Raw genomic sequence first — 111,165 nt, 5'->3', positions numbered from 1 at the left:
TTCGTGCTGTCGGCGACCGCGCAGGGCGTGCTGTTCTCCTTCATCCTGGACCCGGAGTTCGGCGCGGCCAACTCGGTGCTGCACCGACTCGGCGTCTCCTCCCAGGGGTTCCTGTCCGATCCCTCCCAGGCGCTGCTCGTGCTGGTGGCGATCACGCTGTGGAGCGGCACCGGCTTCTGCGTCGTCGTCTACCTCGCCGCCCTCCAGGACGTGCCGCAGTCCCTGATCGAGGCGGCCCGTCTCGACGGCGCCGGGCGCCGGCACCTGCTGCGCCACGTCACGCTGCCCACCCTCACCCCGGTCACCGTCTTCCTGCTGCTGTGGCAGGCCATCCAGTCCCTCCAGGTCTTCGACCTCGTGTACGTCACCACCAAGGGCGGTCCGCTCGGCTCGACCACGGTGATCGTCTACTTCATCTGGGAACAGGCCTTCAAGAACGCCACCGCCGGGTACGGGGCCTCGGCCGCCTACGTCCTGGCCGTCGCTCTCGGTCTGGTCGCGGGGGCCGTCCGTCTGGTCCGGCGTCGCGGACGCCACCGTCTCGAAGGAGCCCGGTCATGACGGCGACCTCCGCCCGCCCGGCCACCGCGAACGCCGTGGCGGCACAGCCCGCCGAGGCCGAACGGCGCCGTCGGCGGCTCCCGTTCAGCCCTTGGCACCTGCTGCTCGCGCCGCTCGCCCTGGTCTTCGCCGTGCCGCTGGTGTGGCTGGTGCTCAGCTCGGTCATGAGCAACGCGGAGATCAACCGGTTCCCCCCGGCCCTGTGGCCGTCCGGCATCGACCTCGGCGGCTACCGGTACGTGCTGGGCAACGCGATGTTCCCCCGCTGGTTCGTCAACTCGCTGATCGTCTCCGCCGTCACGGTCGCCGCCAACCTCGTCTTCGGCTCGCTGGCCGGGTACGCGTTCGCCCGGATGCGGTTCGCCGGCTCCCGGGTGCTGATGGGGCTGATGCTGGCCACCATGGCGGTGCCGTTCCAGCTGACGATGATCCCGACGTTCCTGGTGATGAAGAAGCTCGGCCTCATCGACACCCTGGGCGCGCTGATCGTGCCGTCGCTGGTCACGCCGTTCGCGGTGTTCCTGCTGCGGCAGTTCTTCCTCTCGCTGCCCAGGGAGCTGGAGGAGGCCGCCTGGATCGACGGCTGTTCCCGTCTGCGGGTGCTGTGGCGGATCGTGCTGCCGCTGTCGCGTCCGGCGCTGGCCACGGTGGCCGTGCTCACCTTCCTGACCACGTGGAACGACCTGACCTGGCCGCTGATCGCCATCAACCACGACACGCAGTACACGCTGCAACTGGGCCTGACCACCTTCCAGGGGCAGCACCACACCCGGTGGGCGGCCGTGATGGCGGGCAACGTCATCACCGTGCTGCCGGTCCTGCTGGCCTTCCTCGGCGCGCAGAAGACCTTCATCCAGTCGATCACCTCCAGCGGGCTCAAGGGCTGACCGCCCGCCCTCCGCCCGCCGTCACTTCCAGGGAAGACCCATGCCGCACAGCCTCGACCTGCTCGTCGTCGGAGACGCCAATCCCGACGTCGTCGTGGGTCCCCTCGACGCCCCCCTCGCCTTCGGGCAACGCGAACAGCTCGTCCCCGACGGCGCCCTCACCCTCGGCGGCTCGGCCGCGATCATGGCGTGCGGCGCGGCCCGCCTCGGTCTGCGGGTGGCGTTCGCCGGCCGCGTGGGCGACGACGACGCGGGCCGCTACGTCCGCGACGCCCTCGACGCGCACGGGGTCGACACCGGTGCCCTGCTCGTCGATCCCGGACTGCCCACGCCTCTCACCGTCGTCCTCACCCGGGGCGAGGACCGTGCCATCGTCACGGCCCCGGGCACCCTGCCGGCCACGACGGCCGCGGACGTACCGGCCGCGCTGCTCTCCGCCGCCCGGCACGTGCACGCCGCGTCGTACTTCCTGCTGCCCGCTCTCGCCGCCGGGCTGCCCGGGCTGCTGCGCACGGCGCGCTCCCACGGTGCGACGACGTCGCTGGACACCAACGACGACCCGGCGGGCCGCTGGGACCCGGCCGGGCTGGACGCCGTCCTGCCGCACACCGACTACCTGCTGCCCAACGCGGCCGAGGCCCGGCGGCTGGCCGGGCCCGGCGCCGCGGACCTCGGGGAGGCCGCCGCCGCGCTCGCCGGCCGGGGGCCGACGGTCGCCGTCAAGAACGGGGCCGAGGGCGCCCTGTGCCACGACGGAAAGACCCTGTTCAGCACGCCCGGCATCCCGGCCCGGCCGGTGGACACGGTGGGCGCCGGTGACAGTTTCGACGCCGGTTTCGTCGCCGGGCTGCTCACCGGGCTCGCCCTGCCCGAGGCCCTCGAACTCGCCGCCGTCTGCGGCGCGCTGTCCACCCGCGCCCACGGCGGCACCACCGCACAGCCCACCTGGGACGAAGCGTTCGCCCAGCTCACCCGCAACGGAGAGAGCCCCGCATGAGCACCGCCCACCCGACCGCTCCCAAGATCGCCTTCGTCGGAGCCGGCAGCGTCGTCTTCACGCAGGGTCTGCTCGCCGACCTCTTCGCCTTCGACGAGCTGAAGTCGGCGCACATCTCGCTGCACGACATCGACGCGGAGCGGCTGGCCACCGCCCGGGCCGCCGCCGAGTACATCGCCGCCGAGCGCGGCGCCCGGCCGCGCGTCACCGCGCACGCCGACCGCCGGGAGGCGCTGGCCGGCGCCGACTTCGTCATCAACATCGTGCAGGTCGGCATGGGCGAGGCGACCCGGACCGACTTCGAGGTCCCGGCCCGGTACGGGCTGCGCCAGACCATCGGCGACACCCTCGGCGTCGGCGGCATCTTCCGCGCGCTGCGCACCTTCCCGCTGCTCAAGGCGCTCGGGCAGGACATCGCCGAGGTCTGCCCGGACGCCTGGCTGCTGAACTACACCAACCCGATGGCGATGAACGTCCAGTACCTCGCCGAGGCGACCGGCCTGACGCGGGTGGTGGGACTGTGCCACTCGGTCTACTGGACGGTCCAGGGCCTGTGCGAGCTGCTGGAGGTCCCCTACGAGGAGGTCACCTACCGGGCCGCGGGCGTCAACCACCAGGCCTGGGTGCTGCGCCTGGAGCACGGGGGCGAGGACCTCCACCCGCGCCTGGACGCCCTGATCGCCGGGGACCCGCAGCTGCGCCGCCGGGTCCGCATGGACATGTACCGGCGCCTGGGCCACTACCCGACGGAGACCAGCGAGCACTCGTCCGAGTACGTCCCCTGGTACCTGCACCACGACAGCGAGATCGACCGGCTGCGGCTGCCCGTCGGCGCCTACCTGGGCATCGTGGACGAGAACGTGGCCGAGTACGAGCGGACCCGCGACGCGCTGGCCTGCGGAGCGCCGCTCACCGTCGAGGGCACCATGGAGTACGCCCCGCAGATCATCCACAGCATCGTGACCGGCACGCCCCGCACGGTCTACGGCAACGTGCCGAACCACGGTCTGATCGAGAACCTGCCCGCCCGGGGGGCCGTGGAGGTGCCGTGCCTGGTGGACTCCGCCGGCATCCAGCCCACCCGCATCGGCGCGCTGCCCCCGCAGCTGGCGGCCCTCAACCGGGCCTACCTGAGCACCACCGACCTGGTGGTGCGGGCGGCCCTCCAGGACGATCCCCGGCACATCCGCCACGCGGCGATGGCCGACCCGGCGACGGCGGCGACCCTGAGGGTCGAGGAGATCTGGAAGCTGTGCGACGACATGGTCCGCGCCCACGGGGACCGGCTGCAGCCCGGGCTGCGCGGCACACTCGCCCTCTGAGGCGGCCGGCGGCGGCCCTGCTGGTGCGGCCCCGCGTACGGGGGAAAACGCGGGGCCGCACCAGCAAACTATCGGAGTAACCGGCCGCCTGCCGGACCCGGCGCCGCCCCGGCCGGCCCGAACCTCCCTCCCCCGGCCGCGACTCGGGGAACGCGCCCGGCCGTCGGGCGGGCGCCGTCACCCGACCGGCGGACAGGAGCGTCGGCGGGAGCGGGACGCGCCGGGAGGGCGCGCGCTGCGCGGCGAGCCGTGCGGGGCACACACTGTGGTCATGGCTTGCTCCGATCCGCCGGAGGCGGTGTCACGGCGTTTTCCCGACAGGCCGACGAGTGCGGCGGCGGCCCGCCGGTTCGTGCGCACCGCACTGGCCGGTGCCGCCGCGGACCTGGTGGGCACGGCCGAACTGCTGGTGAGCGAGCTGGTCACCAACGCGGTGCTGCACGCGCGCACCGAGGTCGAGGTGGGCCTGGTACGCCTGGACGGCCGGCTGCGGGTACGGGTCCGCGACCGGCGCCCGGGCCGCCCGCTGGTGCCGCGGCGCTGCTCCCCGTACGCCGGTACCGGACAGGGGCTGGCGATGGTGGAGCGGTTGGCCTCCCGGTACGGGGCGGACGGCGGCGACGCGGGCAAGACGGTGTGGTTCGAGCTGTGGCACGCCGGTCCGCCGCCGCCGTCGTCCGGGTGGGAGACCGCCGTACCGCCGTGGCCCGCCGACCGGACGGTGACGCTCGTCGACGTGCCGACCGCCCTGGAGACGACGTGCCGGCAGCACCGGCACGCGGTGCTGCGCGAGCTGACCTTCGCCGCGTCCGCGGGAGACCCCCTCGGGGTGCCGCCGGAGGACCTCGCGGCGGCCAACGACGTCAACAACATGATCAGCGCCGGGGTGACGGCCGCGCTGGAGGAGCCGGGCGCCGAGCCCGGCCTGCGCAGCCTCCCCCTGCCGCTGCCGGCCGACGCGGGACCCGCGGTGAGCGCCCTGCGCCGCGTGCTCGACCTGGCCGAGGAGCGGGCCCGGGAGGAGCGGCTGCTCGCCCTGCCGGCCCTGCCCCGCGGCCGTGCCTTCCAGGACTGGCTCTTCGACGAGATCACCGGACAGCTCGCCGGGGACCCGCCCACCGCCTGGACCGTGGTCCCGCGCGAGCCGGAGATCAGCTCGGCCGAGCTCGTGCCGTGGGACGTCGGCCAGGTGCGGGCCAGCAGGATGCCGACCATCGCCGCCGACGAGGGCAACCGGATCGTCGCGGCCAACCGGGCGGCGGCCGACCTGCTGGGCTGGGAGCCGGGCGACCTGGTCGGACACCGGCTCGTCACCCTCATCCCCGAGCACCTGCGCGAGCGGCACACGGCGGCGTTCACCTCGTTGCTGCTCACCGGCCGCACCCGCATCATCGGGCGTTCCGTGCCGCTGCCGGCGCTCCACCGCGACGGCGGGCTGGTCCCCGTCCGGCTCTTCATCCAGACGCAGGAGACGGCCGACGGCCGCACCGTCTTCGTCGCGCAGCTCATCCCGAGGGCGACGGCGGCCCTCGACGTGTCCAGGACCCCCGGCAGTGTCCGCGAACCGGCGCTCGGGGAGCCCGGCGGCCGCCCGCCCCCGGCCGCGCCGGAGGCCGGAACCGGTACCACCGATGCCCGGGGTGCCATGTCCACGATGGACCGGCTCGCCCTGCTGGCCGACCTCGCGGCGCGGCTCAACGACACCCTGGACCTGGACGAGGGGCTGCAGCGCGCCGGACGGCTGCTGACGCGGCGGCTGGCCGACTGGTGCGTGGTGGACCTGTTCACCGCCGACGCCCGGCTGGACCGGGTCTGCGTCGTCCACCGGGATCCACGGGCCCTGCGCCCCGGGACGTACGAGGGCACGCTCCCGGTTTTCACCGAGGAGTCGCGGGGGCCGCTGGCCCGGGTGCTGCGCGGCGCCGGGCCGCTGCTGCTCGCCGAAGCCCCGCGGTCCGGCCCGGACGAGAGCCCGCTGGACAGGGCGTACGTCGAACTGTTCCGGCGGCTGGGGGCGGGCAGCGCCGTCATCGCGCCGCTGCGCGCCCGCCGCAGGATCTTCGGCGCCCTCACCCTGGCCCGCGCGCCGGGCGGGCGGGCGTTCACGGAAGAGGACCTGGCGCTCGTCGACGACCTGGTCCACAGCCTCGCGCTGGGCGTGGACAACGCCCGTCTCTACCAGGACACCCGTTCCATCGCCGAACGGCTCCAGCGCTCCCTGCTGCCGGTCTTGCCGCAGGTCGAGGGGCTGCAACTGGCCGCCCGCTACGCCGCCTCCTCGGCCACCGCGCAGGTCGGCGGGGACTGGTACGACAGCTTCTTGCTGCCCCACGGGGACACCGGGCTGGTCATCGGCGACGTCACGGGGCACGACCTCGACGCGGCCATCGCGATGAGCCAGTTGCGCAGCATGTTCCGCGGCATCGCCGTGGACCGCGAGGAGCCGCCCGCGGAGGTGCTGCGCCGGCTGGACCTGGCGAACCACAGTCTCCACCGGGAGGCGACCGCCACCTGTGTCTACGGGGTGCTCAAAGGGTCCGCGCGGGGCCCCTGGGAGCTGAAGCACTCCTCCGCCGGCCATCCGCCGCCCCTGCTCACCACGCGGGACGGCCGGGCCCGGTACCTCGGCGGCGGCGCCGGGCTGCTGCTCGGCATGGACCCCGACGTGACCCGGGAGACGGCGCGGCACATGCTGCCCGCCCACTCGACGCTCGTGCTGTACACCGACGGCCTCGTCGAGCGCCGCCACGAGCACATCGACGACGCACTGGAACGGCTGCGCCTGCACGCCGCCGGTCTGGCCCACGAGCCCCTCGACACGTTCTGCGACGAGCTGCTGATCGGTCTGGGGGCGGACAGCACGGACGACATCGCGGTCCTCGCCGTCCGCCCCACGCCCCCCTGAGGACCGGGCGCCGGGCCCCGCCGGCCCTGCCCGTTCGGGCAGCGCCTTCTGCCTCGGCGGCTCCTGACGTGCGCCGCGGGGCGGGATAGCGTTCCCTCGTGAGCATCACGTCCCGGCGAGCGGCCAGGTGAACGACGAGCGGCTGACCGTGGCGCAGCCGGCCGACGAGGCGAACGGACCGGGGCCGGCACCGTACCCGCCCGGCCGACCGGACCAGCCGGCCCCGCCGGATCAACCGGATCAACCCCGCAGGCGCAGGCGCCGAGGTCCGGGACCGGTCACCCTGTTGCTGCTGCCGGCACTCGTGACCGTCACCGGCGTGGCCGCCTTCCTCGCGCTGGGCGGACTGCCGAATCCCTGGCCCGACGACGACTCCGGCGCCGACCCGTCCGCCGCCGTCGGCGTCGACCCCTCGTACCTCCCCTGGCTGCGCAAGGCGGCCTCGGCCTGCACCGTCCTCGAGCCGTCCGTGCTCGCCGCGCAGATCGACCAGCTCTCGGGCTGGAGCGACGACTCGGACGACCTCTCCGGCCAGAAGGGCATCGCCGCCTTCACCGACGACGAGTGGCGCACCTGGGGCAAGGACGACGACGGCAACGGGACGTCCTCGCCGCGCGATCCGGCGGACGCCATCATGGCGCTGGGCCGGCGCGACTGCTCGCTGGCCGGGAAGGTGACCGAACTGCGCACCGAGGGCCGGATCAACGGCGACCTCGTGGAGCTGACGCTGGCCGCGTACGCCGTGGGACCGGACGCCGTGACGGAGGCGGGACGGGTGCCCGCGGCGGCGAAGACGTACCTCGCCGAGGTCCAGGCCCTGCTGCCCCGGTACGAGGCACTCGACCGGGAGGACTCCGGCAGCGGCGCGGGCGGGGCGGCCGGCGCGCTGCTGACCGCGCCGGTGAGCCCGCTCACCATCACCTCGCCCTTCGGTTCGCGGGAGCACCCGCTGACCGGCGTGACGAAGCTGCACACCGGTGTGGACTTCGCCGCGCCGCAGGGCACGCAGGTCGTGGCGGCACGGCGGGGGCGTGTCGTGTTCGCCGCGCTCACCAGCGCGTACGGCAACCGCATCGTGATCGACCACGGGACCATCCAGGGCAAGCGCGTGGAGACGACCTACAGTCACCTCTCCGCCCTGGGTGTGACCGTGGGGCAGACCGTGGAGGCCGGGGCACCGATCGGGCGGGTCGGCTCCACCGGCCTGTCCACCGGCCCGCACCTGCACTTCGAGGTCGTCCTGGACGGGTACTACACCGATCCGCGGCCCTGGGTCCTGCCGGACGGGGTTTGATCCGCCGGATCGTGTCGAAGGACTGAGCATGACCCAGTCGAAGCGCGAGACAGAACGGAAGTACGAGCCGCCGCCGGGCGGCGCCGCCGGGCTGCCCGACCTGACCGGCGTGGGGCCCGTCGCCTCGGTCACCGCGGGCGGGCCCGAGGAACTCGACGCGGTGTACCACGACACCGCAGACCTGCGGCTCGCCCGGTCCTCGGTCACGCTGCGCCGCCGCACGGGCGGTCCGGACGCGGGCTGGCACCTGAAGCTGCCGCTCACCGGGGACAGCCGGGAGGAGGTGTGGGCCCCGCTGTCGGACGACGTGCCCGGCTCCCTGCACGAGCTGACCCTGTCCCGCACGCGGGGCGCCGGGCTGCGTCCGGTCGTACGCGTCCGGTCCACCCGGACCGTGCGGCGGCTGCGCGACGCGGAGGGCCGGGTGCTCGCCGAGCTGAGCCTCGACGAGGTGCGCGCGGACGCGGCGGTGTCCGGCGGCGGACGCGCCGCGTGGGCCGAGCTGGAGGTCGAGCTCGCGGACGGGGTCCACGCCGGGCTGCTGGACGCGATCGAGAAGAAGCTCCGGAAGAAGGGGGCCGTGCGCGCCGCCAGCCCGTCCAAGCTCGCCCGGGCGCTGCGGGAGACGGGCACGGCCCCGGAGCCGGCACGTGCTCCAGGAGTGGTGGCCGGGTCGGCCGGCGCGTACGTGCTCGCGTACGTCGCCGAACAGGCCGGCAGGCTGGTGTCGCTGGACCCGGCGGTCCGCCGCGACCTGCCCGACGCCGTGCACCAGATGCGCGTCACGTGCCGGCGGCTGCGCGGTTGCCTGCGCTCCTACCGCTCGGTGCTCGACCGGCGGGCCACCGATCCCCTGCGCGCGGAACTGCGGTGGCTGGCGGGCGAGTTGGGCGTGGCGCGCGATCACGAGGTGCTGGGCGAACGGATCGGCGCCGCGCTGGCCGGACTGCCGGACGAACTCGTGCTGGGCCCCGTCGCCGCCCGGCTGCGCGTGTGGGAGGTCTCCCGGGGCGGCGAGGCCCGTTCCCGTGTCCGGGAGGCCCTGGCCGCGCCCCGCTATCTGCGCCTCCTGGACGCGCTGGACGCCCTGGCCGGGCAACCGCCCCTGCGGGCGAAGGCGGCGGGGAAGCCCGCCCGGACGATGGCCCGGGCGGTGCTCAAGGAGTACGCCCGGCTCGCAACACGGATGGACCGGGCGTCGGGGCGGCCGTCCGGCCGGTCGCGGGGGACGGGGCTGCACGAGGCGCGCAAGGCGGCCAAGGGGCTCCGCTACGCGGCCGAGGTGGCGCGTCCCGTGCTCGGGGAGCCGGTCGCCCGGCTCGGCGGGCGTGCCAAGGCGGTGCAGCAACTGCTCGGCGAGCACCAGGACGCCGTGGTCGCCCAGGAGACCCTGCGGGGGCTGGCGGTGGCCGCTCACGCGGCGGGCGAGCAGGCGTTCACGTGGGGACTGCTGCACGGCCTGGAACGGGCGGGCGCCGAGGCCCGGCGGCGGGAGCTGGCCGAGGTGTGGCGGGCGGCGTCGGACCCCGCGCTGCGGGCGCCCCTCGACCGCTGAACGGTACGCTCCGGGCCCGCCGGCCGCCCTCGCGCACGCCGTGCGTGAGGGCCGGCCCTCACGCCGCGCGCGCCCGGTCCGGCAGCGCGCGCAGCGGCGCCGCCGGGGTGCGGGCGGCACTGACCCGGTAGGTGATCCGGTCCGGGTCGGCGAGCGGTTCGCCCAGCGTGATCCGGCCCGCGGCGTGCAGCGCGTCGCACTCGGCGGTGGGCAGCGCGACGTAGCAGCCGCCCCGGCCGGTGGCGGAGTCCAGGGGACGCCAGTAGCTGTATCTGCGGCGTCCGTCCGCCCGCACGGTGACGAAGACGGGTGTGCGCGCGTCGGTGACGACGCGCAGGACCTCGGTCTCGGCCGCACCGGGCCGGGCGGGGCGCCCGGCGCCACGGAGGCCGGGGGTCTGCGGACGGGCGGCGACGGTGAGCGGCATCGGCGGTGGCCTTTCCAGGTCAGTGACTCGAGAACGCCTACCCGGTCCGGCCGGAGTTGATCTCGACGGAACCGCATTCTTCAGTACGGCACTGACAACGGCCCCGCCGGGCACCCCGACAGGGGCGCCCGGCGGAGGGGTGACGCGCCCGCGCCGGTGCGGGGCGCGGCACCGTCCGGACCGAAGGGGCCCGTTTCCTCAGGCGAGTTGGACGAGCAGGTCGCCGCCCTCGACCTGCTGGATGCGGTTGATGGCGAGCCGGGTCACCGTGCCGGACTTCGGCGCGGTGATGGACGCCTCCATCTTCATCGCCTCGATGGTGGCCACGGTGGCCCCGGCCTCCACCTCGTCGCCCTCGGCGACGGCGAGGGTCACCACCCCCGCGAACGGCGCCGCGACGTGACCGGGGTCGGCCCGGTCGGCCTTCTCCGTCACCGGGACGTCGGTGGCGGCCGACCGGTCGCGGACCTGGATCGGACGGAGCTGGCCGTTGAGGGTGGACATCACGGTGCGCATGCCGCGCTCGTCGGCGTCGCCGACGGCCTGCAGTTCGATGAGCAGCCGGACGCCCGGGTCGAGGTCGACCGTGTACTCCTTGCCCGGGCGCAGCCCGTAGAAGAAGTCCTTGCTGTCGAGGACGCTGGTGTCGCCGAACGAGGCCCGGTGGGTGTCGAACTCCCGGGCCGGGCCGGGGAAGAGGAGCCGGTTGAGCGTGGCCCGGCGGTCCTTCTCCAGGCCGTGGCGGTCCTCCTCGGCCAGCTCGGCGAGCGGCTTGGCCTCGGCGCGGCCCCGCAGCGCCCTGGTGCGGAACGGCTCGGGCCAGCCGCCGGGCGGGGTGCCCAGCTCGCCGCGGAGGAAGCCGACCACGGAGTCGGGGATGTCGAACCGGTCGGGGTCCTGCTCGAAGTCGGCCGGGGAGACCCCGGCGCCCACCAGGTGCAGGGCGAGGTCGCCGACGACCTTGGAGGACGGGGTGACCTTGACCAGGCGGCCCAGCATCCGGTCGGCGGCGGCGTACATCGCCTCGATGTCCTCGAAGCGGTCGCCGAGGCCGAGCGCGACGGCCTGGGTGCGCAGGTTGGAGAGCTGGCCTCCGGGGATCTCGTGGTGGTAGACGCGGCCGGTCGGGGAGGCGAGGCCCGCCTCGAAGGGGGCGTAGACCTTGCGGACGCTCTCCCAGTACGGCTCCAGGTCGCCGACGGCCTGGAGGTCGAGGCCGGTGGGCCGCTCGGTGTGGTCGGTGGCGGCGACGATCGCCGACAGGGAGGGCTGCGAGGTGGTCCCGGCCATGGACGCCACCGCTCCGTCGACGGCGTCGGCGCCGGCCCGGATCGCGGCCAGGTAGGTGGCGAGCTGGCCGCCGGTGGTGTCGTGGGTGTGCAGGTGCACCGGCAGGTCGAACTCCCGGCGCAGCGCGGCCACCAGGGTCTCCGCGGCCGGGGCGCGCAGCAGGCCGGCCATGTCCTTGACGGCCAGGACGTGGGCCCCGGCGTTCACGATCTGCTCGGCGAGCCGCAGGTAGTAGTCGAGGGTGTAGAGCCGCTCGGCGGGGTCGGAGAGGTCCGCGGTGTAGCACAGGGCGACCTCGGCGACGGCGGTGCCGGTCTGCCGTACGGCCTCGATGGCGGGGCGCATCTGCTCGACGTCGTTGAGGGCGTCGAAGATGCGGAAGACGTCGATGCCGGTGGCGGCGGCCTCCTGCACGAAGGCGTCGGTCACCTCGGTCGGGTACGGGGTGTAGCCCACGGTGTTGCGGCCGCGCAGCAGCATCTGGAGGCAGATGTTGGGTACCGCCTCGCGCAGCGCGGCCAGCCGCTCCCAGGGGTCCTCGGCGAGGAAGCGCAGGGCGACGTCGTAGGTGGCGCCGCCCCAGCACTCCAGGGAGAGCAGCTGGGGCAGGGTGTGGGCGACGGCGGGCGCCACGGCGAGCATGTCCTTGGTGCGCACGCGGGTGGCGAGCAGCGACTGGTGGGCGTCGCGGAAGGTGGTGTCGGTGACGCCGATGGTGGCCGACTCGCGCAGCCTGCGGGCGAAGCCCTCCGGGCCCAGTTCGGCCAGCAACTGCCGGGATCCGGCCGGGGGTTCACCGCTCGGCACCGTCGGCAGCTTGGTCAGCGGGTCGATCAGTTCGGGGCGTTCGCCGTGCGGCTTGTTCACGGTGACGTCGGCGAGGTAGGTGAGCAGCTTGGTGCCGCGGTCGGCGGAGTGCCGGGCGGTGAGCAGGTGCGGGCGTTGCTCGATGAACGACGTGGTGACCCGGCCCGCCTGGAAGTCGGGGTCGTCCAGGACCGCCTGGAGGAAGGGGATGTTGGTGGCGACGCCGCGGATGCGGAACTCGGCGACCGCGCGCCGGGCCCGGTTCACGGCGGTGCTGAAGTCCCGTCCCCGGCAGGAGAGTTTGACCAGCATGGAGTCGAAGTGGGCGCTGATCTCCGTACCGGCGTGGGTGGTGCCGCCGTCGAGGCGGATGCCGGAGCCGCCGGGCGAGCGGTAGGCGCTGATGCGGCCGGTGTCCGGGCGGAAGCCGTTGGCCGGGTCCTCGGTGGTGATGCGGCACTGCAGGGCGGCTCCGCGCAGGGTGATGTTCTCCTGGGCGAGGCCGAGGTCGGCCAGCGTCTCGCCGGCGGCGATGCGCAGCTGGGACTGGACCAGGTCGACGTCGGTGACCTCCTCGGTGACCGTGTGCTCGACCTGGATGCGCGGGTTCATCTCGATGAAGACGTGGTTGCCGTCGCGGTCGACGAGGAACTCCACGGTTCCCGCGTTGCGGTAGCCGATCTGCCGGGCGAAGTTCACGGCGTCGGCGCAGATGCGTGTCCGCAGGTCCGGGTCGAGGTTGGGGGCGGGCGCCAGCTCGATCACCTTCTGGTGGCGGCGCTGGACCGAGCAGTCCCGCTCGAAGAGGTGGACGACGCCGCCCTGGCCGTCGGCGAGGATCTGCACCTCGATGTGACGGGGTTCGACCACCGCCTTCTCCAGGAAGACCGTGGGGTCGCCGAAGGCGGAGGCGGCCTCGCGGGAGGCGGCCTCGACGGCCTCGCGCAGCTGGGCGGGGTCCTCGACGCGGCGCATGCCGCGCCCGCCGCCGCCCGCGACCGCCTTGACGAAGACGGGGAAGCCGACGTCGTCGGCGGCGCGCACGAGTTCGTCCACGTCGGTGGAGGGCGCGGAGGAGCCGAGCACCGGTACGCCCGCCTCGCGGGCGGCGGCCACCGCGCGGGCCTTGTTGCCGGTCAGTTCGAGGATCCGGGCGCTGGGTCCGACGAAGGTGATGCCGGCCTCTTCGCAGGCCCGGGCGAGCGCGGGGTTCTCGGACAGGAACCCGTAGCCCGGGTAGACGGCGTCGGCTCCCGCCCGGCGAGCGGCGCGGACGATCTCCTCGACGGAGAGGTACGCGCGCACGGGATGCCCCTGCTCCCCGATCTCGTAGGCCTCGTCGGCCTTGAGCCGGTGCAGCGAGTTGCGGTCCTCGTGCGGGAAGACGGCGACGGTGCGCGCGCCGAGCTCGTAGCCCGCCCGAAACGCACGGATCGCGATCTCACCGCGGTTGGCGACCAGCACCTTGCGGAACATTCTTGATCCCTTCAGCCTGCCGGGTGACGAGACCATGGTGTCGGCGCCGCCCTCGGTACGCCATGTGAGCCGGGCCACTCCCGGTTCCGTCATGAACCCGTGCCGCGGCCGTCGGGTCAAGGGGTCGCGTGCGGCGAAGGACGCCTTCCGCTCAGCGCAGCGCCGCGGCGAGGCGGTGGCGGATGCGGTCGAGTCCGGCCGGGGTGCGGGCGGGCGCGGCGGTGGTGCAGCCGGGCAGGCCGGCCCGGGCGAGGGTGCTCAGCAGTGCCCGGGGGCCGCTGTCGAGGTAGGTGGTGAAACCGGCCCGGCGCAGCGCGTGCAGGGTGCGGTGGAGGGCGAGGGGCTCGGTGAGGTGGGCGGCGGCCACGGTGCGCAGGTGGGCCGGGGTGCGGGCGGGTCCGGCCGTGGTGGCGCTGTAGACGGCGAGCGTGGGCGGGGCGACGCGCTGGGCGCGCAGGAGGCGCCGGAAGACCCGGTGGACCCCGGTGAGCAGGGGGTGGTGGTAGGCGGTGCGGCTGGTGAGCGGGGTGGCACGGCGGCCGAGCGCCCGAATGGTGCTCCTCAGGGCGGCCAACTGCTCGTCGGGACCGGCCAGGACGGTCTGGCCGGGGGCGTTGCGGGCGGCGATGCGCACCTGCGGCAGGTTCTCGGCGCGCAGCAGGTCCGTCGCCTGCTCGTCGGTCAGGTCGGTGGCCAGCAGGCCCGCCGCGGGCAGCGCGGCCTCGCGCAGCATCCGGTCGCGGACGTGCAGCAGCCGGACCCCTTGTTCGAGGGTGATGACCTCGGCCACGGTGAGCGCGGCGAGGTCGCCCACGCTGTGGCCGAGCACCGCGTGGACGGGTGAGGCGGCGAGGTCGAGCAGGAGGGTGGCGGAGGCGACCACGGCGGCGTAGGTGGCCAGGTCGAAGCCGAGGGGGTCGGTGCGCACGAGCCGGTCGGGGTCGGGTGCCGCGGGGTCGGTGAGGAGGCGGCCGACGGGGGTGCGGGGGCCGCCGAGCGCGGTGCTGTGGGTGTCCACCGCCCGCAGCACCCGTGCGACGCAGGGGACTTCGCCGAGGTGTCGCAGGGCGCCGGGAAGGTAGGCCCCCTGGCCGGGGCACATCAGCACGGTGCGCGGTGTGCCGCCGGCCGGGGCCGCCGGGTCGTTGCTCATGAGGCGTCGGCGAAGGCGAGCGCGACGTTGTGCCCGCCGAACCCCATGCTGGTGGTGACGGCCGCGAGGGGCCCCGGGGCCAGCGCCGCGGGGCTGCGGCCGACGACGTTCAGGCCGATCTCGGGGTCCACCCGTTCGAGGCTGCAGGCGGGCGGCGCGGTTCTCTCCCGCAGGGCGAGGACGGTGAGGACGGCCTCGATGGCTCCGGCGGCGCCGAGGGTGTGCCCGAAGGCGGCCTTGGTGGCGCTGACCGCGATGTCGTCGAGTCCTTCGGCGAAGACGCTGTGCAGGGCCTGGGCCTCACCGAGGTCGCCGAGCGGCGTGGAGGTGGCATGGGCGTTGACGTGCCGGATCTGCCCCGGGCGGAGTCCGGCGTCGTGGAGCGCTGCGTCGACGGCGGCGGCGCAGCCCGTGCCGCCGGGCGCGGGCTGCGCCACGTGGTGGCTGTCGTTGGTGATGCCCGCTCCGGTCAGCCGGCCGTGGACGCGGGCACCGCGGGCCGCGGCGTGCCGGGCGCTCTCGACGACGAGCATGCCGGCGCCCTCCCCCATCACGAAGCCGTCCCGGTCGGCGTCGAAGGGCCTGGACGCCCCCTTGGGGTCGTCGTGACGCCGGGAGAGGGCCCTCAGCCGGGCGAACCCAGCCAGGGCCAGCGGGTGCAGCGCGGCCTCGGCACCCCCGGCGACCACGATGTCGGCACGGCCGTCCCGGATCATGCCGAGGGCCTGGGCGAGGGCCTCGGCCCCCGAGGCGCAGGCGCTGACCGGGGTGTGCACCCCGGCCTTCGCGCCCACCATCAGTCCCACCTCGGCGGCCGGGTGGTTGGGCAGCATGACCGGGATGGTGCGCGGGCTCACCCGCCCCGGGCCCCGGGTCTCCAGCCTGCGGTTCTGCTCCAGGATGCTGGTGAGCCCGCCCAGTCCGACCCCGACGATCACGGCCACCCGCGAGCCGTCCGCCGAGAGCGCCGCCACGTCGGGGAACCCGGCGTCGTGGACGGCCTCCCGGGCGGCGACGAGGGCGAACTGCGCCGCGCGGTCGCAGTGCGCGGCCTTGGCCGACGGCAGCGCGGTCGCGGGGTCGACCGCGGCGGGGGCGGCGAGGTACACCTGCGCGGGCCCGTCCGGCTCCGCGAAGTCGACCCGCTCGACACCGCACACGCCGTCCAGCAGGGCCCGCCAGGTGGTGGGCACGTCGCCGCCCAGCGCGGTGGTCAGACCCAGTCCCGTGACGACGGCGGCCCGGTCCTCGGGGGCGGGGTCGGCCGCGTGCCGTGGGCTCACGCGGTGCCGCCCGCGGGGACGTCGACGGCTTCGGCGAGGTGGGCCGCGATCTGCCGCACCGTCGTGAGCCGCTCCGCCTGTTCCTGCGGCACCTCGATCTGCCAGCGGTCCTCGATCGCGGCGACCAGCTCCAGTCTGGCCAGCGAGTCGACGCCCAGGTCGTCCTGGAGGGAGGAGTCGGGGTCGATCTCCTCCACGGCCAGGTCCTCGACCGTGGCGGCCAGCAGGTCCCGCACTTCGTCGAGCAACTGTCGTTCGTCAGCGGTGGACGGCATGTCCGGTTCCTCCTCGGTCCGTGCACGGCGCGCCCGGGGTGGGCGGGAGGACCCGGTGGCCCGGGCGCGCCTGCGGTGCCCGGCGACCTGCCGGTTGCACGCCGACAGGCTGTCCGGCCGTCCGGCGCGGCAATCGCCGGGCCGGGAGTGACGGCGGAGCGTCGGGGGCACGCCAGGGGGGCCGGTGGACACCCGTGTCCGCCTTTCACTGTGAAGCGCCCCGTCGCGGACCGAGGGTGGCGGGCGGCGGGTGCGTAAGGGGCGGGTGGGGGCGCCGCGGTTCCTCAACGGACTTTGGCGGCTCCTTTAAGGCTTTCTGAAGATGACCTTCGAACGGCCGTTTCCCCGCCGGGCGGGTCCTAGGCTCTCGCACACCCCCCACGGTCCCGGTGGGCGCGCTCGCGTCCACCGGGTACGGGGGGCTCCGTCAGCCGACCGACAAGCCGAGGTGTCCTGCCCATGGGTTCCCGCCGAGCCGCTCGCCCGTCCCGCTCCCACGCCCGTCCCCGTGGCGGGCTCAGGACCCGCGGCGGTGCGCTGGCCCTCGGCGCCGTCGCCCTGACGGCGGGCGTCGGGATCACGCTGGCCGTCACCGACGGCGACGACGACGGCGGTGCCTCGGACCGGGTCGCGTCCGCGGCCGACCGGGCGCCGAACGCCGAGGACGCGGCGGGCGGTGCGGCGCCGCTCGCGTCCGCGTCGGCGAGCCCGAGCGTCACGGCGAGCGCGTCCCCGAGCGGGAGTACGGGGCCGAAGAAGGAGCCGGAGAAGTCGGCGAGCCCGACGGCCGGCACCGCCGAGGCCCCGGCACCGGTCTCCAAGGCCCCGGTCGAGGCCACCAGGAAGAGCGCCGGCGGCTCGGGCGGCAGCCGGTCGGGCAGTGGCGGCGGCTCGGGGGCGGACTCGGGCTCCGGGGCGGGTTCCGGATCGGGCTCGGGTTCCGGATCCGGCTCGGGCTCCGGTGCGAGCGGCGGGGCGGAGGCCCAGGTCCTCGCGCTGGTGAACGAGGAGCGGGCCGCGGCGGGCTGCTCTCCGGTCACCGCGAACGACAGGCTCACGCGGGCCGCGGACGACTACAGCGACGTCATGGCGAGCAGCGGCGTGATGTCCCACACGGGCCCCGACGGCTCCACCATGGCGAGCCGGGTCGAGGCCGCCGGCTACCAGTGGTCGACGTTGGGCGAGAACATAGCGCGGGGCCAGGCGGACGCCGCCTCGGTGATGGACTCCTGGATGAACAGTCCCGGCCACCGCGCGAACATACTCAACTGCTCCTTCAAGGAACTGGGCGTCGGCGTGCACTTCGGCGACGGCGGCCCCTGGTGGACCCAGGACTTCGGCACCGGCCGCTGAGTCCTCGTCGGCCCCTCACCGCTGCGCGGCGCCGCCCGTGTCCGCCAGCGCGAACGACACCGCCACCCGCGCGCCCCCGAGCGGCGCACGGGTGATCACCAGTTCGCCGTCCGCCGTACGGGCCGCCCGGGCCACGATGTCCAGGCCGAGCCCGGTGGATCCGCCGACGCTGACGCCCCGGGTGAGGGCCGCCCCGGGATCCGCCACGCCCGGCCCGGCGTCGTCGACCGTGAGGAGCACGTGCCTCTCCCGCCGCTCCACGCGGACGAGGAAGCGGGTGCCCTGCGGGGTGTGCCGGAAGACGTTGCCGATCAGGGCGTCGACGACGGCCGCGAGGTCGTCCTCGGGGAAGGCCACGGGGGTCGGGCGCGGGGTGAGGGAGCGCTCGAAGGGCCGCTCCTGCTGGGTGGCGAGGACCGACCAGAAGTCGAGGCGCATGGCGACCACCTCGGCGACGTCGCAGGGCTTCGCCGTGCCCGCCCCGGCCCCGGCGAGCTGCGCCGACGCCAACGGGGTGCGCGCCGCCGCGATGATCGAGTCCAGCTCGCGTTCGAGCTGCCCCGCCGCCTCCGTGACCCGGCGCGCGCTGGGCGTCGCGCCCATCCGGTCGGCCTCCAGGTAGAGGGCGGTCAGCGGGGTGCGCAGCCGGTGCGAGAGGTCGGCGACCAGTTCGCGTTCGACGGCCAGCAGGTCGACGACCCGGTCCGCCATGGTGTTGAACGCCGCTCCGGCCTCCTGCAGCTCGGGCGGGCCGTCCGGTGCCACCCGGACGCCGAGGTCGCCGGAGCCGAGGGCGAGCGAGGCGCGCTTGAGGCTCCGGGAGGAGCGCACCACCCGGGCGCCGAGCCGGTCGGCGACCAGCACCGAGCCGCTCACCAGGCCGACGGCGAGCAGGGCCATCACGCCCCACGAGGCCGCGACGCCCCGGGTGAGGTCGGCGGCGGGCACGTACGCCTCGACGACCGCGACCCGCTCGCCCCGCAGGACGACGGGCTGGAGGTACGCCCAGCCGTCCGGGGTGTCGACGGCGAGGGTCTCGCGCCCCCGTACGGCCCGGTCGAGCGCCTCGTCGGGGGCGTGCGGGCTGCCGACGAGACCGCCGTCGGGCAGCCGCACGGCCAGCTGGTCCATGGAGCCGAGTTCCGCGACGGCCTGCTGGACGTCGGCGCGCCGGGTGGTGAGGGCGAGCACCGGGGAGAGGGCCGCGGCGCGCTGCTCGGCGGCGGTGGTGACCCGGTCGCGGGCCTGTTCGCGGACGAGGAGGGCGAGCGGGATGAGGAACGAGAGCGCCACCATGGAGGTGACGGCCAGGGCGATCCCGGCGAGGGCACGTCTCACGGCGCGCTGACCAGCTTGATGCCGATGCCCCGCACGGTGTGGAGGTAGCGGGACTTGCGCGCCTTCTCCCCCATCTTGCGGCGGAGCGCGGAGAGGTGGACGTCCACCGTCTGGTCCTCCACGTACGGCTGCTGCCACACCTCGGTGAGGATGCGCCGGCGCGAGATGACCTGGTCGGCGTGGGCGGCCAGGTAGGCGAGGAGGTCGAACTCGCGCCGGGTGAGGGGAAGTTCGCGGCCGGCGAGGTGGGCGGTGCGCGCGGTGGGGTCGATGCGCAGGTCGGCGACCTGGAGGACGGGCGGGCGCGCGGTCCGCGGGCCGGCGGGCGCGGAACGGCGCAGTACGGCGGCGAGCCGGGCCGCGAGCTGGCCGCCGGAGAACGGCTTCACCAGGTAGTCGTCGGCCCCGGCGTTGAGCAGCCTGATGATCTCGGTCTCCTCGTCCCGGGCGGTGGCGACCAGCACCGGGACGCGGGATATGCCGCGGATCATCCGCAGCACGTCGAGCCCGTCGAGGTCGGGCAGCCCGAGGTCGAGCACGACGATGTCGGGCGGGCTCTGGGTGATGTCGCGCAGCGCCTCGAAACCCTGGTGTGCGGTCTTCACCGCGTAGCCGTGTCCGGTGAGGACCTCGATCAGCGCGGCCCGGATCACAGGGTCGTCCTCGACGACAAGTACGGAGGCCATGGGCAGGCACGTTAGCCGGTCCGTCACTATGGTGTCGTGTCCCGCCTCCTGCGCTACCTGCTCATCTGGCTGTCCTGCACGGCGGCCAGTGTCACGGCCGTCATCATCACGATCCACTTCGTGGTGGGCTCGACCCGGCCGACCGCGCCGGTCGCGCAGACGGCGCCGAAGGAGCTGCCGGACCCGCCCCGGCCGACCGTGTCCAAGACCGTGACGGCCACGCCCGGCCCGTCGCCCACCCGCCGGGCGCCGAGCCCGGCGCCGGCCCGCACCAGCCGGGAGCCGTCCGCGTCGCCACCGGCTCCCACACCGACGCCGAGCCCCCGCACCACCGCCCCGCGGCCCCCCGCGGCCGGGGGCGACCCGGGGTGCGAGGAGGGCGGGGCGGGTGTGTACACGGTGCCGTCCGAGGGCGGCAAGGCGACCGTGCGGTTCGGCGGCGGCGGGGTGTGCCTGATCTCGGCGGTGCCCAACCAGGGCTTCACGGTGAGTACGGAGCAGAGCGCGCCGCAGACGCTGAAGGTGACCTTCGCCGCGAGCCGTCACCGCTCGGAGATCACCGCGACGACCCAGCCGCAGAGCCGGGCCGACGTCCGCGAGGTGTCGTGGTGACGTTCCTCACCCCCGCCCCCGGCCCTACGTCGTGGCGCAGGAGGTGCCGTTGAGGCTGAACGCGCTCGGGGCGGTGTTGACGGCACCCTTGTGCGCCGTGAAGCCGAGGGTGACCGTGCCGCCGGCGGGGATGGTGGAGGTGTAGGAGGCCGGGGCGACGCTCACCGCGCCGGCGTTCTGGGTGGCGGTGCCGCCCCACATGTTCGTGAGGGTCTGGCCGTCGGCGAAGGCGAAGGCGAGCGTCCACGGGCCGACGGCGGTGCCCGCGGTGTTGCGGACGGCGATCTCGCCCTGGAAGCCGCCGGGCCACTCCCCCACGACGCGGTACCCGACGGCGCAGGCACCGCCCGGAGTGCCGCCGCCCTCCTCGGTGGTGACCTCCACGGCGGCGGAGCGGGCGGAGCGGTTGCCCGCGGCGTCACGGGCGTAGACGGCGAAGGTGTACGGGGTGGCGGCGGTGAGACCGCTCACGGTGGCGGTAGTGGTCGTCGAGGAGGCGACCTGGGTCTCGGTGCCGTCGCGGAGCCGGACGACGTCGTAACCGGTGACCGCGGTGTCGTCGGTGGCGGCGGTCCAGCCGAGTGTGACGGAGGTGTCCGTGACCGCGGTGACGGCCGGGGTGCCGGGGGCCGTGGGGGCCTGGGTGTCGTCCGGGGCACCGTCGCCGTAGACGGTGGCCTCCTTCGAGGTCTGGGCGATGCCGTTGACGCCGTGGAAGATGCGTTCGCCCCAGTCGCTGAGCCGGCTCGGGTCGAAGTCGATCGCCAGGTCGAGGACCGGGTCGGTGTTGCCGCTCCAGGACCAGGCCAGGTAGCCGAGTCCGAGCTGCTCGGCGGTGGCCGTCACGGTGTCCTCGTCGGGGTCGCCGTACTGGTCGGCGGGGCCGCCGAACTCGCCGACGACAATGGGCAGTCCGGCGTCGACGAACGCGTTCAGGTAGTCGGTGATCTCCTGGGCGGTGTCGAAGACGCTGTACATGTGGATGGAGAAGATCAGGTTGCCGGTGGGGTCCGCGTCGTGGACGGTCCGGGCGTTGGCGCGCATGACGCCCTGCCAGTCCTGGCCCCAGTTGGGCGCGTCCACCATGAGCGTGTGCTGGAGTCCGGCGGCGCGCAGCTTCTTGACCGCGGCGACGGTCGGTTCGGTCCAGCCGGCGGGGTCGGTGTTGCCCCAGGGCTCGTTGCCGATGTTGACGACGACGTAGTCCTCCTGGCCGGCCAGCACGTCCTTGAGGCCGATCCAGTAGTCGGCGGCGTGGTCGAGGGTGCCGGCCGCGGCGTCCTCGCCGTATCCGGTGGTGTCGTGCACCTCCAGGACGCAGATCAGCCGGTTGGCCTTGCACTGCTCGATGACGGCGGCCACGTCCTCGGGGCCGTTCTCGCTCCAGCGGTGTCCGTCCGACAGGACGACCCTGACGCTGTTGGCACCCAACGCCTTGATGTCCGCGAGCGACTGCGTTTCGCCGGGGTACCAGGTGTGCGCGTGGTTGACCCCGCGCATGACGAAGTCGTTGCCGTTGCCCTCCAGCAGCCGGCCCCCGCCGATGTGCAGGCCCACCGCCTGCGCGCCGGGCGACTGGACGCCGGCCCGGGCTCCGGGCGACTGGGCCACGGCCGCCCCCGGGAGGAGGGCGCCGGCGACCACCAGCCCGATCAGGGCGAGCCCGGTCAGCAGGCGGGCGGAGAGTGCCCGGGGTGCGGGTGTATCGCGTCTTGCTGTGCGCACGGCGACTCCAGGAGGGGGTAGTGCGGACAAGGGCGATGACGGAAAGAGGCGTGGGAGCGCTCCCACACTGACCCCATGTAACTCATTACGCCGCGTACACGTCAAGACGTCGGACAGAAAACGCTTGCCCCCGGGACCCCCCGCGGGGTGTCGCGTCAGGGCACGTCGCCCCGCCAGTCGAAGCGGCGCGCGTCGCCCGGCCTCGGGGTGTAGGAGGCGTGGCCGCCCGGGCCGTAGCGGCCTATCTCCGTCGCCAGGACCACTCCGCGCTCGCGCTCCTGTGCCGTGAGGTCCGTGACGTCCAGCAGCAGGCCGTCCAGGGGCCCGCCCACCAGGTGCGCGTAGGCGCGACCGGCGCGCGGGCCGGGGTTGTCGTGGTCGGCGCCGTAGACCCTGCCGCGCATGAACTCCACCTCATCCATGGTGCGAAGCCTCGCATCCGCCACTGACAACGGCTCCCGCGCCGGGCGGCGGGCCGTCGCCACAGCGGTGGTCCGTCGAGGAGTTCCAGCAGACAGCGGGCGCCCGCCCCGGCCGTCGCGGCACCGGCGGCGCCGGGCGCGGCGGGGAAGACCCTGCCGTAGGCGGCGGCGCGGTGCAGCGCGCCGAGCCGCCGGGCGAGGCTCACCGCGCGCCGCAGTTCCGCCGTCGTACGGCCGGTGTCCGTCCAGGGTTCGAGATAGGCGTCGCGCAGGCCCGGGAGTACTCCCGGGCCGTGGTGCCCGGCGGCCCGGCGGGGGGACGGCGAGGCTGGAGAAGGGGTGGGCGACGACGGCGTCGCCCCAGTCGACGAAGGTGAACCTGCCGGGCGCCGGGTGGAAGACCTGACCGTCGTGCAGGTCGGCGTGGTCCAGGGAGTCGGGGACGCCCAGCGCGTCGAGTTCCGCGTACCAGTCCGTCAGGCGGGGGCGCAGGCGCAGTTCCCGCAGCGCGGCCCGCTCCCGGCGCGCCGGCGGGGTGTCGTCGAACCGGTCGAGGACGCCGGGCAGCGCGGCGGTGGGCACGGCGGGGACGCCGAGGCGCGCGAGGTCTCCGGCGTGCGGCGCCAGGCGTGCTGCACGGCCGCGGACTGGCGCGCGAGTTCCTCCCACGCGCCCGGAGCGACCGCCTCCCGTGGGAGGACGTCCCTGAGGAGCGGTCCGCCGTCGGGCAGCAGCGACCAGCCCCGGCCGGTGTCCACCGCCAGCGGTTCGAGTACGTGCCCGGGGACCCACCGGGCCAGTGCCGCGGTCAGGCCGCCTTCGAAGGCGCCGGCCGGCGGGTTCGCCTTGAACCAGACCGCGCCGTGTTCCTCCACGTCCAGCCGCAGCAGGACCCACCACGGCCGCGGCCGCACCCGCCACCGCCCCGTCGGCCGCAGGCCGTGGGCGGTGAACCCGGCCCGCACCCGGGCGAGCACCTCGGCGCGCCGGGCCGGTTCCGCCCAGGGTGTGACGGTGTCCCGGTACCCTCCCCGGTCCACGGCCACCGGCGTGTCACTGAGCATCGGACCGTCCCAGCACCGCGCGCCGCGCGCGGCCACCCGATGTCGCGCGCGGGGACGGCCGCCCGGGCCCGCCGGTACCGGAGGGTGCCGGTACCGGCGGGCCCGAGGGCGGCTCTCGCCCGGTCGGGGCTGCGGATCAGACCAGGTCGAAGCGGTCGAGGTTCATGACCTTGACCCAGGCGGCGACGAAGTCGTGCACGAACTTCTCCTTGGCGTCGTCGCTCGCGTAGACCTCGGCGAGCGCCCGCAGTTCGGCGTTGGAGCCGAAGACCAGGTCGGCCCGGCTGCCGGCCCACTTGACCTCGCCCGTGGCGGCGTCGCGGCCCTCGAAGGTGGTCCGGTCCTCGGAGGTCGCCGTCCAGGTGGTGCCGAGGTCGAGCAGGTTGACGAAGAAGTCGTTGGTCAGCGAACCGGGCGTCCGGGTGAAGGCGCCGAGCTGGGACCGCTGGTGGTTGGCTCCCAGCACACGCAGGCCGCCGACCAGGACGGTCATCTCGGGGGCGCTCAGGGTGAGCAGGTTGGCCCGGTCGAGGAGGAGGTACTCGGCGGGCAGCCGGTTGCCCTTGCCGAGGTAGTTGCGGAACCCGTCGGCGGTCGGCTCCAGGGCCTCGAAGGACTCGGCGTCGGTGTGCTCCTCCGTCGCGTCGACGCGGCCCGCGGTGAAGGGGACCTCCACCTCGAAGCCCGCTTCCTTGGCGGCCTTCTCGACGGCGGCGCAGCCACCGAGGACGATCAGGTCGGCCAGGGAGACCTTCCGGGCGCCCGCGCCGGAGTTGAACTCCTCCCGGACGCCTTCCAGGACGCGCAGGACCTGGGCCAGCTCGTCGGGTTCGTTGACCTCCCAGCCGCGCTGCGGCTCCAGGCGGATGCGGGCACCGTTGGCGCCGCCGCGCTTGTCGCTGCCGCGGAAGGTGGACGCGGAGGCCCATGCGGTGGAGACCAGTTGGGCCACGGACAGGCCGGACTCCAGGAGCTTGGTCTTGAGGGTGGCGACGTCCCCGGCGTCGACGGTCTCGCCCTCGGGCTCGGGCAGCGGGTCCTGCCAGAGCAGGGTCTCCTCGGGGACCTCCGGGCCGAGGTACAGGGACTTCGGACCCATGTCGCGGTGGGTCAGCTTGAACCAGGCGCGGGCGAAGGCGTCGGCGAACTCCTCCGGGTTCTCGTAGAACCGGCGGGAGATCGGTCCGTAGACCGGGTCGAGGCGCAGCGACAGGTCGGTGGTGAGCATCCTGGGCCGGTGCTTCTTCGACGGGTCGTGCGCGTCGGGGATGATCTCCGGGGCGTCCTTGGCCACCCACTGGTGGGCGCCGGCCGGGCTCTGCTCCAGCTCGTACTCGAACTCGAAGAGGTTCTTGAAGAAGCCGTTGCCCCACTGGGTGGGCGTGCTGGTCCAGGTGACCTCGAGGCCGGAGGTGATGGCGTCGCCGCCCTTGCCCGTGCCGTGGGTGCTCTTCCAGCCGAGGCCCATCTGCTCCATGGGGGCGGCCTCGGGATCGTCGCCGACGGCGTCGGCGGGACCGGCGCCGTGGGTCTTGCCGAAGGTGTGGCCGCCGGCGATCAGCGCGACGGTCTCCTCGTCGTTCATCGCCATGCGGCGGAAGGTCTCACGGATGTCGCGGGCGGCGGCGATCGGGTCCGGGTTGCCGTTGGGGCCCTCGGGGTTGACGTAGATCAGGCCCATCTGGACGGCGCCGAGCGGGTTCTCCAGCTCGCGGTCGCCGGTGTAGCGCCGGTCGTCGAGCCAGGTGGTCTCGGGGCCCCAGTAGACGTCCTCCTCGGCCTCCCAGACGTCGGCCCGGCCGCCGGCGAAGCCGAAGGTCTCGAAGCCCATCGTCTCCAGCGCGACGTTGCCGGTGAGGACGAGCAGGTCGGCCCAGGAGAGGTTCCGGCCGTACTTCTTCTTGACCGGCCACAGCAGGCGGCGGGCCTTGTCGAGGTTGCCGTTGTCGGGCCAGCTGTTGAGCGGGGCGAAGCGCTGCTGGCCGGCGCCCGCGCCGCCGCGGCCGTCGCTGATGCGGTAGGTGCCGGCGCTGTGCCAGGCCATCCGGATCATCAGCGGGCCGTAGTGGCCGAAGTCTGCGGGCCACCAGTCCTGGGAGGTGGTCAGCACCTCGGCGATGTCCCGTTTCACGGCGGGCAGGTCGAGGGCGTTGAAGGCCGCCGCGTAGTCGAACTCCTCACCCATCGGGTTGGCGACGGCGGGGTTCTTGGCGAGGATCTTCAGGTTGAGCCGTTCCGGCCACCACTGACGGTTTCCGCCGCCCTGCGTGGGGTGCGGGGCGCGTCCGTGAGGGACCGGGCAGCCGCCCGTCTCCTCGGCCTTCGCGTCGGTCACGATGGCGTCGTGGTTCTCGGACATGGGAATCCTTCCGAACGGGGCGGATCAAGGTGCTGGAGAACTGCTGAGGGTGGAGCAGTCGGGGCACAGGCCCCGGTAGATGACCTCGGCCTCGTCTATCACGAAACCGTGGTCGTCGGAGGCGGTCAGGCAGGGCGCGTCGCCGACGGCGCAGTCGACGTCGGCGAGCACGCCGCAGGAACGGCACAGGACGTGGTGGTGGTTGTCACCGACCCGTCCCTCGAACCGCGCCGGTCCGCCGGGGGGTTGGATACGGCGCACGAGCCGTGCCGCGGTGAGGGCGTGCAGGGCGTCGTACACGGCCTGGAGGGAGACGTGCCCCACGCGTCGGCGCACCCCGCGGGTGAGTGCCTCGGCGTCGAGGTGGTCGCCCTCGCGGACGGTGTCGAGCAGCGCGACGCGGGCGGCGGTGACCCGCAGTCCCGCCCGGCGCAGTTCGTCGGCGGTGGCCGGATTCCGGGAGTTCCGGGATGCCGTCATGGCGGCGAACCTACTCCCTGGAACACGAACGACTCAAGGAAACGAGCGAGTCGTCTCTGTGAGGTCGCCGCTCCCGGGCGTCGTGCGGAACGCCTGTCCGGGTGCCGCCGGACGATCGTGGTAGGAAACCTGCGTGGCGGGCACCGGCATGGAAGGCCGCCCCGTACAGTGCGACGACAGGAATGAGTTGCCGGTGCTTGTGAAGACGTTCCGCTGGGCGTTCGTTGTCACCGCCGTCGGTCTGGCCGCGGGAGTGCTCTACGACGGCTGGACCGCCCTCGGCCTGGTGGCGATCCTCGCCGTCCTGGAGATCTCGCTGTCCTTCGACAACGCGGTGATCAACGCCGGGATCCTGAAGAAGATGAACGCCTTCTGGCAGAAGATCTTCCTCACCGTGGGCATCGTGATCGCGGTCTTCGGGATGCGGCTGGTCTTCCCCGTGATGATCGTGGCGATCAGTGCCCGGCTGAGTCCGTGGAACGCGGTGCACCTGGCGCTCACCGACAAGAACCGCTACCAGGAGCTGGTGACGGACGCGCATCCGTCGATCGCCGCCTTCGGCGGCATGTTCCTGCTGATGATCTTCCTGGACTTCCTCTTCGAGGACCGGGACATCAAGTGGCTGGGGTGGGTGGAGCGTCCGCTGGCCCGGCTCGGGCGGGTGGACATGCTGTCGGTCTGCATCGCCCTGGTGGTGCTGCTGGTCTCCGCGACGACCTTCGGAGCCCACGCCCACCAGCACGGCGGCACGCACGCCGACAAGACGGAGACGGTCCTGCTGGCGGGTGTCGCCGGTCTGGTCACCTACCTGGTCGTCGGCGGTCTCTCCGGCTTCTTCGAGCAGCGGATCGAGGACGAGGAGGAGCGCGAGCAGGAGGCGGAGGAGCAGGCCGAACGGGCGGGCGGGTCCCGGTCCCCCGTGAAACTGGCGGGCAGGGCCGCGTTCTTCATGTTCCTCTACCTGGAGGTCCTGGACGCGTCGTTCTCCTTCGACGGCGTCATCGGCGCCTTCGCCATCACCAACGACATCGTCCTGATGGCCCTCGGCCTCGGCATCGGCGCCATGTACGTCCGCTCCCTGACCGTCTACCTGGTGCGCCAGGGCACCCTGGACGACTACGTCTACCTGGAGCACGGCGCCCACTACGCCATCGGCGCCCTCTCCGTCATCCTGCTGGTCACCATCCAGCACGAGATCAACGAGATCGTCACCGGCCTCGTCGGCGTCGTCCTCATCGCCTGGTCCTTCTGGTCCTCCGTGCGCCGCAACCGCGCGCTGCAGAGCGCCTCCTGAGCGGCGCGGCCACCGTCACTGCAGGCGCCTGATGTCCCCGCGCACCCGGTAGAAGCCGCCCGACGCGGCGTGCAGCGCGTCGACGACGTACCGCGCGCCGGGTTCCCTGATGGCCCTCGGGAACTGCACGTTCCACGTGTGGTCGTACCCCTCGGACACCACGTGGATCCGGGTACGGCCGTTCTCCTGGACGCACTCGACCACCACCGAGCCCGCGGGAACCGCGGCCACGCTCGCCACGGCGGCGGCCGCGGTGGCCGGCGCGTACGTCGGCGTGGTGGCCGCCAGCTTGACGTCGCGGGCGACGGGCACCGAGCCCTGCTGCGCGGCGTCGACCGCCGTCCCGCTCGCGTCCACGCACACCAGGGAGCCGTCCGTGGTGACGAGGAAGAGCCGCTCGTCGCGGTACTGCATGGACAGTGCGGAGCCGCCGCCCGTGCCGAGCTTCCACAGCCGGGTGCCGTCCCGGTCGAAGCAGTACACCGAGGACGCGGAGTCCCCGGCGAAGACGAACCGGCCGCGGGGCGAGGTGGCGCAGGAGTAGACGGGGCTGTCGCAGTGGTAGGTCGCCTCGATGGCGCCGGTCGCCTTGGACAGCCGCTGGACGGTGTGGCGCGCGGTGCCCGCGTACACCGCGTCGTCCTCCTGCCAGCCGAAGAGCACGGCGCCCTGGGTGGGGGTGTGCCACAGCTCGGTGGTGCCGTCCGGGGCGTGGGCCGTCACGCCGCGCGAGTGCCCGTGGTAGACGGCGCGGTCGTCGGCGCGCACCATCCAGGCGTGCTCGCCGCGCCCGCCGCGCGACCACTGGTGCTCGTCCTCGTGGTCGATGACGGTGAGCCGTCCGGCGCGGTCCGCGACGTTCAGCACGCCCTCGTGGATGTCGAGCCAGAAAATGTCCACGTCGGCGGCGATGTCGTAGGCGGCGAAGGGCAGTTTGGACGACAGGTCGTAGACCCGGCCGTCGTCACAGCCCGCGTAGATCCAGAAGTCGTCGGCGACCAGGCACTTGACGCCGTCCGGGAGTTGGTAGCGGGCGAGGACCTCGCCGCCGTGGGCGAGGGTGTAGACGTCGCCCGCCTGATTGCCCACCCAGCACTTGTCCTCGTCGATGTGGATGCCGAACGCCGCCGAGCCGGTGCGGAACCGCCACAGGACCGGGGCGACCGCGCGGGCCGTGGAGGGTGCGGAGGCCACCTGCCGGCGGGTGACCGCGCGGGGCGCGCGCCGTCCCTGGACGGCGGGCTCGTACCCCTTGCGGATCTTCTCGGCTATCTTCCTGGCCGCGGCGGCCTCGGCCTTCGCGGCGGTGGGGAAGGACGACGTCTGGGTCTGTCCGGCGGCGCCGATCCTGCCGTAGCGCACCGACACGACCTGTCCCTGGACGGTGACTTCGTAGAACTTGTGCGCGCCCCCGCCGTCCTGCGACAGCTCCAGGTACGTCCTCGACATGGCAGACCTCTCCCCGGTCGGACCCGCGGCGTCTTCCGCGGGTTCCACTGTCCGAACCGTAGGGGCAGCCACTGACAACGGCCGGGCGGGCGGCCCCCGCACCGCTCATTGCACGTACATGACAGGTTTGTTGACAGCTCGTCAACTCCCTTGTACGGCACCGGCGGACGCCCGAGGCTGATCAACGGCCGGGTGCGGAACGCAACGCTCCCCGGCCGGGTGCGCGATCCCGCGCACGCCCCCACAGTCGCGCGCCCCACCCGGGCGTGCGCCGCCTAGGAGGACTCCCTCGTCATGGCACGACTGCGTAGCAAGAGAATCCGGTTCGCCGCGCTGACCGGTGCGGCGGCCCTCGCCCTCACCGGCGGGCTCACCGCCCTGCCCGCCCAGGCCGCCCCGGCCGAGGGCACCGTCCTGGCCGCCGGGTCCCCCACGGCCGTCAAGGACAGCTACATCGTCACGCTCAGGAAGGACAGCGGGCTCAAGGCGTCCTCGGGCGCGGGCAAGGACCTCGTCGAGGAGTACGGCGGCACGGTGCGCCGGACGTTCCACAGCGCGCTCGACGGCTACACCGCCACGCTCTCCGCCGCCGGGGCCAGGCGGCTCGCCGCCGACCCCGCGGTGGCCTCGGTCGAGCAGGACCAGCGCGTCCGCCTGACCGACACCACGCAGTCCAGCGCGCCCTGGGGCCTGGACCGCATCGACCAGGCCGCACTGCCGCTGTCCGGCACGTACACCTACCCGGACAGCGCGGGCAGCGGCGTCACGGCGTACGTGATCGACACCGGCGTGCGCATCACCCACCAGCAGATCAGCGGCCGGGCCTCCTACGGCTACGACGCCGTCGACGGCGACACCACCGCCTCCGACGGCAACGGCCACGGCACCCACGTGGCCACCACGATCGCGGGCACGACCTACGGCGTCGCCAAGAAGGCGAAGGTCGTGGCCGTGCGCGTGCTGGACGACAACGGGTCCGGCACCACGGCCGGGGTGATCGCCGGCATCGACTGGGTGACCGCCAACCACTCGGGCCCCTCGGTCGCCAACCTGTCCCTGGGCGGCGGCGCCTCCACCACCCTGGACAACGCCGTGCGCACGTCCATAGCCAGCGGCGTCACCTACGCGATCGCCGCGGGCAACAGCAGCGCCAACGCCTCCTCCTACTCCCCCGCCCGGGTCACGGAGGCCATCACCGTCGGCGCCACCACGAGCACGGACGCCAGGGCGAGCTACTCGAACTACGGTTCCGTACTGGACCTCTTCGCCCCCGGCTCCTCCATCACGGCGGGCTGGAACACCGGCGACACGGCGACCAACACCATCTCGGGCACCTCGATGGCGACCCCGCACGTCGCCGGAGCGGCGGCCGTCTACCTCGCCGGGCACACCTCGGCCACCCCGAGCCAGGTCGGCACCGCCCTGGTCAACGGCGCGACCAGCGGAAAGGTGACCAGCCCGGGCACGGGCTCGCCCAACCGCCTGCTGCGGCTCGTGCCGTGACCGCACGACCGTCCGACGGCACGACCGCCTGACCGCCTGACCGTCTGACCGTCTGACCGCGCCACCTGCGCCCCGGGGCCGTCCTCCCCGGGGCGCAGTGGCCGTGCGTCCGCGACGCCGCTGCCGGTCAGCCGGTCCGCTCGACGCTCCACCGCGGCACCCGCGCGAAGAAGTCGACCGCCTCCGCCCGCCAGCGGCCGCGCCAGCCCTCCGCCACCCGGCGGGCCTGCTCCGCGTGGCGCCGCATGTCGTCCTCCATCAGGGCGTCCACACCGTGCCGTTCGCCGATCGCCCGGATCTCGGCAACGGCGTCCGGTGTGCAGGAGCGGTCCCCGAGGGCGGCCTCGACCGTCGCACGCTCGGAGCCGGTCACGGCGGCGAGCAGGCGCGTGACGGCGTAGCTGCGCCGGCCCTCACGCAGGTCGCCGCCCGTCGGTTTGCCCGTGGCCGCCTCGTCGCCGAAGAGGTCCAGCCAGTCGTCCCGCATCTGCCCGCAGATGCCGGTCAGCCGTGCGTAGCGGCGCAACTCGTCCTCGTGGGCGCCCGGTTCGACGCCTGCCGCCAGGAGTCCCAGCCGCATCGGGGCGAGCACCGAGTAGCGGGCGGTCTTGCGGTCGGCGACGTCGTGCAGGACCTCGACGTCCGGGGCCGAGGCGGCGAAGTCCCGTTCCAGGTCGACGATCTGTCCGACGAAGGTGTCGGCCGCGGCCCGCGTCTGGACCTCGACCATGGCCTGCCGCACCCCGGCCGGCAGCCCTGCGTCCAGCAGCACCCGCAGGCTCAGGGCGAGCGCGAGGTCGCCCGCCAGCACGGTGAGCCCCAGTGCCGCGCGCGGGTGCGCGGGGTAGCGCTCCCGGTAGGCGTAGTAGGTGGTGGGACCGCCCCGGCGGGTCGCGCTGTCGTCGATGAGGTCGTCGTGCACCAGGCCGTGGGTCTGCAGCAGTTCGACGCTCAGCGCGGCGGCGTCCAGCCCTTCGACGGGCTCCTCCGTCACGAGGCGGGCGGCCTCGTACAGCAGCACCACCCGCATCCGTTTGCCGCCCCGCATCGACAACTCGCGCAGCAGCTGGAGGCATTCCGGGGTGAAGCGGCTGAACGCCGGCACGTCGAGCACCGACCCCAGTCCGTCGAAGTACTCGGCGAATCGCTTCTCGAACCTCCGCTGATGCCCGACGAGCCGGTCCGGCAGCCGCGCGACGCTCACGAAGTCCTCCTGGGGTGGGGGCGGATGACACGCACGCAGTGTGTCAGGCGGCGCGGGTGCCGCAGGATCCGAGCCGGAGAGCGGGGAGCGGGGAAGGGGGGAGCGGAGAGGAGGGAGGGACAAAACGGGATCAATGGTCATCCGAGTTGAAGAAGGTGTGAACATGCCTCCATCCTTCCTTCATGTCTCTCGCGTCCGCCGCCTCCGATCTGTCCGACCTGCGCGACTACGCCTTCGAATGGGCGTTGGTCGACGTGGAGACCTCCGGTCTCGTACCGCGCCGCGACCGGGTGCTGTCCCTGGCCGTGGTGACCCTGGGTCCGGACGGCCGGCAGACCGGGGAGTTCTCGACCCTGCTCGACCCGGGCTGCGATCCGGGGCCGGTGCACGTGCACGGGCTGACGGCCGACCGGCTGCGCGGGGCGCCGGTCTTCGAGCAGGTGGCGGAGCGCGTCGGCGCGCTCCTGGAGGGCCGGGTGCTGGTCGCCCACAACGCCCAGTTCGACTACGACTTCCTCGCCCACGAGTTCGCGCGGGCGCGGCTGCGCCTGCCCGTGGCCCGGCGGCTGTGCACCCTGGCGCTGAACCGGCGCGTCGACCCGCCGACCGACGACTTGAGGCTCGGCACACTCGCCGAGCACTACGGCGTGCCGCAGCTCAAGGCCCACGACGCGCTGGACGACACACGGGTGCTGGCGGGGGTGCTGCGCGCCTCGCTGCACCAGGCGGCGCGGCTCGGCCTGCCACTGCCCCTGGTGGCGTGTCCGCCGCGTCAGGACCCGCGGTTCGCGCCCAAGCCGCCGAAGACGCCGTGCGCCTTCCGCAACCCGGGGCGGCTCGACGCGGACGGGCCGCTGGTGCAGGGCATGAAGGTCGCCGTCACCGGGGAGACCCGCACCGCCCGTGCGGACCTGGTACTGCGGGGCGTCGCGGCGGGGCTCAACATGATGACCTCCGTGAGCAGGCACACCAGCGTCCTGGTCACCAACGACTCGGCCGGGGGCTCGGCCAAGGCGCGCCGGGCGCGCGCGGAGGGCGTTCCGGTGATCGACGAGTCGGCCTTCCTGCGGCTCCTCGGCGACGTCCGGCCCGGCACACCGCACGAGGGGGCTGTGCCCCCGGAGGCCGTGCCGGTTCAGGAACCCGCACCGCCGGCGGACCCCGGGCCGGCCGAGGGGCCCGCGCCCGTGCTGCCCGCCGTCCCGGCCCCGCGGGCGCCCGGTCCGGGCGAGGCCGCCGCCGCTCCGAAGCCCGCCGGCAGGCGCCCGGCGAAGCCCCGCGGGCCGCTCTCCGGGCGGCGGGTCCTCGTGCTCGGCGGCACCCACCCCGACGCGGTGGCCGCCCGCACCCGCGTCGTCGAACTCGGCGGGGCCGCGGCCATCAACCTCTCCGCCGGCGTCACCGACGTGGTCGTCCTCGACGGCGGGCGCGCGGACCGCCGGCTGCCCCGGATCACCGCGCTGCTCCTGCCCGTCCACGACGCCGCCTGGCTCGTCGCGCCGGTGGTGACGGAGGCGCCCGGGGCCGGCGTCCGGCGCGGGGCCGCCCACGTACTGCCGCGCGGCGGCGTCGTCGACCTGCCCCTGCCGACGGGACGCGGCGCGGCGCGCCCGTGGACGGTCACCGCGTCGTGGGCGCAGCAGACGGCGTGCGAGATCGACGTGGTGGCGTTCGTGCTGGACGAGGACGAACAGGTCTCCTTCGACGAGGACTTCGTCTTCTACGGCGCCCCGGAGAACCCGGGTGGCACGGTGCGGCTGCTGAGCGACGGCCCGACCGAGCAGACCGTCGGCGTGGACCTCGCGGCGCTGCCGCCCTCGGCCCGCAAGGTCGTCGTCGCCGCCGCGATCGACGGTTCCCCCGCCTTCGGCGACGTGGGCGCCCTGCACATCGTCTCGGGGCCCGGCACCAGCGCGGCGCCCCTCGTCCAGGCGACGCTGGACGCGGCCACCACCGAGCGCACGATGCTGCTGGCGGAGATCTACCGGCGCGGGCAGAGCTGGCGGCTGCGGGCCGTGGGTCAGGGCTACGACCACGGCCTCGACGCCCTCGCCCGGAGCTACGGGATCGACGTGGACGACTGATCCCGGTCCTGCGCGGGCGCGGGCGCGGGCATGCCGCGGCCCGGCCCCGCGGGTCGCGGGGCCGGGCCGTCGCAGGCGCGTCCGTTCAGCCCTGGCGGGCCTTGAAGCGCGGGTCCTTCTTGTTGATGACGTAGGTCACGCCCCGGCGGCGCACCACCTGGGCGCCGGGGCGTGCCTTGAGGGCGCGCAGGGAGTTGCGGACCTTCACGACTGCCTCCTCATGCTGCTCGGAGCCGTTCGGCGTTCCTCTTGCTCCTCGACGCCGTTCAGCGTTCCTCGCGGAACGGCACGTGCTCCCCCGCCACCGGGTCGTACTTGCGCAGGACGAGGCGGTCGGGGTCGTTGAGGCGGTTCTTGCGGGTGACGTAGGTGACGCCGGTCCCGGCGGTGGACTTCAGCCTGACGACCGGGCGTGCGGTGCTGCGTGCCATGGTGCTCCTTCCGACCGCGGCGCGGGCTGCGGTTCTGTCCCGCGCATGTCAGTCACGCGGCACAACGCGGACGGCCGCCGGGACATTCCCCGCGGCCGTGCCGGTCAGCACTCCTGCCAGAGCCGGGTCATCACCCGCACGCCGAAGCGCAGGCCCTCCAGCGGCACGCGCTCGTCCACGCCGTGGAAGAGCCGGCCGTAGTCGAGGTCGTGGGGCAGCTTGAGCCCCTTGAAGCCGAAGCAGCGGATGTCGAGCTTGGTGAAGGCCTTGGCGTCGGTGCCGCCGGGATTGCAGTACGGCACCGGGTGCCCGTCGGGGTCCTCGGCGCGCACGGCGGCGCACATGGCGTCGACGAGCGGGCCGTCGAAGGAGGTCTCCATCGCGATGTCGTGGTTGACCCACTCCCGGGAGACCGAGGGCAGCAGCAGGGCGTCGATCGTGTCGATCAGCTCCTGCTCGTGGCCCGGCAGGAAGCGGCCGTCGACGCGGGCGGTGGCCCGGCCCGGGATGACGTTGGTCTGGTAGCCGGCCGTGAACATGGTGGGGTTGGCCGAATTGCGGAGCACGACCTGCATGAAGTCGGCCACGTGTCCGAGCTTGGCCAGTTCGGCGTCGAGGTCCTCGGCGTCGAGGTCGAGGTCGACCCCCTGGAGACGGGCGGCCTCGGCGAGCAGGGCGCGCACCGGCTCGATCAGCCGGACGGGGAAGGTGTGCCGGCCGATGCGGGTGAGGGACTCGGCGAGGTCGGTGACGGCGTTCTCGTCGTTCGGGGACGAACCGTGTCCGGCGCGGCCCGACGCCGTCAGCTCCATCCACGCCATGCCGCGCTGGGCGTTCTCGATCGGGTAGAGGCGCCGGGTGTCGTCCAGGGCGTAGCTGAAGCCGCCGCCCTCGCCGATCGCCTCGGTGACCCCGGCGAACAGCTCCGGCCGGTGCTCGACCAGCCAGTGGGCGCCGTACGTGCCGCCGGCCTCCTCGTCGGCGAGGAAGGCGAGGACGATCTCGCGGGCGGGCCGGGTGCCGGTGCGGGCGAAGTGCCGGGCGGTGGCCAGCATCACGGCCACCGTGTCCTTCATGTCGATGGCGCCGCGGCCCCACAGGTAGCCGTCCCGGATCTCGCCGGAGAACGGCGGCACCCGCCACTCGGCGGCGTCGGCCGGTACGACGTCCAGGTGGCCGTGGACCAGCAGGGCGCCCCGGGAGGGGTCGGTGCCGGGGATGCGGGCGACGACGTTGGCGCGGCCCGGGGCGCTTTCCACCAGCTCCGAGGCGAGGCCGGCCTCGGCGAGGCGGGCCACGACCCAGTCGGCGCAGGCGCGCTCGTCGCTGGTGGGGTTGGAGGTGTCGAAGCGGATCAGCTCCGCGCAGAGGTCGACGACCTCCCGCTGGGCCTCCTCGGAGGCCGGAACGGCCGGAACGGGGCCGGGGACGGTGGTGCTCACGGTGCTCCTACGGTGGCCGTGCCGGAGGCGGCCGGGGTGGGTTCGGTGGTGTCGTCCAGGGCCGTGGTGCCGTACGTCTTGATCCAGCCGGCGAGGCCGAGGACGCAGTAGAGGACGAAGGCGGTCAGCAGGGAGTTCAGGGCGGGGATGCCGCCGTCGTAGAACTTGCCGACGCAGAAGGCGGCGGCCCAGATGACCAGGGACATCGGCACCCAGGTCGGCGAGGTGGCGGGCAGGGTCTCCGCGTCCCGGGTGGCGTCCAGGGGTGCCCGCATGCGGCGCACCACCCAGTACTCGGCGACGATGATGCCGCCGACCGGCGGGATGGCCACGCCCAGCACGGACAGGAAGTCGGTGAAGTGGGTCATGATCCCGACGGCGGAGAGAAGGGTGCCCGCGATGCCGAGGACGATGGTGACCGCGCCGCGGTGCACGCGCTTGCCGAAGACGACCTGGAAGAAGTTGACGACGCCGAGCGAGGAGCCGTACAGGTTCCAGTCGTTGATCTTCGCGGTGGACATCAGGACGACGAGGACGCCGAAGACGCCGGAGGTGGAGAGCACGATCTGGGAGACCTGGCCGCTGCCGACCATGTGGCCGAGCAGGACGCCGGTCAGGCCGACGATGTACTCGGAGAGGATCATCGACGAGGCGCTCTGCAGGAAGACGTGGCTGCCCTTGCGGTTGTAGCGGGTCATCTCCGGGGAGACGATCGCGCCGGTCATGAAGCCGCCCGCGATGGCGGTCGCGGCGACGGCGAGCGGGATGCTCTGGCCGGGCGCCGGGGAGTGGATCAGCTCGGAGAAGGAGTGGTCGCTCAGCGCGTCGGTGACCGACCAGGCGACCATGGCGAAGAACAGCGGCGTGACGATCTTCGCGAAGACGGCCATGTACCGGAAGCCGAAGATGACCAGGACGGTGATGGCGATGCCGGCGGCCGTGCACCACAGCCAGGAGGGGCCGCCGACGAGCGCGGAGACGCTGTCGCCGAAGATCGTGTTCTGTACGCCGAACCAGCCGACGAGGCTGACCGAGATGACCAGGCTGACCAGCGCGGAGCCGTTGCGGCCGAAGCCCGCCCAGCGGGTGAGCAGCGGCGTGGCCAGCCCCTCGCGCATGCCGGCCAGGCCGATGGCGAAGATGACGACCTCGAGGATCACCGCGCCGAGGGTGAACGCCAGGAAGGCGTCGCCGAAGGTCATGCCGACGCCGATGGTGGCGCCGAGGGTGAACTGCGAGATGGAGCCCGACTGCGCGAGCCACTGCAGCAGCATGGTCCAGAAGCCGAGCCGCTTGTCGCGCGGGACGCGGGAGAGCGCGTAGTCGTCGCTGCCGACGGCTCCCGTGGCCGTGTCCCCGGCGGGGTTCTTGTCCATGGTCATGATCACGACCCTCCGGGTTCGCGGCCGAGGGTCTGCAGCCGGGTCAGCGAGCCGTAGCGGGACACGAGGGCGTCGAACTCCTGGTCGTCGTGGAAGTCGAGCTGTCCGCCGCCGAAGGCCTTGGCGGTCTCGACGGCGAACCGGGCGGCGGCCGCGATGTCGGTCTCGTGGCTGGCGCCCGTCTGGCAGCCGGGCACCGCCGCCGCGGAGGTGATCGCGAGGCCGACGACGGGAGCCGCCGTCGCCGTGGCCGGCTGCAGGATCGAATTGATGTGGTGTACACCGTTACCGTACGGGGTGATGTCCTGCGTGGTCACGGGGTACGTGACCAAGGGCTCACCGGTCACGACGGCCAGCAGTTCGCCGAGCCGCTCGCTCACCTTGAGCACCCAGCCCTCCTTGACGGTGGGCGACAGGGCGAGGCCCTTGTGGTTGATGATCCGGTTGCCCTTGGTGGTGTCGATGGAGAGCACGGCCTCCATCTCGCCGGTGACCTCGTGCCGGTTCATGGTCGCGATGTCGACGGGCGAGTCCATGAAGGGCACCGGGTCGTGCGGCGCGGTCGGGGCGTTCGGACAGATGTGGGTGGCCACGACCACGTCGCCGTCGAGCACGTCGCCCCGGCGCCGCATGTCGAGCAGCTTGGCGGCGGTGGCGAGCGCCGCGACGGCGCCGTCCGCGTCGGAGACCAGGCCGACCGCCTCCGGGCGCGCCCCGACGCCGCCGAGCCGCCCCACCACGCCGAGCGTCCGCGCCGTACCGCCACGGGTACGGCCCGCCCGGCCCGGTATCCGCACGAGCACGAAGTCCGTCGAGCCGCGCTCGCCGGTGACGGTGGTGACCTCGGCGCCGGAGCCGCCGGGACCCGCCACGGAGTCGAGGTGGGCGGCGACGCGCTTGCCGTCGACGTCGGGATCGTCGAGCAGATCCACGAGGTCCAGGACGTACTTCAACATGGGCAGTTCTCCTGATCCGCACCGGGGCGGTGCTGACAGCAGGTTCGGGATCGACTAGCGTTGTCCGCAACTGTTTCCCGTTATCTGCAATACGGGTCTGCATGGTGAGATGCGAGGAGAGGAGCCGCCATGGCCGGGCGCCCCGTGCAGCCCGCCGACCGCAGGACGCCCGCAGGGGCGCTGCAGACCGTCGACCGGGCCCTGCTGGTGCTGCTGGCGTTCGAACGCACCCGGCCGGACTGGGGCGTCACCGAGATCGCCGCCGAGTTCGGCTGGGACACCTCGGTCGCCCAGCGCCTGCTGTCCACCCTCGCGGGCCGCGGCTTCCTGGTCTCCGACCCGGCGACCCGGCGCTACCGCATCGGCCCGGCCGCCCTGCGCCTCGGGCGTCTGTGGGAGCGGTCGGGCTCGTTGGAGCTGCTCGCGGAGCCGGTCCTCCAGGAGCTGCGGGCGGCGACCGGTGACACGGTCCTCTTCTGCCTGCCCGACAGCTTCCACATGCGCTGCGTCGCCGCCGTCGAGGGCGAGGAGGGGCCGCTGCGCTACTACCCGCTGGTCGGCGAGCTGTACCCGGCGCACGCGGGCGCCACCAGCAAGTCGTTCTACGCCTTCCTGCCCGACGAGCAGCGCCACCGGCTCTTCCGCGGCCGCCCCATGGCCCGCTTCACCGAGCGCACGGTCACCGACCCCGACCAGCTGGAGCGCGAGTTCCGCCAGGTCCGCGCCCGGGGTTACGCCTGGACGGTCGGCGAGTACGACGCCGGCATCGGCACGGTCGCCATGCCGGTGTTCCTCGGCTCGGAGCCCTACGGCAGCCTCAGCCTCGGCGCAGCCAAGGAGCGCTTCCCGCAGGGGCCCGAGGACCGGCTGGAGGTGCTGACCCGCGCCGCCCGGCTGCTGGAGCAGCGCCTGACGCACCCGCCCCAGCACCACCGGCGCCCGCGCCCGCCCCGTACCGCGACCACCGGCTGACCCCGGCCCCGCCGCCCCAGCAAACTGCCCGTTCCACGCCCCACCGATCCACCCTTCTGCGAGGACCGACCCCGTGAATCTCCTGCTCCTGTCCAACTCCACCCAGCACGGCCGCGGCTACCTGGAACACGCCCTCGACACCGTGACCGGCTTCCTGCCCGCCGGGGCGCGGCTGGCGTTCGTCCCGTACGCGCTCGCCGACCACGACGGCTACACCGCCCGGGTGCGCGACGCGCTCACCGGCGCGGGGATCGGGGTGCGGGGCGTGCACGAGGGCGGCGACCCGCTCGCCCGGCTCGGGGAGGCGGACGCCGTGTTCGTGGGCGGCGGCAACTCCTTCCGGCTGCTCTCCGCGCTGTACCGCACGGGGCTGCGGGAGGCGCTGACCGAGGCCGTGCGCGGCGGGCTGCCGTACATGGGGGCGAGCGCCGGGACCAACATGGCGGCGCCCTCGCTGCGGACCACCAACGACATGCCGATCGTCGAGCCGCCGTCCTTCGAGGCGCTCGGGCTGGTCCCCTTCCAGATCAACCCGCACTACCTCGATGCGGACCCCGCCTCGACGCACAAGGGCGAGACCCGCGAGGAGCGGCTGAGGGAGTTCCTGGAGGAGAACGACGTGCCGGTACTGGGCCTGCGCGAGGGCTCCTGGCTGCGGGTCGAGGGCGGGCGGGCCGTGCTCGGCGGCGAGCGCGACGCCCGGCTGTTCCGGCGGGGCACGGACCCGCAGGAGCTGCTGGTGGGCTCGGACCTGTCCGGGCTCCTGCGGACCCGGGCCGAGTTCGACGCCCGCGCCTGAGCACGACGACGCCGGAGACCCGTGCGGGTCTCCGGCGTCGCGTTCCCGGCCGGGTCAGCGCTTGATCTCCTTGATCTTCAGCATGCGCGTGATGACCTTGTCCAGTTCCTCGTCGTCGAAGACCTTCTTCCAGTCCTCCCGCACGATGGACTCACGGCCGTAGTCCATGGCGATCAGGCAGGCGTCGGAGAACGGGTTGGAGCCCTTGAGCGTGTTGGCGAGGGCGACCTGGGTGTGGCCGAGCAGCATGGCGCGGGCGGCCTTCTCGGGGACGCCGACGGTGTGGACGGTCTCGTGCAGGGCCTCGGTCAGCAGGGCGCCGACCATGCAGGCGATGGTCTCGACCAGGGTCGGCTCCAGCACGGCGAGCTGCTTGACGGTGACCCAGTGGACGTCGACGACCGGGGCGTACATGACGCGGATGACGGAGTCCGCCAGTTCCTGCTTGGCGGCGTCCCCGCCCTCGTAGGCGGCGACGACCTCCTGCGGGGCGGCGATGCCGCCGAAGGTGTCCTGCCACTCCTCCTTGGTGGTGCGCTCCAGGAACACCGAGGGGTGGCAGGGGTGGGCGCAGGCGTAGTGGACGTCCTCGCGGGCGAAGAGCAGACCGGCGTAGGCGGCGGCCGGGTCGAGGGTGAGGACGACGGTGCCCGGCTTCATGAGCGGCACCAGTTCCTCGGAGACCTTGCCGAGGACCACGTCGGGCACGGCGAGGATGACGACGTCGGCCTCGGCGGCGGCGTCCTCGGACTCGGTCAGCTCGCGGCCCAGGCCGCGGATCAGCTCCTGCCCCTTGGGCGACGCCTCGCTGAAGAGCACCCGGAAGTCGCTCTCGACCAGGTTGTTGGAGACACGCTGGCCCATCTTGCCGGCGGCCCCGATGACGGCGACGGTCTTCACGTCGGCCCGGGTCTGGATCTCGGTGGCCATTACTCGCTCCTCAGGAGGGTGTTGATGCTGTGTTGCGTCCACTGGTGTTCGAGCCGGGCGGTGGCGTCGTAGCCCTCGTCCTGCCACGGGAGCCAGTGCTCCACGATCTGGTTGACGCCGCGTTCTTCGGGCCCCACCGCGGCGATCATGGCGTCGTAGTCCAGGAGGCCCTCGCCGAGCGGGCAGCCGGCGTAGGTGAAGCCGACCCAGCCGTCGCGGCGGGTGAAGGCGAAGTCCTTGACGTGGATGTTGACCACGTGGGGCGCGGTGGCGGCCACGACGTCGGCGGGGCGTTCCAGCCGGGCGACGCTGTTGCCCGGATCCAGGACGATGCCGAGGTGCGGGTCGTCGACGGCGCGCACGACGTCCACGAGGTCGTCGGTGGCGACCTGTTCGTAGGTCTCCAGGCCGAGGGTGACGCCGGCGGCCGCGTAGCGGGGCACGGCCTCCTTCAGGAGGGCCACCGCCTCGGCGGTGCCGGGCCGGTGGTCGGCCGTGTTGAGCATGGAGCGGACCAGGGTCACGCCCAGCTCGCCCGCCGTGTCGAGGTACTTCAGCAGGTGCCCGGGGCGGATGCCCCGGGTGCCCAGTTCCAGGGTCAGGCCGAGGTCGCCGGCGGTGGCCCGGAGGTCGGCGAGTTCCGCGCGGTCACAGGACTCGACGGGCGCGTAGTCGCAGATCTGGAAGACCTCGCCGCCCAGTTCCGCCGTGTCGCGGAGCATGTCCGGCAGGGACATCGGCTCGGGTGCCCGGGACGAGATGCGCCAGAAGTACGCGTAGGTGCTGATGCCGTACGCCATCACGCCACCGCCGCCGGGGTCGTGGCCGGGGAGCGGATCTCGTCGAGGATCGCCTCGACGTTCGCCGGGTCGTGGGCGAAGCGGCCGAGGAAGAGGCCCTCGACGGTTCCGGCCAGGCGGGTCAGCAGGCCGGGGCCGGCGCTGCCGCCGTAGATGACGGTGGAACCGGCGTGCTGGGGCCGGGAGCCGAGCCAGCCGCGCAGGGCGGTGCAGACGGCGGCGATGTGGTCGGCGGAGGCGGGCTCGGGGGCGCCGATGGCCCACTGCGGCTCGTAGGCGAGGACGACGGTGCCCTCCAGACCGGCGAGCAGGCGCTCCGCCTCGGCGACCGTGCGGGCGGCGGCGTCGGCCGGGTCGGCCTCGTCGCGTTCGCCGACGCACAGGACGGGCGTGAGGCCGTTGCGCAGGGCGGCGGCGGTCTTGGCGGCGACCACGGTGTCGCCCTCGCCGTACAGGCGGCGGCGCTCGGCGTGGCCGACCTCGGCGTAGCGGCAGCCGATCTCCTTGAGGAGGGGCCCGCCGACCTCGCCGGTGTAGGGGCCGCTGTCCTCGGTGGCGATGTCCTGGGCGCCGAGGGCGACGCCGTAGGGGGCGAGGATGCCGGTGGCGGGGACCAGGGCCGGGAAGGCGGGGAGGACGAAGAGGCGCGCGGCGCCGGAGGCCGTGGCGGGGTGGCGCTCGGCCAGGGCGGCGATCCTGCGGGACCAGTTGAGCGTCTGGTGGTGGCCGAAGTACATCTTCAGGCTCACCCCCAGCAGCACGGGTGACGGTGCGGGGGCGGGCATCAGGCGGCCGCCCCGCCGTCGGCCGCGCTGCCGTTCGCCGCACCGGCGTCGTCGGCGGTCTCGTAGTCGCTCATCAGCTGGACCTTGGCGGCCGACGCCGAGCTCTCGTCGAAGCGGTAGGTGAGCCACTCGGCGGCCAGGCGGCGGGCGAGTTCGAGGCCGACGACGCGCTGGCCGAAGGTGAGGACCTGCGCGTTGTTGGAGAGGATCGCCCGCTCGACGGAGAAGGAGTCGTGGGCGGTCACGGCCCTGATGCCCTTGACCTTGTTGGCGGCGATGGCGACGCCGAGGCCGGTGCCGCACACCAGCAGGGCGCGGTCGGCCTCGCCGCGCGCGACCATCTCGGCGGCGGCGATGGCCACCTTGGGGTAGGCGGTGTGGCCGTCGGCGTCGACGCCGACGTCGGTGACCTCGGCGACCAGGGCGCTGTCGAGCAGGTCCTGCTTGAGGGCTTCCTTGTACTGGTGGCCTGCGTCGTCGGAGCCGACGACGATGCGGAGCTTGTCGGTCATGGCGGCTTTCCTCAGTGGTTGAGCAGTACGCCGTGGACGGCGCGGGTGATCAGGGCGAGCGAGTGGGCGCCCGCGTCGGGGGTGCCGAGGGACTTCTCGGCGTGCGGGCGGGCCCGGCCCCGGCGGGGCAGCAGGCCGGCGGTGCCGGCGGCGGCCTCGGTGGCGGCGGTGGCGGCGCGGTCCCAGGCGTCGGACAGCGGCAGGCCCTCGGCCGTGGCGGCGGCCAGCGTGTCGGCGAAGGGCACGAGGACGTCGACCATGGTCTTGTCGCCGACCTCGGCCCCGCCCAGCCGGCGCACGGCGGCGGAGGCCTCCGTGACCCCGTCGGCGACCCGTGGGGCGTCCGGGGCCTCCTGGTCGCCGAGCGCCGTGCCGAGCGAGCGCAGGATCGTGCCCCACAGGGCGCCGGAGGTGCCGCCCGCCTTGTCGGCCCAGGCGTCGGCGGCCCGGGCGAGGACCGTACCGGCGCCCGCGCCGAGCCCGTGGGCGTCGGTGGCGGCCCGCTGGGCGGCGGTGGAGCCGCGCCGCATGCCGATGCCGTGGTCCCCGTCGCCGGCCACCGCGTCGATGCGGCCGAGTTCGTCGGCGTGGGTGTCGACGACACGGGCCACCGCGTCCAGCGCGGCGAGGACGGTGCCGGCGGCCTCGCGGGAGGCGTCGGAGGCGGGGGGTAGGGCGGCCGTGTCGGGTACGGCGGTGTCCTGGGCCCGCGTGGTCACGGGCGCCTGCTCCGGCTCCGGGGTGCCGAGGGCGCCCTTGCGGTAGGCGGGGGTGTCGGCGGGGGCCCGCCACAGCTCCTCCAGGCGGTCGTCCAGCCAGGTCAGGGTCAGCGAGACGCCGGCCATGTCGAAGCTGGTGACCAGTTCGCCGACCTCGGGGTCGACGATCTCCACGCCGGCCTCGCCGAGGAGCGCCGCGACCTTGCGGTAGACGACGAACAGTTCCTCGTACTTGACCGAGCCGAGGCCGTTGAGGATCACGGCGGCGCGCTGTCCCCCGGGACCCGCGACGTCCTCGGGGAGTTCCCCGAGGAGGGTCTCGACCAGCAGCCGGGCGGCCTCGTCGGCGGTGGGCAGCGCCTCCTCGCCGATGCCGGGCTCGCCGTGGATGCCGAGGCCCACGGCCATGCGGGCCTCGGGGACGGTGAACAGGGGGTGGTCGGCGCCGGGCAGGGTGCAGCCGGAGAAGGCGATGCCGAAGGAGCGGGTGCGGGCGCCGGCCCGTTCGGCGACGCCCAGCACCTCGTCCAGGGGCAGTCCCTGCTCGGCCGCGACGGCGGCCGCCTTGAAGACGGGCAGGTCGCCGGCTATGCCACGCCGCTTCGCGGAATCGTCGGGGCCCGCGCTGGAGATGTCGTCGGCGACGGCGAAGGTCCGGGTGTCGATGCCGTCGGCGGCCAGCCGCTCGGCGGCCTGTCCGAAGTGCAGGACGTCACCGGCGTAGTTGCCGTACATCAGCAGCACTCCGGCGCCGCCGTGCGCGGCCTCGGCCACCGAGTGGATCTGCCGGGCGGAGGGCGAGGCGAAGACGTTGCCGACGGCCGCGCCGTGGGCGAGCCCCCGGCCGACCAGGCCGGAGAAGGCGGGGTAGTGGCCGGAGCCGCCGCCGATGACCACGGCGACCTGGCCGGCCGGGGTGGCCGCGGCCCGGACGACTCCGCCGGTGACCGGCCGCACCCAGCGCCGGTGCGCGGCGGCGAAGCCCTCCAGCGCCTCGTCGGCGAAGGCGGCGGGGTCGTTGAACAGGCGGGTCATCCTATGGCCTCCTTGGCCTGGTGCTCGGCGGCGGCCGGTTCGTCGGTGCTGTGGCGCACGGCGAGCAGGATCATCAGGGCCGCGGAGAGCAGCATGAAGAAGCCGACGAGGTAGAGCGGTACGTAGTAGGCGCCGGTCCAGTCCTTGAGCCAGCCGGTGATGTAGCTGGACGCGAACCCGGCGATGTTGCCCGCGGTGTTGATCAGGGCGATGCCGGCCGCGGCGGCGGCTCCGGTCAGGAAGCGGGAGGGCACCGACCAGAAGACCGGCAGGGCGGCGAAGATGGCGCAGGCGGTCACGGTGATGACGGCGACCGTGGCGGTCGGGGAGCCCATGTAGAGGGCGAGCGGGATGGACACTCCGCCGACGACGGCCGGGCCGGCCACGTGCCAGGTGCGGGTGCCGTGGCGGGTGGCGTGCCGGGACCAGAAGAAGAGGACGACGGCGGCGGGCAGGTACGGGATGGCGGTGATCCAGGCCTTGTCCATGACGCTGAACGTGGTGTCGTACTGGTCCTGGAAGCCGTTGATGATCGTCGGCAGGAAGAAGGCGAGGGCGTACAGGCCGTAGACGAAGCCGAAGTAGACGGCGGCGAGGATCCACACGCGTCCGCTGGTGAAGGCCTTCTTGAGGTCGCCCTTGGCGTGCTTGCTCTCGTGGCCGGTCTTCTGGGCGTTCTCGGCGGCGAGTTCGGTGGTCAGCCAGTCGCGCTCGGCGGGGGTGAGCCACTTGGCGTCGGCGGGCTTGTCGATCAGGTAGAACCAGGCGACGACGCCCAGGATGATCGCGGGCAGCGACACGAACAGGAACATCACGCGCCAGCCCTCGAGACCGAACAGCCCGTGCCGGCCGATCAGCCAGCCCGCGAGCGGGGCGCCGAAGACCGTGGTCAGCGGCTGGGCCAGGTAGAACAGGCCGAGGATCTTGGTGCGGTGACGCGAGGGCACCCACTGGCTGAGGAAGAGGATCGCGCCGGGGAAGAAACCCGCCTCGGCGACGCCGAGCAGGAAACGGAGCGTGTAGAGCTGGCCGCTGCTGCTGACCCACGTGAAGAGCAGGGAGACGATGCCCCAGGTCACCATGATCCGGGCCAGCCAGCGGCGGGCTCCGAAGCGGTGCAGGGCCATGTTGCTGGGGACCTCGAGCACGATGTAGCCGAGGAAGAAGATCCCGGACGCGAAGCCGAACTGGGCGGCGGTCAGGGCGAGGTCCTGTCCCATGCCGTTCGGTTCGGCGAACGAGACGGCCGTGCGGTCCAGGTAGTTCACGAAGAACATCAGCGCCACGAACGGCACGAGACGGACTGAGACCTTCTTGATGGCAGTTCTCTCGACTGCCGTGGATGGCGCTTGGGCACCCATGGGCGACTCCTCGGCTCGCCCGGACAACTCCGTCCGGGTTGGGTCACTCCGGGTGGTCCGCCACGAGGGCGGCCGACCGGTTCGGATTCACGCTAAGCCTCCGGAACCAAATTGGTCACCAATTTACCAGTGTGGCGAGGGTCATAGATCTTCCCATGACCCAACTCTTGACAAACCACACCCGAAAACGCGATGAACTGCCTGGTCAGCCGTGCACGCGCGGCATCTGGTTGACTGGTGACCGTGACCAGTCAGCCTGATCAGCACAGCTCCGCCGCCGCGCCCGACCTCGCGCAGCTGCTGCGCCCCGTGGTGCGCGAGTCGTCCGTCAGCGAGGTCGCCAAGCGCCTCCTCGACCACCTCTCGGCCGGCGACATCCGGCCCGGTACCCGGCTGCCCGCCGAGCGGCAGCTCGCCGAGGCCCTCGGCGTCGCCCGGTCCAGCGTGCGCGGCGCGCTCTCGGCCCTGGACGTCCTCGGGATCATCGAGATCCGTCCCGGTTCCGGCTCCTACGTGCGCGAGGGCACCTCGGAGTTCCTGCCCCGGGCGATCAACTGGGGGCTGATGCTGGGCCAGCGCCGCACCCAGGACCTGGTCGAGGTCCGCACGTACATGGAGGGCGTCTCGGCCCGGCTGGCGGCCGAGCGCGCGAGCGACGAGGACGTGGCGCGGCTGGAGGAGCACCTGCGGCACATGCGCGACGCCGGCGGGGACGTCACGGCGTTCATCGACGCCGACATCGCCTTCCACCTGGAGACGGCCCGCATCGCCCGCAACACCGTGCTCAGCGACATCCTGCACAGCATCCGCGCGCTGCTCCAGGTCTGGATGGAGCGCGTCAGCGACATCGAGGGCACGGTCAGCGGCACGCTGTGCGAGCACGACGCGGTGCTCCAGGCGATCCGCGACCGCGACCCGGAGGCGGCGGACCGGGCGATGGCCGAGCACATGCGGATGGCCAGCGCACGGCTGCGCGCCTCGGTGGACGGCTCCGCAGACGGCTCGGCGGACGGCTCAGCGGACGGCTCGGTGGACGGCGAGGCCTGACGAGGCGTCAGCCCGTCGGGCGGTCTGTCGGAGATGTCGCGCCGTCAATAGCCTGGGGGAACAAGGCCGTTGTCGAGCGAGGAGCCTCATGTCCACCGCGCAGCAGGTCCCCGACATCCTCTCCCCCGAGTTCGCCGCGAACCCTTACCCGGTCTACCGGACGATGCGGGACAGCGCGCCCCTCATCCGGCACGAGGCCACCCAGAGCTGGATCGTCTCGCGCTACGAGGACGTGGAACGCGTCTTCAAGGACCGGGAGGGGCAGTTCACGACGGAGAACTACGACTGGCAGCTCGAACCCGTGCACGGCCGGACGATCCTCCAGCTCAGCGGCCGGGAGCACGCGGTCCGGCGCGCGCTGGTCGCCCCGGCCTTCCGCGGGGCCGACCTCCAGGAGCGGTTCCTGCCGGTGATCGAGCGCAACTCCCGTGAGCTGATCCACGCGTTCCGCCGCACGGGCCGCGCCGACCTGGTCGCCGACTACGCCACCCGGTTCCCCGTCAACGTCATCGCGGACATGCTGGGCCTGGACAAGGCCGACCACGACCGGTTCCACGGCTGGTACACGTCGGTCATCGCGTTCCTGGGCAACCTGTCGGGGGACCAGGAGGTGGCCGCCGCCGGTGCGCGCACCCGGGTGGAGTTCGCCGAGTACATGATCCCGATCATCCGGGAGCGCCGTGAGAAGCCGGGCGACGACCTGTTGTCCACGCTGTGCGCCGCCGAGGTGGACGGGGTGCGGATGAGCGACGAGGACATCAAGGCGTTCTGCAGTCTGCTGCTCGCGGCGGGGGGCGAGACCACCGACAAGGCGATCGCCGGGATCTTCGCCAACCTGCTGGCCCATCCGGAGCAGTTGGCGGCCGTGCGCGAGGACCGCGGGCTGATCCCGCGCGCCTTCGCCGAGACGCTCCGCTACACCCCGCCGGTCCACATGATCATGCGTCAGACGGCGACGGAGGTCACGCTCAGCGGCGGCACGATACCCGCCGGTGCCACCGTCACCTGCCTGATAGGCGCGGCCAACCGGGACGAGAGCCGCTACCGCGACCCGGACCGCTTCGACATCATGCGCGACGACCTGACCACCACGACGGCCTTCTCGGCCGCCGCCGACCATCTCGCCTTCGCGCTCGGCCGGCACTTCTGCGTCGGGGCGCTGCTGGCGAAGGCGGAGGTGGAGACCGGGGTCGGACAGCTCCTGGACGCCCTGCCCGACCTGCGGACGGAGGACGGGTTCGAGGTGGTGGAGCAGGGTGTGTTCACCCGGGGACCGCAGTCGCTGCCGGTGCGGTTCACCCCCGCGGCCTGACGGGCCGTACGCCTCAGGCGACGACGGGGGTGAAGACGGCGGGCAGCGTCGTCAGGCCGCGCATCCAGATGGACGGGCGCCAGGTCAACTCCCCCGGTTCTACGGCGAGTACGAGGTCGGGAAGGCGTTCGAGCAGCGTTTCGACCGCGGTGCGGGCGATGACGTCGGCGAGCAGGGGCGCCGGGTAGGGGCACCGGTGTTCGCCGTTGCTGAAGGACAGGTGCGCGGAGTTCTCGGCGCCGACGTGTGCCTCGGGCCAGAGCTGCGGGTCGGTGTTGGCTGCGGCGAGGCCGAGGACGAGGCAGTCTCCGGCCCGGATCTGGCGGCCGCCCAGCTGGGTGTCGTTGACGGCCCAGCGGCCGATGAAGTTCTGCGTGGGGGTGTCCAGCCACAGCACCTCGTTGAGGGCCTCCCCCACGCTGAGGCGGCCGCCGGAGACGTTGAGCGCGAAGCGTTCGTCGGTGAGCAGCAGCCGCAGGGTGTTGCCGATCCAGTTGGCGGTGGGCTGCTGGGCGGCGGCGATGACGGAGATCAGGTCCTGGACGATCTCCTCGTCGGTCAGTCCGGCCGGGTGGGTCAGCATCCGGGAGGTGACGTCGGGGCCGGGGCGTTCCCGCTTGTGGCGCACCAGCCGGTGGATGCGCTCGCCCACGCGGGTGTACGCGGCGACCGGGTCGTCTCCCTCGGCCGCGTCGAGGGAGACGCGCAGGTCCTCGACGAGCTGCTGGGTCTCGCCGCCGCCGTGCGGCATCCCGCACATCCGCACGGCGGCGATCATCGGCAGCGGGTGCGCGTAGCCGCTCATCAGCTCGGCCCGGCCGCTGCCCGCGAAGGAGGCGATGAGCCGGCCGGCGAGGTGCCGGCAGTCCCGGGCCAGCTCGAACTGGTCGATGCCGGCCAGTGCCTGGGTGATGACCCCGGCCCGCCGCCGGTGTTCCTCGCCCTCGGCGAACAGGACGGACGGCTGGTGGCCCACGTAGGGCAGCAGGGGCCAGTCGGGCGGGATGCTGCCCCACTGGTTCCAGCGGCGCGAGTCCCGGGCGAACAGCTCGTCGTGGCTGGTCACGTAGCTGACCTCGGGGTAGCCGAGGACCAGCCAGGCGGGGATGCCGCCGTCGAGGAGCACGGGGGCGACGGGGCCGTGCGCGCCGCGCAGTCCGCGGTACAGCTCCGACGGCGTCTGCTGGTACTCCAGTCCGGCCAGCGGCACGGCGTCGGGGTGCGCGGGGCAGCCCGGTGCGGGGACGGGGTGGGGCGAGGGGTCGAGGTCGGTCACGATGCGCTCTCCTGGGCCAGGGCCAGTTGGTAGAGGTGGTCCACGAGGGTGACCAGCACGGTCTTGCCCGACGTCCGCACCCGCGCGTCGCAGTCGATCAGCGGCACGTGGTCGGGCAGCGCGAGGGCCTGCCGGATCTCGTCCAGGGAGTGCCGGGCGGTGTCGTCGTCGAAGCGGTTCACGGCCACCACGAACGGGGTGCGGTGATGCTCCAGCCGGTCTATCGCGTACCAGGAGTCGTCCATCCGGCGGGTGTCCACCAGGACGACCGCGCCGAGGGTGCCGGAGAACAGCCGGTCCCACAGGAACCAGAAGCGCTCCTGGCCGGGGGCGCCGAACAGGTACAGCACCATGCGGTCGTTGAGGCTGATGCGGCCGAAGTCGAAGGCCACCGTGGTGGTGGTCTTCGCGGTGACCGAGCCCGTCTCGTCGACGCCGACCCCGGCCTGGGTCATGACCTCTTCGGTGTTGAGCGGCCGGATCTCGCTCACCGAGCGGACGAGGGTGGTCTTGCCGACTCCGAAGCCTCCCACGACGACGATCTTCAGCCCGGTCTCCGCGGCGTCGGTCAGGGGCTTGCGGCCGGAGGGCGCGGTGGCGTCCGGGGGCGCGGCGGCCGGCGGGTCAGAGGTTGCGGAGCCCATGGAGCACCTCCTGGAGAAGGGCGGTATCGGGGTGCGACGCGGCGGTCTGCCCCAGGCGCGGATGGCGGGCGGTGATGGTCCCGGTGGCGAGCAGGTCGCCGAGCAGGATGCGGACCACCGTGATCGGCAGGGCCAGCTCGGCGGCGAGTTCCACCACGGCCGTGGGGTGCCGGCACAGGTCGAGGATGCGGACGTGTTCCGACTGCATGCCGGCCGTCGGCCCGCACTCGGCGACCACCAGGGTGACGAGGTCGAAGGAGTCGTCGGCCCGGCTGCGCCCGCCCGTGACCGTGTAGAGCCGGTCGGGTGCGCCGGTGTCCACGGGCCTGCGGGTCACGACGAGCTGCTCCCGGGGACGGCGTGGCGGGGCTCGGCCCTCAGGTGGTCGCCGATCTGCTCGACCATCTCGGTCATCTGGTGGCCGACCACGCCGGGGTCGGCGTCCTCCACCGCGACGACGGCCAGGTGGGCGCCCTGGCCCGCCTCCACGATGAACAGCAGGCCGCCGTGGAACTCGGTCATGGAGTGCCGGACGCCGCCGGTGCCGTTGCCGAATTCGACGGAGGCGCCCTGGGCGAGGGCCTGGATGCCCGAACAGATCGCGGCGAGCTGGTCGGCGCGGTCGAGGGTGAGGTGCTCGGTCCAGCAGAGCTTGAGACCGTCGCGGGACAGGACGAGGGCGTGGCGGGTACCGGGGGTGCGGTCCAGGAGGTTCTGCAGGAGCCAGGTGAGGCTGTTGTCGGTGGTCTGCATGGTGGGTGCGGGGACGGTGGTTCCTGGTGCTGCGGTCACCGGCCCGTTCCTCCAATCTCAGGAGCGGCACGAGCGAGGGGGGCGAGAGGCGGGGTGGGGGTACCGGGCTGCGCCGTACCGTGCCGGGCGGTGTGCCGGTAGGGCGTCGGTCCGGCACCTAGGGGGCGGGCGGTTCGGACTCCGGTGCCCCGCCCGCCGCTGCGGACCGCCGTCCGCGGTGGAAGGCGCCGAAGCTGGCCCCGGCGTCGCGGGGGGCGGACGCCGCCGGTTCGGCGGGCCGCCGGTGGTCGTCCCGCCGTTCGCGCTCCGCGTCGGCCTCGGCCATGGTGCGCCCCGGGGAGCGCACGGGCAGGCCGCCCGACGTGGCCGCCGCGGGGCCGGGCCGCGCCGTCTGTGCGGGCAGCCGGGCCGGCTCCGCCGGCCGGACGTCCGGGACGCGCCGCGCGAAGGCCGGGACCTCCGCGGCGGGGGCGGGACCGGGGACGGCGGAGGTGCCGGCACCTCCGAAGGTGCGGCCGGCCAGGGCGGGCGCCGGCTCCCGTTGCTGGGCGAGCAGCTGGGGCGGCACCAGGACGACGACGCCCGTGCCGCCGCGCGAGGAGGGCCGGTAGCTGACCCCGACGCCGTACTTGGCTGCCAGTCGTCCCACCACGGCGAGGCCGAGGCGGGTGCCCTGCAGCGAGGCCAGGTCGTTCATCCGCCCCGACACGGCCTGTTCGGCGTGGCGCATGGCCGCGTCGGCCATCTTCAGCCCGCTGTCCTCGATGGTGACGACGATTCCGGCGGTACGTTCCTCCACGTAGACGTGGACCTCGTCGATGGGCGGCGAGAAGTTGGCGGCGTTGTCCATGAGTTCGGCCAGCAGGTGCATGACGCCCTCGGCCGCGTAGCCGGAGATCGCGGCGTTGGTGGAGCAGTGCATGCGGACCCGCTGGTAGGCGGCGATCCGGCCGACGGCGCCGCGCAGGATGCTCTCCATCACGATGGGCCTGTTCCAGGCCCGGCTGGAGCGCCCGCCCATCAGGAGGGCCAGCCGGTCGGTGATGAGGCCGAGCTGCGAGGTGCTGTGGTCCAGGCGCAGCAGGTCGCCGAGGACCTCCTCGCCGTGCCGGTCCTGCATCTCCCTCAGGTCGGCGAGCATGCTGACGGCCTTGGCCTGGACGCGGCTGAGGGACTTGGCGGAGGCGGCCTGCGCGGCGGCGGTGCGCCGTTCGCTGTGGGCCAGTTCCCGCACGAACAGCTCGGCGCAGGCGCGCGCCGCGCTCCCCCGGGGCCAGTCCAGTTCGGACAGGACGATCTCCGCCGAGGTGCCGTCCCGCAGCTTCTCCACCGCCGCGGGCAGGGTGCTGTCCGTGAGGTGTTCCAGCTCGGCGGTGCCCGCGCGGGCCTCCCGCACGGCCTGCTGCCGCCGGGACTCGGCGTCCGCGGCGTGCCGTACGGCGTCCTCCACCAGAACGGCGAAGCTCTGGGCGACCTGTCGCAGGTGGGGGCCGGAGGAGGGAGCGGTGTTGGCGACGGCCTCGTCCGCGCCGGTGCCGTCGCGGACTTGCTGCGCGATGCCGGGCAGGGCGACGTTGACCAGGTGCACGAGCCCGGCGTTCTCCTGGGCGAGCTGGGCCTTGAGGGCGCTGATCTCGGCCCGCCGGACCGCCGCCGTCCGGCGGGCCCGGCCGACCAGGTAGGAGCCGAGGCACACGGACACGGCGACGCACAGCCAGGACGTGACGGCGAGGGTCGCGGTCCAGCTCCGGGCGGTCTCGGGGGCGGCCGCCCAGGCGGCGCCGGCGGCCGCGGCGGCGGCCGGCAGCACGAGCAGCGGGACGGCCGGGGTGGAGCGGCCGGGTTTCTGCGTCCGGGGCGGGGTGGGGGGTGCAGACACTGACATTCCGCGGTCCCTCGGGTCCTTGAGAGCGGGGAGAAGGCCGGTCGACCTGGAGCGGCCGCGGGCCGGAGCCGTACCACCGGGTGAATGGTGATCACTCCGGCGGGCGTGCGGTTCATGCTAGTCAGCGCGTCGGCCACGCAGGCCGGACCGACCGCAGACCCCACCGAGGAGCGAACTCTCCCGACATCTCGCCCATCGAACGCAGCGATGTGGTACTGGCGTTCCTGTCGGGGTGGACGGTTCCGGGCTGACAGCCCGACAGCTCCGTCTGGACGAGTGTGGGATGCGGTGCGGCCCGACTCCGGTTCGGATGGGTGCCATGCGCAGACCCATAGCCGTGGCGCAACGCCACTCACGCCTGATCGCCTCGGGCGTCATCCTCGCCGCCCAGTCACTCCTCCTGACCCTCTCCGCGGTCCCGGCCACGGCCTCGGCCGACGACACGCGGACCCCCGCCCGCGGCACCGCCCACATGGGCACGGGCGTCCTGGCCCACGAAGGGGTCCAGGGCCGTCCCGTCGGCACCCGCGTCGCCCAGACCGAGGGGGTGGACGTCTCCAGCCACCAGGGCAACGTCGCGTGGCCGACCCTGTGGAAGAGCGGCGTGAAGTGGGCCTATGTGAAGGCCACCGAGGGGACCTCCTACCGGAACCCGTACTTCGCCCAGCAGTACGGCGGTTCGTACGACGCCGGCATGGTCCGCGGCGCGTACCACTTCGCGACCCCGGACACCGCCGGCGGCGCCGCCCAGGCCGACTACTTCGTCGACCACGGCGGGGCCTGGTCCAAGGACGGCAAGACGCTGCCGGGCGTCCTGGACATCGAGTACAACCCGTACGGGGCCACCTGCTACGGCCGGACGCACAGTCAGATGGTGAGCTGGATCCGGGCCTTCCTGGACCGGTACAAGGCGCGCACCGGCCGCCATGCCGTCATCTACACGTCCACCAACTGGTGGACGCAGTGCACCGGGAACTACAGCGGTTTCGGCGCGAGCAACCCGCTGTGGGTCGCCCGCTACGCCTCGACCGTCGGGGCGCTCCCGGCCGGCTGGGGCTTCCACACCATGTGGCAGTACACCTCGTCCGGGCCGACCGTCGGGGACCACGACAAGTTCAACGGTTCGCTGGACCGCGTCAAGGCCCTGGCCAACGGCTGACGCGCACCGGAGGGGCGCCGGCCGCGGGCTCAGCGGCCGGCGAGGGTGTCCATGAGACCGGCGACCTGCTCGCGGACCACGTCCCGGGCCGCGGCGGGCAGGGCGCCGACGTCCGTTCCCGCCAGGGTGTCCAGTGCCCCGTCGGCACCCGTGTCGCACGGGGCCGTCCCGCTGAGCACGTCGTAGCCGTCGCGCACGGCGACGCGCAGCAGGTTCCGGCCCGGGCCGTCGGCGTGCACGGCGGTGGCGACCACCAGGGGCGGCGGGCCGCCGGCTTCGGCGGGGAGCTTGCGGTAGCCGCTGGCCAGCGGGGTGCGCCAGCGCAGCCCCAGCAGCAGGTGACGCTTCGCCATCACCTCGGCCAGGTCGGTCTCGTAGGGACGGTCGGGGCCCAGCACCGTGGCGCGGGCGTCCAGCACGAGGGCCGCGGGCAGCAGGCAGCGCAGGCTGCTGCCGACCAGGTTGCCGCCGACGGTGGCCGTCCGGCGTACCGCTCCGGTGCCCACGGAGGCCGCCGCCCGGCGCAGCACCTCCGGCACCCGGTCGTCCACCCGCTGCAGCACCACGGCCGCGCCCAGCGCCTCGGGGGCGACGACGGTCGCCTCCGGCAGCGAGCGCAGGGACATGGCCAGTTCGGGGAAGCCGTCGCGCTGCCAGGTGGCCCACACGAGCGTGGCCCCGCCGATGGGCACCGCCCCCTGCGCCATGCACTCCTGTGCTTCGGACACGGATGTGGGCTGACGCAGCAGCATGGCGATCGACCTGCTTCCCGGGAGTCGGCGGCCGGACGCACCGCGTCCACCGCCGGGTGATCACGGTCACTGGGATTGTCCGTACCGCGCAGGGGGCGCGTACAGGGCTCACTTGTTTCTCCCGTGCGCCTTCCACGCGCCGTCCTCCGCGGTGCCGCGCCGCGGGTCACGTCTCCGGGCCCTGTCTCGCGGGCCGCGTCCTACGGGTCGAGCAGCGCGTCGGCCACTTCGGCACGCAGCCGGCCGGCGTCCTTGCGGACCAGTGCGGGGACGTGGGTGTTCCACGCCGCCGCGGCACGGTCCAGGGCCGCGGCGGCCTCCCGCCGGGCGTGCCGCCCCAGCACCGCCGCGGCGAGGGGCAGGAGCGGGCGGGCGAAGGAGCGGCCCCTCACTCGTGCCTTCACGGTCACCCGCCAGTGTCCGTCCGGGGCGGGGCGCGGTACGACGGTGACGGTGACGCGGGCGAGCGCGTGGGTCAGGGTCCCGCGCAGGGGCGCGCGGGACGGGCGACGGCCGGTTCCGCTCGCCTGCCACCAGCCCGCGAGGTCGAGGTCGACGCGTCCGGTGCCGCCCAGGTACTTCGCCCGCTTGCGGCCGCTCGTGCTCAGCGTCGCCGACAGCGACGCCTCGCGCGGCCGTTCGGCGCTCGTGAGCCCGAGGGCGCAGTCGATCCGGACGGGGTGGCCCCGGTCGTCCTCGACGGTGACGATCTCCAGCGCGGTCTTCCGGCGGCGGTCCCAGGCGAGCACGGTCACGCACTGGTCCGCCTCCGGTTCCCCGTCCTCGGCGGGCACGGACCGGTACCGCGCGCCCGGCCGCAGATGCCGCCCCTCCTCCAGCACCAGGCCGGGCAGCGGGCGGCCGTCGGGCAGCAGCAACCGCCCTGCCTCGGCCTCCGTGTCCTGCGCGAGGTCGTGCAGCATGGCGACGCACGACTCCAGCCAGCGGCGCGGCACGGGGGCGAGGGTGACGGTGTGCTCGAAACGGGCCATGCGGCGAGGATGGCGTCCCGTCGCGTGCCGCGTCAGGGGTACGGCCGGGCAGTGAGGGGGCCGCGTTGGCTGCCGGGTTCCGGACGCCGCCCCGCCGGAGACGCGGTCGGCGTCAGGCCGTCTGCGGGCGCCGCGCGACGAACACGAACTCCCTGCCCGGGCGGTCGGGGGCCTCCCGCACCTCCCGCACCACGTACCCCTGGTCGGCCAGGTCGGCCGCCACCTCGTCCCGCTCGCGGAAGCGCAGCGTGGAGTCGGAGGTCAGCACCTCGCCGTCCGCGCCGAAGACGTAGGTCCACCGGAAGGTGACGAGCGGTCCGCTCACGTCCAGGAGGTGGCACCAGCTCTCGACGGTGCCGGTGCCGGGGTACTCCGCCACCTTGTGCGTGTGGGCGCGGGTCCACTCCTCCCAGGCCCGCCGGGCCGGGTCCCGGGTCTCGAACACCAGGTGCCCGCCGGGCCGCAGGGCCTCGTACGCGCCGCGCAGCGTTCCCCGCCAGGCGGACCGGCCGGTGATCTCCTGGGCGACGTTCGCCGTCATGGTCGCGAGGTCGACGCGCAGGGCGGGGAGCGAGGTGGCGTCGCCCAGGATCCAGCGCACCCGGCCGGCCCCCGCCTTCCCCCGGGCCACGTCGAGGCAGGCTCCGGCCGGGTCCACACCGACGGTCTCCAGGCCCCGGCCCGCCAGCAGCAGGGCGAACACCCCGGTCCCGCAGCCGATGTCCAGCGCGCTGCGGGCGCCGAACTCGCCGGCCATGTCCAGGTAGGGGCCGAGGTCGCCGCGGTCGGTGTCGAACACGTCGTAGAGCGCGGCGAGCCGCGGATGCCGGAAGCACTCGTCAGCCATACGGCCGACGATAGCGCCGGGCCCGCCGGGGAACAGGGGGAGGCATGCGCGCACTCGTCATCAACTGCACCCTCAAGCCCTCACCCCAGCCGTCCAACACCGAGGCCCTCGCCGCCACGGTCATCGCGGCACTCAAAGGCCACGGGGCGGAGGTGGACGTCGTACGGGCCGTCGACCTGAACCTGAAACCGGGGGTCGCGACCGACATGGGCGACGGGGACGACTGGCCGGGCGTGCACGAGAAGCTGCTCGCCGCGCAGATCCTGGTCGTCGCGTCGCCGACCTGGCTCGGACGGCCCTCGTCCGTCGCCCAGCGGGTCCTGGAGCGCATGGACGCCATGCTCGGGGAGACCGACGACGAGGGCCGCCCGGTCGCCTACAACCGGGTCGCGGGCGTCCTGGTCACCGGGAACGAGGACGGCGCCCACCACGTCATCAGCGAGATCAGCGGCGGGCTCGCGGACATCGGCTACACCATTCCCGGCCAGGCCTGGACCTACTGGCACCTCGGCCCCGGACCCGGTCCGGACTTCCTCGACGACGAGCGCGGCCACGACTGGTCGGTGTCCACCGGCCGGGCCATGGCGTCCAACCTCGTGCACGCGGCCCGCGCCCTCGCCGCCATGCCGCTGCCCGCCCCGCCGTCCTGACCGCCGCGCCCGGCCGGGCATGTCTGCCGGGGCGGATACGGGGCATTCGAGCACGAGCAACGACGTACGAAACGCATGAGGAGCTGAGGTCCGCCATGACGCACGACCTGACCCCGAAGTACACGGTCCCCGGTATCGAGCGCGAGGCCGCCGGACGGCTCATCGGTGTGCTGCGCCTGCGCCTGCACGCCCTCAACGACCTGCACCTGACCCTGAAGCACGTGCACTGGAACGTGGTGGGTCCGCACTTCATCGCCGTGCACGAGATGATCGACCCCCAGGTCGACCAGGTGCGCGACATGGCCGACGACGTCGCCGAGCGCATCGCCGCGCTCGGCGGGGTGGCCCAGGGCACGCCCGGGGCGCTGGTGGCCGAGCGGAAGTGGGACGACTACTCCATCGGACGGGCGGACGCCATCGCCCACCTCGGCGCGCTCGACGTGGTGTACACCGGCGTGGTCGAGGGCATGCGCGCGGCGGTCGAGGAGGCCGGAAAGATCGACACGGCCACGGAGGACCTGCTGATCGGACAGCTCAGGGACCTGGAGCAGTTCCAGTGGTTCGTGCGGGCGCACCTGGAGAGCGCGGGCGGCGCCCTGGCGACCGGTGGTGCGACGTCCGAGACGGAGGCGGCGGAACGCGGCGCGGACGTCTCGTAACGGTGCGCGCGGGCTTCCGGGGGCCGTGTCCCGGCCGCACGGCGAGAACGGCGAAACGGCGAGAACACCGAGAGCACCGAGAACACCGAGAACGCCGAGAACACAGCCCCCGGGCCCGCTCAGCGCCGGCCGAGGCGGCGTTCGCCGCGGCTGCCCGGCTCGTAGGGCAGGTGGTAGTGGCCGAAGACCGCGCCCTCGTCCTCGGCGGCCAGCTCGCCGTCCGGGTCGATCCCGGGAGCGTCCTTGACCGTGGACTTGTCGTAGGTCACCTTCAGGTACGACGGCCCCACGGTGGCCTTGTCCACGGGCACGAAGACGAGCCGCCGTCGGGTCGGCAGGCCGATCGTGACCGTGGCGAACGCGGGCCGGTCGGTGAGGGTGTCGAAGTAGATGGACTCCAGGGACCCGATCTTGCGGCCGTCGTAGTCCACGACGTCCAGGCCGCGCCAGTCACGAATGTTTTCGGCTTCGAACATGTCCAGTCTTCCCTTCCGACCTTCCGGGGACGCGCTCACTGTCGTGTTCCCCGCTTCGCCCGGCTGTCGCCTGTTTGTCCCCTCACCGGCGTACGGAGGGCGGTCCGGGATAGGCTGCCTGGCCGGACGGAGCGCCCCGGCGGCGCGCCCGGCAGGTTCCGAAGGGGGTTCGAGTGTGGACGGCGCAGGCATTCCGGGCGGATCGGCCCGGGTACGGACCGGTGCGGTGCTGGACGTGGGCCCGCTGTCCGGCCGCCCCGGCATCCGTGCCAGCGGTGAGATCGGCGTGAGCACCCGGCTGCCCTGGGAGAACGCGCTGACCGAGCTGTCCCGGCGGCACACCGACGTGTCCTACGTGGAGCTGTCCGGCCTGCGGTTCGTCGACGTGGCCGGGGTGTCCGCGCTGGCCCTCACGGCCATGAACCTGCCGGTCGGACGGGTCGTGGTGGAACGGCCGCCCCCGCAACTGCCGCGAGTGCTGGACCTCTTCTGGCCGTCCCTGCACCGGATCGAGGTGACGCCGCGATGAGCACGGTGACCACCGAGGAGACCTTCGCCCATCCGGCGCTGTTCTACCGCTCGGAGGCCGAGTACACCGACCGGACGGTGGCGTTCGTACGGGAGGGACTGGCCGCGGGCGAGCCGGTGGCGGTGGCCGTCCCCGGCCCCCGCCTGGAGCTGGTGCGGGAGGGGCTCGGGCCGGACGCCGGGGACGTCACCCTCCTCGACATGACCGAGGCCGGGCGCAACCCGGGGCGGATCATCCCGGGCGTGCTGCGCGCCTTCGCCGACGCGCACGCCGGGACCCGGGTGCGGATCGTCGGCGAGCCGGTCTGGGCCGGCCGCAGCGACGCGGAGTACCCGGCGTGCGCCCAGCACGAGGCACTGATCAACGCCGCGTTCGCGGACCGCCCCGCGACGATCCTGTGCCCGTACGACGAGACCCGGCTGGCCGCGGGCGTCCTGGCCGACGCGCTGGTCACCCACCCGACGGTCATCGCCCAGGGGCGTAGGCGGGCCAGCGAGGCGTACGACTGGCGGGCCGTGGTCGCCCGCTACAACGAGCCGCTCGTCCGGCCGCCCGGCACCGACGTCCTCGCCTTCGCGGCCGGGGAGCTTCCGCAGGCGCGCCGCTACGCGGTCGACCGGGCCGCCTCGCTCGGGCTGGCCGGGCGGCGGCTGCAGGACGCCGAACTGGCGGTGTCCGAGCTGACCACCAACAGCGTGGTCCACGGCGGCGGCAGCGGAACGCTGGCGGTGTGGGCCGAGGCGGGACAGGTGGTGTGCGAGGTCCGCGACGCCGGGCGGCTCACGGATCCGCTCGCCGGCCGACGGCCCGCGCAGCCCGGTCAGATCGGGGGCCGCGGACTGCTGCTCGTCCACTACGTCGCCGATCTGGTGCGGGTGCACACGGGCGAGGAGGGCACGGCGATCCGCTTCTGGCTGGGCATCTGAGCCGTCGTCCGACGTTTCCGCGTATCGCCATGTGTGCGCCGCCTGACCGGGGGTAGGCGACCGGACGTCGGCCGACAAGGTGACACGACGACCGATCAACCGGGAGGGCACATCATGACGACGACGACCGCAGGGACCACCGAGCACGCCACGACGACGGGCATGCCGGAGATCGCGGACCCGTCCAAGGTGGCGCCCAGGGACGCGCGGGAGTTGTCGAAGCTGTTCTTCGAGCAGCTGACGGTGCTGGAGGAGGGCACGCCCGAGTACCAGTACGCCCGTAACACGCTGATCGAGATGAACATGTCCCTGGTCCGCTTCGCGGCCGGCCGCTTCCGCAGCCGCGGGCCGGAGGAGATGGAGGACATCGTCCAGGTCGGCATGATCGGTCTCATCAAGGCCATCGACCGGTTCGAGCTGACCCGCGAGGTCGAGTTCACCTCCTTCGCCGTGCCCTACATCGTCGGCGAGATCAAGCGGTTCTTCCGGGACACCTCCTGGGCCGTGCACGTGCCCCGCCGCCTCCAGGAAGCCCGCGTCCAGCTCGCCCGCGCTACCGAGGAACTGCGCAGCCGGCTCGGCCGCAACCCCACCACCCAGGAGCTGTCGGAGCTGATGAGCCTCCCGGAGGACGAGGTCGTCGAGGCCCGGCTGGCGGCCAACGGCTACAACTCCTCCTCCCTGGACGCGACCATCAACGGCAGCGAGGACGGCGAGTCCGCGCTCGCCGACTTCATCGGCACCGACGACGCCGCCCTCGCCCTGGTGGACGACTTCCACGCCCTGGCCCCGATGATCGCCGAACTGGACGAACGCGACCGGCAGATCATCCACTGGCGGTTCGTGGAGGAACTGACCCAGAAGGACATCGGCGAGCGCCTCGGCGTCTCCCAGATGCACGTGTCCCGGCTGATCTCGCGGCTGCTGACCAGGCTGCGCGAGGGCATGCTCACCACTGCCTGAGGCGGGGCCCGGCTCCCCGGCGGGGCGGTTCAGGCGGCGGTCGTCTTCTTCTTGCGGCGGCCGCGCGTGCCGCCGCTGCCGCTGCTGCCGCCGCTGCCACTGCCGCTGAGCGCGTCCACGAGCTGGCGGCGGCTCATCCTCGACCGGCCGGCGACGTCCTGTTCGGTGGCCCGCCGGTAGAGCTCCGCCTTGCTCAACTCCCCCAGTTCCTCCCGCTCCGACGACTCGGAACCGGCCCGGCGGGAGGAGCGGGCGGGTGCGGTGGTCTTGTTCCGCCCACCGGCGGCCCGCTTGCCGCCGGTGTCCTGCGCCTGTTCCAGGCTGCCGCGCAGCGCCTCCATCAGGTCGACGACGTTGGTGGCCCCGGGCGCCTCCTCGGCGACGGCGACCTCCTCGCCCTCGGCCTTGGCCCGGACCAGCTCACGGACCTTCTCCTGGTAGGTGTCCCGGTAACGGGCGGGCTCCCAGTCGCCGCTGAGGGCGTCGACGAGACGCAGCGCCATGTCCAGCTCCTTGCCGCGGCCCACCCGCTCCGACGGCAGTTCCGGCAGTTCCTCGACGGGGTCGCGCACCTCGTCGGCCCAGTGCAGCGTCTGGAGCAGCAGCACCTCGTCCTCGGCGCGCAGGGCGGTCAGGTACTGCCGGTTGCGCAGGACGAAGGTGGCGACCCCCACCTTGCCGGCCTCGGCGAGGGCGGTGCGCAGCAGTGCGTAGACCTTGAGGTACTCCTTGCCGCGCGGGGCCAGGTAGTAGGTGCGGCCGAAGTAGACCGGCTCGATCCGGTCCAGGTCCACGAAGTCGGTGATCTCGAGGGTGCGGGAGCGTCCCGGCGCGACCTCGTCGAGCTCCTCGGGTTCCACGACGACGTACTCGCCCTCGCTCACCTCGTAGCCCTTGACGATGTCGTCGGGGCCGACCTCCTTGCCGGTGCGTTCGTTGACCCGGCGGTTGCGGATCCGGTCCGAGGTGCCGCGCTGCAACTGGTGGAAGTGGACCGTGTGGTCCTCGGTCGCCGTGAACAGACCGACGGGCACCGAGACCAGCCCGAAGGTGATCACCCCCGTCCAGATCGCCCGTGCCATGGCCTGCGCTCCCTGTGTGCCGCCCGCACCGCCCGGTCCTGCCCGCACCGGCGGGCCCTGTCACGCTGCCATCCGGCACGGGCCCCCGCGCGCCGGACGGAGCACACGGGTGGGCGGCCGGGCGACAGCGCGCGGATCGGCGGCGCCCGTTGTTCCCTGTGAGGTGCGGGACGGCGACCGCGCCCGGCGCCCCGGCCGTCTCCCCGTCGCACCGTCGAACGACGCCGACGCGGAACCGCACCACAGCCGAACAGAGGGACAGGGGAACGCCCCATGAGCTTTCGTCTGAAGCCGATCACCCGCGAGGAGCACCTGCGCTTCGTCACGGCCCGGCCTTCCGTGAGTCACCTGCAGGTCCCCTCCTGGGGCGACGTGAAGCCGGACTGGCGGGCGGAGAGCCTCGGCTGGTTCGACGAGGACGGTGAACTGGTGGGTGCCGGGCTCGTGCTGCTGCGGCCGCTGCCACGGCTCAAGCGGTACCTGGCCTACCTGCCCGAGGGGCCGGTCGTCGACTGGTCGGCGGACACCCTGGAGCGGTGGCTGGAGCCGATGCTCGCGCACCTGCGGGAGCGCGGCGCGTTCACCGTGCGGATGGGGCCGCCGGTGGTGACGCGGCGCTGGAGCGCCGAGACCGTGAAGGCGGCGATCGCCGACCCGGGGGCCCGGCGGCTGGGCGACGTGGAGGCGACGGTGCGCGAGCCCGGGACGGCGGACGTCGCCGAGCGGCTGCTGCGGATGGGCTGGCGGCGCACCGCGGCGGGCGGCGAGGACGGCTTCGCCGCGGGCCAGCCCCGGTACGTGTGCCAGGTGCCGCTCGCGGGACGCTCGCAGGAGGACCTGCGGAACGGCTTCAACCAGCAGTGGCGCCGGAACGTCAAGAAGGCCGAGAAGGCCGGCGTCAAGGTCGTCCGGGGCGACCAGGAGGACCTGGCCACCTTCTACGACCTGTACGTGGAGACCGCGGAGCGGGACCGGTTCGTGCCGCGCCCCCTCGCCTACTTCCGGCGCATGTGGACCGCGCTGACGGCCGAGGACCCGGACCGCATGCGCCTGTACCTCGCCCACCACGACGGCGAGGTGCTGGCCGCGGCCACGATGCTGACGGTGGGCGAACACGTCTGGTACTCCTACGGCGCCTCCACCAGCCGCCGGCGCGAGGTGCAGCCGAACAACGCCCTTCAGTGGCGCATGATGTGCGACGCCCGTGAACTGGGCGCGGCCGTCTACGACTTCCGCGGCATCACCGACACACTGGACGAGGACAACCACCTGCTCGGACTGCTCCGGTTCAAGGTCGGCGCGGGCGGGCAGGCCGTCGAGTACCTGGGTGAGTGGGACTATCCGCTGAACAGGGTGCTGCACAGGGCGGTGGCCCTGTATCTGGCGCGCCGCTGAGGGGCGCGCGGCGAGGGGGTGGGAGATGTCACGGCTCCTGGTGGTGCAGAACCACCGCGGCGGCGGGCCGGGCCGGTTCGGCGACTGGCTGACCGCGGAAGGGGTGGCCCTGGACGTGGTGCACGCGTACGCCGGTGCGCCGCTCCCCCGGCGTCCGGACCACGACGGCGTCGTGGTGCTCGGCGGCGGCTACCTGCCCGACGACGACGCACGCGCCCCTTGGCTCGCCGCCACCCGGGCGCTGGTCGCAAAGGCGCTGGAGCGGGGTGCGCCGGTCTTCGGCATCTGCCTGGGCGGGCAACTCCTCGCCCAGGTCGCGGGCGGCACGGTGCGGGGCGCGCACGGTGAGCCCGAGATGGGCAGCACGCCGTTGACGCTGCGGCGGGAGGCCGGGGACGACCCGCTCCTGCGGGGGCTGCCGGAGCGGGTGACGGCCATCGAGCGCCATGTGGACGCCATCACGGCGCTGCCGCCGGGCGCCGTGTGGCTCATGGCGAGCGAGCGGTGCCCGTACCAGGCGTTCCGGGTCGGCGAGCGGGCGTGGGGCGTGCAGTTCCATCCCGAGGCGGGGGCGGACCGGGTCAGGGCGTGGGACGCCGGCCGGCTCCGCGCCCAGGGGCTGGACCCGGTGGAGCTGTGCCGCCGGGCGGAGCTGGACGAGCCCGCGTCCGAGGCCGTCTGGCACGAGGTGGCCAGGCGCTTCGCCTCGGTCGTCGCCGGGGCGTGAGAACGGGCTCGTGCGTACGGATGCGGCACGTGGGGGCCCGGACCCACGTCGGTCAGGCGAAGGCGCCCCGGCCGGCGAAGGCCAGTTCGGCGAAGCGTTCCCCGATGAGGCGGTGGGTCGCGGCGTCCGGGTGGATGCCGTCGGGCAGCGGCAGGTCCACCGCGTCGGCCGCTCCGTAGAGCTCGCGGCCGTCGAGGTGGTGGAGGTTCTCGTCCTCGGCGGCCCGCTCCCGCACGATCCGGGACAGCTCGTCCCGGATGACGTTCAGGGTCAGCTTCCCGCTCGCGCGTTCCGCCGGGTCGCCCGTGGCGACGAACCGCACCCCGCCCCCGCTGAAGTCGGGGGCGAGGGGACCGGGGGTGTCCTCCTGGACGGGGCACAGGATGGGTGAGACGACCAGCAGCGGGGCGGTGGGGTGACCCTCGCGGACGGTGTCGAGGAAGCCGTGCACGGCGGGGCCGAAGGCACGCAGCCGCATGAGGTCGGCGTTGACGACGTTGATGCCGATCTTCACGCTGATCAGGTCGGCGGGGGTGTCGCGCATGGCCCGCGCGGTGAACGGATCGAGCAGGGCGCCGCCGCCGAAGCCCAGGTTGACGAGTTCCACGCCGCCGAGGGAGGCGGCGAGGGCGGGCCAGGTGGTGGTGGGGCCCGCGGCGTCGGAGCCGTGGCTGATCGAGCTGCCGTGGTGCAGCCAGACCCGGCGGCCGGGGTCCCGGCCGGGCTCGACGGGGGCGTTGGTGCGCAGGGCGACGAGTTCGGTGGTCTCGTTGTGCGGCAGCCAGATCTCGATGTCCTTGCTGCCCCCGGGCAGGTCCGTGAACCGGAGGGTGCCGGCCGGGCCGGGTTCGAGATCCACCGTGCCGGTCGTCATGTCGATGGTGAGGGTGTTGCCGCCCGCGACGCTGCCCCGGCCCGCCGGACGGCCGTCGACGAGCAGTTCGTACACGCCGTCCGGGCGTGGCGGGGCGCCCGCGTAGACCCGCTTGGTGGGCAGCGTGTCCAGTTCGAGGGCGGTGGCGCGGGTGCGCAGGGCCAGGCGTACGCCGGAGGGCTGGGACTCGGCCATGGCCAACTGGCCGTCGTTGTTCTGCGCGCGGGCCCGGGCGGGCAGCCGGTGGGGCAGCAGACCGCGCTCGGTGCGCTCCAGGTCGAGCGCACCCCGCAGGAGGTCGGCCGTGATCGGCGTGGTGATCCAGTCGTCCGTGGTGCTCATGTCGCCTCCGGCTGTGGTGCGTCGTGCCCGGTCGCTCTTTCCTTCGTCGATTATGCATAAACCTAACCGCATTAGGCAAATGGCTGAGAGGAGAAGCCCGGGGGCCCCGTCCGGGTCGCGGCACGGCCGGGGCGACCGTAGACAGGACGCATGGACGCAGGTGGCGACGACGAGGCGGCGGAGTCGGAGGCAACGGGCCATGCAGCGCAAGGGCGGGCGTAACGGCCGGAAGGGCGGCCGGGACGCGGGAGCGGCCGAGCAGGCCGACCAGGGCGAGCAGGCCGGCCAGGGCGAGCAGGCCGACCAGGGCGAGCAGGTCGAGCAGGTTCTGGACGAGCTCTACGTCACGCCCCCGCCCGCCTTCGTCGCCCACCGCGAGGAACGCGCCGCGGCCTCCAGAACGGCCGGCCGCAAGGAGGACGCCCGCCGCATCCACGCCGCCCGCCGGCCCACGCTCGCGGCCTGGGCGGCGAACCTGCTGGCACGCTCCCGGCCGGAGGAGACCCGGCGGTTCCTGGCGCTGGGGCAGGCGCTGCGTGAGGCACACCGCACCCTGGACGCCGACGGGCTCAAGGAACTCTCCGCGCAGCGCCGGCGCATCGTCGCCGCCCTCTCCCGGCAGGCCGCGCAGCTCGCCGACGAGGCGGGGCACCGGCTCTCCCAGGCGGCTCAGCGGGAGGTCGAGTCGACGCTGCGCGCGGTCCTCGCGGACTCCGACGCGGCCGGCCAGTGGGCCGGGGCACGTCTGGAGGTCTCCCTGACCCCGCCCTCGGCCTTCCCCTCGGGGACCGCCGCGGCCCCGCCCGCCCGGCCCGGCCCGGAGCCGGCACCGCGCCCGAAGTCGTCCCGCGCCGCGTCCGGGACCCGCGCGAAGGACGAACTCGCCGAGCGGCGCCGCAGACGGCGGGAGGAACGCGAGCGGGCCGAGCAGGAGGCCGAGCGGGCCCGGCAACGCCTGCGCGCGGCGCGCGCGGAGCAGGCGGACGCCGAGACGTCTCTCCACGCGGCCGACGACCGACTCGCCGGGGCCCAGGCGGCGTTGGAAGCCGCCGAGGAGCGGCTGCGCGCGGCACGCGAGGACCTCGACCGTGCCGCACGGGACCGGCGGGAGGCCGAGGAGCGGGACCGTGCGGCCGCGCACGCCGTGACCGAGGCCGAGCGGGAGGCACGGGCGAGCGCGCGCCGGGTGGACCGTTCGGGCGGCCCGGTCAGGTAGGAGGACTCGTCCGATTGAGTACTCGTACTCATGAGGTGCTTCCCTCCCCCGGGGGACGCTTGCCGCACGAGTCACCGACAGGGAGTCAACCGTGCGTATCAGCAACCGAGTCCACCACCCTTCGGCCGCGCGTGCCGGCCGCTCCGCGCGGTCCGCCCGCGGCCTCCTCCTGGTGTGTGCCGTCGGCGCGGCGGTCCTGACGGGCTGTTCCATGGAGGACGCCACCTGCGGCGGTGGCGAGTACCCGGTCATGACCGTCGGCGGCACCGGCGGGGCCTGTGTGCCCAACGGCGAGGAGCCGCCCAAGGGTTACACCCGCTACCCCGAGGGCAAGGTCCCCGAACACGTGGGTGACAAGTGGGACACCTACTGGCAGACGCACACCGTCGACGAGAACGGCGAGATCGTGGAGGTGCCCCAGGGCGGGTGACCGCCGCTCTCCACGGCCCGAACACGTGGGCGAGGTTGCGGCGGCACATACCACGACAGCGGCCATACGTGGTATACCGACTCGGCAGCGCACAGGGCACCAACCGGGGCTGCGCGTCAGCCTTCACGGCCGTGAACCAAGGAGAGTCCACACCATGTCCGAGAGCACGATGCAGTCCGCCACGGAACTCGCCTCGCAGTACAGCGTCCAGGTCAACGACGACCTGGAGCGCAACGTCAAGGAGCAGGAACGTGTCAGCGCGGAGATCACGGCTCTCCAGCAGCAACTGGCCGCGCTGCAGCACGACCACGCCCTGCTGGTGAACATGCAGCAGGCCCTCGGCATCACCTCGCCGGCCCAGTCGCCCGCCGCGGCGGAGCCCGCGGCCGGGGCGGCCACCGTGCCCGCACCGAGGGGCGGTACGGCGGCCGGGCCGGGCGCGGGCCGGCGGACGCGGGGCAAGAAGGCCGCATCCTCCCCCAAGCGGGCCACCGCGTCGAAGACGGGTGCCGGGCCCGCCGCGAAGCCGGCCGCCAAGAAGGCCGCCGGACCGGCCGCCAAGACCCAGGCCAAGGCGGCCACCGGGGCACCCGCGGGCGCACCCGCCAAGGCCCCCACCAAGGCGTCCACGAAGACGACCGCCAAGTCGGGCACCAAGCCCGCCGCCAAGTCCGGCGCCAAGTCCGCCGCGAAGTCCGCGGCGAAGAAGGCGCCCGCCCGGCCCACGCTGGTGGAGCTGGTGCGCGAGCACCTCGCCGGGCAGCGGGAACCGCGCTCCGCCGCCGAGGTCGCCACGGCGCTGGGCGAGGCCCACACCGGGCGTACCGTCAAGACCACGGTCGTGCGCACCACGCTCGAGGGGCTCGTCGCCAGGAACCAGGCCCAGCGCACCAAGCAGGGCACCTCGGTCTACTACACCGCCACCGAGGCACCGGCACCGGCGCCCGCGCCCGCGCCCGCGCCCGCGCAGCAGAAGGAGACCGCGGCGGAGGCCCCGTCCGTGCCGAGCGGCACCTGACCTGCCTCCGCCGCCCCGCCTCGCGGCGGCACGCGACACGCGGCCGGAGGAGAACCGGGTGAGTATCGGTGGATGGGTGTTGTCCTGCCGGTGCTCTTCGCACTCCTCGCCGCGTTCAGCAACGCGCTGGCCACCGTGCTCCAGCGACGCGCCGCGTTGAGCGTGCCGCAGTCCCAGGGCTTCCGTCCCGGGCTCGTCCTCGATCTGCTGCGGCGGCCGGTGTGGCTCGGCGGCATGCTGGCCGTGGTGGCGGCCGGCGCGGGGCAGGCGGTGGCCCTGGCGACGGGGCCGATGTCACTCGTCCAGCCCCTGTTCGTGCTGGAACTTCCGCTGGCCCTGTTGCTGGCCTCGCTGCTGACCGGCAATCGGATGCCGGAGACCCTGTGGCTCGCCGTGGGCGGGGTGGTCGTGGGGCTGGGCGTCGCACTGGCCTCGGCCTCGCCGGGCGGCGGCAGCGACGACGTGCCGCTGGCCCGCTGGGTTCCGGCGCTGGTGGCCTGCGCCGGGGCGGCCGTACTGCTGGCGGCGGTGGGTCTCAAGCGGCCCGTCGGCAAGGCCCGCGCCGGGTGCCTCGGCGCGGCCACGGCGGTCTGCTACGCGCTGACGGCCGCCCTGATGAAGGAGTCCATGCGCGCCCTGGAGCTGGACGGCGTCGTCGGCTTCTTCACCGCCTGGCAGACCTACGGCTTCGCCCTCGCCGGGGTGTGCGCCGTCCTCCTGCTGGAGCACGCCATGCAGGGCGGTCCGCTCGTCGCCTCCCAGCCCGCGCTCACCCTGGGCGACGCGACGGTGAGTCTGCTGCTCGGCGTGATCCTGTACGAGGAGGACCTGCGCGGCGACTGGTGGGTCCTGCCGCAGTTGCTCGGCGTGGCACTCGTCGTCGTGGGAGTCGTCGAGCTGGCCCGGCGCGGCGTGGATCTGCGCGCCGCCCGGTGAGCGTCCCGCGGGCCGGGTGGCGAAGGGCGCCGCGCCTCCCGGGAATCCGCAGGTCAGTCGTTTCCGCAGGTCAATGAGGGTGGCGTAACATCGGCGAAACATGGCCCGGGTTACCGTGAGCGGCATGGACCAGCACGTGGGACGGCCGCGCGCCGAGCGGGCCCGGCACCTGGCCGACGGGCTGCGGCAGCAGATCACGGACGGCGCCTTCGCCGACGGCACGCTGCCCGACGAGCGGGAGCTGGGCCGCCGGTTCGGCGCCTCGCGCAACGCCGTGCGGGACGCCCTCGCCCTGCTGCGCGAGGAAGGCCTGATCACCCGGCGGCGCGGGATCGGCACGACGGTGCTGCTGCCGAAGTACGGGCACGGTCTCGACCGGCTGGCCGGTCTGGCCGAGGAACTGGCCGGGCGCGGCACCGTCACCAACGAGGTGCGGGTGGCGGCCGAGGTGTCCGTCCTGCCCGCCGCGGTCGCCACCCGGCTGGAGGTGCCGGCCGGGGCGGGCGGTGTGTACGTGGAGCGGCTGCGGTGGCTGGACGGGCTGCCGTTGTCGCTGGACACCAGTTGGCTGACGGCCGGCGTCGGCCGTGCCGTGCTCGCCGGGGACCTGCGGGAGCGGGACGTGTTCGGGCTGATCGAGGAGGCCGCGGGCGTTCCGCTCGGACGGGCCGAGGTGGCCGTGCACGCCGTCAGCGCGGACCCCGGCACGGCCCGGCTGCTGGGGATCGAGCCGGGGGCGGCGGTGTTCGCCCTGGAGCGCCTGACCCGCTCGGCGGACGGCCGGCCGGTGGACGTGGAGTGCATCCGGATCCGTGCGGACCGGATGACCCTGCGGGCCACGCTGCGCCGTGGCGGCCCGCCGACGACGTGAGAGGAGGCCGGCGATGGCCGGTTCGAGTGTGCCCGTGCTGGTGGCCCTGGCGCTGCTGGGGCTGGCCGGCGGGGTGGGCATCACGGCGGTCGGACCGGGCGGGGTCCTGCCCACGATCGGCCTGTTCGCCCTGACCGGCCTGACGCCGGCACAGGTGGCCGGCACCGCGATCGTCACCCATGTCGCCACGGGGCTGCTCGCGACGGCCGCCTTCACCCGTTCCGGGCAGTTGCGCGAGCCCGCCACCCGGCGCACGGCGCTGGTCCTGGCCGTGAGCGCGGTCGTCGGCACCCCGCTGGGCGTCCTGGTCAACTCGTCCGTGTCCGAGCGGATGTTCGGGCTGGTGCTCGGCGTGTTCGTGGCGGGCGTGGCGGCCCTGGTCTGGTTCCGGGAGCGTCGCCGCCCGGCCGCGCCTCGGGCGCACCCGCCGACGGCGGTGGTGGCGGGGATGGGTTTCGCGGTGGCCGTCGCGGCCGGGGTCGTCGGCATCGGCGGGCCGATGCTCACCGTCCCCCTCCTCGTCGCCCTGGGCGTGCCCGTGCTGGAGTCCCTCGCCTCGGCCCAGGCGCAGTCCGTCGTCATCGCCGGTGTCGGGACGGTGGGTTACGTGGCCCAGGGGGCGGTCGACTGGCCGCTGGCGGTACTGGTCGGCGTCCCCGAGCTGGCGGGCGTGCTGCTGGGCTGGCGGATCGCGCACGCGCTGCCCACGCGCCACCTGAAGTACGCCCTGATCACGACGTTGTTCGCGCTCGCCCCGTATCTCGCCCTGCACGGCTGACCGAGATGCCCGCGGCGACCACCTGGTGCACAGTGGTCACCATCGGCCGGCCGGCCGGAGGGACGGCATGTCGCAGGCCGCTGCTCCAGACGTCGACGGCGCGGCCCCGCCCCTCGCGAAGGCGGGGTTCCGCCCCGACCGCGACGGCCTGCCGGGAGCAGGGGCCGTCGGCTGTTCTCCGCCGGTGAACCCGGCGCCCCGGCCCTCCCCGTGACCGGCGCGGTGCTCGGCCTCGTCGCCCCGGTGGCCGGGGTGGATCAGCCTGTGCGTCGTGTCCCCCGCTCCTTCCCGCCTCGTACCGCATCCTTCAAGGAGGCCGTGTGACCAGCAACGAGAGCGCAGTGAAGCCGGCGCTCGGCGTCCATTCCGAGGTCGGCAGGCTGCGCAAGGTCCTGGTGTGCTCCCCCGGGCTGGCGCACCGGCGGCTGACGCCCACCAACTCCGACGAACTGCTCTTCGACGACGTCATGTGGGTGGAGAACGCCCAGCGCGACCACGCGGCCTTCGTCGGTGAGCTGCGCCGGCGCGGGGTGGAGGTGGTGGAGCTGCACGACCTGCTGGCGCAGATCATGGCGGTGCCGGAGGCGAAGGCGTGGCTCCTGGACCGGAAGATCACCGCCAACCAGGTCGGCACCGGGCTCGTCGACGCGACGCGCGCCTATCTGGAGACCCTCTCGCCGAGGGAACTCGCCGAGTACCTCGTCGGCGGGCTCGCCACCGGCGACCTGCCCGAGGACTTCCGCTCCCCGCACCTCGCCCTGGCCCGGGAGGCCACCGGCGCCCGCGAGTACCTGATGCCGCCCCTGCCCAACACCCTGTACACGCGGGACACCACCTGCTGGCTGTACGGGGGCCTCACCCTCAACCCGCTGTACTGGTCCGCACGCCACGACGAGACGCTGCTGATGAAGGCGATCTACACCTTCCACCCCGACTTCAAGGGCTCGACGGTGTGGTGGGGCGATCCCGAACGGGACTGGGGCCAGGCCACCCTGGAGGGCGGCGACCTCATGCCCGTGGGCAACGGGGTCGTCCTCATGGGCATGAGCGAGCGCACCTCCCGGCAGGCCGTCACCCAGGTCGCCGCCGCGTTGTTCCGCGGCGGGGCCGCCGAGCACGTCGTCGTCGCCGGGCTGCCGAAGCTGCGCTCCGCCATGCACCTGGACACCGTCTTCACCTTCGCCGACCGCGACGTGGTGACCCTCTACCCGCGCATCATGGATGCGGTGCGCACCTTCTCGCTGCGCCCCGGCGACCGGGCCCCGGGTTTCGACGTCGTCGACGAGGGCACGACGCCCTTCGTCGACGTCGTCGCCAAGGCCCTCGGGGTGCCGAAGCTGCGGGTGGTGGAGACGGGCGGCGACGCCTACGCCTCCGAGCGCCAGCAGTGGGACGGCGGCAACAACGCCGTGGCGGTGGAACCGGGCGTGGTGTTCACCTACGACCGCAACACGCTCACCAACGCGCTGCTGCGCGAGGCCCGGGTGGAGGTCCACACCATCGTCGGTGCGGAGCTGGGCCGGGGACGCGGCGGCGGGCACTGCATGACGTGTCCGCTGGTGCGGGACCCCGTGGACTTCTGACGCCGTCGGCCGCCGGCCTCAGCGGCAGAATCCGTACGCCTGCTCCAGCCACCGGCGCAGTGCCGTGTGGACGCTGCCGGGGAGCACGCTGAGCTGGTCGATGGCGGCCCGGTCGCCTGCGGAGGGCGCGATGCCCGCTGCGGTCAGCAGGGCGAGCAGGTCCAGGCGGCGCAGGTCCACGGGGTCGACGCGGCAGGGGACGCGCTCGGCGGGGTCGGGCGGCTGGAGCAGGAAGTCGCCCCGGGTGTCGCAGGCGCGCGAGCGCGTCGGGGCGGCGGCGTTCGGAGCAGTCGTCGTGTGCATACCGCGGTCCTCCACTGGATGGGTCGCCCGGTCGGGTCGCCGTTCTCGACGGCATGAGACACCGCGGCGCCGGCGGCGGTTGCGGGCCGGCGCGAGGACCACACGGGGGATGCAATCGGCGTCTTGTCGCACGAACCCGTCCGCCGGGCAGATCCGCAGGCGGGCGGCCCCGGCGTCCCGTCCGCTGGTCCGTACGAGTGGTGCGTTCCCGGAGCCGGTCGTACCGTCGGAACGAAGAAACAGGGAAAACGGGAAAACAGGAAACGGGAAAACGGGAAAACGGGAAAACGGGAAAACGGGAAAACGGGAAACGGGAAACGGGGAAAAGGGGAAAGCGGAGACAAGCGACCCCGAGACGGCGGGAGCAGACATGGGCAGGAACCCGATGAGGGCAGCGGTCACACTCTGTGCCGCCGCCGCGCTGGCCGTACCCCTGAGCACGGCCTCCGCCGCACCGTCGGCACCGTCCGCGGCGCGGACCCAGCAGACGCAGGACCCGGTACTGGTCGACTGCTCCGGGCAGCCGCAGATCGGACCCGATGCGTATGTGCTCGCCTGCGGCGACGCGAACAGCCGCCTGGTCTCCCTGCGCTGGTTCCGCTGGGACCCGCAGGCCGCCGTGGGGCGGGGCACGAACGCCGTCAACGACTGCGACCCCTACTGCGCCGCCGGCGCCTTCCACTCGTACCCCGTGACCGTGCGGCTCGACCAGCCGACGGCCGCGGGGCAGGGCACGGGCCGGCCGCACTTCACCCGGATCACCCTCACCTACACCGACGGCAGGCCGGACGGGTCGCCGCGCACGGTGTCCTACCCGCTGCCCGGCTGACGCATCCGGCGGTCCGAGGGGACCGCCGGTCCGTCCGGCAGCACCAGCCGGCACGTGTCGCCCGGCTGGAGGCGCACCTCGCGGTCCGGCAGCCGCACGTCGATGGGCAGCGGTCCGGCCGCGGGCACGGCGATCTCCAGCCGGCCGTGCTCCAGCCGGAACCGCACGCCCCAGTGGCCCTGGTAGCGGACGGAGAAGCCGTACGACGACAGCTCCGGCAGCGGCACCGGGTCCAGCCACAGCACGCCCGCACGGGTCTCCAGGCCGGTCAGACCCCGCTGGACCAGGTCGAGGGTGCCCGCCATGGCGCCGAGGTGGATGCCCTCGCCGGTGGTGCCGCCCTGGAGGTCGGCGACGTCGCCCTTGAGCGCCTCCTGGACGTAGGCCCAGGCCTCGGCGCGGCGGGCGCGGGCCAGGATCCAGCCGTGGACGAGTCCGCTGAGGGTGGAGCCGTGGCTGGTGCGGGCCAGGTAGTGGTCGACGGTGCGCTGCCAGGTCTCCTCGGTGAGGCGGTACCCCAGGCGGCCGAAGAGGGCGCGGAGTTCGGCCGGGGAGAACAGGTAGCCCAGCATGAGGACGTCGGCCTGTTTGGACGCCTGGTAGTTGTTGACGCTGTCGTTCTCGGCCTCCAGGACGCGGTCGAGGCGCCGGATGTCGCCGTACCGTTCGCGGTAGCCCGCCCAGTCCAGTTCGGCGAGTTCGCCGTATCCCTCGAACTGGCTGACGACGCCCTCGTGGAAGGGGACGTGGAGGGTGCGCGAGACGCTGTCCCACTGCTCCAGTTCCGTGTCGTCCAGGGCGGTGCGCTCGACGAGTTCGCGGCGGCGGGGTTCGGGCAGGGCGTCGAGGACGTCGAGGGTGCGGGAGAGGACCCAGGCGGCGGTCACGTTGGTGTACGCGTTGTCGTCGAGGCCCGGCCGGTCGGCGCCGGGGTAGGCGTCGTGGTACTCGTCGGGGCCGACGACGCCGCGGATGCGGTACCGTCCCAGCCGCTCGTCCCAGGTGGCGGAGTCGGCCCAGAAGCGCGCGATCTGCAGCAGCATCTCGGCGCCCTTGGTGTGCAGGAACTCGGCGTCGCCGCTGGCCTCGCAGTACTGCCACACGTTGTACGCGATGGCGGAGCCCACGTGGTGCTGGAGGCGCGAGTGGTCGGGGAGCCAGCGGCCCGAGCGCGGGTTGAGGTGCAGTTGCTGGGTCTCCTCGCGGCCGTCGCTGCCGCTCTGCCAGGGGTACATCGCGCCGCGCCGGCCGATCGCGCGGGCCGCGGAGCGGGCCTTGTCCAGGCGGCGGTGCCGGTAGTGCAGCAGGGCCCGGGACACCTCGGGGAAGTGCAGGTTCAGGTACGGCAGGACGAACAGCTCGTCCCAGAAGACGTGGCCGCGGTAGGCCTCCCCGTGCAGCCCGCGCGCCGGTACGCCCACGTCGAGGTCGGCGGTGTGCGGGGAGAGGGTCTGCAGCACGTGGAAGAGGTGCAGGCGCAGGATGCTGCCCGCCTCGCCGGGGACCTCCAGTTCGGCCCGGCGCCACAACTGGGCCCAGGCGGTGCGGTGGGTCATCAGCAGGCCGTCGAAGCCGGGTGCCTCGGCCACCCGGTCGACGGCGGCCTGGAGCGGGTCGCTGATCGCCGGGTCGCGCGAGGTGTGCAGGGCGACGACCTTGTCGACGGTGGCGGTGCGGCCCGGTTCGGCGCGCAGGGCGACCCGCTGGGTGACGCACAGGTGCTCGCGCGCCGCGGTGACCGGCGCGTCGGCGGTGAGGCGGGCCGCCATGCCGATCCGGGTGTCCGAGGTGCGGGTGCGGCAGCGCAGCCACACGGTGTCGGCGGCGTCGGCGCTCGCGGTGTGCACGTGCGTGAGGTGGCGGCCGTCGAGGTCCCGGTAGCGCGCCACCCCGCCGTTGATGACGCCCCCGTCGAGGCTCGCCTCCACCTCCAGGTCGGCCGGCCCGCCCTCGACGGTGAACTCGGTGCGCAGGGCGGCGAGGTGGGGATCGGACATGTGCACCAGGCGCAGTTGGCGCACGGACAGCACGCGTTCCGCGCCGATCCCGAAGCTGGTGCGGCGCTCCAGCACCCCCGAGTCCAGGTGCACGGTCTGGCGGTGGTCGAGCACCTCGGCGGTGTCCGGCGTGAGCCAGTCTCCCCCGGCGGTCCTGAAGCGCAGCGGCAGCCAGTTGGGGAGGTTGACCATGTCCTCGTTCTCCACCTCCCGCCCGGCGACGGCGGAGGTGAGCCGGTTGTAGCAGCCGGCCACGTAGGTGCCCGGGTAGTGCGTGTCGTCCGCGGCGCACTCGGGCAGCGCGCCGCGGGTGGCGAAGTAGCCGTTGCCGAGGGTGCACAGGGACTCGCGCAGCCGTTCCTCCGCCGGGTCGTAGTGGTCGTAGTCCCAGGTCGAAGGGGTCGCTGTCACCGCGGGCCGTCCCAGGCCCAGTCGGCGACCTCGGGCAGGTCCACGCCGTGCTCGCGGATCCAGTCGTGGTGCCGCAGCCGGGCGTCCTCCATCCGCTGCCGTACGGCCGCCGCGCGCACGGCGAGGCCGGGCACCCGGTCGATGACGTCCATGACGAGGCGGTAGCGGTCCATGTCGTTGCCGACGACCATGTCGAACGGTGTGGTGGTGGTCCCGATCTCCTTGTAGCCGCGCACGTGGAGGTGGGCGTGGCCGGTGCGCCGGTAGGCGAGCCGGTGGATCAGCCAGGGGTAGCCGTGATAGGCGAAGATCACCGGCTTGTCGGCGGTGAACAGGCCGTCGTACTCGAAGTCGCTCATACCGTGCGGGTGTTCGCCGCTGGGCAGCAGGCGGGCGATGTCGACGACGTTCACCACGCGCACGGCGAGTTCCGGAAGGTGGCGGCGGACGAGCTGGGCGGCGGCCAGGATCTCCTGGGTGGGGACGTCTCCCGCGCAGGCGAGCACCACGTCGGGTTCGCGGCTGCCGTCCTCGGTGCCGGCCCAGTCCCAGATGCCGGCGCCGCGCGCGCAGTGCGCCCGGGCCTGTTCCATGGTCAGCCAGTCGAAGCAGGGCTGCTTGCCGGCGACGATCACGTTGACGTAGTCGCGGCTGCGCAGGGCGTGGTCGGCGACGGAGAGCAGGGTGTTGGCGTCCGGCGGCAGGTAGACCCGTACGGCTTCGGGGCTCTTGTTGAGGATGTGGTCGACGAAGCCGGGGTCCTGGTGGGAGAAGCCATTGTGGTCCTGGCGCCACACGTGCGAGGTGAGCAGGTAGTTGAGGGAGGCGATGGGCGCCCGCCAGGACAGGCGGCGGGTGACGCGCAGCCATTTGACGTGCTGGTTGACCATCGAGTCGACGATGTGGACGAAGGCCTCGTAGCAGGAGAACAGTCCGTGCCGGCCGGTGAGGAGGTAGCCCTCCAGCCAGCCCTGGCAGGTGTGTTCGGACAGGATCTCCATCACGCGGCCGTGCCGGTCCAGGTCCTCGTCGACGGGCAGCGTCGGCTCCTGCCAGGCCTTGCCGCTGGCGGCGTAGACGGCCTGGAGGCGGTTGGAGGCGGTCTCGTCGGGGCCGACGAGGCGGAAGTCGCGCCGGTCGGCGGTGGCCTCCATGACGTCCCGGAGCAGGTCGCCGAGGACCCGGGTGGGCTCGTGCATGCTCGCGCCGGGCTTCTCGACGGGCACGGCGTACTTCTCCAGCGCGGGCAGGGGCAGCTCGCGCAGGAGGAGGCCGCCGTTGGCGAAGGGGGTGGCGCCGAGGCGGCGGTGCCCCTCGGGGACGGCGGCGAGGACGGCGGGCCGCGGGGCCCCGGCGTCGTCGAACAGCTCCTCGGGGCGGTAGGAGCGCAGCCACTGCTCCAGTTGCGCCAGGTGCTCGGGGTTGGTGCGCACGGCGGACAGGGGCACCTGGTGGGCGCGCCAGGTGTTCTCGACGGGCAGTCCGTCGACCTCGGCGGGGCCGGTCCAGCCCTTGGGGGTGCGCAGGACGATCATGGGCCAGCGGGGGCGGCCGGTGGCGCCCTCCTCGCGGGCGGCGCGCTGGATCGCGGCGATGCGGTCGAGGGCCGTGTCCAGGGCGCGGGCGGTCGCGCGGTGGACGGCGGCGGGTTCGTCGCCGGTGACGTGGATGGGGTCGTGGCCGTAGCCGCGCAGGAGGTCGTCCAGCTCGGTCTCGGGGAGACGGGCGAGCACCGTCGGATTGGCGATCTTGTAGCCGTTGAGGTGCAGGACCGGCAGCACGGCGCCGTCGTGCACCGGGTCGAGGAACTTGTTGGAGTGCCAGGACGTCGCCAGCGGCCCGGTCTCCGCCTCGCCGTCGCCGATCACGCAGGCGACCACCAGGTCCGGGTGGTCGAAGGCGGCGCCGTAGGCGTGCGAGAGCGCGTAGCCGAGTTCGCCGCCCTCGTGGATGGAGCCCGGCGTCTCCGGTGCCACGTGGCTCGGTACGCCGCCGGGGAACGAGAACTGCTTGAAGAGGCGGGCCATGCCGGCCGCGTCCCGGGTGATGTCCGGGTAGGTCTCGGTGTACGAGCCCTCCAGCCACGCGTTGGCCAGGACGGCGGGGCCGCCGTGGCCGGGGCCCCAGACGCACAGGGCGTCGAGGTCGCGCGCCTTGATCACGCGGTTGAGGTGGGTGTGGACCAGGTTGAGGCCGGGTGAGGTCCCCCAGTGGCCGAGCAGCCGCGGTTTGACGTGTTCGGGGCGCAGGGGTTCGGCGAGCAGGGGGTTGGCCATCAGGTAGATCTGGCCGACGGAGAGGTAGTTCGCGGCGCGCCAGTGGGCGTCCAGGCCGGCGAGTTCCTCGTCGGTGAGCTCGGGGGGCGCCTGCTGCGTGTCGGCGGACATCGGTGGTCCTTCCGTGTCGGGACAGCCGGTCGGGGCGCACGGGCACGGGGTGCCCGTGCACATCCCATCCCTGCGCCGACGGGGCGGGTACCCGAGAGGGCCGTTCGGGTCACGTGGTGTCCCGAACGGGTCACGGAGCGCCGGTGGGCGACGCAGAAAGCACGGCCGCCACCGGCGCCGACCCCGGTGCCGACCGTGCTGGTCCGGCGGATACCCCGACTTCCGCTTCGTACACGGGAGCCGTCCGAGTTCCGGGACGGGACTGCCGGACGGCGGCGCGGTGGGCCCGCGGCTTCGCGGCCCGCAGACCTCTGGATACCCCCCTGGGTATCTCTGTTACGGTGGACGGAACAGATACCCCCGGGGGTAATTCGGAAACGAAAGGAGAGCGTGCCGTGTTCTTTGTCGACGTCCTGGAGACCGAGGGGCTGGGCAACCGCAGCTACCTGGCGGGCGGTCCCCGCTCGGCCGTGGTCGTGGACCCGCCGCGGGACATCGACCGCGTCATCGCCGCGGCCGCCCGGCGCGGGGTGCGGATCACCGCCGTCGCCGAGACCCATGTGCACAACGACTACGTCACCGGCGGCCTGGAGCTGGCCCGCCTCACCGGGGCGCGCTACCTGGTGCCGGCCGGCGCCGAGGTGGCCTACGCACGGGTGGCGGTGGCCGACGGCGACGCGGAACCGGTCGACGAGGGGCTGGAGCTGCGCGCGGTGGCCACGCCGGGCCACACCCCGCACCACACCTCGTACGTCCTCCAGGAGGCGGGCCGGGCCGTGGCCGCCTTCACCGGCGGTTCGCTGCTGATCGGCACCGTGGGCCGGCCCGACCTCGTGGAACCCCGGCTGACCGAGGAACTGGCCCGCGCGCAGCACGCCTCCGCCCACCGTCTCGCCGACGAGCTGGAGGACGGCGTGAGCGTGCTGCCCACCCACGGGTTCGGCAGCTTCTGCTCCTCCACCGCCTCCGGCGGCGAGCACAGCACCATCGGCGCCGAGAAGGCCGCCAATCCGGCGCTCGTCCAGGACGTGGAGACCTTCGTCCGGGAGCTGCTGGCGGGACTGGACGACGTGCCCGCCTACTACGCCCACATGGCGCCGGTGAACACCGGGGGGCCCGCTCCCCTGGACCTCACCGAGCCCCGGCGGGCCGACGCGGAGGAGATAGCCCGGCGTCTGGCCGCCGGCGAGTGGGTCGTGGACCTGCGCTCCCGGGTGGCCTTCGCCGCCGGTCACGTCGCCGGGTCGGTCAACTTCGAGGTCGACGGGCAGCTCGCGACCTATCTGGCCTGGATGATTCCGTGGGGCCGGCCGGTGACGCTGCTCGCGCACAGCGCGGACGACCTGGCCCGCGCCCAGCGGGAACTGGCCCGGGTGGGCATCGACCGCCCGGCCGCGGCGGCGGTGGGCTCGCCGGCCGACTGGGTCGCGGACGGGGACCGGCCCGCCTCGTTCCGCCGCGCGACCTTCGCCGAACTGGCCGCGGCGCGGCGGGACGGCGCGGACGTGGTGGTCCTCGACGTGCGCCGGGACACCGAACGCGCCCACGGCTGGATCGGGGGCAGCGCGCACGTGCCCGTCCACGAGCTGCACCGGCGCCTGGACGAGGTGCCCCCGGGCACGGTGTGGGTGCACTGCGCGGGCGGGATGCGCGCGGCGGTCGCCGCCTCCGTGCTGGACGCCGCCGGCCGCGAGGTCGTGGCGGTGGACGACGCCTTCGCCGCGGCGGCCGAGGCCGGTCTGCCCCTCGTGCAGCCCTCGGACGACGTCGCCGCATGACGCCGCTGATCCTCGCCCTGATCGCCGGTGCCGCGGCCGGCGTGTCCCTGGGCGCACTGGGGGCGGGCGGCAGCATCCTCACCGTGCCCGCGCTCATCTACCTGCTCGGCTTCACCCCCGCGGCGGCGACCACCGCGAGCCTGGTCGTCGTGATCGTCACATCGGTCACCGCGCTGGTGGCGCACGCCAGGGCGGGGGCCGTGCGGTGGCGGGCCGGGCTGCTGTTCGCGGCGGCGGGACTGCTGCCGGCCGCCGCGGCCGGGGCCCTGTCGGCGCGGGTCCCGGAGGCGGTCCTGACGGCGCTGTTCGCGGCGCTGGCCGCCCTGGCCGGCCTGCACATGCTGCGCCGGCGCGCACCCGGGGGGAACGGCACCGTGTCGGGCACGCGGGCGGCCGGGGCCGGGGCGGGCCTCGGCGCGGTGACCGGGTTCCTCGGGGTCGGCGGCGGCTTCCTGGCGGTGCCCGCGCTGGTGACGGTGCTGGCGGTGCCGATGAGCGCGGCGGTGGGCACGAGCCTGCTGGTGGTCACCGCCAACGCGCTGGTGGCCCTCGCGGGCCGGGCGTACACCGCCGTGCACCTGGACCTCGCGCTGCTCCTGCCGTTCCTGGCCACCGCCGTCCTCGGCGCGTGGGACGGCAGGCGGCTGGCCGCGAAGGTCTCCGCGGCAACGCTGCGGCGCGTCTTCGGTGCCGTGCTGCTCGTGGTGGCCGTGGCGATGGGCGCGACGGCGGTGCTGTGACCCGCCGTCCCGCCCGGAGCCCGTCAGGCCAGGGAGAGGAAGAGCTTCTCCAGCCGCGCCCGCATCTGCACCGAGTCCCGCACCTGCGGATCGTCACTGGTCATGCACTGCTGCAGTCCCGTGGCGATGATCGAGAAACCGGCCCGGTCCAGGGCCCGGGAGACGGCGGCGAGCTGGGTGACCACGTCCTCGCAGTCGCGGCCCTCCTCGATCATCCGGATGACCCCCGCGAGCTGCCCCTGGGCGCGCCGCAGCCGGTTCAGCGCCGACTTCAGTTCGTCGGCCGACATGTCGAGTTCCACGCTTCTCCCTCTCCTCCACCCGTTACCTCACCGATCCCCACATACCCCCACGGGTATCCTACCGCGTGGGGGGACAGCAACGAGAAAGGTTTCCGTACGTGAGCACCCCCATCGGTCCGGCCATTCCCACGGACCCCACCACCACCACCACCGCGCAGGCCGCGGCCCGTCTCGGCGAGTTCACCGTCGTCGACGTCCGCTCCGCGGGCGAGTACGCGGGCGGACACCTGCCCGGCGCCCACAACGTTCCGCTGGAGCGCCTCGACGAGGCCGCCGACGCCCTGGCGGCGGCCGCCGCGCGCGGCCCCCTCCTGCTCGTGTGCGCCTCCGGGAACCGGTCCGCCAAGGGCTGCGCGCGCCTGGCGGCGCGGGGCGTCGAGGCGGCCACGCTCGAGGGCGGCACCAGCGCCTGGGCGGCGGCCGGCCACCCCGTCGAGCGGCCGGCCGGGACGCGTGCGCCGTGGCCCATGGACCGGCAGGTGCGCCTCGCCGCCGGGTCCCTCGTCGCCGCCGGGTTCCTGGCGGGCCGGTTCTGGCGCCCCGCGCACTGGCTGTCCGGCGCGATAGGCGCGGGGCTGGTCTTCTCCGGGGTGACCAACACCTGCGGCATGGCCGCGGTGCTGGCCCGGCTGCCGCACAACCGCCCCGCCGGGGACGCCGTCCCCTTCGAGGAGACGCTGGCACGCCTGGCGGCCTGAGGCCCACCTGCCCCAGCGGGCGCCGATCCCTTCCCGGGGTCGGCGCCCGTCAATTTTGCATGACGTGCATCTTTGCATACCATGCAACTTATGTCGGAGAAGAGTGCCGCGGGGGGCGGTCTGCGGGAGCGGAAGAAGCGGGCCACGCGTGCCGCTCTGGCCGAGGCCGCGGTACGGCTCGCCGCCGAGCACGGGGCGGAGAAGGTCACCGTCGAGGCGATCAGCGCCGAGGCCGGTGTGTCCGTGCGTACCTTCTTCAACTACTTCGACAGCCGTGACGACGCCTTCGTGGTGGTCGACGCGGACGCGGGCGAGCGCATGCGACGCGCCGTCCTGGAAGCACCGGCCGATCTCTCCCCGCTGGCAGCCCTGCGCGAGGCCATGGCGGCGGAGCTGGCCGAGGCCGAAGCACAGCACGAACTGTGGCGGCTGCACGCCAAGGTCCTGCACGCCTCGCCGCATCTCCTGGCGCGGGGCGTGGGGGCCCACATGGCGGCCGAGGCGGACCTGGCCGACGCCCTCGCCGAACGCCTGCGCAGGACCGGCGACACGGGCGGGCCGGGTTCCGGAACCGGATCGGGGTCCGTGACCGGCGCCGGGTCCGGGCTCTATCCGCGGCTGCTGGCCGCGGTGGCGGGCGCCGCGGTGCGCACCAGCATGGACCACTGGTCCGCCCACCAGGAGGAAGCCGCCTTCCTCGACGTCTTCCACGAGGTGTTCACCCTCCTCGCCGCCGGTCTCCCGGCACCCTCCGCGTAGCCTCCGCGCCGGGCTCGCGACCCAACAGGACCTGAACCGAAAGAGATTCCGTGACCGCTACCCAGGCGCCCGCCGACGCGCCGCCCACCTCCATGAACCACCGGCAGATACTCCAGGCGATGTCGGGCCTGATGGCCGGCATGTTCGTCGCGATCCTGGCCGGCACGGTCGTGGCCAACGCGCTGCCCACGATCATCGCCGACCTGGGAGCCAGCCAGTCGTCCTACACGTGGGTCGTCACCTCCGAGCTGCTCGCGATGACCGCGACGGTGCCCCTGTGGGGCAAGCTGTCCGACCTCTTCAACAAGAAGCTGCTGCTCCAGCTCTCGCTGAGCCTGTTCGTGGTCGGCTCGCTGCTGGCCGGCTTCTCGCACGGCGTCGAGCTGCTGATCTTCAGCCGGGTCGTGCAGGGCATCGGCGCGGGCGGCCTGACCGCCCTCGCGCAGGTCGTGATGGCCTCCGTCATCCCGCCCCGCCAGCTCGGCAAGTACGCCGGCATCTTCGGTGCCGTCTTCGCCGTGGGCACCGTGGCCGGACCGCTGGTCGGCGGCGTCCTGGTGGACACCTCGTGGCTGGGCTGGCGCTGGTGCTTCTTCATCGGCGTGCCGTTCGCGCTGCTCGCCATCGCCCTGCTGCAGCGCACCCTGCGCCTGCCCACCGTGAAGCGCGAGGTGCGCATCGACTGGCTCGGCGCCCTCCTGATCGTCGCCGGTGTCTGCGCGCTGCTCATCTGGGTGTCGCTGGCCGGCAACGAGTTCGACTGGGCGTCCTGGCAGACCGCCGCGCTCACGGTCGGCGGCGTCCTGCTGCTGGTCGCGGCGGTGTTCGTCGAGGCCCGCACCGCAGAGCCGGTCATCCCGCTCGACATCTTCAGGAACCGCACGGTCACCCTGACCACGGTCGCCAGCCTCCTGGTCGGTGTCGCCATGTTCGGCGGGACCGTCTTCCTCTCGCAGTACTTCCAGATCTCCCTGGGCAAGTCGCCGACCGTCGCCGGTCTGATGAGCCTGCCGATGATCCTGGGCCTGCTGGTCTCCTCCACCGTCGCCGGACAGGTGATCAGCCGGACCGGCAAGTGGAAGCGGTACCTGGTGGCGGGTGCGGTGATCATGGCCGTCGGCCTCGCGCTGCTGGCCACGATCGACGCCAAGACCGACTTCGCCCTGCTCAGCCTCTACATGGCGGTTCTGGGCGTCGGCGTCGGCATGCTGATGCAGAACCTGGTGCTGGCCGCCCAGAACGACGTGGCCGCCGCCGACCTGGGCGCCGCGACCTCCGTGCTGTCCTTCTTCCGCAGCATGGGCGGCACCATCGGCGTCAGCGTCCTCGGCGCGATCCTGGCCAACCGGGTCGCCACCGAGACGGCCAAGGGGCTCAGCAGCGCGGGCGTCACCGTGCCGGGCGGCGGGGGCTCGGGCGAGGGCAGTGTCCCCGACATGTCCACGCTGCCCGGCCCGATGCGGGCGATCGTGGAGCACGCCTACGCCGTCGCCACGGCGGACCTGTTCCTGATCGCCACGCCGTTCGCGGTGCTCGCGCTGGTCGCCGTCGTGTTCATCAAGGAGAAGCCGCTGAAGACCACCAGCGGCATGGAGCGCCTGGCCGAGGAGTCCGGCGAGGGCCCGGCCGCGCCGACCGACAAGGACGCGGCGCCGGTCGCCTGAGGCATCCGGCCGCCAGACAGCGGGGCCGCCCGTCCGATCCGGACGGGCGGCCCCGCTGCCGTAGGTGCGGCGGCGGCCCCCGGTCAGCCCCGGGCCACCGCGATCGAACCGGCCAGCCGCTCCCCCGCCTCGTAGATCATGTACGGCACCCCGTGGTCGGTGCCGAAGGACGGTGCCGCCGCGCGGCCGTTCTCCGGTGCCGATGCCCGGGAGTCGTAGAAGACACCGAGGTGGTCGCGGCGGGAGAAGTCGTTGCCGACCTCGGTGATCATCAGGTCGCCGCCGCTCTCCTTGTCCTTGTTGTAGACGACGTACGTGCTGTTGTTCCGGTACAGCAGGTGCGGACCGCCCACGTTGACCGCGCCCACGTCGCCGTGGCGCACCAGCGGCTCCTGGGAGAACGTCCAGGTGCGGCCGTCGGCGGACCAGCCCCAGCCGATGTCGCGGTGGTTGGTGGTGTTGTTGATCATGAAGACCATGACGTAGTGGGCGCCGCGCGAGGGCAGTTCGTGCGGGAAGACCCGCGCGTAGGAGGTCTCGGTGGTGCCGGACGGCAGCATCGAGGTGTTCAGCACGACCTTGTCGTAGGTGAAGTGGATGCCGTCGGCGGACCGGGCGAGCCTGGTCGTGGTGTTCTCCCCGTGGAAGTACAGCCACATCTCCTTGCGCCCCGCGTGCCACATCACGTGCGGCGAGGAGACGTGGCTGACGGAGTAGTGCGGCGACCACGTCCTGGAGACGATCGGGTTGTGCGCGTACTCCGTGAAGGGGCCCTCCAGCGAGTCGCCGTAGGCCAGGCAGATGCCGCCGGGAGCGTCGTGCGGGGCGTAGTACAGGTAGTAGCGGCCGAGCCGGCCGCTCGCGGGCAGCCGGTCGTAGACGCCCCGGACGGTCGGGAAGATGATCTCGCCGGTGGGGTTGTAGGCGAGCTTGGACGGGGTCAGCAGGGTGCGCACGTAGGTGTAGTCGGGGAAACCGCCGGGTGCGGCGGAGGCGGCGGGCGCGGCGGTGGCGCCCAGGGCGAGGGCGGCGCCGGTGGCGGCCGTGCCCTTCAGGAACAGACGGCGGTCGAGGTGCGGCTCGTGCATGTCGACTCCTGGGAGAGGGGGGATGTCACAGGTACTGGGCGGCGGTGACGCACAGGCCGCCCAGGGCGACCAGCCACACGTAGGGCAGGGTGCGGACCATGACCTGCTGCGGGCCGACACCCGCGTACTGCGCGGCCCACACGGTCTGCGTGCTGGTCGGGTCGGCGACGCCGAAGACCTGGTTGTACGAGGTGGCCATGCCGAGGACGGCGACGGCCGGGTAGATGCCGGTGGCGATGAGGACGCCCGCGATGCCGGCGCCGAGTCCGAACACGTTGAGCGGGCCCCGGTACAGGCACAGCGGCACCAGCAGGGTGAAGACGAGGACGAACAGCACCGGGTTCTGCGGGCTGACCGCCTTCATCAGAGGCTCCAGCGCGTCCACCGCGCCGGGGAGTTTGACGGCCGCGAGCAGGATGCCGATCGCCACGAACAGGGCGAGCGGCGGCGCCGCCACCTCGAAGCCGCCGTACAGGGTGCGCAGCAGCCGCTTGTTCATCTCGCCGGGCCGGGTGGTGGTGACCAGCGCGTAGAGCACGCCGGCCAGCATCGAGGGGATGATGGCCACGTCGAGGCCGAGGGCCAGGACGAGCGGGACCACGGGGGCGAGCAGCGCGTACCAGGGGGCGTCGCCGAGGCGTTCGCGTCGCGGGGCCGGGCGGGCGGAGACCGACCTGAGCGACCAGGCGTGCTCGGTGCCGCGCCGCCGGTTCTCGATGACGACGTAGGCGACGGCGGCGACCAGCGCGAACGGGAACAGCTTCACCATGAAGCCGCGCACGGTGTCGACCGGCAGGTCGAGGGCGGTGGAGAAGAACTGCCAGACGGGCAGTTCGAAGGGGACGCCGACCGCGATGCCCATCAGCACCGTGCCCGCGGCCGTCACCTTCGGCACGCCGACGGCGACCATCGCGGGGATGCCGATGATGCCGGCCAGCATGGCGGCGGGCGCCGATCCGGTGACGGTGCCGACGAGCGCGGAGACGGCGAGGACGCCGAGCGCGACGACGGTGGGCCGGTCGCCGCCGAACTCGACGATCTTGCGGACGAGGGTCCCGGCGATGCCGGTCTCGTCGAGCAGTTTGCCGAGCCAGGAGCCGAGGATGATGGCGACCATCGTCGCCGCGAGCGCCGGGGCGCCCTCCTGGAGCACCGTGTCCAGGACGCTGTTCTCGCCGGTCAGGGGCGCGCCGGAGAGGAAGGCGATGACCACCGCGAGCAGGACCAGCGCGAAGGCGGTGGGGAGCTTGCGGGTGAGCATCGCGGCGACGCCGGCCGCCATGACGAGGAGGATGACGACACCCATGGGTCAGTTCTCTCTTCTTGCGGGACGTGCGGGCGGTGGGGTGTCCCCGGTCTCGGCGGCCAGGGCGGCGGTCAGCAGCAGAGGGCTGCGGCCGAGTCCGCAGACGGTGCGGGCGTAGGCGTGCGCGGCCACCTCCTCCGCGCCGGCGACGTGGCCCGGAACGCGCAGCCGGCCCAGGCGCAGGGCGCTGTGGCCGAGGGCGCGCTTGAGGGCGGCCTTCGCCGGGCCGTGGTGGAGGTGGACGTGCACGGCCTCGTGGGCGAGGGCGGCGGCCCGTACGGAGCCGGGCGGGTACCAGTCGCGCCAGCCACGGGCGTCGACGACCCGTTCGGCGAGCGCGAGGGTGTCGGTGAACAGCTCCACCGTGGGCGGTCGGGATGTGTAGCGGGCGAGCAGTCCGAGTTCCAGCCCGCCCTCACGCTCCACGGTCCGCGCGGTGCACTCGACGGGCGCGAGCGCGGCGCCGAACGCGTCGGCCGCCCGCGCCCACCGGCGCAGCAGGTCCGGGTCGCGGTGCTCGTGGGTCGGGGTGGCGGCCAGCAGCCGTACGGCCCAGCCGATGTCGTCGGTGGCGGCGAGGCCGTCCGTCACCGGGGTCCGTGCCCGGCTCATTCGCGCACCTCCAGTACGGCGACCACCGGTTCGTCGGCGGCGCGGGAGCGCAGTTCACTGCGGGCGAGGGCGAGCAGCGGCTGCGGGTCCAGGACGCCGGAGAGGTCGGCGATGCGGGAGCCGAGCAGCAGCCGTACGGCGGGGGCGCGGACGCCTCCGTCGCCGTAGGAGGTGTGCTCGGCGACCAGCTTGGCCAGCACCTCGGGGGCGGCGGCGACCGTGGTGGCCTCGACCCGGGCGTCGGGGGCGTGGTGGCGGACGACGCCGTCCGCGTCGACGACCCGCACCGGCCGTCGGACGGGCCGGAGGCGGCGGTGGACCTCGGTGCCGTAGACGGTGTGCGCGGGGGTGCCCGCGAGGACGTGCACCTTCGACGGGTCGGTTTTGAGGCTGGTGGCGGCCAGCCGCAGGCGTTCGGCGTCGTCGGCGCGGTGGGACCGGTCCTGGGTGCGCAGTTCGGTGGCGCCGGTGGCGATCGCGCGGACGACGTTGGTCTGCGGGTCGACGGTGACCTCGACCTCGACGCCGTCGGCGGCGGCGCCCTGTTCGACGACGGCGCGCTCGGCCTCGGCGCGGACGGCGAGGATCTGCTCCTGGGTGGCGCCGGGGACGATCCGCTCGACCTGCTCGCGGACCAGGGCGAGGGCGACGCCGATGGGGCTGATGACCTCGCTGTGCCGGGCGATGCGGCCGGTCATCTCGGTGCGGGCGGCCAGGTGCGGGGTGACCGAGGCCGCGCCGCCGCCCCCGCCGACCAGGACGGCGGTGCCGGTGTCGAGGCGGTACTCCCGCACGAGGTCGTCCACGACGGACTTCACCTGATCGGTGCCCGCGTCCAGGAACCGGGCGGCGGCGGTGGGCACGTCGGTGCCGAGCGCTGCGGCGAGCGGGGCCAGCGCGGCGCGGGCGGTGTCGGGGTCGGCGTGGGCGAAGTCGCCCTCGGGGACCCGGCCCAGCGCGTTGGCGGCGCAGGTCATGGTGAGCGCGAACCGCCCGCCGGCCGCGTCGAGGACGGCGTAGTCGGCGGGGTCGCCGGGCAGCGGACTGATCGTGGTCAGTTTCGCGTCCCGCAGGTCGGCCGGATCGGCGTAACAGGCGTACGGCAGCCCGGCGATGTGCGCGCTGCGCGGTCCGGTGCCGGTGATGCGGCCGCCCGAGACGCGGACCATGGAACCGCCGCCGACGCCGACGGTGCGGACGTCGAGTGCGTTGAGGTAGGAGGCCTGACCGAGCAGGACGGCGTGCCGCACCGCGACCTTGCCGCGCTTGACGACGCTGATGTCGGTGGAGGTGCCGCCGGTCTCCAGGAACACACCCTCGCTGACGCGTTCCTGCATCAGCGCGCCGGCGACCCCGGCGGCCGGGCCCGACAGCACGGTCAGCAGGGGCCTGCGACGCATCTCGTCCAGGGACATCACTCCCCCGTCGCAGCGCATCACCATCAGCGGCGCGGTGACGCCGGCCTTGGTGATGGAGGCGTCGACGAGGTCGGCGGTGGCAAGCATGCGCGGCAGGATCGCCGCGTTGACGACGGCGGTGCGGGTGCGCTTGCGCAGCCCGTACAGGGACGTGATCTCGTGTGCGGCGGTGGTGGGCAGCCCGGTGGTGCGGGCGGCGTCGGCGACGGCCTCCTCGCCCTCGGGCCGGTCGACGCCGAAGGGTTCGCTGGCCACCAGGGCCTGGGCGCCGGCGGCGGTGAGCCGTTCGACGGCGGCCCGCAGGGCGGGGGCGTCCTCGGGGTCGGGCACGTGCGCGTAGTGCAGCGGCAGCCGTTTGCCGGGGGTGAGTTCGAGCTTGGCGAGGGTGGCGAGCCTGCGGGTGAAGTACGCCCCGCCGCCGGTGCCTATGCCGAGCAGGCCGACGGCGGCGACGTCGCCCTCCAGCAGGGCGTTGGTAGCCTGGGTCGTGCCGTGCGCCAGGAAGGCCACGTCGGCGGGTGCGTGTCCGGTCTGTGTGAGCAGCCGGTCGAGTGCCTCGACGATGCCGTGCGCGACACCGTCCTCGTGATGGTGGCTCGTGGGGACCTTCACCTGGCCCACGAGCCGGAGCGTCGTGGCGTCGACCGCCACGGCGTCGGTGAAGGTTCCGCCCACGTCGATGCCGACGCGGATGCGGTGGGTGGTCATGTCCGGGCACCTCCTTGTGCTGGGTCGGTCCGCACGCGGGCGGTCACCGGGCGGGGCAGGTGGTGCTGCCCCGCCCGAACTCGCCTCCCGTGCGGGGTCGTTCAGTAGCCCCTGACGTCGGGCCAGTGACGCTGCACGCCGTCGCGGTCGAGCACCCCGGCGAACTCCTCGAACCTCTTGTCCTCGGCCTGCACCTGGTGCGGCTCGACGTCCTCGGCGAGACAGTGGGCGGCGAGGGCTCCGGCGACCTCGCCCACGTTCCACTCCACCGGGTGCAGCCGGTAGCAGCCGTTGGTGATGTGGGTGGTGCCGAGGTTCTTGCCGGCCGGCAGCAGGTTGCGCACCCGGCGCGGCACGAGGGCGCCGAGCGGGATCTCGAAGGGGACGGAGCCGATGTCGACGTAGCCGTCGCCGCCGGTGGAGGGGTGCAGGTCGATGCGGTAGTTGCCGACGCCCACGGAGTCGCGGTGACGGGTGCGGCCGTAGGGGCCGAGCAGGTCGATGGAGACGTCGTGCTCGGTGACGGTGGTGACGGCCTTGATACGGCGGGACTCGCGGACGTAGGCGGCCTTGGCGAGACCGTCGCGGGTGCCGGTCACGTCGGGGCGCGGGCGCAGCCCCGGGAAGCCGGTGCCGCCGTCGGTGCGGGGTGCCTCGGTCTGCAGCCAGTACAGCACCGACAGGGACAACTGCCGTGCCTCGCGCAGGGCTTCGGCCTCCTGGCCGATGTAGGGCTTGAGCCAGTAGTCGTTGAGCGGCCAGTTGACGAGGGTGATGTCGGAGTCGAAGGCGCCGTCGGTGTGCAGCTTGCGGGCGAGGATGCGGCGGAAGCCCCACAGTTCCTTGTCGCCCGCGTCGGCGCTCTGGTCGGCGTTGACGGCGAGCGGGTCGAGGTCGGGGTTGGGGACGAAGGTGCGCGGCACCGGTTCCAGGGTGCGCGGGTCGGGGGCCTCGAAGCCGAGCAGCGGGCCGGGCCAGAAGTCGGGCTTGTAGTCGCGCCAGAAGCCGTAGTCGGCGGGCCGGTCGATCGTGTGGTCCTCGCCCTCGTGGTGGGAGAGGGCGAAGCAGACGGTGATGCCCTGCTGGTTGCCCGGCTGGGCCTCGTCGGGGGCGTGCGGCTCGTCGAACTCGGCCCGGGACTCGGCGCCGTTGACGTGCTCGACGCCGGCGAGGCCGAGCAGTTCGCCGGTCTCGGTGGCGTCCAGGACGTAGCGGGCGGGGACCGTGCGGCGGGTGCCGTCGCGGAGGTCCTCCAGGGTGACGGCGCGCACGACATCGTTGTCGGTCTCGGCGGCCACGGGGCGGTGCTCGGTGAGGACGGTGAGCCGTCCGGCCGCCCGGTGGGGGGCGAGCATGCCCTCCAGGACGGCGAGGGCGACGCGCGGCTCGTGGCAGAGCTTGCTGACCCGTCCGGCGCCCGGGTTGAGGTCGGTGAGGGCGGCGGCCTCGGCGCGCAGCGGGTACCACTGGCGGTAGTACTGGCGGATGCCCTCGCGCAGTCGCCGGTAGGAGGCGGTGGTGCCGAACTGTTCGACCCACGGGTGTTCGTCGGGCGGTACGGCCTGGCTGGTGAGCTGGCCGCCGATCCAGTCCGTCTCCTCGGTCAGGACGACACTGCGGCCGGCCCGGCAGGCGGCGAGGGCCGCGGCGACGCCGCCGAGTCCGCCGCCGACGACGAGGATGTCGGGTTCCGGTATCACGCTGCTGCTCCTTAGGTGGTGCGGTGGTGTGCTGGGAGGTGCGGTGGTGCGGTGGGTTCAGGGGGTGGCCGGCGGGCCGGCGGTCGCGCCCGGCCGGAAGGCGCACGCGACGAGGGTGCCCTCGGCGGGCCCGCCCGCGATGCGGGCGGCGAGCAGCCGTACGGCCTCGGCGCCCAGTGCGGGGCGCGGGATGTCGAAGCCCATCGGCACCGGACCGTCGGCGAGGTCGGCGGGCGGGCTGCCGAGCAGCGCCAGGGACACCTGGCCGGGGCAGTCGAGGCCGGCCCCGTCGACGGCGGCGCGCAGGGCACGCCAGGCGGCGCCGGTGTCGGTCTCCTCGGCGACGAAGGCGGTGACGCCCTCGGCGAGCCAGGCCCGGACCCGGTCGGCGGTCAGCTCGCGGCGCGGGTCTCCGGAGCGGAACACGGCGCCGGGACCGCCGGGCAGTCCGCTCGCCGCGAGCCCGTCCAGGAAGCCGCGTTCACGGTCGGCGGAGGCGGGCGCGTCGTCGTCCTCGCGGACCAGGAGCACCCTGCGGTGACCGAGCCCGGCCAGGGCGGCGACGACCTCCCGGCTGGCGCTGACGTAGTCGGCACCGACCCAGGCCAGTCCCTCCGGCTCGTCGCTCCGGCCGACGTGGACGACGGGGAAGCCGTCGGCCACCAGGCGGCTCAGCTCGTCCGCGGGGGCGTGGCGGCCCAGGAAGAGGCAGCCGTCCGCCAGCCGTACGCGGTTGAGGGCGCCGGCTCCACGGGCGCCCGCTCCCCCGGTGCTGGACCCGGTGAAGAGCACCAGGTCGTAGCCCTGCGCGGCGGCCTCCTGCTCCACGCCGACGAGGAAGGGGTAGTAGGAGTGCCGTACGTCGGTCGGGAAGGTCGCGGTGAAGCTGAAGACGCCGAGCAGGTTGTTGCGGGCGGCGGCGAGGCGGCTGGCGGCCGGGTCGGGCACGTAGCCGAGGCTGCGGGCGGCGTCCAGGACCTTGGCCCGGGTCTCCGCCGAGATCGGCCGCCCCGTCGCGATGTCGCGCCCGGACAGCACCAGGGACACCGTCGCCTGCGAGACACCGGCGAGTCCGGCCACCTCCGCCTGCCTCGGCCGGGCCCGCCGGCCGGCCGGCGCGGGGGCCCTCCCCGGCCTCGCCCGCCCTGCGGCTTCCTTCGCCACCGCTGCTCCTCTCCCTCGCGCACTGCTGTTAATGCGCATTACCTCATGCGCATTAACCAGTAATGTGAGGGACCGCGGGCGACGGGTCAAGGGTTTGCGCCGAGGAAAAGTGCCGCGGGGGCGGCGGGAGGTTCTCCCGCCGCCCCCGCGGCGCCGGGTCAGATGCCGAACGGTGCCGCGTACCGCACGGTGCCGGCGGGCAGCGGGTGGGCGGCGTCCAGGGTGAGGGCCATCAGGGCCTCGTCCGGGACGTCGACGGTGAGCCCGATGCCGTGGGCGGAGGCCCGGGTGAAGCCGAAGCGCGGGTAGTACCGGGGGTGTCCGAGGACCACCACGTGGTGCTCGCCGAGGCGCTCGGCGGCGAGGAGCGCGGCCCGGACGGCGGCCGTGCCCGCGCCCGTGTTCTGGTGCTCGGGGCGGACGGCGACGGGTGCCAGGCACAGCGCGGGGGCGTCCCCGATGTGGCAGCGGGTCAGCAGCGCGTGCCCGACCGGACGGTCGGCGTCGTCCACGGCGACGAGGGACAGGCCCTCGATCCACGCCCCGGGGTCGGCACGCAGCGCGTCGACGAGGTCGGCCTCCTCCGGCGTGGGGAAGGCGGCGCGGACGAGGTCACGGACGGCGGGGACGTCCGCGCGGGTCTCGGCGCGGGTGGCCCAGGAAGGAGAGGCGGAAGGAGAAGCGGAACGAGAAGAAGACATGGCGGAACAGGAGTCCTTTTCCGGTGTGCGTGCGTGGGACGGCGGGGTCAGGCCGCCGCTCGGGACGCGAGGGAGACCGCGAGGCGGATCCGGGCGCCGCGAAGGGCGGCGTCGAGCACGGTCATCGACCTCACCTCCCTGACCTCCCGCTCCAGTGGAGCCCCAACGAACGCGAACGGTGGCCACTGTACCGGCAGAAGCGGGCCCGGCGGCTGGATTACGGCTGTTACGCTGGTGAAGACGTTGATCGTGCAGCGAGGAGTCGCGGACATGGTGGGTGACGACGACATCTCCGGGTGAGACCCGGTTCCGGCAGGCCGCAGCGGGCGTTTTCGAGCGCCGTCGCAGTGGCCCCGTCGTCGTTCCCTTCTTCCTGTCCTCCCCTCCCGGGCGGAGCCCTGTCGCCCGCCCCTGACCGCCACGAGGTCGTCTCCATGTCCGACGCCGTCCTTCGCTGTTCCCACCTGTCCTTCTCCTGGCCCGACGACACCCCCGTCTTCGAGGACCTCTCGTTCACCGTGGGCCCGGGCCGTACGGGTCTCGTCGCCCCCAACGGGGCCGGCAAGTCCACCCTGCTCAAGCTGATCGCCGGGGAGCTGCGGCCCACCGCGGGCTCCGTGACGGTCTCCGGCGTCCTCGGCCACCTGCCGCAGTCGCTCCCCCTGACGGGCGGCCTCACCGTGGCCGAGGTCCTCGGTGTCGACTCCGTGATCCGGGCCATCGACGCGGTCGAGTCCGGGGACGTGGCCGAGGAGCACTTCGCGGCCATCGGCGACGACTGGGACATCGAGGAGCGCACCCGCGCCCAGCTCGACCGCCTGGGCCTGGGCGGCCTCGCCCTGGACCGGCGGCTGGGCACGCTCAGCGGCGGTCAGGTCGTCTCCCTCGGGCTCGCCGCCCAACTGCTGAAGCGGCCCGACGTGCTCCTGCTCGACGAGCCCACCAACAACCTCGACACGGACGCCCGGAGCAGACTCCACGACGTGCTCACCGACTACCACGGCTGCCTGCTGCTGGTCAGCCACGACCGGGAGCTGCTCGACCGCATGGAGCGCATCGCCGAACTGGACCGCGGCGAACTGCGCCTGTACGGCGGGAACTTCACCGCCTACGAGGAGGCCGTCCGCGCCGAGCAGGAGGTCGCCGAGAAGAACGTCCGCAACGCCGAGCAGGAGCTGAAGCGGGAGAAGCGGGAGATGCAGCAGGCCCGCGAGCGCGCCGACCGCCGGGCGAGCAACGCCGCCCGCAACCTCAAGAACGCCGGGCTCCCCCGCATCTTCGCGGGCACCATGAAGCGCGGGGCGCAGGAGTCCGCGGGCCGGGCGGGCCAGACCCACGCCGGCCGGGTCGGCGAGGCGAAGGCGCGGCTGGACGAGGCGGAGCGGTCGCTGCGCGAGGAACAGCGCATCACGCTGGACCTGCCGGAGACCGACGTCCCCGCGGGACGCACCCTCTTCCACGGCCGGGGCCTGCGGATCCGGCTCGGCGGGAAGGACGTGTTCACGGGCGAAGGCGCCGACCTGACCGTCCGGGGACCCGAGCGGATCGCGCTGACCGGGGCCAACGGCGCGGGCAAGAGCACGCTGCTGCGCCTGCTCAACGGCGACCTGGACGCGGAGGGCGGCGACATCAGGCGCGCCGACGGACGGGTCGCCTACCTCTCCCAGCGGCTCGACCTGCTGGACGAGGAGCGCACCGTCGCCGAGAACTTCGCCGCCTACGCCCCGCACCGGCCGGAGGCGGAGCGGATGAACCTCCTCGCCCGCTTCCTCTTCCGGGGTGCCCGCGCCCATCTGCCCGTCGGCGTGCTCTCCGGCGGCGAGCGGCTGCGGGCCACGCTGGCCTGCGTCCTGTGCGCCGAACCGGCCCCGCACCTGTTGCTCCTGGACGAGCCGACGAACAACCTCGACCTCGTCGGCGTGGGCCAGTTGGAGAGCGCCCTGAACTCCTACCGGGGAGCGTTCGTGGTCGTCAGCCACGACCGGCGGTTCCTGCGCGAGATCGGCGTCGGCCGCTGGCTGCGGCTGGCCGACGGCGGGCTGGCGGAGACCGGGGCGCCCGAGGCGTGAGCCGCCGGCGGGAGCCGGGCGGGGCGGGTCGGTCGTGGCGCCGGTCGCCGTGGTGTCCGTTTGCGGCCGGAGGGTGCCGGGCGCAGGCTGCCGGGGTGGCCACTTTGCTGATCGTGCATCACACGCCGTCGCCGAACTGCCAGGCGATGCTGGAGTCCGTCGTGTCCGGGGCGAGCGCGCCCGAGATCGAAGGGGTACGGGTCGTCCGGCGGGCGGCCCTGGCGGCGACGGCCGTCGACGTGCTGGAGGCGGACGGCTTCCTGCTGGGCACCCCGGCCAACCTGGGCTACATGTCGGGGGCGCTCAAGCACTTCTTCGACCAGGTCTACTACCCCTGCCTGGACGAGACGCGCGGTCGCCCCTTCGGCTACTGGGTGCACGGGGGCAGCGACACCACGGGGGCGGTGCGCGGCATCGAGTCGGTGACGACCGGCCTCGGCTGGCGGCGGGCCGCGCCCGCGGTGAGCGTGGCCGGTGAACCCGGCAAGGCCGACCTGGACGCCTGCTGGGAGCTGGGTGCCACGCTCGCCGCCGGTCTGACGGACGGCTGAACCCGCCCGGCAACCGACGACGACGCCGTTGCGGATGCCACGCCCTTGAGCCAGTGGGGGCCGAGTGCCGGACCCCGCGACGCGGGCAGGGCCCGATCGGCACCCCTAACCCGGACGTGTGCCCAGGAAGCGGACGTGCGGGCGGTCGGCCGGGCCGGGGCGGGTGATCTCGGCGTCGACCCGGTAGACCTTCGCGACCAGGTCCGCCGTCAGCACCTCGGCCGGCTCGCCGTGGGCGACGACGCCGCCCTCGGAGAGGACGACTAGGTGGTCGCAGTACATGGCGGCGAGGTTGAGGTCGTGCAGGGCGACCACGCTGGTGACGGGCAGGGCGGCGACCAGGGCCAGCACGTCCAGTTGGTGCTGGACGTCGAGGTGGTTGGTCGGTTCGTCGAGCAGGAGTTCGCGGGGCCGCTGGGCGAGGGCACGGGCGATCTGCACGCGCTGGCGTTCGCCGCCGGAGAGCGTGTGCCACAGGCGGTCGGCCTGGCGCGTCAGACCGGTGCGGTCCAGGGCGTCCGCCACCGCCTCCTCGTCGGCCGCCGACGCCGGCGTCCAGGCGCGGCGGTGCGGGATGCGGCCGAGCCGGACGACGTCCCCGACCGTCAGCTCCACCTGGGTGTCCGTGTGCTGCTCCACGACGGCCACGCGCCGGGCGACCTCGCGGCGGCCCACCCGGTCCAGGGAGCGTCCGTCGAGGGTGACGAGGCCGGCGGTCGGGGCCAGGACGCCGGCGAGCAGGCGCAAGAGGGTGGACTTGCCGGAGCCGTTGGGGCCGAGCAGCCCCGTCATGGCGCCGGTGCGCGGGCTCAGGTCGACCCCGTCGAGGATCAGCCGGCCTCCGGTGGTGCGGGAGACCCGCTCGGCCCTCAGCGTCACCGTGCCCTCCGGGTGCGGTGGAGCACGAGCACGAAGGCGGGCACACCGATCAGTGAGGTCACCACGCCCACCGGGACCTCCTGGGGTTCGAGGACGGTACGGGCCAGGGTGTCGGCCCACACCAGGAACACGGCACCGGCGAGCGCGCAGACCGGCAGCAGCCGTGCGTGTCCGGGACCGGTGAGCGCCCGGACCGCGTGCGGCAGCACCAGCCCGACGAAGCCGATGGCGCCGGCCGAGGCGACCAGGGCGGCGGTGAGCAGGGCGGTGGCGCACAGCAGCACCAGCCGCGTACGGGCCACGTGGACGCCGAGCGCGGCCGCGGCGTCCTGGCCGAAGGCGAAGGCGTCCAGGGTCCTGGCGTGCCCGAGGCACACGGCGAGGACCAGGACCAGGACCGCGGCGGTGGTCCGCACGTCGCTCCAGCCGGCGCCGCCGAGCGAGCCGAGCAGCCAGAACAGCACGCCGCGGGTGGTCTCGGCGTCGGCGGCGGTCATGACCACGAAGGAGGTGAGCGCGGAGAACAGCTGCATCGCCGCCACGCCCGCGAGGACCACCCGGTCCGTGGTGCCGCCGAGGCTGTGGCTGAGCAGCAGCACCAGCGCGAAGGAGCAGACCGCGCCGACGAACGCCCCGCCCGGGACCGACAGGGCGCCGCCTCCCACGCCGAGCACGACGACCAGGACGGCGCCGGTCGAGGCGCCGGAGGAGACGCCGAGGACGAAGGGGTCGGCGAGCGGATTGCGCAGCAGGGACTGGAGCACGGCCCCGCACACGGCGAGCCCGGCGCCGCACACCGCGGCCAGCAGGGTGCGGGGCAGCCGCAGGTCCCAGACGATGCCGTCGCGGATCGGGGACACCGCCCCGGCGGTGGTGCCGGCGCCGAGGTGGGCGGCGATCACTGACCACACGTCGGCGACGCCGATGTCCGCCGGGCCGACGGTGACGGCGACGGCGACGGATGCGCACAGGGCGACGGTCCCGGCCGCCGCCCACACGAGGGGGGCGTGCCGCGGCGCGCGTATGCCGGGGGCGGCGGACGTCCGGCCGGCGGACGTCACCTGGCGAGCCCGAACTCGCGGAGCGCCGCCGCCACTTGTTCCACGCCCTCGACGGTGCGGATGGTGGGGTTCATGGCCTGCCCGCTGAGCAGCACGTAGCGCTTCTCGCGGACGGCGGTCATGTTCCTGGTCACGGGGTCGGACTCCAGGAACTCGATCTTCTTCGCGGCCGTTTCGGCGGTCTGCGAGTCGCGGGTGAGGTCGCCGAGGACCAGGACGTCGGGGTCCCGGTCGGCGACGGTCTCCCAGCCGGCCTGCGGCCACTCCTCGTGGGTGTCGTCCATGGCGTTGTGCGCGCCGACGGCCCGGGTGATGACGCCGGGGGCGCCGCAGCAGCCCGCCAGGTAGGGCGAGGCGGAGTTGGCGAACCAGTACATGAGGGTGACGCCGGAGGCGTCGATGCCGGACGTCGCCCTGTCGACGCGTGCCTTGAGGTCGTCGACGAGCTTCTCGCCGCGCTGCTCGACGCCGAAGAGGCGGGCCAGGTCGCGGACTTCGCCGTAGACGGTGTCCATCGTCAGGGTCTTGTCCCGGACGCCGTCGCCGTCGCCGCTGTTGTCCTTGCCGGCGCAGTCGGACGGCGAGAGGTAGGCCGGCACGCCGAGCCGGGTGAACTGTTCGCGGGTGGCCACCCCTCCGGTGCCGAGCGTGGAGGCGAAGGAGGCGGCGACGAAGTCGGGTTCCGCGTCGAGGACCGTCTCGAAGGACGGGGTGTCGTCGGCGAGCCGGGGGACGCCCGCGTTCGCCTTCTCCAGTCCCTTCATGACCGGGTCGGTCCAGGTGGCGGTGCCCGCCATGCGGTCGGCGAGGCCGAGGGAGAGCAGGATCTCCGTGGTGCCCTGGTTGAGGGAGACCGCCCGCCGCGGCGGTGCGGTGACCCGGACCTCGTGCCCGCAGTCACGGACGGTGCGCGGGTAGCCGGGCGCGCCGGACCGCGCGGCCGGGTCGTCGGGCGCACCGGAACCGCAGCCTGAGGCCAGCAGGGCGCCGGACAGGAGCAGTACGGGACCGCGGAGGCGGCGGGGAAGGAGAGGGCGCCGGAGGCCGGCGGGACCTGCTGCGGACAAGGTGATCCTCTGGCGTCGAGGGCTCATGCGCGGAGCCCGTCCGTACGATGCGGCCCGCGCCGCACGCGGCACGGGTGCCAGCAGGTCTTCGGACTCGGGTTCGACCGGACGGAACGCCTTCCCGGACGGCGTACGCCGCCCAGTGGCCCGTGTTCCGCCCGTCCCCCTCACCGCTGCGCGTCAGTTCCGGATTCGCACCGGATTCCCTGACCCACCAGGTGGGTTCGACTGGCTTGCGCAAGCTACCACAGGGGCACCGCACCGCCGTGCCCCGGTTCTCCGGCCGGCGGACGGTGCCGACGGCGCGGGCGGGGCCGTCCGGGCGTTCAGAACGGCGTCGCGGTCCGCAGGATGAGGAACATCGTGACGGCGGCGTTGGCGGACGACATCGCCGAGACGGCGGTGCCGGCGGCCGCCGCCCACGCCGCCAGGCCCGCCGAGGTGGACACCGGGGGCCAGGGGCGGACGGCGGGGGCGGGGCCCAGCAGGGCTGCCACCCGGCGGGGCACCGGGCCGGGCGCCGCGAGACCGGCGAGGGTGGCGACGGGGGTGCCGCGGGAGACGAGGGCCGCCTTCCCGATCGCGGTCGCCACCGCACGGCGGTCGCCGACCGCCCGCGCGGCCGCCTCGTCCGCCCACCGCTCCGTCGTGTAGGCGACGGCCGTGCGCAGGGGGCGCAGGAACGGGTTGGCCAGCGCGGCGAGCCGGACGGCGAGCAGGAAGCGGTGGTGCCGGGCGGCGAGATGGGCGCGCTCGTGGGCGAACAGCGCGCGCCGTTCACCCGGTTCGAGGCAGTCGAGCAGGGCCGTGCTCACCACCACGCGGTCCCGGCGTCCGCCGGGCAGCGCGTAGGCGTAGGGCACGTCGTCCGGCAGTACGGCCACCCCGGTGCCCGGCATTCCGGCCAGTGCGCGGTGGGCGCGGCGGCGCACCCTGCCGTGTCGCCACAGGGCCCGCGCCGAGGCCGCGACGACGGCGCACAGGGCGGGGATCGCCGCCTTGCCGACGACTTCGTCGTAGGGCACCGCCGCCCGCACCTCGGGGTCGGACCAGGCATCCGGCAGCGGGTTGCCCGGCAGTTGGGCGGTGCCGACCACCATCACCAGGGCCAGGCACAGGGTGCTGCACAGGGCCATCACGGCGGCGACGGCGCTGAGCAGCCTGGTCGCGGTCCGCGGGTGCAGGTGCTGCTCGGCCAGCCTGGCGATCGGCCACGCCGTCAGCGGCAGGACCAGGGGCAGGAAGACGAAGACCCCCATCCGGTGTCAGCCGTCCTCCGCGGCACGGGCGTGCCCCAGCAGTTCGCGCAGCAGCCGCTCGTCGTCCGGGTCGAGGCCCGTGACGAAGCTGGCCAGCACCGCTTCGCGGTCGCTCTCCGCGTCCAGGACCTTGCGCATCTTGCGCGCGGCCAGTCCCGCCTGGTCAGAGGCGGGCGTCCAGGCGAAGGAGCGGCCCGCGCGCTCGCGGCTGACGGCGCCCTTCTCCAGGAGCCGGGTCAGGATCGTGATCACGGTGGTGTAGGCGAGGTCGTCGCCGAGGCGTTCCTGCACCCAGCCGGCCGTCGCGGGCCCGTCCGCCCCGCGCAGCGCGGACAGCACCAGCGCCTCGAGTTCGCCCTGCCCCCGCCGCCGCGGACGCCGGTCATCCGTCACGGCCCGCCCTCCTTCCGCCTGCCGGTCGTCGTCTTCCCGGGCGCCATCGTATAGAAGGCTTACTTCTACAGTGTTGTAGATTGACGGCAGGTACGGAACGCAGCGAACGCGACGAAGGAGAACACAGTGGGAGTTTCCCTGGCCAAGGGCGGCAACGTCTCGCTCAGCAAGGAGGCGCCCGGCCTGACCGCCGTCCTGGTCGGTCTGGGCTGGGACGTGCGCACCACGACCGGCACCGACTACGACCTGGACGCCTCCGCGCTGCTCCTGGACGCGTCGGGCAAGGTGCTCTCGGACCGGCACTTCGTCTTCTACAACAACCTCACCAGCCCCGACGGCTCGGTCGAGCACACCGGTGACAACCTCACCGGCGAGGGCGAGGGCGACGACGAGGCGGTCAAGGTGAACCTGGCCGCGGTCCCGGGCGAGGTGGACCGCATCGTCTTCCCAGTCTCCATCCACGACGCGGAGAACCGGGGCCAGAGCTTCGGCCAGGTCCGCAACGCCTTCATCCGGGTCGTCAACCAGGCGAACGACCAGGAACTCGCCCGCTACGACCTGTCCGAGGACGCCTCGACCGAGACCGCGATGGTCTTCGGCGAGCTGTACCGGCACGGCGCCGAGTGGAAGTTCCGGGCGGTCGGGCAGGGCTACGCCTCGGGGCTCGCGGGCATCGCCGCGGACTTCGGCGTCAACGTCTGATCCGGACCCCAACGGACCCCAACGGACCCCGCCGGACGCACCGCGCCCGGCGGGGGCGGGGGGAGGGGGTCGAAGCCCCTGCTTGGCGACGTAGACCAGGACGTAGTCGGCGCCGTGGCCGGCCCGGGCGTGGAGCTTGACCGTGAAGCCGTCGGTGACGTCCGTGGTCTGCCAGGGACCCACGGCACTGCGCCCCGTCCCCGGCTCCATGCGGAACCGGTGGCGGGGCGGAACCGGTGGCGGGGCGGAACCCGCGGCGGGGCGCTCAGCCGCCTTCGGGGGTTCAGGTCTCCTCACCTCACGGGCGCAGGACCAGCCGGATGGGGTCGCCCTCCTTCTTCTCCAGCCGGGCGACCGCCTCGGCCGCCTCGGCGAGCGGCAGCACCCCGCTGACGGAGCCGGAGAAGTCCAGCCGCCCGCCCTGGATCAGCCGCAGGAGCTGCGGCAGGGCCACCGGCATGTCGGAGCCGTAGTGGCCGACGATGCGCTGCTGGAGGTAGCTGAAGCGGGTCCCGTCCGTGACGGTGAGCGGCTTGTCGGTCAGGCCCACCAGGACCAGCCGCCCCTTGGGCGCGAGGACGGAGACCGCCTGCTCCCGCACGGGCGGCACACCCGCGAAGTCGAAGGCTGCGGCGAGCCCCGCGCCACCGGTCGCCGCACCCACCGCGTCGCGCAGGCCGGGGTCGGCGGAGTCCAGGGCGAGGTCGGCACCCGCGGCCAGGGCGCGCTCGCGGGCCACCGGGTTCGGGTCGACGGCGACGACCGGGCAGGCGCCGATCGCCCGGAGCAGCTGCACGGCATGGACGCCGAGGCCGCCGACGCCCCACACGCCGACCGCCTCGCCGGGCCGGACCTGGCCGGTCTCGGTGATCGCGCCCCACGGGGTGGACACGGCGTCCGGGATGATCGCGCCCTGCTCGAAGGGGATGGCGTCGGGCAGCGGCGTCATGGCGTCGGCGGCGGAGAGGGCGTACTCGGCCCAGCCGCCGTCGTAGTCGACGCCACGGGTGTAGGTGACGCCGTCCCTCGCCTCACCGGCGTGCAGCACGACCCGCTGCCCGGGCGACCACGCGGTGACGCCCGCCCCGGTCTCGGCGACCGTGCCGGAGACCTCGTGGCCGAGGGTGACCGTGTCGCCCTGGAGGAGCAGCGGGGAGAGGGTGCCGTCGATGAGGTGCACGTCGGACAGGCACACCCCGGCCGCCTCGACCTTGACCAGCACCTCCCCCGGGCCGGGCTGCGGGCGGGGCACCTCTTCGAGTCGCAGGGTGCGGCTCGGGACGTGCAGGCGGGCGGCGAGCATCTGCGCCATGACAGGACCTCCTCGGTGCGGCGACCCCGGACGGCCCCCAGCGGTCCATCGCAGGTCGACTTGCGTTAACCGTACACCCAACGCAGGACGGCTTGCTTTAGGCTGGTCCGATGAGCTCACCGGAACCCGTCGCCCCGCCCTTGCGCCGCCGCGGGGAGCGGATGCGGCGGGCGGTGCTGGCCGCCGCCGTGGACCTGCTGTCGAGCCAGGGGCTGGCCGGTGCGACGGTCGGCGCCGTGGCCCGCGCGGCCGGGGTCCACGAGACCTCCGTCTACCGGCGGTGGGGCACGCGCGAGAACCTGATCCTGGACGCGCTGACCACGGAGCTGGACGCCGCGCTGCCGGTCCCGGACACCGGCCGGGTCCGCGAGGACCTGCTGGCGTTCTTCTCCGCACTGGCCCGGCTGCTCGCCACCCCGCAGGGCCGGGCGCTGCTGCGGCTGAGCGTCGAGCACGACGACACCCTGGAGGACCGCCGCGGGCCCTACTGGAGCGAGCGTCTCGACCGCGCCGTGGTGATGGTCCGGCGGGGCGTCGAACGGGGCGAACTGGCCGCGGACGCCGATCCCGGGCTGCTGATCGAGGCGGTGAGCGGTCCGCTGTTCGTGCGGGTGCTGCTCAGCGGGGCGCCGCTGGACGACGCGCTCGTGGCGGGGCTGGTGGACCTGGCCCTGGACGGCGCCCGTCCGCGGTGAGCGCACACGCCGGTGCCCGGCCCGGCCGGCGTGCGACGTCGTCGTGAAGGGCCGGGGCGGACCGGCCCCGGGGGCGTCCGGACGGCGGGGGCCAAGGCGGCCACCTGTGTGCTCCGTGCGGCGTGTCGCCCGTAGGGCCCCTTGTCGGGGGCTCGTTGCCGGTGGAACGATGCCGGGACACCGGCCCACCGCACCGAAGGGGACGCCGTGACCGACGACCGGGACCGCCCGCGGGCCGCCGCCGCGTTCGACGCGCTGGGCGCCGAGTACGAGAAGGCGTTCGCCGGGTCGAGGACGCACCGTCGCTCGCTGGAGTGGCTGCTGGCGCGCCTCGCGCCGGGCAGCCGGGTGCTGGACGTGGGCAGCGGCACGGGCCGTCCCACCGCCGAGACCCTCGCGAACGCCGGGCACACGGTGCTGGGCATCGACGTCTCGCCGGTCATGGTGGAGCTGGCCGCACGGCAGGTGCCGGCCGCCACCTTCCAGTGCGCCGACATCCGTGACGTACCGCTCGCGGAGGGCTCGTTCGACGCGGTCTGCGTGTACTTCTCGCTGCTCCAACTGGACCGGCGGGAGCAGAAGGACCTCGTCCGGCACCTGGCGCGGCTGGTGCGGCCGGAGGGGTACCTGGTGCTGGCCACCGTGCCGCTGGACGTGGACGGCGTCGACGCCGCCTTCATGGGCCAGCCGGTGCGCGTGACCAGCTTCCCCGCGCAGGACCTCGTCGCCCTCACCGAGGAGGCGGGCCTGGAGGTGCTGGCGCAGGAGGCGTCGATGTTCACCCCGGCCCACCCGGACGCCCGGCCGGAGCCGCACCTCTTCCTGCACTGCCGGCGCCCGGAGCAGCCCCGGATGGGGTAACTGCGCACGCGCGGACCGGCGTCCGCGGTCAGAGTGGGCAGCATGACAGAACCTGCCGGGCGACGGCGCCGCACCACTTCCACGGCTTCCACGGCCACGCGCGAGCGTGGCGTGCGCGACGCCCGTGACGCCGCCCGGCACGCCGCCGACGCCCTGTCGGAGCTGATCCGGCACCACCTCGAAGGGGTCTCCGCGGTGTGCCGGGGCGAGGACGGCGGCTGGGTCGTCAACGTGGACGTGCTGGAGGTGGCGCGGATCCCCGACACCACCAGCCTGCTCGCCACCTACGAGGTCGAACTGGACCCGGCGGGCGAGCTGGTCCAGTACCGCAGGATCGCGCGCTACCGGCGCGGTGCCCAGGACCAGTGAGCGGACCGTGAGGACCGCACCCGGAAGGACCACCGCATGATCACCTACGACGACGAGGTCGTCTGCGCGCCCCGCGCCGGAACCCTCTACGACGTCCTCGAACTCATCCTCGACCGCGGCATGGTCATCGACGTCTTCGTGCGCGTCTCCCTGGTCGGCATCGAGATCCTCAAGGTGGACGCGCGCATCGTCGTGGCGAGCGTGGACACCTACCTGCGCTTCGCCGAGGCCTGCAACCGCCTGGACCTGGAGCACGACGTGCGCTCCAAGACCGTGCCCGAGATGTTCGGCAGCCCGGTCGCCAAGACCGTGGGCAGGGCCGGCGCCAGGAGGACCGCGCGCTCCCTGACCGACAAGGTGCGCGACGTCCTCACGCCCGAGCCCGAGCACGAACCGGCGGAGGAGACGGAGGAGACGGAGACCCGTCCCCGTGGACGTGCGGAGCGGCCCCGCGGCCGGCCCGCCGCACGCCGCCGCGACGAGGACGACCGGCCCCGTTCCCGCCCCCGCCGGCGCACCGAGACGGAGGACGAATGACCGCGCCCGCCACCACCTCCCCCGAAGCCGCCCCCGAAACCGCCCCCACGACGGCTCCCGAGACGGCGGCGGCACCCAAGGCCCTCTACGTCTACGGCATCGCCCCCGCCGGGATTCGCACCCCCCGGGCCCCGGGCGTCGACGGCGCCGCCGTGCGGCTGCTGACCGGCTCCGGGCTGTGCGCCGCGGTGTCGGCCGCGCCCCGGCGGCTCCGGCCCCGGCGCCGTGATCTGCTGGCCCACCAGGCCGTCCTGGACGAACTGGCGGCGCAGGGACCGGTGCTGCCCATGCGGTTCGCGGTGCTCAGCCCCCGCACCGACACCCTGCTCGCCCAACTGCGCTCCGACGCGGCCCACTTGTCACGGCAGCTCGACGGCGTACGCGGCTGCGTGGAGCTCAACGTCAAGGGAACGGCGGTGCCCGGCCACTTCGCCGATCTGGTGCGCCGGGACGACAGACTGCGGACCCTGGCCCTGCGGACCCGGCGCCGGCCGGACTACGAGGCCAACGTCCGGCTGGGCGAGGCGATCGCGCTCGGGGTGCGCCGCGAGGCACGGCGCGCGGCCCGGGAGGTCGTCGACCGGCTGGCCCCGCTCGCCGAGCGGACGGTCCAGGGCACGACCGACGACGAGCAGGTGCTCAGCGCGTCGTTCCTGGTGCGTTCGGAGGACGAAGGGCGGTTCAGGGAGGCGGTGGCCGAGCGGGCCAGGGCCTGCGGCGACCGGCTGGCCCTCAGTGTGACCGGGCCCCTGCCCTGCTACAGCTTCGTCGACCCCCGCCCCGCGTCACCGGCCGGGCGGTGACCCCGTGGGCCTCGTGAGCGGTCTGCTCCTGCTGCCCCTCGCGCCGGTGCGCGGCACGGCGTGGATCGCCGACCACCTGCTCCAGGAGGCCCGGCGCCAGGCCCACGACCCACGCGCCGTACAGGCGCGGCTGGCCGCACTCAACCGGGCCCTGGACGAGGGCACCGTCGACGAGGCGGCCTTCGAACGGGAGGAGGAGCGGCTGCTCACCCTCCTGGAACGCCGGTCCCGGACCAACGGCCCTACGACCACCACGAACCCAGCACGGAGACGACACGTATGAACGAGAACAGGACGGCCATGGCGGCGGCCGTGGCGGGCGGATATCTCCTGGGGCGCACCAAGAAGGCCAAACTCGCCTTCGCGGTCGGCTCCTACCTGGTGGGCAAACGCGTCGGCCTCTCCCCCGGGCAACTCCTCGGGCAGGGGCTGGGCGGCCTGCAGCGGGCGCCGCAGTTCCAGGAGTTGACCGAGCAGGTCCGGGGCGAGTTGCTGACCGCCGGACGGGCGGCCGTCACCGCCGCCGCGAACCGCCGCCTCACCGGCCTCGCGGACACCCTCCGGGACCGTACCGAGGCCCTCACCGGCGAGGCCCTCACCGGCGAGGGCGGCCGCGACGACGGCCGGGGCGACCGTGGCCGTGACCGCGACCGCGGAGGCGACCGGTACGAGGACGCCCCGGACGAGGATGCCTACTTCGACGAGGAGGACCGGGAGGAGGACCGGCGGCCCGCGCCGGCACCGCCCCGGAAGCCGGCCAGGAAGGCTCCGCCGCGCAAGGCCGCGCCGCCCGCGAAGAAGGCCGCGAGGAAGACGGCCGCCAAGAAGACCGCACCGGCCAAGCGACAGGCCGGCCCGGGTGCCGGACGTGGAGGTGGGCGCGCATGACCCCCGACCGGAAGGACGACGGCGGGCCGTCCCCGCTCGGCGACCTCAAGGACGCCCTGGGCGGCTACCTCTCCGCGGCAGGACACGGCCTGGTCGGCAAGGCGGGGCAGCGGGTCGGGTCCCTCACCGACCGCCTGACCGACTCGGTCGGCGGGGGCGGCTCCGAGAACGGCGGCGGAGGCGGTTCCCAAGGCGGCGGAGGCGGTTCCAAAGGCGGCGGGGGCGGTTCCGGGACCGCCGGCGGCAGCGTCAAGGCGACGCACATCATGGAGAGCGTCGACATCGGCGTTCCCCTGCGCACCGTCTACGACCAGTGGACGCAGCTCCAGGACTTCAGCGGCTTCACCAAGGGCGTCCAGAGCGTCAGCCCCCACGACGAGGTGACCTCGGACTGGACCGCCAAGATCGCCTTCTCGACCCGCGGCTGGAAGGCGACCGTCCAGGAACAGATCCCCGACGAGCGGATCGCCTGGACCTCGGAGGGCGCCAAGGGCAGCACCAACGGGGTGGTCACCTTCCACGAACTGGCGCCCCGGCTGACCCGGGTCGTCGTGGTCGTCGAGTACTACCCGTCGGGCTTCTTCGAGAAGACGGGCAACCTCTGGCGCGCCCAGGGGCGTCGGCTGCGGCTGGACCTGAAGCACTTCGCGCGGCACGTGACGCTGACGAACGGCGAGGACCTCGAGGGCTGGCGCGGCGAGATCCGCGACGGCGAGGTCGTCAAGAGCCACGAGGAAGCGCTGGAGGAGGAGAACGCCGGGGAACCCGACGAGTCCGAGTCCGACGAGTACGAGGACGGCGACGAAGGCGACGGCGAGGACGAGTACGAGGACGAGGACGACGAGGAAGGTGAGTACGACGAGGAGGAGGAGCCGTATGCGGACGAGGACGACGACCAGGACGACCGACGTGCCCGCCCCCGTCGCTGACCAGGCCGCCGCCGGGAGCGCGCGGTGACCGATCTGGACCACGGGTACCCGGGCCTGGAGACAGAGCCCTACGGGCCGCCCTCCGGCAGCCTCGCCGACCTCCTCGAACGCGTCCTCGACAAGGGCATCGTCATCGCCGGCGACATCAAGATCGATCTGCTCGACATCGAACTGCTGACGATCCGGCTGCGGTTGTTCATCGCCTCGGTGGACACCGCGAAGAAGGCCGGCATCGACTGGTGGGAGACCGACCCCGCGCTGTCCTCCCGGGCCGCGCGGGACGCGCTCGCCGAGGAGAACGCGCAGTTGCGGCAACGCCTCGATGCCCTGGAGCGGGCCGGCGCGCAGACGGCGGGAGCCGCCTCGTGAGCGGCACGACCGGCGCCGGGCCCGAGGTCCCCGGCATCGTCTGCGCCTTCGCCGTCACCCGCACGCCGCCGGACGCGGCCGCCCTGGCGGCGGCGCGGGGTCATGAGGAGGGCGGACCGCTGCGCCTGGTGCGCGCGGGCGGCCTGTGCCTGGTCGTGCAGGACGTTCCCGCCGCCCTGTTCGACCAGGAGGCGCTCACCGAGCGCCTCAACCGGCCCGGCGACCTGGAGCGCTGCGCCCGCGCCCACCACCGGGGCGTCGAGGCCGCGGCCGGGCGGGGCCCCGTCGTACCGCTGCCCATGGCGACCCTGTACCGCGGCGACCCGACCGCGGCGCGGGCCGTCACCGACCGGCGGGAGGCGCTGGAGGCGCTGCTCGACCGGCTCCGCGACCGTACGGAGTGGGCGGTGAAGGTGCATGCCGCCGAGGCCCCGCCCGAGCCGGCCGCGGAGGCCGGCGCGCAGGCCGGCACCGGCGCCGGCGCCGGTGGGCGTGCCTACCTCAGCAGGGTGAGCGCGCGACGGCGTGACCGGCAGGGCGCCCACGACCGGGCGCTGGCCGAGGCGGAGGCGGTCGACGCCGAGCTGCGCCGGTACGCGGTCGCCGCGACCCGGCACCGACCCCAGAGCGAGCGGCTGACGGGCCACCGCGCACCGCAACTCCTGAACGTCGCCTACCTGGTGGAGGACGCGCGGCGGGCCGCCTTCACCGGGGCGCTGGCGCGGATCGCCGCCGCCGGCCGGCGCCCGGCCGTACGGATCGACGCCTCGGGCCCGTGGATCCCGTACTCCTTCGCCCGCTGGGACGAGGACCCGCGGTTCGGCCCCGAAGCGCCGGCCGCACCGGACCGGGAGGAGGTGCGTTCATGACCGTCCCGGACGCCAGGACGCCCGGTCCGGCCCCCGTGCCCTGGGGCGGCGCCGAGCCGTACGCACCGGTCGGCGTCCCTTTGGTGGACCTGCTGGACCGGGTGCTGGCGACCGGTGTCGTGGTCAGCGGCGACCTGGTCCTGGCCATCGCGGACGTGCCGCTGGTGCGGATCTCCCTGCACGCGCTGCTGTCCTCGGTGAACGAGCGGGTGCCCGCCCCCTGGCCGGACAGCGGGCCGCTGTGACCGCGCCCCGGGCCGGTGCCGCCCGTGCCGCGCACGCCCTCGACCTGGATCCCGAGCGGGTCACCAACGACCTGGCCGCGCTCGTCCTCACGGTGGTGGAGCTGCTGCGCCAGCTCATGGAGCGCCAGGCCGTGCGCCGCTTCGACGCGGGCACGCTGAGCGCGGAGCAGGAGGACCGGCTCGGCACGGCGCTGATGCTGCTCGACGAGCGGATGGACGACCTGTGCGCCCAGCACGGTCTCAGGCGCTCCGACCTGAACCTCGACCTGGGTCCGCTGGGCCCCCTCCTCGCCGATCCGGAACCTTAGGGAAACCGGCACCCGGCGCGAGCGATCGTTATGATGACGCGGAATCGCTCAAACGAACATTCTCGGGTGGGGAGACCTGATGCGGGAGCCGGTCGATCTCAGGCGCCAGCGGATACTGGCGGCGGTCCAGGCGCGCGGGACCGCGCGGGTGCGCGACCTCGCCGACGAGTTGCAGGTCTCGGTGGTCACCGTGCGCCGCGACGTGGAGGAGCTGACGCGCGAGGGCAGGCTGAGCCGCGGGCACGGCGTCGTGCGCTCGACGGTGCCGGCCCAGGAGACGGTCCACGAGCCGGCCCCGGCGGGCGGGGACCGGGTGGCCGTGGTGGTTCCCGTACGGCACTCGTACCTGACCGAGACCCTGCACGGGGCGCGCACGGTCCTGGAGCGGGCCGGGGTGCGCATGGCCCTGCACCTGGCGCCCCAGGCGTCGGGGGCCGAACGCCCGCTGGTGGAACGGGCGTTGGCGGCCGGGGCGGACGGGCTGCTGATCGCCCCGCGCTGGCGCGGCCGGGCCGACGAGGAGGCCGACCACGAGTGGCTCGCCGGGATCGGCGTGCCGACCGTGCTGATGGAACGCCGCCCGTGGCGCGGCAGCGCGCTGCACGCCCTGGACTCGGTCTGCTCGGACCACTGGTACGGCGCGCACCTGGCGGTGGAGCACCTGGTCGGGCTCGGTCACCGGCGCATCGTCTTCGCCACCCGGCACGACAGCCCCACCGCCCGCTCGCTGCGGGACGCCCTCACCGGGATCGCCGGGTCGCATCCGCTGGTGGAGCAGTGGGCGTGGACGCTGATCGCGCCGGAGGCCGGGGCCGACGGGCCGTACTCCGCGGACGAGACGGCGGAGTTGCCCGCGCTGATGCGCAAGGTCGGCGCCACCGCGATGGTGCTGCACGGTGACGTGGACGCCCTGATGGTCGTCCAGCGGCTCGCGGAGGAGGGCGTGCGGGTGCCGGAGGACTGCTCGGTGGTCGCGTACGACGACGTGGTGGCCGGTCTGGCCGCGCCGCCGCTGACGGCCGTGTCGCCGCCCAAGGCGGAGGTCGGTCACGCGGCGGCGGAGCTGCTGCTCCAGCGGCTGTCCGAGGCGCCCGGGAGCCGGCAGCCGGGCCGGCGGGTCGAGCTGCTGCCGCGGCTGATGGTGCGCGGGTCGACGGACCGGTGGACCGGACCGGTTGCCGAATGAGCGTTTGAGCGTTTCATTTTCTTCTGATCGATCTATTGACCGTTTGGGCTGGGGCGTTCAGGATTCCGGTGTCTCGAAGAGTCGCGTCCGCCCCGCGCGGACCCGCAGGAGCCGCGGAGGCGCCATGCCCGGACGACCCAGCCGTCGCTCCGTGCTCGCCGCGATGACCGCCCTCCCCCTGGCAGGAGCCGTGAGCGCCTGCAGCGGGGGGAACGGAGCATCGTCGGCCCGCACGGGCAGCACCACCCGCATCACCTTCTGGTCCGCCCTGCGCGGCAGCCAGGAAGTGGTCGACGCGTTCAACCGCACGCACCGGAACGTCCAGGTGGAGTTCCAGCAGATCCCCTCCGGCGGGCAGGGCGGCTACGCCAAGCTCAGCAACGCCGCCCGGGCGGGCAACGCGCCCGATGTCGCCACCCTCGAGTATCCGCAGGTACCGGGGTTCGCCATCGACGGTGTCGCCCGTGACATCACCGACCTGATGAGCGACGCTCTGCGCCGCAAGCTGCTGCCGCAGGCGCTCGGCCTGACCACCTTCGAACGCCGGGTGTTCGCCGTGCCGCTGGACGTCGAACCCATGGTGATGCACTACCGCGCAGACCTGTTCGAGCGGTACGGACTGCGACCCGCCCGTACCTGGGACGAGTTCGCCGAGCAGGCCGCGACGGTGCGCCGCAGGGCGCCCGGCCGCCGGCTGGTGCTCTTCCCCACCGACGGGATGACGCAGTTCGCCTGCTACGCCTGGCAGGCGGGCGCCCAGTGGTTCGACACCTCGAAGGGCGCCTGGAACGTCTCGCTCGCCGACGCGCCCTCGCGGCGGGTCGCGGAGTACTGGCAGGGGCTGATCGACCGGGACGACGTCTTCATGAACGCCGTCGAGAGCAGGCAGTCCGACGCGCAGATCGGCAACGGCCTGGTCCTGACCCGGCTCAGCGGCGCCTGGGACGCCGGCGCCCAGATGAACGCGCGGCCCGGGCAGAAGGGCCAGTGGCGGATCGCGCCGCTGCCGCAGTGGGACACCGGCAGCCCCTCGGCCGGCACGCACGGCGGCTCGACCTTCGCGGTCACCGCGGACAGCAGGCACCCGGAGGCCGCCATGGAGTTCATCGAATGGCAGGTCTCCCACCCCGACGCCCTGCGCGCCCGGCTCTCCAGCGGCACCAGCAGCCAGTACCCTGCCGCTCCCGGCCTGGTCGC

106 protein-coding genes, 1 pseudogene and 1 riboswitch (2 of these 108 cut by a window edge) are annotated in these 111,165 nt (G+C 73.9%); of the genes and pseudogenes, 54 read left to right on the top strand and 53 right to left on the bottom strand.

What is annotated here, in order from left to right:
* From Sdi02f_RS05405 to Sdi02f_RS05375, 7 genes are all read left to right on the top strand, one after another.
* Window positions 1–561 carry the 3' portion of a carbohydrate ABC transporter permease gene (locus tag Sdi02f_RS05405; protein WP_030401319.1) on the top strand. 390 nt of this gene lie to the left of the window's left edge, so only the last 561 of its 951 coding nucleotides appear in the window; its start codon lies off the left edge, out of view; it ends in the stop codon at window positions 559–561.
* Window positions 558–1,448 carry a carbohydrate ABC transporter permease gene (locus tag Sdi02f_RS05400; protein ID WP_108932771.1) on the top strand — a complete coding sequence of 297 codons (891 nt, stop codon included), beginning with the start codon at window positions 558–560 and terminating at the stop codon, window positions 1,446–1,448. Before Sdi02f_RS05405 ends, Sdi02f_RS05400 begins: the two co-directional genes overlap by 4 nt.
* Before the next feature lie 40 nt (window positions 1,449–1,488).
* Complete coding sequence (locus Sdi02f_RS05395) at window positions 1,489–2,445, top strand: carbohydrate kinase family protein (RefSeq protein WP_108932770.1); 957 nt, start codon at window positions 1,489–1,491, stop codon at window positions 2,443–2,445.
* Window positions 2,442–3,767: an alpha-glucosidase/alpha-galactosidase gene (locus Sdi02f_RS05390; protein ID WP_030401322.1), complete on the top strand. Its 1,326-nt coding sequence runs from the start codon at window positions 2,442–2,444 to the stop codon at window positions 3,765–3,767. Before Sdi02f_RS05395 ends, Sdi02f_RS05390 begins: the two co-directional genes overlap by 4 nt.
* Before the next feature lie 271 nt (window positions 3,768–4,038).
* A complete protein-coding gene (locus tag Sdi02f_RS05385; protein ID WP_108932932.1) occupies window positions 4,039–6,672 on the top strand; it encodes a SpoIIE family protein phosphatase in 2,634 nt (877 codons plus the stop codon).
* Between the two features lie 127 nt (window positions 6,673–6,799).
* Entirely contained in the window at window positions 6,800–7,966 is a 1,167-nt protein-coding gene (locus Sdi02f_RS05380; RefSeq protein WP_108932769.1) for a M23 family metallopeptidase, read from the top strand.
* Window positions 7,967–7,994: 28 nt separating this feature from the next.
* A complete protein-coding gene (locus Sdi02f_RS05375) occupies window positions 7,995–9,521 on the top strand; it encodes a CYTH and CHAD domain-containing protein (RefSeq protein ID WP_108932768.1) in 1,527 nt (508 codons plus the stop codon).
* Between the two features lie 58 nt (window positions 9,522–9,579).
* Here the strand turns inward: Sdi02f_RS05375 and Sdi02f_RS05370 are convergent, their stop codons facing one another.
* The 5 genes from Sdi02f_RS05370 to Sdi02f_RS05350 all read right to left on the bottom strand — a co-directional run bounded on the left by Sdi02f_RS05370 (window position 9,580) and on the right by Sdi02f_RS05350 (window position 16,232).
* Window positions 9,580–9,948: a hypothetical protein gene (locus Sdi02f_RS05370; RefSeq protein WP_030401326.1), complete on the bottom strand. Its 369-nt coding sequence runs from the start codon at window positions 9,946–9,948 to the stop codon at window positions 9,580–9,582.
* 198 nt (window positions 9,949–10,146) lie between these two features.
* The gene (locus Sdi02f_RS05365) at window positions 10,147–13,521 is read right to left on the bottom strand and encodes a pyruvate carboxylase (protein ID WP_031185020.1); all 3,375 of its coding nucleotides are present in this window, start codon (window positions 13,519–13,521) and stop codon (window positions 10,147–10,149) included.
* Window positions 13,522–13,672: 151 nt separating this feature from the next.
* Window positions 13,673–14,674, bottom strand: coding sequence for an ACP S-malonyltransferase (locus Sdi02f_RS05360; protein ID WP_108932767.1), 1,002 nt, complete (start codon window positions 14,672–14,674; stop codon window positions 13,673–13,675).
* Window positions 14,671–15,957 carry a beta-ketoacyl-[acyl-carrier-protein] synthase family protein gene (locus Sdi02f_RS05355; RefSeq protein WP_108932766.1) on the bottom strand — a complete coding sequence of 429 codons (1,287 nt, stop codon included), beginning with the start codon at window positions 15,955–15,957 and terminating at the stop codon, window positions 14,671–14,673. The genes Sdi02f_RS05360 and Sdi02f_RS05355 overlap by 4 nt, the downstream gene beginning before the upstream one ends.
* Window positions 15,954–16,232 carry an acyl carrier protein gene (locus Sdi02f_RS05350; RefSeq protein WP_030401330.1) on the bottom strand — a complete coding sequence of 93 codons (279 nt, stop codon included), beginning with the start codon at window positions 16,230–16,232 and terminating at the stop codon, window positions 15,954–15,956. Before Sdi02f_RS05350 ends, Sdi02f_RS05355 begins: the two co-directional genes overlap by 4 nt.
* A gap of 459 nt (window positions 16,233–16,691) precedes the next feature.
* Here Sdi02f_RS05350 and Sdi02f_RS05345 point away from each other — a divergent pair, with 459 nt between their 5' ends.
* The gene (locus tag Sdi02f_RS05345) at window positions 16,692–17,585 is read left to right on the top strand and encodes a CAP domain-containing protein (RefSeq protein WP_108932765.1); all 894 of its coding nucleotides are present in this window, start codon (window positions 16,692–16,694) and stop codon (window positions 17,583–17,585) included.
* A gap of 15 nt (window positions 17,586–17,600) precedes the next feature.
* Here Sdi02f_RS05345 and Sdi02f_RS05340 read toward each other — a convergent pair whose 3' ends face one another.
* Window positions 17,601–18,923, bottom strand: coding sequence for a sensor histidine kinase (locus tag Sdi02f_RS05340; RefSeq protein ID WP_108932764.1), 1,323 nt, complete (start codon window positions 18,921–18,923; stop codon window positions 17,601–17,603).
* A complete protein-coding gene (locus Sdi02f_RS05335) occupies window positions 18,920–19,609 on the bottom strand; it encodes a response regulator transcription factor (RefSeq protein WP_167458121.1) in 690 nt (229 codons plus the stop codon). Before Sdi02f_RS05335 ends, Sdi02f_RS05340 begins: the two co-directional genes overlap by 4 nt.
* Window positions 19,610–19,645: 36 nt before the next feature.
* Here Sdi02f_RS05335 and Sdi02f_RS36250 point away from each other — a divergent pair, with 36 nt between their 5' ends.
* Entirely contained in the window at window positions 19,646–20,221 is a 576-nt protein-coding gene (locus Sdi02f_RS36250; RefSeq protein ID WP_245962137.1) for a hypothetical protein, read from the top strand.
* Window positions 20,222–20,245: 24 nt separating this feature from the next.
* Here the strand turns inward: Sdi02f_RS36250 and Sdi02f_RS05320 are convergent, their stop codons facing one another.
* The 5 genes and pseudogenes from Sdi02f_RS05320 to Sdi02f_RS05300 all read right to left on the bottom strand — a co-directional run bounded on the left by Sdi02f_RS05320 (window position 20,246) and on the right by Sdi02f_RS05300 (window position 26,271).
* Window positions 20,246–21,946 carry a cellulase family glycosylhydrolase gene (locus tag Sdi02f_RS05320; RefSeq protein WP_108932762.1) on the bottom strand — a complete coding sequence of 567 codons (1,701 nt, stop codon included), beginning with the start codon at window positions 21,944–21,946 and terminating at the stop codon, window positions 20,246–20,248.
* A gap of 155 nt (window positions 21,947–22,101) precedes the next feature.
* Window positions 22,102–22,368: a hypothetical protein gene (locus Sdi02f_RS05315; protein ID WP_031087756.1), complete on the bottom strand. Its 267-nt coding sequence runs from the start codon at window positions 22,366–22,368 to the stop codon at window positions 22,102–22,104.
* 62 nt (window positions 22,369–22,430) lie between these two features.
* Window positions 22,431–23,432 (bottom strand): annotated as a pseudogene (locus tag Sdi02f_RS36965) (aminoglycoside phosphotransferase family protein); the annotation flags it as partial.
* 136 nt (window positions 23,433–23,568) lie between these two features.
* Entirely contained in the window at window positions 23,569–25,791 is a 2,223-nt protein-coding gene (katG, locus tag Sdi02f_RS05305; protein WP_030401337.1) for a catalase/peroxidase HPI, read from the bottom strand.
* 24 nt (window positions 25,792–25,815) lie between these two features.
* Complete coding sequence (locus Sdi02f_RS05300) at window positions 25,816–26,271, bottom strand: Fur family transcriptional regulator (RefSeq protein ID WP_030401338.1); 456 nt, start codon at window positions 26,269–26,271, stop codon at window positions 25,816–25,818.
* Window positions 26,272–26,464: 193 nt separating this feature from the next.
* Here Sdi02f_RS05300 and Sdi02f_RS05295 point away from each other — a divergent pair, with 193 nt between their 5' ends.
* Window positions 26,465–27,565: a DUF475 domain-containing protein gene (locus tag Sdi02f_RS05295; protein WP_108932761.1), complete on the top strand. Its 1,101-nt coding sequence runs from the start codon at window positions 26,465–26,467 to the stop codon at window positions 27,563–27,565.
* Window positions 27,566–27,580: 15 nt separating this feature from the next.
* Here Sdi02f_RS05295 and Sdi02f_RS05290 read toward each other — a convergent pair whose 3' ends face one another.
* Window positions 27,581–29,014 carry a WGR domain-containing protein gene (locus tag Sdi02f_RS05290; RefSeq protein WP_108932760.1) on the bottom strand — a complete coding sequence of 478 codons (1,434 nt, stop codon included), beginning with the start codon at window positions 29,012–29,014 and terminating at the stop codon, window positions 27,581–27,583.
* Between the two features lie 294 nt (window positions 29,015–29,308).
* Between Sdi02f_RS05290 and Sdi02f_RS05285 the strand changes: the two genes are divergently transcribed.
* Window positions 29,309–30,517: a S8 family peptidase gene (locus tag Sdi02f_RS05285; RefSeq protein WP_031087765.1), complete on the top strand. Its 1,209-nt coding sequence runs from the start codon at window positions 29,309–29,311 to the stop codon at window positions 30,515–30,517.
* Between the two features lie 127 nt (window positions 30,518–30,644).
* Here Sdi02f_RS05285 and Sdi02f_RS05280 read toward each other — a convergent pair whose 3' ends face one another.
* Window positions 30,645–31,721, bottom strand: a complete 1,077-nt coding sequence (locus Sdi02f_RS05280; RefSeq protein ID WP_245962136.1) for a polyprenyl synthetase family protein — start codon at window positions 31,719–31,721, stop codon at window positions 30,645–30,647.
* Between the two features lie 182 nt (window positions 31,722–31,903).
* Here Sdi02f_RS05280 and Sdi02f_RS05275 point away from each other — a divergent pair, with 182 nt between their 5' ends.
* A complete protein-coding gene (locus Sdi02f_RS05275; RefSeq protein WP_108932759.1) occupies window positions 31,904–33,805 on the top strand; it encodes a TerD family protein in 1,902 nt (633 codons plus the stop codon).
* A gap of 85 nt (window positions 33,806–33,890) precedes the next feature.
* Here Sdi02f_RS05275 and ykgO read toward each other — a convergent pair whose 3' ends face one another.
* The 5 genes from ykgO to Sdi02f_RS05245 form a co-directional block, all read right to left on the bottom strand.
* The gene (gene ykgO, locus Sdi02f_RS05265) at window positions 33,891–34,013 is read right to left on the bottom strand and encodes a type B 50S ribosomal protein L36 (RefSeq protein WP_003978293.1); all 123 of its coding nucleotides are present in this window, start codon (window positions 34,011–34,013) and stop codon (window positions 33,891–33,893) included.
* Window positions 34,014–34,071: 58 nt separating this feature from the next.
* Window positions 34,072–34,236 (bottom strand): 50S ribosomal protein L33, encoded by a 165-nt coding sequence (gene rpmG / locus Sdi02f_RS05260; RefSeq protein WP_019330754.1) that lies wholly within the window; start codon window positions 34,234–34,236, stop codon window positions 34,072–34,074.
* 104 nt (window positions 34,237–34,340) lie between these two features.
* Window positions 34,341–35,678: a M20/M25/M40 family metallo-hydrolase gene (locus tag Sdi02f_RS05255; RefSeq protein ID WP_031087771.1), complete on the bottom strand. Its 1,338-nt coding sequence runs from the start codon at window positions 35,676–35,678 to the stop codon at window positions 34,341–34,343.
* Window positions 35,675–37,060: a cytosine permease gene (locus tag Sdi02f_RS05250; protein WP_030401344.1), complete on the bottom strand. Its 1,386-nt coding sequence runs from the start codon at window positions 37,058–37,060 to the stop codon at window positions 35,675–35,677. Before Sdi02f_RS05250 ends, Sdi02f_RS05255 begins: the two co-directional genes overlap by 4 nt.
* 2 nt (window positions 37,061–37,062) lie before the next feature.
* Window positions 37,063–38,016 (bottom strand): DUF1177 domain-containing protein, encoded by a 954-nt coding sequence (locus Sdi02f_RS05245; RefSeq protein WP_030401345.1) that lies wholly within the window; start codon window positions 38,014–38,016, stop codon window positions 37,063–37,065.
* Window positions 38,017–38,145: 129 nt separating this feature from the next.
* Here Sdi02f_RS05245 and Sdi02f_RS05240 point away from each other — a divergent pair, with 129 nt between their 5' ends.
* Together Sdi02f_RS05240 and pepE are read left to right on the top strand one after the other, a co-directional pair.
* Window positions 38,146–38,988: an IclR family transcriptional regulator gene (locus Sdi02f_RS05240; protein ID WP_031087775.1), complete on the top strand. Its 843-nt coding sequence runs from the start codon at window positions 38,146–38,148 to the stop codon at window positions 38,986–38,988.
* Between the two features lie 73 nt (window positions 38,989–39,061).
* A complete protein-coding gene (gene pepE, locus Sdi02f_RS05235) occupies window positions 39,062–39,787 on the top strand; it encodes a dipeptidase PepE (protein WP_108932758.1) in 726 nt (241 codons plus the stop codon).
* A gap of 54 nt (window positions 39,788–39,841) precedes the next feature.
* Here pepE and Sdi02f_RS05230 read toward each other — a convergent pair whose 3' ends face one another.
* The 6 genes from Sdi02f_RS05230 to Sdi02f_RS05205 are packed head-to-tail and all read right to left on the bottom strand — an operon-like array spanning window position 39,842 to window position 45,929.
* Entirely contained in the window at window positions 39,842–40,717 is an 876-nt protein-coding gene (locus Sdi02f_RS05230; protein WP_030401348.1) for a phosphogluconate dehydrogenase C-terminal domain-containing protein, read from the bottom strand.
* A complete protein-coding gene (locus Sdi02f_RS05225) occupies window positions 40,717–41,517 on the bottom strand; it encodes a sugar phosphate isomerase/epimerase family protein (RefSeq protein ID WP_108932757.1) in 801 nt (266 codons plus the stop codon). Before Sdi02f_RS05225 ends, Sdi02f_RS05230 begins: the two co-directional genes overlap by 1 nt.
* The gene (locus Sdi02f_RS05220) at window positions 41,517–42,302 is read right to left on the bottom strand and encodes a triose-phosphate isomerase (protein ID WP_030401350.1); all 786 of its coding nucleotides are present in this window, start codon (window positions 42,300–42,302) and stop codon (window positions 41,517–41,519) included. The genes Sdi02f_RS05225 and Sdi02f_RS05220 overlap by 1 nt, the downstream gene beginning before the upstream one ends.
* A complete protein-coding gene (locus Sdi02f_RS05215) occupies window positions 42,302–42,814 on the bottom strand; it encodes a ribose-5-phosphate isomerase (protein ID WP_030401351.1) in 513 nt (170 codons plus the stop codon). The genes Sdi02f_RS05220 and Sdi02f_RS05215 overlap by 1 nt, the downstream gene beginning before the upstream one ends.
* An 11-nt stretch (window positions 42,815–42,825) precedes the next feature.
* Window positions 42,826–44,568, bottom strand: coding sequence for a dihydroxyacetone kinase family protein (locus Sdi02f_RS05210; protein ID WP_108932756.1), 1,743 nt, complete (start codon window positions 44,566–44,568; stop codon window positions 42,826–42,828).
* A complete protein-coding gene (locus Sdi02f_RS05205) occupies window positions 44,565–45,929 on the bottom strand; it encodes an MFS transporter (protein ID WP_030401353.1) in 1,365 nt (454 codons plus the stop codon). The genes Sdi02f_RS05210 and Sdi02f_RS05205 overlap by 4 nt, the downstream gene beginning before the upstream one ends.
* 237 nt (window positions 45,930–46,166) lie before the next feature.
* Between Sdi02f_RS05205 and Sdi02f_RS05200 the strand changes: the two genes are divergently transcribed.
* Window positions 46,167–46,976 carry a FadR/GntR family transcriptional regulator gene (locus tag Sdi02f_RS05200; protein WP_030401354.1) on the top strand — a complete coding sequence of 270 codons (810 nt, stop codon included), beginning with the start codon at window positions 46,167–46,169 and terminating at the stop codon, window positions 46,974–46,976.
* 88 nt (window positions 46,977–47,064) lie between these two features.
* On the top strand, window positions 47,065–48,288 hold the full coding sequence (locus Sdi02f_RS05195; RefSeq protein ID WP_108932755.1) for a cytochrome P450: 1,224 nt from the start codon (window positions 47,065–47,067) through the stop codon (window positions 48,286–48,288).
* Window positions 48,289–48,301: 13 nt separating this feature from the next.
* On the opposite strand, the gene Sdi02f_RS05190 is transcribed toward Sdi02f_RS05195, so the two are convergent.
* The 5 genes from Sdi02f_RS05190 to Sdi02f_RS05170 form a co-directional block, all read right to left on the bottom strand.
* Complete coding sequence (locus tag Sdi02f_RS05190; protein WP_030401356.1) at window positions 48,302–49,564, bottom strand: cytochrome P450; 1,263 nt, start codon at window positions 49,562–49,564, stop codon at window positions 48,302–48,304.
* Window positions 49,561–50,208: a GTP-binding protein gene (locus Sdi02f_RS05185; protein WP_030401357.1), complete on the bottom strand. Its 648-nt coding sequence runs from the start codon at window positions 50,206–50,208 to the stop codon at window positions 49,561–49,563. The genes Sdi02f_RS05190 and Sdi02f_RS05185 overlap by 4 nt, the downstream gene beginning before the upstream one ends.
* Entirely contained in the window at window positions 50,189–50,545 is a 357-nt protein-coding gene (locus Sdi02f_RS05180; protein ID WP_030401358.1) for a DUF742 domain-containing protein, read from the bottom strand. The genes Sdi02f_RS05185 and Sdi02f_RS05180 overlap by 20 nt, the downstream gene beginning before the upstream one ends.
* The gene (locus tag Sdi02f_RS05175; RefSeq protein ID WP_030401359.1) at window positions 50,542–50,961 is read right to left on the bottom strand and encodes a roadblock/LC7 domain-containing protein; all 420 of its coding nucleotides are present in this window, start codon (window positions 50,959–50,961) and stop codon (window positions 50,542–50,544) included. Before Sdi02f_RS05175 ends, Sdi02f_RS05180 begins: the two co-directional genes overlap by 4 nt.
* A gap of 157 nt (window positions 50,962–51,118) precedes the next feature.
* On the bottom strand, window positions 51,119–52,846 hold the full coding sequence (locus Sdi02f_RS05170; protein WP_108932754.1) for a sensor histidine kinase: 1,728 nt from the start codon (window positions 52,844–52,846) through the stop codon (window positions 51,119–51,121).
* Window positions 52,847–53,165: 319 nt separating this feature from the next.
* Between Sdi02f_RS05170 and Sdi02f_RS05165 the strand changes: the two genes are divergently transcribed.
* Window positions 53,166–54,005: a lysozyme gene (locus Sdi02f_RS05165; RefSeq protein WP_030401361.1), complete on the top strand. Its 840-nt coding sequence runs from the start codon at window positions 53,166–53,168 to the stop codon at window positions 54,003–54,005.
* A 29-nt stretch (window positions 54,006–54,034) separates the two neighbouring features.
* On the opposite strand, the gene Sdi02f_RS05160 is transcribed toward Sdi02f_RS05165, so the two are convergent.
* The 3 genes from Sdi02f_RS05160 to Sdi02f_RS05150 all read right to left on the bottom strand — a co-directional run bounded on the left by Sdi02f_RS05160 (window position 54,035) and on the right by Sdi02f_RS05150 (window position 56,596).
* The gene (locus Sdi02f_RS05160) at window positions 54,035–54,757 is read right to left on the bottom strand and encodes an FAD binding domain-containing protein (RefSeq protein ID WP_108932753.1); all 723 of its coding nucleotides are present in this window, start codon (window positions 54,755–54,757) and stop codon (window positions 54,035–54,037) included.
* Between the two features lie 200 nt (window positions 54,758–54,957).
* Entirely contained in the window at window positions 54,958–55,749 is a 792-nt protein-coding gene (locus Sdi02f_RS05155) for a hypothetical protein (protein WP_234319809.1), read from the bottom strand.
* A 112-nt stretch (window positions 55,750–55,861) separates the two neighbouring features.
* Window positions 55,862–56,596 carry a class I SAM-dependent methyltransferase gene (locus tag Sdi02f_RS05150; RefSeq protein ID WP_053664325.1) on the bottom strand — a complete coding sequence of 245 codons (735 nt, stop codon included), beginning with the start codon at window positions 56,594–56,596 and terminating at the stop codon, window positions 55,862–55,864.
* Window positions 56,597–56,640: 44 nt separating this feature from the next.
* Between Sdi02f_RS05150 and Sdi02f_RS05145 the strand changes: the two genes are divergently transcribed.
* Both Sdi02f_RS05145 and Sdi02f_RS05140 read left to right on the top strand, forming a co-directional pair.
* On the top strand, window positions 56,641–57,246 hold the full coding sequence (locus Sdi02f_RS05145; protein WP_030401365.1) for a flavodoxin family protein: 606 nt from the start codon (window positions 56,641–56,643) through the stop codon (window positions 57,244–57,246).
* A gap of 95 nt (window positions 57,247–57,341) precedes the next feature.
* Window positions 57,342–57,905 carry a Dps family protein gene (locus Sdi02f_RS05140; RefSeq protein ID WP_030401366.1) on the top strand — a complete coding sequence of 188 codons (564 nt, stop codon included), beginning with the start codon at window positions 57,342–57,344 and terminating at the stop codon, window positions 57,903–57,905.
* Between the two features lie 119 nt (window positions 57,906–58,024).
* Here the strand turns inward: Sdi02f_RS05140 and Sdi02f_RS05135 are convergent, their stop codons facing one another.
* A complete protein-coding gene (locus Sdi02f_RS05135) occupies window positions 58,025–58,381 on the bottom strand; it encodes a PRC-barrel domain-containing protein (protein ID WP_167458119.1) in 357 nt (118 codons plus the stop codon).
* Window positions 58,382–58,556: 175 nt separating this feature from the next.
* Between Sdi02f_RS05135 and Sdi02f_RS05130 the strand changes: the two genes are divergently transcribed.
* The 3 genes from Sdi02f_RS05130 to Sdi02f_RS05120 all read left to right on the top strand — a co-directional run bounded on the left by Sdi02f_RS05130 (window position 58,557) and on the right by Sdi02f_RS05120 (window position 60,799).
* On the top strand, window positions 58,557–58,910 hold the full coding sequence (locus Sdi02f_RS05130; RefSeq protein ID WP_030401368.1) for an STAS domain-containing protein: 354 nt from the start codon (window positions 58,557–58,559) through the stop codon (window positions 58,908–58,910).
* Window positions 58,907–59,836 (top strand): anti-sigma factor RsbA family regulatory protein, encoded by a 930-nt coding sequence (locus Sdi02f_RS05125; protein ID WP_030401369.1) that lies wholly within the window; start codon window positions 58,907–58,909, stop codon window positions 59,834–59,836. The genes Sdi02f_RS05130 and Sdi02f_RS05125 overlap by 4 nt, the downstream gene beginning before the upstream one ends.
* A 114-nt stretch (window positions 59,837–59,950) precedes the next feature.
* On the top strand, window positions 59,951–60,799 hold the full coding sequence (locus Sdi02f_RS05120; protein ID WP_108932751.1) for an RNA polymerase sigma factor SigF: 849 nt from the start codon (window positions 59,951–59,953) through the stop codon (window positions 60,797–60,799).
* Between the two features lie 29 nt (window positions 60,800–60,828).
* Here Sdi02f_RS05120 and ku read toward each other — a convergent pair whose 3' ends face one another.
* A complete protein-coding gene (ku, locus tag Sdi02f_RS05115; RefSeq protein WP_108932750.1) occupies window positions 60,829–61,881 on the bottom strand; it encodes a non-homologous end joining protein Ku in 1,053 nt (350 codons plus the stop codon).
* Window positions 61,882–62,154: 273 nt separating this feature from the next.
* Between ku and Sdi02f_RS05110 the strand changes: the two genes are divergently transcribed.
* Both Sdi02f_RS05110 and Sdi02f_RS05105 read left to right on the top strand, forming a co-directional pair.
* Window positions 62,155–63,276 carry a lipid II:glycine glycyltransferase FemX gene (locus Sdi02f_RS05110; RefSeq protein WP_108932749.1) on the top strand — a complete coding sequence of 374 codons (1,122 nt, stop codon included), beginning with the start codon at window positions 62,155–62,157 and terminating at the stop codon, window positions 63,274–63,276.
* Between the two features lie 25 nt (window positions 63,277–63,301).
* Entirely contained in the window at window positions 63,302–64,003 is a 702-nt protein-coding gene (locus Sdi02f_RS05105; RefSeq protein ID WP_031084945.1) for a type 1 glutamine amidotransferase, read from the top strand.
* Between the two features lie 52 nt (window positions 64,004–64,055).
* Here the strand turns inward: Sdi02f_RS05105 and Sdi02f_RS05100 are convergent, their stop codons facing one another.
* Window positions 64,056–65,219, bottom strand: coding sequence for a GDSL-type esterase/lipase family protein (locus Sdi02f_RS05100; RefSeq protein WP_108932748.1), 1,164 nt, complete (start codon window positions 65,217–65,219; stop codon window positions 64,056–64,058).
* A gap of 199 nt (window positions 65,220–65,418) precedes the next feature.
* Here Sdi02f_RS05100 and Sdi02f_RS05095 point away from each other — a divergent pair, with 199 nt between their 5' ends.
* The 7 genes from Sdi02f_RS05095 to Sdi02f_RS05060 all read left to right on the top strand — a co-directional run bounded on the left by Sdi02f_RS05095 (window position 65,419) and on the right by Sdi02f_RS05060 (window position 72,051).
* Window positions 65,419–66,435 (top strand): hypothetical protein, encoded by a 1,017-nt coding sequence (locus Sdi02f_RS05095; protein WP_108932747.1) that lies wholly within the window; start codon window positions 65,419–65,421, stop codon window positions 66,433–66,435.
* 91 nt (window positions 66,436–66,526) lie between these two features.
* Window positions 66,527–66,865, top strand: coding sequence for an SCO0607 family lipoprotein (locus tag Sdi02f_RS05090; protein WP_030403040.1), 339 nt, complete (start codon window positions 66,527–66,529; stop codon window positions 66,863–66,865).
* Between the two features lie 154 nt (window positions 66,866–67,019).
* The gene (locus Sdi02f_RS05085; RefSeq protein ID WP_108932746.1) at window positions 67,020–67,883 is read left to right on the top strand and encodes a hypothetical protein; all 864 of its coding nucleotides are present in this window, start codon (window positions 67,020–67,022) and stop codon (window positions 67,881–67,883) included.
* Window positions 67,884–67,955: 72 nt separating this feature from the next.
* The gene (locus Sdi02f_RS05080) at window positions 67,956–68,819 is read left to right on the top strand and encodes a DMT family transporter (RefSeq protein ID WP_030403038.1); all 864 of its coding nucleotides are present in this window, start codon (window positions 67,956–67,958) and stop codon (window positions 68,817–68,819) included.
* A 124-nt stretch (window positions 68,820–68,943) separates the two neighbouring features.
* On the top strand, window positions 68,944–69,690 hold the full coding sequence (locus Sdi02f_RS05075) for a GntR family transcriptional regulator (protein ID WP_234319870.1): 747 nt from the start codon (window positions 68,944–68,946) through the stop codon (window positions 69,688–69,690).
* 13 nt (window positions 69,691–69,703) lie between these two features.
* Window positions 69,704–70,468 (top strand): sulfite exporter TauE/SafE family protein, encoded by a 765-nt coding sequence (locus tag Sdi02f_RS05070; protein ID WP_030403036.1) that lies wholly within the window; start codon window positions 69,704–69,706, stop codon window positions 70,466–70,468.
* Between the two features lie 320 nt (window positions 70,469–70,788).
* Window positions 70,789–72,051, top strand: a complete 1,263-nt coding sequence (locus Sdi02f_RS05060; RefSeq protein ID WP_030403035.1) for an arginine deiminase — start codon at window positions 70,789–70,791, stop codon at window positions 72,049–72,051.
* Window positions 72,052–72,069: 18 nt separating this feature from the next.
* Here the strand turns inward: Sdi02f_RS05060 and Sdi02f_RS05055 are convergent, their stop codons facing one another.
* Window positions 72,070–72,354: a hypothetical protein gene (locus tag Sdi02f_RS05055; RefSeq protein ID WP_030403034.1), complete on the bottom strand. Its 285-nt coding sequence runs from the start codon at window positions 72,352–72,354 to the stop codon at window positions 72,070–72,072.
* Between the two features lie 370 nt (window positions 72,355–72,724).
* Here Sdi02f_RS05055 and Sdi02f_RS05050 point away from each other — a divergent pair, with 370 nt between their 5' ends.
* Window positions 72,725–73,183, top strand: coding sequence for a hypothetical protein (locus tag Sdi02f_RS05050; RefSeq protein WP_031084931.1), 459 nt, complete (start codon window positions 72,725–72,727; stop codon window positions 73,181–73,183).
* Here the strand turns inward: Sdi02f_RS05050 and Sdi02f_RS05045 are convergent.
* Window positions 73,165–75,591 (bottom strand): glycoside hydrolase family 65 protein, encoded by a 2,427-nt coding sequence (locus Sdi02f_RS05045; RefSeq protein ID WP_051783543.1) that lies wholly within the window; start codon window positions 75,589–75,591, stop codon window positions 73,165–73,167. The two genes, Sdi02f_RS05050 and Sdi02f_RS05045, sit on opposite strands and share 19 nt — an antisense overlap.
* Complete coding sequence (locus Sdi02f_RS05040; protein ID WP_030403031.1) at window positions 75,588–77,978, bottom strand: phosphoketolase family protein; 2,391 nt, start codon at window positions 77,976–77,978, stop codon at window positions 75,588–75,590. Before Sdi02f_RS05040 ends, Sdi02f_RS05045 begins: the two co-directional genes overlap by 4 nt.
* Window positions 77,979–78,373: 395 nt before the next feature.
* Between Sdi02f_RS05040 and Sdi02f_RS05035 the strand changes: the two genes are divergently transcribed.
* Together Sdi02f_RS05035 and Sdi02f_RS05030 are read left to right on the top strand one after the other, a co-directional pair.
* The gene (locus Sdi02f_RS05035; protein ID WP_030403030.1) at window positions 78,374–79,756 is read left to right on the top strand and encodes an MBL fold metallo-hydrolase; all 1,383 of its coding nucleotides are present in this window, start codon (window positions 78,374–78,376) and stop codon (window positions 79,754–79,756) included.
* Window positions 79,753–80,496 (top strand): sulfite exporter TauE/SafE family protein, encoded by a 744-nt coding sequence (locus Sdi02f_RS05030; protein ID WP_030403029.1) that lies wholly within the window; start codon window positions 79,753–79,755, stop codon window positions 80,494–80,496. Before Sdi02f_RS05035 ends, Sdi02f_RS05030 begins: the two co-directional genes overlap by 4 nt.
* A 23-nt stretch (window positions 80,497–80,519) precedes the next feature.
* Here Sdi02f_RS05030 and Sdi02f_RS05025 read toward each other — a convergent pair whose 3' ends face one another.
* Window positions 80,520–80,798: a metal-sensitive transcriptional regulator gene (locus Sdi02f_RS05025; RefSeq protein WP_030403028.1), complete on the bottom strand. Its 279-nt coding sequence runs from the start codon at window positions 80,796–80,798 to the stop codon at window positions 80,520–80,522.
* A 98-nt stretch (window positions 80,799–80,896) separates the two neighbouring features.
* Between Sdi02f_RS05025 and Sdi02f_RS05020 the strand changes: the two genes are divergently transcribed.
* The 3 genes from Sdi02f_RS05020 to Sdi02f_RS05010 all read left to right on the top strand — a co-directional run bounded on the left by Sdi02f_RS05020 (window position 80,897) and on the right by Sdi02f_RS05010 (window position 83,919).
* Complete coding sequence (locus tag Sdi02f_RS05020) at window positions 80,897–81,496, top strand: rhodanese-like domain-containing protein (protein WP_245962135.1); 600 nt, start codon at window positions 80,897–80,899, stop codon at window positions 81,494–81,496.
* 81 nt (window positions 81,497–81,577) lie between these two features.
* The gene (locus Sdi02f_RS05015; protein WP_030403026.1) at window positions 81,578–82,255 is read left to right on the top strand and encodes a TetR/AcrR family transcriptional regulator; all 678 of its coding nucleotides are present in this window, start codon (window positions 81,578–81,580) and stop codon (window positions 82,253–82,255) included.
* 92 nt (window positions 82,256–82,347) lie between these two features.
* Window positions 82,348–83,919, top strand: a complete 1,572-nt coding sequence (locus tag Sdi02f_RS05010) for an MDR family MFS transporter (RefSeq protein ID WP_174843311.1) — start codon at window positions 82,348–82,350, stop codon at window positions 83,917–83,919.
* An 83-nt stretch (window positions 83,920–84,002) separates the two neighbouring features.
* Here the strand turns inward: Sdi02f_RS05010 and Sdi02f_RS05005 are convergent, their stop codons facing one another.
* The 7 genes from Sdi02f_RS05005 to Sdi02f_RS04975 form a co-directional block, all read right to left on the bottom strand.
* Window positions 84,003–85,007, bottom strand: coding sequence for a twin-arginine translocation signal domain-containing protein (locus Sdi02f_RS05005; RefSeq protein WP_030403024.1), 1,005 nt, complete (start codon window positions 85,005–85,007; stop codon window positions 84,003–84,005).
* 25 nt (window positions 85,008–85,032) lie between these two features.
* Complete coding sequence (locus Sdi02f_RS05000) at window positions 85,033–86,313, bottom strand: TRAP transporter large permease subunit (protein ID WP_030403023.1); 1,281 nt, start codon at window positions 86,311–86,313, stop codon at window positions 85,033–85,035.
* 3 nt (window positions 86,314–86,316) lie between these two features.
* Entirely contained in the window at window positions 86,317–86,925 is a 609-nt protein-coding gene (locus Sdi02f_RS04995; RefSeq protein WP_030403022.1) for a hypothetical protein, read from the bottom strand.
* Window positions 86,922–89,051, bottom strand: coding sequence for a hydantoinase/oxoprolinase family protein (locus tag Sdi02f_RS04990; protein WP_108932744.1), 2,130 nt, complete (start codon window positions 89,049–89,051; stop codon window positions 86,922–86,924). The genes Sdi02f_RS04995 and Sdi02f_RS04990 overlap by 4 nt, the downstream gene beginning before the upstream one ends.
* A gap of 101 nt (window positions 89,052–89,152) precedes the next feature.
* Window positions 89,153–90,751 carry an FAD-dependent oxidoreductase gene (locus tag Sdi02f_RS04985; protein ID WP_053663112.1) on the bottom strand — a complete coding sequence of 533 codons (1,599 nt, stop codon included), beginning with the start codon at window positions 90,749–90,751 and terminating at the stop codon, window positions 89,153–89,155.
* 57 nt (window positions 90,752–90,808) lie between these two features.
* Entirely contained in the window at window positions 90,809–91,831 is a 1,023-nt protein-coding gene (locus tag Sdi02f_RS04980) for a LacI family DNA-binding transcriptional regulator (RefSeq protein ID WP_030403019.1), read from the bottom strand.
* 242 nt (window positions 91,832–92,073) lie between these two features.
* Entirely contained in the window at window positions 92,074–92,616 is a 543-nt protein-coding gene (locus Sdi02f_RS04975; protein WP_053663114.1) for a GNAT family N-acetyltransferase, read from the bottom strand.
* Window positions 92,617–93,050: 434 nt separating this feature from the next.
* Here Sdi02f_RS04975 and abc-f point away from each other — a divergent pair, with 434 nt between their 5' ends.
* Together abc-f and Sdi02f_RS04955 are read left to right on the top strand one after the other, a co-directional pair.
* On the top strand, window positions 93,051–94,685 hold the full coding sequence (gene abc-f / locus Sdi02f_RS04960) for a ribosomal protection-like ABC-F family protein (RefSeq protein ID WP_031084928.1): 1,635 nt from the start codon (window positions 93,051–93,053) through the stop codon (window positions 94,683–94,685).
* Window positions 94,686–94,780: 95 nt separating this feature from the next.
* The gene (locus tag Sdi02f_RS04955; protein ID WP_030403016.1) at window positions 94,781–95,236 is read left to right on the top strand and encodes a flavodoxin family protein; all 456 of its coding nucleotides are present in this window, start codon (window positions 94,781–94,783) and stop codon (window positions 95,234–95,236) included.
* A 105-nt stretch (window positions 95,237–95,341) separates the two neighbouring features.
* Here Sdi02f_RS04955 and Sdi02f_RS04950 read toward each other — a convergent pair whose 3' ends face one another.
* The 5 genes from Sdi02f_RS04950 to Sdi02f_RS04930 form a co-directional block, all read right to left on the bottom strand.
* Complete coding sequence (locus tag Sdi02f_RS04950; RefSeq protein ID WP_053663118.1) at window positions 95,342–96,115, bottom strand: ABC transporter ATP-binding protein; 774 nt, start codon at window positions 96,113–96,115, stop codon at window positions 95,342–95,344.
* The gene (locus Sdi02f_RS04945; protein ID WP_438363733.1) at window positions 96,112–97,176 is read right to left on the bottom strand and encodes a FecCD family ABC transporter permease; all 1,065 of its coding nucleotides are present in this window, start codon (window positions 97,174–97,176) and stop codon (window positions 96,112–96,114) included. Before Sdi02f_RS04945 ends, Sdi02f_RS04950 begins: the two co-directional genes overlap by 4 nt.
* Window positions 97,173–98,243, bottom strand: a complete 1,071-nt coding sequence (locus Sdi02f_RS04940) for an ABC transporter substrate-binding protein (RefSeq protein ID WP_030403013.1) — start codon at window positions 98,241–98,243, stop codon at window positions 97,173–97,175. The genes Sdi02f_RS04945 and Sdi02f_RS04940 overlap by 4 nt, the downstream gene beginning before the upstream one ends.
* A gap of 62 nt (window positions 98,244–98,305) precedes the next feature.
* Window positions 98,306–98,491: riboswitch (cobalamin riboswitch) on the bottom strand.
* Between the two features lie 78 nt (window positions 98,492–98,569).
* Window positions 98,570–99,502: a M56 family metallopeptidase gene (locus Sdi02f_RS04935; RefSeq protein WP_030403012.1), complete on the bottom strand. Its 933-nt coding sequence runs from the start codon at window positions 99,500–99,502 to the stop codon at window positions 98,570–98,572.
* Window positions 99,503–99,508: 6 nt separating this feature from the next.
* On the bottom strand, window positions 99,509–99,895 hold the full coding sequence (locus tag Sdi02f_RS04930; protein WP_030403011.1) for a BlaI/MecI/CopY family transcriptional regulator: 387 nt from the start codon (window positions 99,893–99,895) through the stop codon (window positions 99,509–99,511).
* A gap of 126 nt (window positions 99,896–100,021) precedes the next feature.
* On the opposite strand from Sdi02f_RS04930, the gene Sdi02f_RS04925 reads away from it, so the two are divergent.
* The gene (locus Sdi02f_RS04925) at window positions 100,022–100,597 is read left to right on the top strand and encodes a TerD family protein (RefSeq protein ID WP_030403010.1); all 576 of its coding nucleotides are present in this window, start codon (window positions 100,022–100,024) and stop codon (window positions 100,595–100,597) included.
* 298 nt (window positions 100,598–100,895) lie between these two features.
* On the opposite strand, the gene Sdi02f_RS04920 is transcribed toward Sdi02f_RS04925, so the two are convergent.
* Window positions 100,896–101,909 (bottom strand): zinc-binding dehydrogenase, encoded by a 1,014-nt coding sequence (locus tag Sdi02f_RS04920; RefSeq protein ID WP_108932742.1) that lies wholly within the window; start codon window positions 101,907–101,909, stop codon window positions 100,896–100,898.
* A 110-nt stretch (window positions 101,910–102,019) separates the two neighbouring features.
* On the opposite strand from Sdi02f_RS04920, the gene Sdi02f_RS04915 reads away from it, so the two are divergent.
* The 14 genes from Sdi02f_RS04915 to Sdi02f_RS04850 all read left to right on the top strand — a co-directional run.
* The gene (locus Sdi02f_RS04915) at window positions 102,020–102,604 is read left to right on the top strand and encodes a TetR/AcrR family transcriptional regulator (protein WP_030403008.1); all 585 of its coding nucleotides are present in this window, start codon (window positions 102,020–102,022) and stop codon (window positions 102,602–102,604) included.
* Window positions 102,605–102,811: 207 nt separating this feature from the next.
* On the top strand, window positions 102,812–103,465 hold the full coding sequence (locus tag Sdi02f_RS04910) for a class I SAM-dependent methyltransferase (RefSeq protein WP_030403007.1): 654 nt from the start codon (window positions 102,812–102,814) through the stop codon (window positions 103,463–103,465).
* Between the two features lie 42 nt (window positions 103,466–103,507).
* Window positions 103,508–103,834 (top strand): gas vesicle protein GvpO, encoded by a 327-nt coding sequence (locus Sdi02f_RS04905; RefSeq protein ID WP_030403006.1) that lies wholly within the window; start codon window positions 103,508–103,510, stop codon window positions 103,832–103,834.
* 36 nt (window positions 103,835–103,870) lie between these two features.
* The gene (locus Sdi02f_RS04900) at window positions 103,871–104,371 is read left to right on the top strand and encodes a gas vesicle structural protein GvpA (protein WP_030403005.1); all 501 of its coding nucleotides are present in this window, start codon (window positions 103,871–103,873) and stop codon (window positions 104,369–104,371) included.
* Entirely contained in the window at window positions 104,368–105,174 is an 807-nt protein-coding gene (locus Sdi02f_RS04895) for a GvpL/GvpF family gas vesicle protein (protein WP_031084920.1), read from the top strand. The genes Sdi02f_RS04900 and Sdi02f_RS04895 overlap by 4 nt, the downstream gene beginning before the upstream one ends.
* 4 nt (window positions 105,175–105,178) lie before the next feature.
* Complete coding sequence (locus tag Sdi02f_RS04890) at window positions 105,179–105,457, top strand: gas vesicle protein GvpG (RefSeq protein ID WP_030403003.1); 279 nt, start codon at window positions 105,179–105,181, stop codon at window positions 105,455–105,457.
* On the top strand, window positions 105,454–106,062 hold the full coding sequence (locus tag Sdi02f_RS04885; RefSeq protein ID WP_108932741.1) for a hypothetical protein: 609 nt from the start codon (window positions 105,454–105,456) through the stop codon (window positions 106,060–106,062). The genes Sdi02f_RS04890 and Sdi02f_RS04885 overlap by 4 nt, the downstream gene beginning before the upstream one ends.
* A complete protein-coding gene (locus Sdi02f_RS04880; RefSeq protein WP_108932740.1) occupies window positions 106,059–106,991 on the top strand; it encodes an SRPBCC family protein in 933 nt (310 codons plus the stop codon). Before Sdi02f_RS04885 ends, Sdi02f_RS04880 begins: the two co-directional genes overlap by 4 nt.
* Before the next feature lie 24 nt (window positions 106,992–107,015).
* Window positions 107,016–107,360, top strand: coding sequence for a gas vesicle protein (locus Sdi02f_RS04875; protein WP_030403000.1), 345 nt, complete (start codon window positions 107,016–107,018; stop codon window positions 107,358–107,360).
* A complete protein-coding gene (locus Sdi02f_RS04870) occupies window positions 107,357–108,229 on the top strand; it encodes a GvpL/GvpF family gas vesicle protein (RefSeq protein ID WP_108932739.1) in 873 nt (290 codons plus the stop codon). Before Sdi02f_RS04875 ends, Sdi02f_RS04870 begins: the two co-directional genes overlap by 4 nt.
* A complete protein-coding gene (locus Sdi02f_RS04865; protein WP_203715430.1) occupies window positions 108,226–108,474 on the top strand; it encodes a gas vesicle protein in 249 nt (82 codons plus the stop codon). Before Sdi02f_RS04870 ends, Sdi02f_RS04865 begins: the two co-directional genes overlap by 4 nt.
* Window positions 108,471–108,782 carry a gas vesicle protein K gene (locus Sdi02f_RS04860; RefSeq protein WP_031185475.1) on the top strand — a complete coding sequence of 104 codons (312 nt, stop codon included), beginning with the start codon at window positions 108,471–108,473 and terminating at the stop codon, window positions 108,780–108,782. Before Sdi02f_RS04865 ends, Sdi02f_RS04860 begins: the two co-directional genes overlap by 4 nt.
* A 79-nt stretch (window positions 108,783–108,861) precedes the next feature.
* Window positions 108,862–109,968, top strand: coding sequence for a substrate-binding domain-containing protein (locus tag Sdi02f_RS04855; protein ID WP_031084913.1), 1,107 nt, complete (start codon window positions 108,862–108,864; stop codon window positions 109,966–109,968).
* A 124-nt stretch (window positions 109,969–110,092) separates the two neighbouring features.
* On the top strand, window positions 110,093–111,165 hold the 5' portion of the coding sequence (locus Sdi02f_RS04850) for an ABC transporter substrate-binding protein (protein ID WP_031185474.1). 259 nt of this gene lie beyond the right edge of the window; the window shows 1,073 of its 1,332 coding nt (coding positions 1–1,073); it begins with the start codon at window positions 110,093–110,095; the stop codon falls past the right edge of the window.

This window comes from Streptomyces ardesiacus (genome assembly GCF_003112575.1).
Taxonomy (GTDB): domain Bacteria; phylum Actinomycetota; class Actinomycetes; order Streptomycetales; family Streptomycetaceae; genus Streptomyces; species Streptomyces ardesiacus.
Note: the sequence above shows the minus strand (reverse complement) of the source record. Positions and strands in the feature narration are given on the sequence as shown.

Excerpts from the sequence above, each read along its gene's own strand:
- Sdi02f_RS05095 (WP_108932747.1), top strand. The coding sequence starts at position 65,419 with ATGCAGCGCAAGGGCGGGCGTAACGGCCGGAAGGGCGGCCGGGACGCG.
- Sdi02f_RS05105 (WP_031084945.1), top strand. The coding sequence starts at position 63,302 with ATGTCACGGCTCCTGGTGGTGCAGAACCACCGCGGCGGCGGGCCGGGC.
- Sdi02f_RS05350 (WP_030401330.1), bottom strand. The coding sequence starts at position 16,232 with ATGCCGTCCACCGCTGACGAACGACAGTTGCTCGACGAAGTGCGGGAC.
- Sdi02f_RS05120 (WP_108932751.1), top strand. The coding sequence starts at position 59,951 with ATGACGACGACGACCGCAGGGACCACCGAGCACGCCACGACGACGGGC.
- Sdi02f_RS05110 (WP_108932749.1), top strand. The coding sequence starts at position 62,155 with ATGAGCTTTCGTCTGAAGCCGATCACCCGCGAGGAGCACCTGCGCTTC.
- abc-f (WP_031084928.1), top strand. The coding sequence starts at position 93,051 with ATGTCCGACGCCGTCCTTCGCTGTTCCCACCTGTCCTTCTCCTGGCCC.
- Sdi02f_RS04995 (WP_030403022.1), bottom strand. The coding sequence starts at position 86,925 with ATGAGCCGGGCACGGACCCCGGTGACGGACGGCCTCGCCGCCACCGAC.
- Sdi02f_RS05345 (WP_108932765.1), top strand. The coding sequence starts at position 16,692 with ATGGGTTCCCGCCGAGCCGCTCGCCCGTCCCGCTCCCACGCCCGTCCC.
- Sdi02f_RS05040 (WP_030403031.1), bottom strand. The coding sequence starts at position 77,978 with ATGTCCGCCGACACGCAGCAGGCGCCCCCCGAGCTCACCGACGAGGAA.
- Sdi02f_RS05185 (WP_030401357.1), bottom strand. The coding sequence starts at position 50,208 with ATGGGCTCCGCAACCTCTGACCCGCCGGCCGCCGCGCCCCCGGACGCC.
- Sdi02f_RS05085 (WP_108932746.1), top strand. The coding sequence starts at position 67,020 with ATGTCCGAGAGCACGATGCAGTCCGCCACGGAACTCGCCTCGCAGTAC.
- Sdi02f_RS05375 (WP_108932768.1), top strand. The coding sequence starts at position 7,995 with ATGACCCAGTCGAAGCGCGAGACAGAACGGAAGTACGAGCCGCCGCCG.
- Sdi02f_RS05315 (WP_031087756.1), bottom strand. The coding sequence starts at position 22,368 with ATGGATGAGGTGGAGTTCATGCGCGGCAGGGTCTACGGCGCCGACCAC.
- Sdi02f_RS04855 (WP_031084913.1), top strand. The coding sequence starts at position 108,862 with ATGCGGGAGCCGGTCGATCTCAGGCGCCAGCGGATACTGGCGGCGGTC.
- Sdi02f_RS05170 (WP_108932754.1), bottom strand. The coding sequence starts at position 52,846 with ATGTCAGTGTCTGCACCCCCCACCCCGCCCCGGACGCAGAAACCCGGC.
- Sdi02f_RS05225 (WP_108932757.1), bottom strand. The coding sequence starts at position 41,517 with ATGGCGTACGGCATCAGCACCTACGCGTACTTCTGGCGCATCTCGTCC.
- Sdi02f_RS05100 (WP_108932748.1), bottom strand. The coding sequence starts at position 65,219 with ATGAGCACCACGGACGACTGGATCACCACGCCGATCACGGCCGACCTC.
- katG (WP_030401337.1), bottom strand. The coding sequence starts at position 25,791 with ATGTCCGAGAACCACGACGCCATCGTGACCGACGCGAAGGCCGAGGAG.
- Sdi02f_RS04915 (WP_030403008.1), top strand. The coding sequence starts at position 102,020 with ATGAGCTCACCGGAACCCGTCGCCCCGCCCTTGCGCCGCCGCGGGGAG.
- Sdi02f_RS05285 (WP_031087765.1), top strand. The coding sequence starts at position 29,309 with ATGGCACGACTGCGTAGCAAGAGAATCCGGTTCGCCGCGCTGACCGGT.
- Sdi02f_RS05365 (WP_031185020.1), bottom strand. The coding sequence starts at position 13,521 with ATGTTCCGCAAGGTGCTGGTCGCCAACCGCGGTGAGATCGCGATCCGT.
- Sdi02f_RS04975 (WP_053663114.1), bottom strand. The coding sequence starts at position 92,616 with ATGTCTTCTTCTCGTTCCGCTTCTCCTTCCGCCTCTCCTTCCTGGGCC.
- Sdi02f_RS05395 (WP_108932770.1), top strand. The coding sequence starts at position 1,489 with ATGCCGCACAGCCTCGACCTGCTCGTCGTCGGAGACGCCAATCCCGAC.
- Sdi02f_RS05135 (WP_167458119.1), bottom strand. The coding sequence starts at position 58,381 with ATGTTCGAAGCCGAAAACATTCGTGACTGGCGCGGCCTGGACGTCGTG.
- Sdi02f_RS05155 (WP_234319809.1), bottom strand. The coding sequence starts at position 55,749 with ATGGCCCGTTTCGAGCACACCGTCACCCTCGCCCCCGTGCCGCGCCGC.
- Sdi02f_RS05080 (WP_030403038.1), top strand. The coding sequence starts at position 67,956 with ATGGGTGTTGTCCTGCCGGTGCTCTTCGCACTCCTCGCCGCGTTCAGC.
- Sdi02f_RS05140 (WP_030401366.1), top strand. The coding sequence starts at position 57,342 with ATGACGCACGACCTGACCCCGAAGTACACGGTCCCCGGTATCGAGCGC.
- Sdi02f_RS05370 (WP_030401326.1), bottom strand. The coding sequence starts at position 9,948 with ATGCCGCTCACCGTCGCCGCCCGTCCGCAGACCCCCGGCCTCCGTGGC.
- Sdi02f_RS05160 (WP_108932753.1), bottom strand. The coding sequence starts at position 54,757 with ATGCTGCTGCGTCAGCCCACATCCGTGTCCGAAGCACAGGAGTGCATG.
- Sdi02f_RS05055 (WP_030403034.1), bottom strand. The coding sequence starts at position 72,354 with ATGCACACGACGACTGCTCCGAACGCCGCCGCCCCGACGCGCTCGCGC.
- Sdi02f_RS05000 (WP_030403023.1), bottom strand. The coding sequence starts at position 86,313 with ATGGGTGTCGTCATCCTCCTCGTCATGGCGGCCGGCGTCGCCGCGATG.
- Sdi02f_RS05250 (WP_030401344.1), bottom strand. The coding sequence starts at position 37,060 with ATGACCATGGACAAGAACCCCGCCGGGGACACGGCCACGGGAGCCGTC.
- Sdi02f_RS05075 (WP_234319870.1), top strand. The coding sequence starts at position 68,944 with ATGGACCAGCACGTGGGACGGCCGCGCGCCGAGCGGGCCCGGCACCTG.
- rpmG (WP_019330754.1), bottom strand. The coding sequence starts at position 34,236 with ATGGCACGCAGCACCGCACGCCCGGTCGTCAGGCTGAAGTCCACCGCC.
- Sdi02f_RS04990 (WP_108932744.1), bottom strand. The coding sequence starts at position 89,051 with ATGACCACCCACCGCATCCGCGTCGGCATCGACGTGGGCGGAACCTTC.
- Sdi02f_RS05150 (WP_053664325.1), bottom strand. The coding sequence starts at position 56,596 with ATGGCTGACGAGTGCTTCCGGCATCCGCGGCTCGCCGCGCTCTACGAC.
- Sdi02f_RS05125 (WP_030401369.1), top strand. The coding sequence starts at position 58,907 with ATGAGCACGGTGACCACCGAGGAGACCTTCGCCCATCCGGCGCTGTTC.
- Sdi02f_RS05010 (WP_174843311.1), top strand. The coding sequence starts at position 82,348 with ATGAACCACCGGCAGATACTCCAGGCGATGTCGGGCCTGATGGCCGGC.
- Sdi02f_RS04885 (WP_108932741.1), top strand. The coding sequence starts at position 105,454 with ATGAACGAGAACAGGACGGCCATGGCGGCGGCCGTGGCGGGCGGATAT.
- Sdi02f_RS05360 (WP_108932767.1), bottom strand. The coding sequence starts at position 14,674 with ATGAGCAACGACCCGGCGGCCCCGGCCGGCGGCACACCGCGCACCGTG.
- Sdi02f_RS05245 (WP_030401345.1), bottom strand. The coding sequence starts at position 38,016 with ATGTTGAAGTACGTCCTGGACCTCGTGGATCTGCTCGACGATCCCGAC.
- Sdi02f_RS05015 (WP_030403026.1), top strand. The coding sequence starts at position 81,578 with ATGCAACTTATGTCGGAGAAGAGTGCCGCGGGGGGCGGTCTGCGGGAG.
- Sdi02f_RS04880 (WP_108932740.1), top strand. The coding sequence starts at position 106,059 with ATGACCCCCGACCGGAAGGACGACGGCGGGCCGTCCCCGCTCGGCGAC.
- Sdi02f_RS05145 (WP_030401365.1), top strand. The coding sequence starts at position 56,641 with ATGCGCGCACTCGTCATCAACTGCACCCTCAAGCCCTCACCCCAGCCG.
- Sdi02f_RS04905 (WP_030403006.1), top strand. The coding sequence starts at position 103,508 with ATGACAGAACCTGCCGGGCGACGGCGCCGCACCACTTCCACGGCTTCC.
- Sdi02f_RS04935 (WP_030403012.1), bottom strand. The coding sequence starts at position 99,502 with ATGGGGGTCTTCGTCTTCCTGCCCCTGGTCCTGCCGCTGACGGCGTGG.
- Sdi02f_RS05195 (WP_108932755.1), top strand. The coding sequence starts at position 47,065 with ATGTCCACCGCGCAGCAGGTCCCCGACATCCTCTCCCCCGAGTTCGCC.
- Sdi02f_RS05210 (WP_108932756.1), bottom strand. The coding sequence starts at position 44,568 with ATGACCCGCCTGTTCAACGACCCCGCCGCCTTCGCCGACGAGGCGCTG.
- Sdi02f_RS05175 (WP_030401359.1), bottom strand. The coding sequence starts at position 50,961 with ATGCAGACCACCGACAACAGCCTCACCTGGCTCCTGCAGAACCTCCTG.
- Sdi02f_RS05030 (WP_030403029.1), top strand. The coding sequence starts at position 79,753 with ATGACGCCGCTGATCCTCGCCCTGATCGCCGGTGCCGCGGCCGGCGTG.
- Sdi02f_RS05240 (WP_031087775.1), top strand. The coding sequence starts at position 38,146 with ATGGCCGGGCGCCCCGTGCAGCCCGCCGACCGCAGGACGCCCGCAGGG.
- Sdi02f_RS05385 (WP_108932932.1), top strand. The coding sequence starts at position 4,039 with ATGGCTTGCTCCGATCCGCCGGAGGCGGTGTCACGGCGTTTTCCCGAC.
- Sdi02f_RS04920 (WP_108932742.1), bottom strand. The coding sequence starts at position 101,909 with ATGGCGCAGATGCTCGCCGCCCGCCTGCACGTCCCGAGCCGCACCCTG.
- Sdi02f_RS05290 (WP_108932760.1), bottom strand. The coding sequence starts at position 29,014 with ATGTCGAGGACGTACCTGGAGCTGTCGCAGGACGGCGGGGGCGCGCAC.
- Sdi02f_RS05050 (WP_031084931.1), top strand. The coding sequence starts at position 72,725 with ATGGGCAGGAACCCGATGAGGGCAGCGGTCACACTCTGTGCCGCCGCC.
- Sdi02f_RS05400 (WP_108932771.1), top strand. The coding sequence starts at position 558 with ATGACGGCGACCTCCGCCCGCCCGGCCACCGCGAACGCCGTGGCGGCA.
- Sdi02f_RS05275 (WP_108932759.1), top strand. The coding sequence starts at position 31,904 with ATGTCTCTCGCGTCCGCCGCCTCCGATCTGTCCGACCTGCGCGACTAC.
- Sdi02f_RS05300 (WP_030401338.1), bottom strand. The coding sequence starts at position 26,271 with ATGACGGCATCCCGGAACTCCCGGAATCCGGCCACCGCCGACGAACTG.
- Sdi02f_RS05230 (WP_030401348.1), bottom strand. The coding sequence starts at position 40,717 with ATGGCCACCGAGATCCAGACCCGGGCCGACGTGAAGACCGTCGCCGTC.
- Sdi02f_RS04865 (WP_203715430.1), top strand. The coding sequence starts at position 108,226 with ATGACCGTCCCGGACGCCAGGACGCCCGGTCCGGCCCCCGTGCCCTGG.
- Sdi02f_RS05220 (WP_030401350.1), bottom strand. The coding sequence starts at position 42,302 with ATGCCCGCCCCCGCACCGTCACCCGTGCTGCTGGGGGTGAGCCTGAAG.
- Sdi02f_RS05005 (WP_030403024.1), bottom strand. The coding sequence starts at position 85,007 with ATGCACGAGCCGCACCTCGACCGCCGTCTGTTCCTGAAGGGCACGGCC.
- Sdi02f_RS05215 (WP_030401351.1), bottom strand. The coding sequence starts at position 42,814 with ATGACCGACAAGCTCCGCATCGTCGTCGGCTCCGACGACGCAGGCCAC.
- Sdi02f_RS04900 (WP_030403005.1), top strand. The coding sequence starts at position 103,871 with ATGATCACCTACGACGACGAGGTCGTCTGCGCGCCCCGCGCCGGAACC.
- Sdi02f_RS05165 (WP_030401361.1), top strand. The coding sequence starts at position 53,166 with ATGCGCAGACCCATAGCCGTGGCGCAACGCCACTCACGCCTGATCGCC.
- Sdi02f_RS04895 (WP_031084920.1), top strand. The coding sequence starts at position 104,368 with ATGACCGCGCCCGCCACCACCTCCCCCGAAGCCGCCCCCGAAACCGCC.
- Sdi02f_RS05070 (WP_030403036.1), top strand. The coding sequence starts at position 69,704 with ATGGCCGGTTCGAGTGTGCCCGTGCTGGTGGCCCTGGCGCTGCTGGGG.
- Sdi02f_RS05335 (WP_167458121.1), bottom strand. The coding sequence starts at position 19,609 with ATGGCCTCCGTACTTGTCGTCGAGGACGACCCTGTGATCCGGGCCGCG.
- Sdi02f_RS05390 (WP_030401322.1), top strand. The coding sequence starts at position 2,442 with ATGAGCACCGCCCACCCGACCGCTCCCAAGATCGCCTTCGTCGGAGCC.
- ku (WP_108932750.1), bottom strand. The coding sequence starts at position 61,881 with ATGGCACGGGCGATCTGGACGGGGGTGATCACCTTCGGGCTGGTCTCG.
- Sdi02f_RS05205 (WP_030401353.1), bottom strand. The coding sequence starts at position 45,929 with ATGGGTGCCCAAGCGCCATCCACGGCAGTCGAGAGAACTGCCATCAAG.